Genomic DNA, 113,771 nt, shown 5'->3' with positions numbered 1-113,771 from the left:
GCGGCCTGTCGAACGCATTCCCCGAAATCGTCGACGGCGCCGGCAAGGGCGCGCGCTTCGAACTGCGCAAGGTCGCGCTCGAGGAATCGGGCCTGTCGCCGCGCGAAATCTGGTCGAACGAGGCGCAGGAGCGCTACGTGCTGGCGATCGCGCCGGCCGACCTGCCGCGCTTCGAGGCGATCTGCGCGCGCGAGCGCTGCCCGTTCGCGGTGGTCGGTGTCGCGACTGACGAACGCCAGCTGAAGCTCGTCGACGACGAAGCGACGGGCGCCGACGAATACCCGGTCGACATGCCGATGGAAGTGCTGCTCGGCAAGCCGCCGCGCATGCACCGCGACGTCGTGCGCGTCGCGACCGAGCGCGCGCCGGTCGACGTGACGGGTATCGCACTGTCGGAAGTCGCGGTCGACGTGCTGAAGCACCCGACGGTCGGCAGCAAGTCGTTCCTGATCACGATCGGCGACCGTTCGGTCGGCGGTACGTCGGTGCGCGACCAGATGGTCGGCCCGTGGCAGGTGCCGGTGGCCGACTGCGCGATCACCGCGCTCGACTACGCGGGCTTCAAGGGCGAGGCGATGACGATGGCCGAGCGCACGCCGCTCGCCGTGATCGATGCGCCGGCATCGGGCCGCATGGCCGTTGGCGAAGCGATCACGAACATCGCGAGCGCGCCGATCGCGTCGCTCGACAAACTGAAGCTGTCGGCGAACTGGATGGCCGCGTGCGGCACGGCCGGCGAGGACGCCGCGCTGTTCGACACGGTCAAGGCGATCGGCATGGAGCTGTGCCCGGCGCTCGGGATCGGCATCCCGGTCGGCAAGGACTCGCTGTCGATGAAGACGAAGTGGGACGAGCAGGGCGTCGCGAAGGAAGTGGTGTCGCCGGTGTCGCTGATCATCTCCGCGTTCGCGCCGGTCGAGGACGTGCGCCGTCATCTGACGCCGCAACTGCGCCGCGTGGCCGACGCGGGCGACACAGTGCTGATCGCGATCGATCTCGGCCGCGGGAAGAACCGGATGGGCGGCAGCATCTTCGCGCAGGTCACGCAGCAGGTCGGCGACACGACGCCGGACGTCGACGACGCGGAAGACCTGAAGCGCTTCTTCAACGCGATCCAGTCGCTCAATGCGCAGGACAAGCTGCTCGCCTACCACGACCGCTCGGACGGCGGCCTGTGGGCAACCGTGTGCGAAATGGCGTTCGCGGGCCACGCGGGCGTGTCGCTGAACGTCGACATGCTGACGCTCGACCCGAACCACGAATCCGACTACGGCGACGCGAAGGACTGGGCGAAGCAGACGAGCGGCCTTCGCGACGACCGCACGCTGCGCGCACTGTTCTCCGAAGAACTCGGCGCTGTCGTGCAGGTACGCGCATCCGACCGCGATGCGGTGCTCGGCGCGCTGCGCGAATTCGGTCTGTCGACGTGCTCGCACGTGATCGGCTCGGTCAACGATCGCGACGTGATCGAGGTGTACCGCGATGCGAAGAAGATCTTCGACGCGCCGCGTGCCGAACTCCATCGCGCATGGAGCGAAGTGAGCTGGCGCATCGCGCGCCTGCGCGACAACCCAGCCTGCGCGGATGCCGAATACGACGCGCTGCTCGACGCGGCCGATCCGGGCCTCTCGCCGGTGCTCACGTTCGATCCGGCCGACGACATCGCCGCGCCGTTCATCGCGACGGGCGCACGGCCGCGCGTCGCGATCCTGCGCGAGCAGGGCGTGAACTCGCATCTGGAAACCGCGTACGCGTTCGATCGCGCAGGCTTCGATGCGCACGACGTGCACATGAGCGACCTGCTCGCCGGCCGCGCGACGCTGGCCGATTTCGCGGGTGCGGTCGCGTGCGGCGGCTTCTCGTACGGCGACGTGCTGGGTGCGGGCGAAGGCTGGGCGAAGACGATCCGTTTCAACGCGAACCTCGCCGACATGTTCTCGGCGTTCTTCGCGCGTCCCGATACGTTCGCCCTCGGTATCTGCAACGGCTGCCAGATGCTGTCGAGCATCGCGTCGATGATCCCGGGCGCGGAAGCGTGGCCGAAGTTCACGCGCAACAAGTCCGAGCAGTTCGAGGCGCGCTTCTCGTTCGTCGAGGTGGAGAAGTCGCCGTCGATCTTCTTCGCGGGGATGGAAGGCTCGCGGATTCCGGTCGCGGTCGCGCACGGCGAAGGCTACGCGGACTTCTCGCAGCAGGGCGACATCGACCGCGTCGCGGTCGCGATGCGCTACGTCGACCACCGCGGCGAAGCGACCGAACGCTATCCGTTCAACCCGAACGGGTCGCCGGCCGGCATCACGTCGGTCACGACGGCCGACGGCCGCTTCTCGGTGCTGATGCCGCACATGGAGCGGGTGCATCGCACGGTCACGATGAGCTGGCACCCGGAAGGCTGGGGTGAAGCGAGCCCGTGGCTGCGCGTGTTCCGCAACGCGCGCCGCTGGATCGGCTGATCGGATGATGTTCGACCCGAACGCGCCGGTCGAGGTCGTCACGCTGCGTGACGAACGGGCGAGCGAGGCCGACGCGATCGGCCGCGTGATCCGGGCGGCGTTCGCGGGCGAGCCGCAGGGCGGCGAGTTCGAACAGCGCATCGTCGACACGCTGCGCACGGACGGGGCGCTGAGCGTATCGCTCGTCGCGGAGCGCGACGGGCGTATCGTCGGGCACGTCGCGTTCTCGCCCGTCGCGATCGGCGGCGAGCCGGCCGGCAGCCAGCAGTGGTATGGGCTGGCACCGCTCGCGGTGCGGCCCGATTGCCAGCGGCAAAGCATCGGCGCGGGACTCGTGCGCACGGGGCTCGATGCGTTGCGGCGGCTCGGCGCGCGTGGCTGCGTGGTGCTGGGCGAGCCCGCGTATTACACGCGTTTCGGGTTCGAGCCGCGCGGCGACATCGTGTTTCCGGGCGTGCCGGCCGAGTATTTCCTCGCGCTGTCGTTCGACGAATCGGCGCCGCTGCCGGCGGGCGACGTGCGTTATCACGATGTGTTTTATCCCGCCGCGTAGCGAACGCCGCAGGCGGGTAACACCTGATATGGGAAAGCCGCTCTCCGGAGCGGTTTTTTATTGCGCGTCGGCCACGCACCATCGCGTCGCGCTACATCCGTTTCGTGCACGCCAAAAGAAAAAGCCGCTCCGAAGAGCGGCTTTTCGATGCGCGTATGATGCGCGCCGGCGTTACTGGATCTTCGCCTGCTGACGCAGACCTTCCTCGAACGCCTGCAGCTTCTGCTGCACGAGCTGCTGCGCGATCTGCGCCTTCACCTGATCGAACGGCGGCGGCGCGATGTCGCGGATGTCGTCGACGCGGATGATGTGCCAGCCGAACTGCGTCTTCACCGGCGCGTCGGTCATCTGGCCTTTCTGCAGCTTCTGCGCGGCTGCCGCGAATTCCGGCACGTACGCCTTCGGGTCGGACCAGTCGAGATCGCCGCCGTTCTTGCCGGAACCCGGGTCCTTCGAGTATTGCTTCGCGAGGTCCTCGAACTTCGCGCCGCCCTTGATCTTCGCGATCAGGTCCTTCGCCTGCTGCTCGTTGTCGACGAGGATGTGGTGCAGGTGGTACTCGCGGTTGCCGCCCACGCCCTTGACGAGTTCGTCGTAGCGCGCCTTCACTTCGGCATCGGTCGGCTGGTTCTTCTTCAGGAAGCTCTCGATCATCGAGCGCAGCACGACGGTCTGCTGCGCGACGGCGACTTGCGCCTTCACGTCCGGACGATTCGGGATGCCTTCGCGGATCGCTTCCTGCATCAGGATTTCGCGGTTCACCAGTTCCTGGCGCACGGCCTGCTGCAGTTGCGGGCCGTCGGTCTGGCCTTGCTGGACGAGTTGCGCGACCATCGCGTCGGCGCGCGACTTCGGAATCGGCGTGCCGTTGACGACGGCGATGTTCTGGGCGAATGCCGGTGCCGCTGCAAATGCAGCCGCCGCGACCCACAGGCGGGGGATTTCAGGATCATCGGGAATTCCTAATGAGACTAGATTGAAGATTCGTTGAATTCTTCGGGCGTGTACGCCACGATCGCGAGCGCGTGAATGCCGCGCTGCATCGCATCAGCGAGCGCATCATACACCAGCCGGTGCCGCGCGACGCGCGGCTTGCCCGCGAACGCGGACGAGACGATCGTGACCGTGAAATGGCCGCCGGAGGCCGCGCCCGCATGGCCCGCGTGCTGCGCGCTGTCGTCGCGCACGGTGAGCGACAGCGGCGCGAGCGACGCGGTGAGGCGCGCTTCGATCAGCGCGATGCGTTCGTCGGCGGAGGCGTGGAGAAAGGCGTCGCTCATGTCATTCGTCCTTCAGGTACTTCGTGAGCCACAGGCTCTGCAGGATGATGAACACGACCATCGCGCCCGTCGTACCGAACAGCTTGAAGTTCACCCATTGCGATTCGGTGAAGTTGTGCACCACGTACAGGTTCGCGACGCCGAGCACCGCGAAGAACAGCGCCCAGGCGACGTTCAGCTTGTCCCACACGGGTACGGGCAGCGTGAGCTGCTTGCCCATCATCTTCTCGATCAGGTTCTTGCCGAACGCATAGCGTGCGGCGAGCAGCCCGATCGCAAACAGCCAGTACAGCACGGTCGGTTTCCATTGAATGAATTTCTCGTCATGCAGGACGAGGGTGGCGCCACCGAACACGACGATCACGCCGAGGCTGACCCACAGCATCGTGTCGACCTTCCGGTGCCGGAAGGCGACCCAGGCGACCTGGGCCAGCGTCGCGACGATCGCGACGGCGGTGGCGGTGAAGATGCCCCAGACCTTGAAGGCGACAAAAAACAGGATGATCGGAAACAGATCGAACAGGAATTTCATGGCGCTCGCAGCTGCGTGACGGGCCGCTGGCGCGGCCTGTCACCGTTGTAGGGACCCGCCAGGCATCGCCGTCGCGGATCGGGGGCGGCCCGCCCGGGGCTGGCTGCCTCGGCGATCCGCCCGGCGCCGCTCATTCGTTTTCGGGTCGGGACTCGAAGTTTAACGCAGCCGAATTGATGCAGTACCGCAAACCGGTCTTGTCGCGCGGGCCGTCCTCGAACACGTGGCCCAGATGCGCGCCGCAGTGATTGCAGCGCACCTCGACGCGCACCATCCCGTGCGAGTAGTCGACCTTCTCGTCGATCACCTCGCCGTTGAGCGGCTTGAAGTAGCTGGGCCACCCGCAGCCCGAGTGGAACTTGGCGCCGGATTCGAACAGCGGCGTGCTGCAGACGACGCACTTGTAGATGCCGGCATCCTCGGTGTCGGTGTATTCGCCGGTGAATGCGCGCTCGGTCGCCGCGTGCTGCGTGACCTCGTACTGCATCGGCGTAAGCCGGCGGCGCAGTTCGGCGTCGTCCTTCTGGTACGGGAAGGTCTTGTCGTCGGAATCGTGGGACATGGGGGTTCTCCTGATCGGTCGGTCGAGATGCGCGGGTTGCGGGCTCAGGATGAGCAGCTCACTTCGAGCGAGCCGGCCCAGTCGGGCGGCAACGCCGCGTACGCTTCATGCTCGGGTTGTTCGTCGAACGGACGGCGCAGGATCTGCGCGAGCCGCTCGACTTCCGAAAAATCCTTTTCCTTCGCGCGCCGGATCGCGACTTCGGCCAGATGGTTGCGAAGCACGTATTTGGGGTTCGCGCGGTTCATTGCAACCGCGCGCGCCGCGTCGTCGCGCGTTTCCTCGGACAGTCGCGCGCGGTAGAGGTTCGCCCATGCGTCGAATGCGTCACGGTCGATGAAGAGGTCGCGCAGGGGTGCGTCGCGGCTCGCGTCGTGCTTCGAGAGCTGCGCGAGCCGGCGGAACGTCAGCGTGAAATCCGCGTGGCTCGCATGCATCGTCTCGAGCAGCTTGTTCGCGAGTTCGGCGTCGCCCTCGCGTTCGAGTTCGAGGCCGAGTTTCGCGCGCATCGCGCGTTCGAGCGCGGGGCCGAAGCGCTCCGGAAACTTCGCGAGCACGGCCTGGGCGTCGTCCACCGCGCGCTCGGCGCGCGCATCGTCGTCGGCGATGCCGTGCTGCAGCGCGATCAGCGGCAGCAGCGCCTGCGCGAGGCAGTAGCAGTTCCAGTGCGCGATGCGCGGCTGCATCCGGTACGCATAGCGGCCGCTGGTGTCCGAGTGGTTGCAGATGTGGTTCGCATCGAACGCATCGACGAAGCCGAACGGGCCGTAGTCGATCGTCACGCCGAGGATCGACATGTTGTCGGTGTTCATCACGCCGTGGCAGAAGCCGACGGCCTGCCATTGCGCGACGAGGTCGGCCGTGCGCAGCGTCGCCGCTTCGAGCAGCGCGAGGTACGGATCGTCCGCGTCGCGGCAGGCCGGATAGAAGCGGTCGATCACGTGGTCGGCAAGCTGGCGCAGCAGGTCGGGGCGATCGTTCGAGAAGAAGTGCTCGAAGTGACCGAAGCGCACGAAGCTTTCCGACACGCGGGTGACCACGGCCGCCGTCTCGATCTCCTCGCGCACCACCGGCTGGTCGGAGCCGATCACCGTCAGCGCGCGCGTGGTCGGAATGCCGAGGTGATGCATCGCTTCCGAGCACAGGAATTCGCGGATCGACGAGCGCAGCACCGCGCGGCCGTCGCCCATGCGCGAATACGGCGTGCGGCCGCCGCCCTTGAGTTGCAGCTCGTAGCGCCGGCCGTCGGTGCCGGGCAATTCGCCGATCGTCAGCGCGCGGCCGTCGCCGAGCTGGCCGGCCCACACGCCGAACTGATGGCCGGAGTAGACCGACGCGTACGGCATCGCGTGCGCGGGCCAGTCGCGCGTCGGGTTGCCGGCGAACAGCTCGGCGAAACCGGGTTGCGCGGCGACTGCGGGGGGCAGGTCGAGCAGTTGCGCGACGTCGTCGGAAAAGCCGACGACGTACGGCGCGGCAAGCGGCGCGGCCGGCAGGCGCGTATGAAACGCGTCGCCGAGCGTGACGAACGCGCGTTCGGCAGGCGCGGCGAGCGTCGCGGCGAGGTCGGGCAGGGTGTCAGCCGCATCGGCTGCGCTTCGGGAAAACGACATGTTGAGCGCCTCTGGGTAAGCCGATATTGTAAGGCGGCGCCGCGCCGCCCGCATGGCGGCCCGCGCACCGTGCGCCACGCCCGTCCGGGGCCGCTGACGGGCGCACACCGGGACGGCTTCGGTACGGAAACCGTCCCCTGGCTGGTCACCGATTCGCATCCTCAGGGAGAACAAGACGATGGGTAAGCCGTTGCTGGGCCAGATGATGGATGTGCCGCTGCTGGTGTCGTCGCTGATTTCGCATGCCGCGCGGCACGCCGGCGACACGGAGATCGTGTCGAAGCGCGTGGAAGGCGACCTGCATCGCTATACGTACCGCGATTGCGAACGCCGCGCGAAGCAGCTGGCGCAGGCGCTCGCGCGGCTCGGCGTCGAGACCGGCGACCGCGTCGGCACGCTGGCGTGGAACGGCTACCGGCACCTGGAAGCGTATTACGGGATCGGCGGGATGGGCGCCGTATGCCACACGATCAACCCGCGCCTGTTTCCCGAACAGATCGCGTACATCGTCAATCACGCGGAAGACCGCTACGTCTTCTTCGACATCAATTTCGCGCCGCTCGTCGATGCGATCGCGCCGCAATGCCCGCACGTGAGGGGCTGGATCGCGATGACGGACGCCGCGCACCTGCCGTTCGGCGCGACGCCGTTCGTCTGCTACGAAACACTCGTCGAAGCCGAGGACGGGCGCTACGACTGGCCGCGCCTCGACGAGCAGCAGGCGTCGGGGCTCTGCTACACGTCGGGCACGACCGGCAACCCGAAGGGCGTACTGTATTCGCATCGCTCGACCGTGCTGCATGCTTACGGCGCCGCGCTGCCCGACGCGATGAACCTGTCCGCGATGGACGCCGTGCTGCCCGTCGTGCCGATGTTCCACGTCAACGCGTGGGGGTTGCCGTACGCGGTGCCGCTGACGGGCGGCAAGCTCGTGCTGCCCGGCAAGGATCTCGACGGGAAATCGCTGTACGAGCTGATGGAGGCCGAGCGCGTGACGTTCTCCGCGGGCGTGCCGACCGTGTGGCTCGGCCTGCTGAACTACATGCGCGAAGCCGGCGTGCGTTTCTCGACGCTGAACCGCACGGTGATCGGCGGCTCCGCGTGCCCGCCCGCGATGCTGCGCACGTTCGAGGACGAATACGGCGTGCGCGTGATCCATGCGTGGGGAATGACCGAACTGTCGCCGCTCGGCACGCTCGCGAAGCTCAACTGGGCGCAGTCGCAGCGGCCGCTCGACGCGCAGCGCCGGCTGCTCGAAAAGCAGGGGCGCGTGATCTGCGGCGTCGACATGCGCATCGTCGGCGACGACGGCCGCGAACTGCCGTGGGACGGCGTCGCGTTCGGCGAACTGCAGGTGCGCGGGCCGTGGGTGATCGACCACTACTTTCGCGGCGATGCGTCGCCGCTGTCGGACGGCTGGTTTCCGACCGGCGACGTCGCGACGATCGACCCCGACGGCTTCCTGCAGATCACCGACCGCAGCAAGGACGTGATCAAGTCGGGCGGCGAGTGGATCAGCTCGATCGACATCGAGAACGTCGCGATCGCGCATCCCGGGGTGGCCGAAGCCGCATGCATCGCGTGTGCGCACCCGAAATGGACCGAGCGGCCGCTGCTCGTCGTGGTGCCGCGCGAAGGCGCGAACCTGACCCGCGACACGCTGCTCGCGTTCTACGAGGGCAAGGTCGCGAAATGGTGGATTCCGGACGACGTCGTGTTCGTCGAATCGTTGCCGCACACCGCGACCGGCAAGCTGCAGAAGCTGAAGTTGCGAGAGACGTTCCGCGATTACGTGTTGCCCACGGCGGTGTGCGCGCCGTAAGGCCCAGGCCCGGGCCGCCGCCTCAACCTCCGCATCGGTCGCCCGATCCGTCCCCGGATCGGGAGCAAAATTCAAATTGAACGACCGTGCTTTTTCGTTGTATGCTGCCTCCGTTCATCCGGACATGCGGCCGTTCGACCGCGCACAATGAAAGCGCAGCCAATCCGGCGCGCGATGCATGGAGGCAGGCAGATGGCAGTGGATTACTCGACTCGCGACGGCGTGGCCGTCATCACGCTCAACAATCCGCCCGTCAACGGGCTCGGCCTGTCGACCCGCCAGGGCGTCATGGACGCGCTCGATCGCGCCGCGCGGGACCCGTCGGTCACGGGCATCGTGCTGACCGGCGCGGGCCGCGCGTTCTCGGGCGGCGCCGACATCACCGAATTCAATACGCCGAAGGCCTTGCAGGAGCCGACGCTGCACACCGTGATCCGCGCGGTGGAGGCGAGCGCGAAGCCGGTCGTCGCGGCGCTGCACAGCGTCGTGATGGGCGGCGGCCTCGAACTCGCGCTCGGCGCGCATTACCGGGTCGCCGCGCCCGGCGCGCAGGTCGCGCTGCCCGAGGTGAAGCTCGGGCTGCTGCCGGGCGCGGGCGGCACGCAGCGCCTGCCGCGCGCGGTCGGGCTCGAAACCGCGCTGAACATGATCGTGTCGGGCGCGCCGGTGCCGTCGGAGCAGCTCGCGAAGAGCGGGCTGTTCGACGAAATGGCCGACGGCGACCTGCTCGACGCGGCCGTCGCGTTCGCCCGCAAGGTCGGCGCGCAGAAGGGGCCGCATTCGCGCGTGCGCGATCGCAAGATCGTCCACGAGAACGCGGCGGGTTTCATCCAGTTCGCGCGCAATTCCGCGCGGGCCGCCGCGCCGAATTACCCCGCGCCGCACAAGTGCATCGACGCGATCGAGGCCGGCGTGCTGAACGGTTTCGACAAGGGCAGCATCGCCGAGCGCGAAGGGTTCGTCGCGCTGATGATGACGCCGGAAAGCCGCGCGCTGCGCCACGCGTTCTTCGGCGAGCGGGCGGCGAGCAAGATTCCCGACGTGCCGGCCGATACGCCGCTGCGCGAGATCCGCCGGGTCGGCGTGATCGGCGCGGGCACGATGGGCGGCGGAATCGCGATGAACTTCATCAACGCGGGACTGCCCGTCACGCTGCTCGAGACGAAGCAGGACGCGCTGGAGCGCGGCCTCGCGACGATCCGCAAGAACTACGACGCGCAGGTGAGGAAGGGCAAGCTCACGCAGGAGAAGCTCGATGCGCGCCTGGCGCTGATCACGCCGACGCTGTCTTACGACGACCTGAAGGACGCCGACCTGATCGTCGAGGCCGTGTTCGAGGAACTCGGCGTGAAGGAGCAGGTGTTCAGGAAGCTCGACGAAGTCGCGAAGCCGGGCGCGATCCTCGCGTCCAATACGTCCACGCTCGACGTCGACAAGATCGCGGCGTTCACGAAGCGTCCGCAGGACGTGGTCGGCATGCACTTCTTCAGCCCCGCGAACGTGATGAAGCTGCTCGAGGTCGTGCGGGGCGCGCAGACCGCGAAGGACGTGCTCGCGACCGTGATGGCGGTGGCGAAGAAAATCCGCAAGACGGCGGTGGTGTCGGGCGTGTGCGACGGCTTCATCGGCAACCGGATGATCGAGCAGTACATCCGCCAGGCGCTGTTCATGCTCGAGGAAGGCGCGCTGCCCGCGCAGGTCGATCGCGCGATCGAGAAGTTCGGCTTCGCGATGGGGCCGTTCCGGATGAGCGACCTCGCCGGCAACGACATCGGCTGGGCTATCCGCAAGCGGCGCTACGTCGAGCAGCCCGACCTGCAGTATTCGAAGATCGCCGACCGCCTGTGCGAACAGGGCCGCTTCGGCCAGAAGACGGGCGCCGGCTGGTACGACTACGTGCCGGGCGACCGCAAGGCGAAGCCGTCGTCGCTCGTCGACGAGATGGTCGTCGCGTATTCGAAGGAGCGCGGCGTCGAGCGGCGCAAGATCGGCGACGACGAGATCGTCGAGCGGCTGGTGTTCGCGCTCGTCAACGAAGGCGCGAAGATCCTCGAGGAGAAGATCGCGTCGAAGGCGTCCGACATCGACATGGTCTACCTGACCGGCTATGGCTTCCCGCTGTGGCGCGGCGGCCCGATGCTGTACGCGGATACGGTCGGCCTCTACAACGTCGAGCGCGCGATCCGCCGCTATGCGGCCGCACCGAACGGCGACGCGTGGCAACTCGCGCCGTCGATCGCGGAACTGGCGAAGGCCGGCCGCGGGTTCAACGGCTGACGCCGCCGCTTCGCGGCGCGACCGATCCTGTCTGGAGACACGCAATGAAACGCACCGACGACGTCCTGCTCGTGATCGACGTGCAATACGACTTCATGCCGGGCGGCGCGCTCGCGGTGCCCGACGGCGATGCGGTCGTGCCGGTGATCAACGCGCTCGCGCAACGCTTCGACCAGGTCGTGCTCACGCAGGACTGGCACCCGCGCGAGCACGTGTCGTTCGCGGCGAACCATCCGGGCCGCGAGCCGTTCTCGACGCTCGCGCTGCCGTACGGCGAGCAGGTGCTGTGGCCCGTGCACTGCGTGCAGGACACCGACGGCGCGGCGCTGCATCGCGACCTCGACATCCCGCACGCGCGGCTCGTGATCCGCAAGGGCGGCGACGCGCAGGTCGACAGCTACTCCGCGTTCGTCGAAGCCGACCGCACGACACGCACGGGGCTCGCGGGCTATCTGCGCGAACTCGGTGCGAAGCGCGTGTGGTGCTGCGGGCTCGCGACCGACTATTGCGTCGCGTGGTCGGCGCTCGATGCGCGCGCGGCCGGTTTCGAAGCCGCGGTGATCAACGATGCGTGCCGTGCGATCGACCTGAACGGGTCGCTCGCGCACGCATGGCAGCAGATGCAGGCAGCGGGCGTCGTGCATGCGACGTCCGCGGGCGCGCGCCCGGCGGCGTAGCGCATTTCCCATCCGAATCAGCAGGACCGAAGGAGACTCGCATGACCGAAGCCGTAATCGTATCGACCGCACGCACGCCGCTGGCGAAATCCTGGCGCGGTGCCTTCAACATGACGCACGGCGCGACGCTCGGCGGCCACGTGGTCGCGGCCGCGCTCGAACGCGCGAAGCTCGACCCGGCGCGCGTCGAGGACGTGATCATGGGCTGCGCGAACCCCGAAGGCGCGACGGGCGCGAACATCGCGCGGCAGATCGCGCTGCGCGCCGGGTTGCCGGTCAGCGTGCCGGGGATGACGGTGAACCGTTTCTGTTCGTCGGGGCTGCAGACCATCGCGCTGGCCGCGCAGCGGATCATCGCGGGCGAAGGCGAGGTCTATGTGGCCGGCGGTGTCGAGTCGATCTCGTGCGTGCAGAACGAGATGAACCGGCACATGGTCCAGGAAGGCTGGCTCGTCCAGCACAAGCCCGAGATCTACTGGAACATGCTGCAGACCGCCGAGAACGTCGCGAAGCGCTACGGCATCTCGAAGGAGCGGCAGGATGCGTACGGCGTACAGTCGCAACTGCGCGCCGCGGCCGCGCAGGAAGCCGGACGTTTCCGCGACGAGATCGTGCCGATCACCGTGCTCGCGGGCATCGCCGACAAGGCGACGGGCCGCCTGTTCACGCAGGAAGTGACGGTCTCGGCCGACGAAGGCATCCGCCCCGACACGACGCTCGAAGGCGTGTCGAAGATCCGCTCGGCGGTGCCGGGCGGCGTGATCACCGCGGGCAATGCGAGCCAGTTCTCCGATGGCGCATCGGCATGCGTCGTGATGAGCGCCGAGGCCGCGCAGCGCGAAGGGCTGCAGCCGCTGGGCGCGTTCCGCGGCTTCGCGGTGGCCGGCTGCGAGCCGGACGAAATGGGCATCGGCCCGGTGTTCGCGGTACCCAGGCTGCTGAAGCAGGCCGGGCTGAACGTCGACGACATCGGGCTGTGGGAGCTGAACGAGGCGTTCGCGGTGCAGGTGCTGTACTGCCGCGACACGCTCGGGATCCCTGAGGACCGCCTGAACGTCAACGGCGGCGCGATCGCGGTCGGCCATCCGTATGGCGTGTCGGGCGCGCGCCTGACGGGCCATGCGCTGATCGAGGGCAAGCGGCGCGGCGTGAAGTACGTGGTCGTCACGATGTGCATCGGCGGCGGGCAGGGCGCGGCCGGCCTGTTCGAAATCCTCTGACCTTTGACCGGTGGCGGTTGCGCCTCGGCGTTACCGCCCGCCGCCGCAGCGAATTGGCGCGGCGCACGCGCCATTCGCAACCACCGGGAAGCAAAAGGCATGCACCCGGCAATGCCGTTTCCCCGGACTTGTCAAACGAATTGCCCCACCTATACTTGCTCTGACATTTGCCTTTCGGCACGATGGGCCAGATCGCGCGTCGCGTGATCCGTGCCGAGAAGATTCGAACCAACGCAGCAGACCGACCGGGGACCGAATGAGTACGACCTATGCAGCCGGGGAACCGCCGCGCGTCGTCAGCGCGGCCGCGAGGCTCTACGCGAAATGCCTGCTGGTCGGATTCGCGTTGCTGCCCGCCTATCTGATTGCCTATCTGTGGTTCTTCAGCGACCGGGGCGTCGTGTTCGAGAACCACGCTTTTCATGAAATCGCGATCGCGGCGGCGACGCTCGAAGGCGCGTTCGTCACCTACGTGACGTGGGTGTGCTACCGGTCGTCCGGCGAGCCGCTGCTGCGCTGGCTGACGCTCGGGTTTCTCGGCTTCGCGATGATCTATGCGCTGCACGGGGCGTTCACCGGGATGGCGCACCACAATATCTGGCTGTTCCTGCTGTACGGGCCCGCATCGCGGTTCGTGATGTCGGCGCTGCTGCTCACGGGCCTGCTGTCGTATTCGCGTCCGCCCGACCGGCTCGACAAGCGCACGAGCGTGCGGACGTGGTTGCCGTGGATCGTGTTCTTCCTGATCGTCAACGTGGCGGTCGCATACATCGCCTATTCGCCGGTCGCGGGCGCGCTGGGCACGCGGCTGTCGATGGAAGGCGGCGCGCTGGTGTTCTCGCTGCTGAACGTGAGCCTGCTGCTCGCGCGGCGCATCCGCTCGCCGCTGATGGTGATCTACGGCGTGTCGATCATGGCGTTCGCGCTGTCGTCGCTCGCGTTCATCCTCGGCAAGCCGTGGAATCACATGTGGTGGCTCGCGCATGCGATCTTCGCGGGCGGATTCTTCCTGCTCAGTTACGGCGTCGTGCAGGCGCTGCAGACGACACGCTCGTTCTCGGCGATCTACAGCCAGGAAGACCTGATGAGCCGGCTGTCGGAATCGATGGCGCGTACCGAGAGCGCGCTGCAGGAACTGCGGCGCACGAACCAGAAGCTCGAATACATGGCCGCGACCGACCCGATGACGGGCGCGTCGAACCGCCGGCAGTTCATCGCGCAGGTCGAGCGTGAGATCGTGCGGGCCGAGCGCGACGGCACGCCGTTCTGCCTGCTCGCGCTCGATCTCGACAATTTCAAGAACATCAACGACGCATACGGGCACCAGATCGGCGACGAGGTGCTGCGCGGCGTCGTGCGCCAGTGCCTCGAGGCAATTCGGCCGGCGGGCGCGCTCGCGCGGGTCGGCGGCGAGGAGTTCATGGCGCTCTTGCCGGAGATGCCGCTCGAAGGCGCGCGGATGACCGCCGAGCGCGTGCGTTCGTCGATCTCGAGTTCGCCGTTCGGGCTCGACTTCAAGCGCGTGCAGGTGACGGTCAGCGTCGGCGTCGCGCAATACGGCGTCGACGGCAGCACGGTCGATGCGCTGCTGCGGGTGGTCGACGAGCGGCTGTATCAGGCGAAGCGGGAAGGGCGCAACCGCGTGGTGTCGCGCTAACCGGATTTGCACCGAAAGCCCCGGCGGCGGGAGTGCCGCCGGGGCTTTTGCGGACCGGTGTCGGTATCGGCCTGCTCACGCGCGGCGACGCGCTAGCGCGTCGCCACCGCCGTCGCCTGCTTCGACTGGTCGTCCTGCATCGACTGCGACGCCTGCCACCAGTACTTGCCCGCGCGCTGCTGCGGATCGCGGATCGCGAGATACGTCGTACTCCAGAGTTGCGCCGCGTTGGCTTCGGTCGCATCGGCGCTGCGCGTGCCGAATGCGTCGGTCTGGTACTTGCCGTTCACGTAGGACCACGTCCACATTTCCGACGTGCGCATGTCGCGTCCGTTCGAGATCACCTGCCAGATCGTCTGCCGCGCCTGCGTGAGCAGCGTGCGCGTCGCGGCCGACAGGTCCTGGCGCGCCAGTTGCCGATCGAGCCCGGCCACCCACATCGCCTGCTGCCACGACCAGATCACCGTGCCGTGATACGCGGAGCTCGTGAACTTCGGCCACAGCGACGAGCTCGCATACGCGGGGTTCGCGATCAGCATCCCGGCATCGGTCACGAGCCCGGTCGGGAACGGCCGCGTGACGTCGCTGACGATCCGCTGGAGCTGATCGTCCGGCGGCGTGCCGAACAGCAGCGCGAAGCCGCCGTCCGAATTCATCACCGGAATCGGGTTGCCCTGCTGGTCGAGCGACAGCGCGTAGAAGGTCAGCGCTGCATTGGGCGCGGCGCCGGCCGGTACGCCCGCGGACGGCGCATAGGCCGACACGTCGGTGGCCGCCTGCGCGGCCGGCACGCTGACCTGGAACAGCGGCGGCGCCTGCGTTTCCCACGTGGCCGCCTCGTTCGCCGTGTTGGCGAGCGTCGCGCGTTGCTGGGCATCGAGGTACGGATCGAGCAGGCCGCGGGCGAGGAACGCGTTCGCCGCGCGCAGCGCGGCCGGCACGAGCACCGCGTTCACGTCGTACGGGTACACGCCGCCGCCGAGACCGTCGGTGCTGTCGCGCCAGTTGCCGACGATTTCGCCGGGCCGCAGGTGGATCAGGTTCGCGACCGACGGCTGCTGCGCGAACGGTTGCGCGGTCGTCGCGACGTGCAGCAGATTGACGACGAGGCGGCTGCCGTTGGTCTGCCCGTCGCTGCCGCGCTGCGCCAGATACGCGGCGGCGCGGGCCTGGCCGCGCGTATCGTCGATCAGCCACGCGGCCGCGATCGGCGCGAGCAGGTAGTCGCTGTCGATCATCTTGTAGTCGTAGGTCGGTGTCGCATCGTTCGGCCGCCCGTTCTTCTGGTTGTCGACCAGCGCGAATTCGCCGATGCCTTCCTCGTGCGCGACCTTGCCGTCGGCCGACAGGCGGCTCAGCACCGACGACAGGCCGGCCTCGATCGCGGCCGGTTCGAGCACGGGCATCAGCATGCGGACCGAGATCAGCGTGTCGCGGCCGAAGTACGTGTCGTACTGCCACGAGCCGGCCAGCAGCTTGTCGTTGAAGCTCAGGAATTCGAGCACGTTCTGGCTGACCGGGTCGGGGTTCACGGACGGCGCGAACAGGTCGGCGTGCGTGATCGGCGACAGCGGCGTCTCGCCCGACAGTGCATCGATGTGCAGCTTCAGCGTGTGCGAGCCCGCGGGTGCGTTGAGCACGAGCTTGCCGCCCGCTGCCGGCGCGATGCTGCCGCCGTCGCGCAGCGTGATGCGCAGCGCATAGCCGGGCGCGCCGTCGAGCCGGTCGCGTTGCCATTGCGCGGTGCTGCCCTGGACCGTCGGCGCGGTGAGGATCTGCTGCGGGATCGTCGCGCCGCCGTTGAAGTCGCGCAGGAAGCGCACGTTGCTGAGCACGCCCTGGCGGATCGTCAGCGTACCGGTGTCGACCGACACGTCGGCGCCGATGCCGTACAGCGGGCGGCCGTGCGTGTCCGGCGCCGACAGCGCGGACGGCGGCGTGTCGAGGGTCCAGTTCACCGGCTGCGCGGTGTCGTCGAACCACAGCCCGGTGCCGCTGTTGCCGGCGGGGAACACCACCAGCAGGCGCGGCTTCGTCGACGAGCGCACCAGCAGGTGCGCGGCGACCTTGTCCTGCCGGTAGAACGCGTTGATCTGGCCGCCGGTATCCATGCGGAACGACAATGCGGCGGTGTTCGATGGCGGGGTGGTGGACTTGACGTCGTCGTCGTTGCAGGCCGACAGCAGGCCGGCGCAGACGAGCCCGAGACACAGTGACTTCGCAAGGCGATGCATGTTGATGTCCCTCCTGATGACTGGCGATTTTTTATCTGGATGTTCTAAGCGGCGGATCTTTTGTCCGTTTGGTCTCGCTTTGTATTCACTCTGCCGAATAATCGAAATGAATCGGGGTGTTGCGCTTCTTCGAAAGGAAAATAGGTTGGCAAATTAACAGAATCTCTGATAAATGCCGAAAGCTGAAAACGGCAGGCGCGAGCGTCGATACCCTACGGAAAGGCCGATGCGAAGGACCTTCGCGCAGATGAGTGGCGAATGCTGAACGGCGCGGAAAACGATACGTAAGCCGTCGTAGGCGATTCTAAATTTATGGGAAAGTCGAAGTCAATAATGTTTTGTTTTTCGCATATTGAATTGGAAAATTTGTCGCAATTATTACCCGCATCGCCGGTAAAACTTGCGATTTGACGAATTAGGAATTAACGCACTTCGATATCCGGTGACAAAACGGTCGGCAATACTCCATCGGGCCGGCGATTGATGCCGGACAGGAAACGAATCGCCGCGTTGTGCCGGTCGGTGTCGTGACGGGCCGACATGTGCCGCAACCGCGCGGGCGACATTCTCAGCAATCCGCGTTCCTGCGCCTGTCCGTAGTGCGAGGCATCGTCGCCTGGTCTCAAACCGGCGGACGGCGGACGAAGTACGGCGGGCTGCTGCCTTCGGAGCTGCGTCGGCAGAAGCGGCTTGAGGAAGAGAGCGCGAAGCTCACGCGGCTCGTTCGTGGCCGATCTGTCTTTCGCACTGGATATTTATAATCGCGCACGGCGAAGCCCTTCCATTCGCGGTGAGCGCGAATATCGGCCCAACTGATTTAGTATGAGCAATCTGCGCTCGGCGGGAGGGGCGCTCATTCCCAGTGAGGAGACCCATGCACCCCCGTAAGACTGCCCCTTACGTCATCGTGGCGATTGCTTCCCTGATCGCATGCGCGCTCATGGCGCTATGCGTGCTGCAACTCCTGCAGAGCCGCAACGACGCGATGGAGCGTGCAAGGGAAACTTCACGCAACCTCGGGCTTGTCGCCGAGCGCGACATCGAACGCAATATCGAGTTGTACGACCTGTCTTTGCAGGCGGTCATCCATGGGTTGCAGCGCCGCGATGTGATGGACGCTTCGCCCGGTCTGCGCCGGGCGGTGCTGTTCGATCACGCGATGACCGCGGAATTTCTCGGTTCGATGCTCGTGATGGATGCAGGCGGCAATATCGTCCTGGATTCGGGCTATGACGAGCCGCGCAAGGGCAATTTCGCCGATCGCCGATACTTCACGATCCACCGCGACAATCCGAACGTCGGACTCTATATCAGTGACCCATTCGTATCCCGTTTGCGTGGGGGAAAGCTCAGTATCGCGCTTACGCGGCGGATTTCGAACCCCGATGGATCGTTTGGCGGCATTGCCGTTATCGCGGTCAATCTTGAATATTTTCATCAGCTCTTCGCCGGGCTTTCGCTTGGCAAACATGGCTCGATTTCGCTGATTGGCGAAGACGGCAAGATGGTGATGCGTCAGCCGTACGATGTGCATACCATCGGCCGCGACCTCAGCAAGGCCGCAACGTTCCGGCGGTTTCAGACCGCGCGAGAGGGCTCCTTCTCTGAAACCTCATCGATCGACGGCGTGCGCCGCCTCTACTACTTCAAGCATTTGCCGAAACTGCCGCTGATCATCATGGTCGCGGAGGCCGAGCAGGACATTTACGCCGCCTGGCGGCAACGTGCGATCACGATCGGCGGATTGGTCGCGACGTTCGGAGTGGCGTTCATCGCGCTGTCCCTGCTGCTCGGTGCGCAGCTGCGGCGCCGTATGCGGGCCGAGTCGGAACTCGTGCTGCTCGCCCGGACGGACGGTCTCACCGGCCTGAGCAATCGCCGCAGCTTTGGCGAGGTACTGGACAACGAGTGGCGTCGCGCCCGGCGTGCGCGTTCCGTTTTCTCGCTGCTGTTCGTGGATGTGGACCGGTTCAAGGCTTACAACGACACGTACGGTCATCAGGCCGGGGACGATGCGTTGGCGGCGGTCGCGCGGTGCATCGGCGAGAACATTCGCCGGCCGGCCGATACGGCGGCTCGTTATGGCGGGGAGGAGTTCGTTGTGTTGCTCCCCGACACGCCGCAAACCGGCGCGGCGCAGATCGCCGAGCGGATTCGTGCGGCCATCGACGAGTTGGCCCTCGAGCACGCCGGTAGCGAATACGGGCGTGTTACCGCGAGCATTGGCCTGGCGAGCTGGACGCCCGATCAGGAAGGGCAGCCCGATGCCGTGATCAAGGCGGCTGATGAGGCGCTGTACTACGCGAAGGCGACCGGGCGGAACAAGGTCGCTGCGTTGCAGCCGGCGGAGTGAGGGGGCTGCATCGTGCGTGCCGTCAGACGCATGCCAGCGGTGACCGAACCTGACGGACGCACCTCAAGAACAGTCCATTGCCGTCGGTAAGTTTGGTAGGCTTGTTGCCTGCCTTCGCTTGTCGGATCTTGATGTCGGTAAGTGGCACGGTGAAAAAAGCGGGTATCGTCCCGGAAGATTTCAAACGATGCCCGCTTTTTTCGACCGGGTGCGATTCCGAGCGAACGAGAGCGAACGGCAGGCGGGCGCAAGGTGCCCGACTGGCAAGGGTTCAGGCCAATCGCCGACCCAACACGAACAGGAGCAACCGAAGTGATCAGACATATCGTCATGTGGAAGTTGAAGGAATCGGCCGAAGGCGCGACGCGTGCGCAGAACGCGCTGAAGCTGAAGGAAAAGCTCGAAGGCTGCCGCGATCTCGTGCCGGGCACCCTGCAGATCGACGTCGGCCTGGCGACGCCGGGCCTCGACGCGACCGCCGACATCGTGCTCGTCTCCGATTTCACCGACAAGGCCGCGCTCGACGCATACCAGGTGCATCCGGTTCACCAGGAAGTGAAGAAATTCGTCGTCGCGGTGGCCGAATCGCGCGAATGCGTCGACTACATCGTCGACGTCGCACGATGAGCGACGCGGCAACCCCGACGGAAGGCCCGTCGATCGAAAGCCCGTTCGTCGATCTGCTCGGCGTGCAGCTCGTGTCCGCGAAGGATGGTGCGAGCGAAATCGTGCTGCCCCTCGAGGAGCGCCACATGAACACGTGGAGCATCGCGCACGGCGGCGTGACGATGACGCTCGCCGATATCGCGCTCGCGATGGCGGCGCGCAGTTTGACCGACGACGGCGTCGGTGTCGTCACGGTCGAGATGAAGGTGAACTTCATGCAGCCGGGCCGCGGCGAGCTGCGCGCCTACGGGCGCGTGATGCACCGCTCGACGACGATGGCCTATTGCGAAGGCGAAGTGCGCGACAGCGACGGCAATTTCGTCGCGAAGGCGCTCGGTACGTTCAAGTACATGCGGCGGCTCGCGGTCGGCCGCGACATCAAGCGGCAACGCTCGCGCACGGCGCCGGACGCGCAGCCCGGCCCGAGCGACGCGTAAACACGCCCGCGATGCACGGCCCTGTCTCGTCGATGAGGCAGGGCCGTTCCGTTTTGCAGCCCGGATGCCGGCACACCGTGCGCCGCGCCGGTCCGGCCCCCGCGTGGCATCATGTCACGCTTGTCCGCTTTGTCCGTTCACGGCGCCACGTCGGCGCCGTCCACATCGATGCCGCTGAATCCGAAGATCGCCCAGGTGCTCGACATGATCGAGCGCGCGAAACGTCCGTCGTATCATCATCAGACGCCGCAGCAGGCGCGCGCCGCGTACGAGAAGAGCGCGCCGATCCTCGACGTCGCGCCGGCGCCGATGCATTCGGTGGAGGAATGCGTGGTGCCGACGCGCGACGGCCGCACGATCGGCGCGCGGCTGTATCTGCCGGTCGCGCCGAGCCTGGCGGAGCCGCTGCCCGCGCTCGTGTACTACCACGGCGGCGGCTTCACGGTCGGCAGCGTCGACACGCACGACGCGCTGTGCCGGATGTTCGCGCACGATGCGCAATGCGCGGTGCTGTCGGTCGGCTACCGGCTCGCGCCCGAACACAGGTTTCCGACCGCGGTGAACGACGCGGACGACGCATTGCAGTGGCTGCATCGCGAAGCCGCCACGTTCGGTATCGACGCCGCGCGGCTGGCGGTCGGCGGCGACAGTGCGGGCGGGACGCTCGCGACGGTCTGCGCGGTGCTCGCGCGCGACGAGGGCATTCGCCTTGCGCTGCAACTGCTGATCTATCCGGGCGTGACGGGTCACCAGGACACCGAATCGCACGCGCGGCTCGCCAGCGGCTACCTGCTGACGCAAGACACGATCCAGTGGTTCTTCACGCAGTATGTGCGTGATCGGGCCGATCGCGACGACTGGCGTTTCGCGCCGCTCGACGGCACGCGCGATGCGCCGTCGTTCGCGGGTGTCGCGCCGGCGTGGATCGCGACGGCCGAATACGATCCGCTGAGCGACGAGGGTGCCGCGTACGCGGACAAGTTGCGCGCGGCCGGCAACGCGGTCACGCTGGTCTGCTATCCGGGGATGATCCACGAATTCTTCAAGATGGGCGGCTACGTGCCGGAGGTGCGGGCCGCGCATGCCGATGCGGTCGCGGCGCTGAAGGCTGCATTCGACGAGGTTTGACGGCGAGCGCCCGAAGGCGCACCCGCCGCGGGAGGATGGCGATGACGAATGGCGCGGGCGGGGTGGAAACGGGCGACTGGACGGTACTGGGCGGCGACGCTGCACGCATCCGCGACGCGGTGTTCGTGCGCGAGCAGCAGATTCCGCCGGAATGGGAGCTCGACGACGACGATCCGCTGTCGCTGCATGCGGTCGCTTACCGGACCGACGCGGCGACCGGGGTGCGCCGCGCGGTCGCGACGGGGCGGCTGCTGCCGTCCGGCACGATCGGCCGCGTTGCGGTGCTGGCCGACATGCGCGGGCAGGGCGTCGGGTCGGCCGTGCTGAATGCGCTACTGGACGCCGCGCGCCGCCGCGGCGAAGCCGTCGTGCGGCTGTACGCACAGGATTCGGCGGTGTCGTTCTATCTACGGCACGGCTTCGCGGCGGTCGGCGAACCGTTCGTCGAAGCCGGCGTGCCGCACGTCGAGATGACGCGCGCGCCGTAGCGCGCACCGCGTGCGTTCAGCGTGGCCGCGCCGCGTCGATATCGAACGTGAACGCGCGCTCGAACGCGCCCGGGCGGACGGTGCGGTGCGAGCCGTCGTCGTCGCTGCGCTCCTTGACCTCCACCGTCAGCCGCACGCCTTCCTTCATCGTGACGCGCAGCGCGGTGGTGCCGCGCGTGCCGTATTCGGGCGTCTCGATGAACGCGGCCGACAACGCGCGCTCGCGCTCGATCGGAATGCCCGTGTGCGGCAGTGCATCGTCGTCCGCGACGTGCGGGTCGCGCAGCAGCGCGATCAGTTCGTCAAGCGACGGGGTCGGATTGTCGGTCAGCAGCGTGCCGAGCTCCGCGCGCTTGCGCACCACTTTCGGCCAGGGCGTATCGAGCCGTGCATTCGACAGCGCATGCACGCCCGGCGCGATCGCCACGGGCGCGGCGACACGGCTTTCGCCCTCGGGGGCGCGGTTGCAGAACCACGCGAGTTCGCGCCGGCGCCAGTCGCCGACGAGCAGGTTGAAGCCGTTGTACACGGCCGCATGCTCGGCGAGCTGCGCGAGATAGTCGAGCGGCGCGACAGGCGTGCCGCCGAGAAAGTCGGAGACCAGCTTGCCGCGGGTCGGTGCGCCCGCGCGGATGTCGAACGGCGCGCGGTAGTTGGTCAGCGCGGCGAAACGGCCGTCGCGCGATACGCCGAGCCACGTGCCGCCCGCTTCGAGATCGCGGCCGGCGAGTACGCCCGGCACGTCCTCCCACCACGAGAGCGGCGCGCTGGTCCGGCGAAAGAACTCGTCACGATTCGCGACGAGGGTAAAGACGGGACCGGCGGCGGCATCGGGCTGCCAGTCGAAGGCAATCAGACACATCGGGCGAATCTCTCGCAGGAAACGTCGGGCGCCGGCTGCGACTCGCGAACCGGCGCCCGAACGGATTGTCAGTGCATCAGGCTTCGGTCGGCCACGCGTACGGCAGCGCGTCGAACGCGAGCGCCGGGCCGTCGGCCGAACCGAGGTGCACCGTGCCGCCATCGAGCGCGGCGAGCTTGATCTCGACGAGCGCGTCGACGCCGCCCGCCGGCGCGGCCGCCGCGTTGACGATCATCCCGCACGGCTGGCCCGGGTCGTCGCTGTGGAACAACTCGACGCCGGCATGCACGTTATCGGTTTCGCCTGCGACGTGCGCGAGCGCGGTGCGGCGCTTGATCGTGCCGCGGTATTGACTGCGCGCCACCACTTCCTGGCCCGGGTAGCACCCTTTCCTGAAGTTAACGGCACCGATCACGTCGAAGTTGACCATTTGCGGCACGAACTGTTCGACGGCCGGCTGCGTGATGCGCGGCTCGCCCGCGCGCACGTCGAGCCAGTCCCACACGGCGGGCGACACGATCGGCAGCGTGCCGGCCAGCGCGGCGAGGCGCGCGTCGACCTCGGCGCGCGGGCCGATCCACAGATAGCGCTTGCGGCCAGCCGCATCGGGCACGCGGATCAGCGCGCCGGCCGGGCCGTCGACCTTCACGTGCACGCCGTCGGGCAGCGCATCGAAGATGCCGGACAGCGCGTCGCGCACGTCGCCCGCGAAGCCGGCCACCGCGAGCGTGTCGCTCGCGTCCGTCAGCTTCGCCTTCGCGCGCAGCACGAACATCGACAGCCGCTTCTGCACGGCCGGCTGCACGTCCTTCGACACGAGCAGGCGCACATCGTGGCCGGCGCGCCACGTGAGGAACGACGCGAGCAGGCGGCCCTTCGGCGAGCAGTACCCGGACAGCCGGGCGCTGCCGGCATCGAGATGCTCGATGTCGTTGGTGAGCTGGCTATGCAGGAACGTCGCGGCATCGTCGCCGGCCACGTCGATCACGCCGAACTGCGGCAGCGGCATGCAGGCGGCCGGCGCATCGAAATCGGCGGCGGACGGGCGGGGGAAAACGGGGAGCGAGGCAGATGCGGCCTGGGCAGCCGGTGAAGCGAACGGTGTGCTCATGGAATGAGGGAACAGTCAACCCTGACTTTGACGGAGGCGAGCAAGTATTATATGGGTCTTACCTGAGTCACGTTTCCATGTCCCTACTGAAGAAATGCGCCGCGACGATCGTGGCGCTGGCCGTCGTCGTGGCCGCTGCCGGCGCGGGCGGCGGGTATTACTGGGCAACCCGGCCGCTGTTGCTGGGCTCGGCATCGCTCGACGTCACGATCAAGCCGCGCAGCAGCGTGAAGAGCGTCGCGCTGCAGCTCAAGCGCGGCGGCGTGCCGGTCGAGCCGTTCGCGTTCGTCGCGATGACGCGCGTGCTCGGGCTGTCGAGCCGGCTCAAATCGGGCAACTACGAATTCAAGACCGGCATCACGCCGTACGACGTGCTGCAGAAGATCGCGCGCGGCGACGTGAACGAGTACGTCGCGACGGTCATCGAGGGCTGGACCTTCAAGCGGATGCGCGCCGAGCTCGACGCGAACCCCGATCTGGCGCACGCGACGGCCGGCATGAGCGACGCCGAGCTGCTGCGCGCGATCGGCGCGTCGGACGGCGCCGTGCAGCGCGGCAGCGGCGAGGGGCTGTTCTTCCCCGATACCTACTTGTTCGACAAGGGCACGAGCGACCTGAACATCTACCGGCGCGCGTACCGCCTGATGCAGACGCGCATCGACGAGGCGTGGGCCGCGCGCACGCCGGGGCTGCCGTACAAGACGCCTTACGAAATGCTGACGATCGCGTCGATCGTCGAGAAGGAAACCGGCCACGCGGCCGACCGCGCGTTCGTCGCGGCCGTGTTCGCGAACCGGCTGCGCATCGGCATGCCGCTGCAGACCGATCCGTCGGTGATCTACGGGCTCGGCGACGCGTACGACGGCCGGCTGCGCAAGCGCGACCTGCAGGCCGACACTCCTTACAATACCTACACCCGACGCGGGCTGCCGCCCACGCCGATCGCGTTGCCGGGTGTCGCCGCGCTGCAGGCGGCGATCAATCCGGCCCCGACGAGCGCGCTCTATTTCGTCGCGAAGGGCGACGGCACGAGCGTGTTCTCGGACACGCTCGGCGACCACAACAAGGCCGTGGATAAATACATACGAGGTCAATAATGGCGAGCGGTAAATTCATCACGTTCGAAGGCATCGACGGGGCGGGGAAGACCACCCACCTGCAATGGTTCTGCGAACGTCTCCAGGGCCGGCTGGCGGCGGCCGGCCGGCAAGTGGTCGTCACCCGCGAGCCGGGCGGCACGCAGCTCGGCGAGAAACTGCGCGAAATCCTGCTGAACCAGCCGATGGATCTCGAAACGGAAGCGCTGCTGATGTTCGCCGCGCGGCGCGAGCACCTCGCGCTCGTGATCGAGCCGGCGCTCGCGCGCGGCGACTGGGTCGTGTCCGACCGCTTCACCGACGCGACGTTCGCGTACCAGGGCGGCGGCCGCGGGCTGCCGCGCGACAAGCTCGAGACGCTCGAGCGCTGGGTGCAGGGCGGGTTCCAGCCCGACCTCACGGTGCTGTTCGACGTCGCGCCGCAAGTCGCGAGCGAGCGCCGCGGCGCCGCGCGCATGCCCGACAAGTTCGAAAGCGAGTCCGACGCGTTCTTCTCGCGTACACGGGCCGAATACCTGCGGCGAGCGGAAGAGGCGCCGCACCGCTTCGCGATCGTCGACGCGACGCGATCGATTCCCGAGATCCGCCAGCAGCTCGAACGCGTGCTCGCCGCGCTGTAACCGCAAGGAACGCACCACATGATCTATCCGTGGCAAACCGACGACTGGAACCGCCTGCAGCAACTGCGCGCGCAATGGCCGCATGCGCTGCTGCTGCACGGTCAGGCCGGGATCGGCAAGCTGCAGTTCGCGCAGCATCTCGCGCAGGGTTTCCTGTGCGAATCGCCGCAGCCGAACGGCGAGCCGTGCGGCACCTGCGCGGCCTGCAACTGGTTCTCGCAGGGCAACCATCCCGATTACCGGATCGTGCTGCCCGAGGCGCTGGCGGGTGAGGCGCGGGGCGCGGCGGACGACGCGAAGCCGGCCGACGCGGACGAAGGCGGCAAGAAGACCCGTGCGCCGAGCAAGGAAATCAAGATCGAGCAGGTGCGCGCGCTGCTGGACTTCTGCGGGGTCGGTTCGCACCGCGGCGGCGCGCGCGTCGTCGTGCTGTATCCGGCCGAGGCGCTCAACGTCGCCGCGTCGAACGCGTTGCTGAAAACGCTGGAGGAGCCGCCGGCCGGCGTCGTGTTCCTGCTCGTGTCGGCGCGCATCGACCGCCTGTTGCCGACGATCATCAGCCGCTGCCGCCAGTGGCCGATGACGGTGCCGGCGCCGGAGGCCGCCGCCGCGTGGCTCGCGGCGCAGGGCGTCGACCACGCCAGCGCGCTGCTCGCCGAAGCCGGTGGCGCGCCGCTCGCCGCGCTGGCGCTCGCGAGCGACGAGAACCGCCCGCTGCGCGACTACACGCTCGGGCAACTGGCCGCCGGTGCGGCCTGCGATCCGTTCGCCTGCGGCGAGACGCTGCAGAAGCTGCCGGTGCCGCTGGTGCTCGGCTGGCTGCAGCGCTGGCTGTACGATCTGCTCGCGCAGCGGATGGCCGGCGCGCCGCGCTACTTCCCGACGCACGCGGCGGCCCTGGCGCGCTGCGCGGAAGCGGTCGACGCGAACGCATTCGCGCGCTTCATGAAAGCCGTGACGCGGCAGCGGACGGTCGAGAACCATCCGCTCAACGCGCGGCTCGTATTCGAGGAATTGTTTCTCGGATATCGGGAAATATTCGCTTGATCCGGCATTGTTTCCGATGGGTTGCGAAACGATGAGCGGATCACGCGGGGGCGCGACCGTGGCCGGCCGGCCCGCCCACCTTGCCCGGTGCCGCATGCCGGCGGGCGCATGAGCGCCCGTCTCACGTATTCAGGAAACACGATGTTCGTCGACTCTCACTGCCACATCAATTTCAAGGGCCTGGCCGACCGCCTGCCGGCCGTTCTCGAGAACATGCGCGAGCACGACGTCACGCATGCGCTGTGCGTGTCGGTCGATCTCGAGACGCTGCCCGACGTGCTCGCGATCGCCGAAGCGCACGACAACGTGTACGCATCGGTCGGCGTGCATCCCGATCACGAGGACATGCGCGAGCCGACGCTCGCGGAGCTGGTCGAGCTGGCCGCGCACCCGAAGGTCGTCGCGATCGGCGAAACCGGCCTCGACTACTATCGCCTCGAAGGGCGCTCGATCGCCGACATGGAATGGCAGCGCGAACGTTTTCGCACGCACATTCGCGCGGCGACCGCGACGATGAAGCCGCTGATCATCCACACGCGTTCGTCGTCGGAGGACACGCTGCGGATCATGGCCGAGGAGCGCGCGGACGTGCCGGGCGGCGTGATGCACTGCTTCACCGAGCCGTGGCCGGTCGCCGAGCAGGCGCTCGCGCAGAACTTCCATATCTCGCTGTCGGGCATCGTCACGTTCAAGAACGCGACCGACGTGCAGGACGTCGCGCGGCGCGTGCCGCTCGACCGGCTGCTGATCGAGACCGACTCGCCGTACCTCGCGCCGGTGCCGTATCGCGGCAAGCCGAATGAACCTGCGTACGTCAGCCATGTCGGACGCTTTATCGCATCCGAGCGCGGTGTCGCCGTCGAGGCGCTCGCCGATGCGACGACGCAGAACTTTTTCCGGCTGTTCAAGATCGCCCGCTAACGACGGGCGCGCAGCCGACAACCCAGGGAAGGAGCCCACAACAATGACGAAGCCGACCAACCATCTGCCCAAACGCGCACTCGTTGCCGCCGCATTCGTCGCGAGCGGGCTGTTCGCCGCCGCCGGCGCGCATGCCGAGTCGCTCGACGCGATCGTCAAGGCCGTCAAGTTCGACGACATCGCCGATATCGGCAAGCAGCTCAAGAGCGGCAAGCTCGATCCGAACACGCTCGCGCCGAACGGCGACCCGATCCTTGTGATCGCCGCCCGCGAGAAATCCGACAAGGTCGCGGCCGCGATCGCCACGACGCCGAACGTCGATCTCGAGAAGGAAGACAAGGCCGGCGAAAACGCGCTGATGCTCGCGTCGCTGAACGGCGACCTCGGGCTCGTCAAGCTGTTGATCGACAAGGGCGCGGAAGTCAGCAAGAAGGGCTGGGCGCCGCTGCACTACGCGGCGACCAACGGCCAGGACGCGGTCGTCAAGGTGCTGCTCGACCACGACGCGTACATCGACACCGCATCGCCGAACGGCACGACGCCGCTGATGATGGCCGCGCGCGGCAACCATGCGTCGACGGTCACGCTGCTGCTCGACCAGGGCGCCGATCCGCAGGTGAAGAACCAGCTCGGCATCACCGCGCTCGAGTTCGCGAAGCACTACAACGCGCCGGACGCGATCGAGATCCTGAGCAAGCGGACGACGCGTATCGGTGCGGCGACGCCGGCAGATGCGCAAAAGAGTGCAAAATAACGTTTTTTGGTGCGGCGGCGCCTGTCCGCCGGGCCGGCTTCCGGCCGGCGCCGGGCATCCGGCGCCGCACCAGCCAAGGCAGCGGGCGGTCTCGGGCCGCATTGACATAAGAAGGAACACCATGTTGCGCGCAATGTTTTGTGCCGCGGCGTTTGCCGTGCCGTTGTCGGCGGCGGCTTTCACGGGCGCGGATCTCGACCGGCTGTGCGCGAAGACGGACGTCAAGTCGCGGGCGTCGTGCGCGGCCTATATCGAAGGCGCCGCCGACGGCGTCTACAACACGATCGATGCGATCGGCGGCACCACGGGGCCGCGCGTCGGCCAGTACTTCTGCCTGCCGCCCGACATCCGGGCGCAACAGATGACGGACGCGGTGCGCAAGTACATCGCCGAGAATCCAAAGCTGGCCGACTACAACGCGAGCACTGCGGTGTCGCTCGGTCTCGGCAAGGCGTTTCCCTGCAGGAACGGCAACTGATCTGACGCCGTGTCCGGGCGCGTGCATGGCCCGGACGTCGCCGACGCATCCAGGACGAAGCCTGTGCGCTTCATCACTCGAGGGCGCCGATGATTTCAATCGAGGAACTGCAGCGCATCGCCGATGCGCCGTTGCATTCGTGGCTCGGCACGCTGGGCGTGTCGGTCATCGTCATACTGGTCGTCGCGGTCGTGCACCGCCTCGGCGCACGTATCGTCAAGCGCATCGCGCAGCCGTATCCGCTGATGAGTGCGATCCTGCGCTACATCGACAAGCCGTCGCTCGTCGTGCTGGCGCTGCTGGCGCTCGAATTCGTGTGGGTCCAGGCGGACGACGGCATGTCGTTCGTGCGCGGCATGCGCACCGCGGCCGCGGTCGGCTCGATCGTGTCGCTCACGTGGCTGCTGGTACGGCTCGCGGCCGGCGTCGGCGACGCGATCATCCAGGCCCATCCGATCGACACGGCCGACAACCTTCAGGCACGGCGCGTCCATACACAGGCCAAGGTGCTCGTGCGAACCGTGATGGTGCTGATCGTGATCATCGGCACCGGCGCCGCGCTGATGACGTTCCCCAACGTGCGCCAGGTCGGCGCGAGCCTGCTGGCATCGGCCGGTGTGGCAGGGCTGGTCGCCGGTATCGCCGCGCGGCCGGTGCTCGGCAACCTGATCGCCGGGTTGCAGATCGCGCTCACGCAGCCGATCCGGCTCGACGACGTGGTCGTGATCCAGGGCGAGTGGGGGCGCATCGAGGAAATCACCGGCTCGTTCGTGTCGGTGCGGCTGTGGGACCAGCGGCGCCTCGTCGTGCCACTGCAGTGGATCATCGAGAACCCGTTCACGAACTGGACGCGCAGCAGCGCGGAGATCATCGGCACCGTCTACCTGTCGGTCGATTACCGGACGCCGCTCGCGCCGCTGCGAGAGGAACTCGCGCGGCTCGTCCACGCCGCGCCCGAGTGGGACGGTCGCGTGCAGGTGCTGCAGGTGACTGATGCGACGGAGCGCACGATGCAGTTGCGCGCGCTCGTCAGCGCGGCCGATTCGTCGTCGTGCTGGGATCTGCGCTGCCGCGTGCGCGAAGGGCTGATCGCATATCTGCAGCACCGCTATCCGCAATGCCTGCCGCGCAGCCGGATGGAACTGTATCCGCACGAATCCGCGCCGGATGCACCGAATCCCGAACGGCCGCACGCGCGGTCGCCCGCCGCCAGCACGGCGGCCAACACCGCAGCCGACCCGCAGGCCGTCGACGGCCGCTGAACGCGGGCCGCCGCCTGCTGCCATTCCCTGTTTCCCATTGTCATGACCGCGCTGAAGACGCTCGCCATCGCCAATTACCGCTCGCTGCGCGAGCTGATCGTGCCGCTCGCGGCGCTCAACGTCGTGACGGGGCCGAACGGCAGCGGCAAATCGAGCGTGTATCGCGCGCTGCGGCTGCTCGCCGACACCGCGCAGGGCCGCGTGATCCCGTCGCTCGCGCGCGAGGGCGGCTTGCCGTCGACGTTGTGGGCCGGCCCCGAGCGCTTCTCGCGCGCGATGCTGGCCGGCGACGTGCCGGTGACGGGCACCGTGCGCAAGGGGCCGGTGAGCCTGAAGCTCGGCTTCGCGTGCGACGATTTCGGCTATGCGATCGATCTCGGCCTGCCGCTGCCGAGCCGCTCACAGTTCGCGCTCGATCCGGTGGTCAAGCGCGAATGCATCTGGGGCGGCGCGTTGCTGCGCCCGTCCACGCTGCTGGTCGACCGGCAGGGCGCGCAGATCCGTGCGCGTACCGCATCGGGCGACTGGCAGACGATTCCGCAGCCGGTCGCGAGCTTCGACAGCATGATGACCGAGTTCGCCGATCCGACCGGGGCACCCGAGATGATCGCGGTGCGCGAACGGATTCGCTCGTGGCGCTTCTACGACCATTTCCGGACCGATGCGCAGGCGCCGGCGCGCCAGTCGCACATCGGCACCCATACGCCGGTGCTCGCGGACGACGGGGCCGACCTGGCCGCCGCGCTGCAGACGATCCGCGAAATCGGCGACGCTGCGGCGCTCGACGCGGCGATCGACGACGCGTTTCCCGGCGCGTCGGTCGAGATCGACAACCCGGGCGGCCGCGGCCGCTTCGACGTGCTGATGCGCCAGCCGGGGCTGCTGCGGCCGCTGGCGGCGGCCGAACTGTCGGACGGCACGCTGCGCTACCTGCTGCTCGCGGCCGCGCTGCTGACGCCGCGGCCGCCGGCGCTGATGGTGCTGAACGAACCGGAGACGAGCCTGCATCCCGATCTGCTGCCGGCGCTCGGCCGCCTGATCGCGCAGGCCGCCCGGCGTTCGCAGGTGCTGGTCGTGTCGCACGCGGCGCGGCTCATCGCGACGCTCGAGCGCGAGGCCGGCTGCGAATCGCTGGTGCTCGACAAGCAGCTCGGCGCGACCGCGCTCGTCGATGCCGATTCGCGCGACCTGCCGGCCTGGAAGTGGCCGTCGCGTTGACCGCCTGATTGCATGCTCGAAGCCGTGAGCGGCGCCAGGAGGCGCCGAATGGCGCCGGCCGGGCGCGAGACGAGGCGTCCGCGCTCGATCGGCCGAATGTATCCGGTCTGTAACAACCCCCAAAAAATGAAAGTCCTGCGGTTCCGCTCATCGGGATCGCGAATAATAATGAGATATCCGGCGGGTGCCATGCCGGCCGGCCCTGCATGGACGCAGGGCGGGCTCGCATGAGCGAGTGCTCCGCCGCCGTGCCGCAACGGACAGGACACAGGAGACGTGGACCATGAGAATTGCCCAGATCGCCCCGCTGACCGAATCCGTGCCCCCGAAGCTGTACGGCGGCACGGAGCGCGTCGTGTCCTACATCACCGAGGCGCTCGTCGACCTCGGCCACGACGTGACGCTGTTCGCGAGCGGCGATTCGACGACGCGGGCGAAGCTCGAGCCCGTGTGGCCGCGCGCGCTGCGGCTCGATTCGTCGATCCGCGACCGGGTCGCGCCGCACATGCTGCTGATGGAGACGGTCGCGCGCCGCGCGAAGGATTTCGACGTGCTCCATTTCCACATGGACTACTACTCGTTCTCGGTCTTCAACCGGCAGGAAACGCCTTACGTGACGACGCTGCACGGCCGGCTCGACCTGCCCGAGCAGCAACCGGTGTTCGACACGTTCAATACGGCGCCGGTGATCTCGATTTCCAATGCGCAGCGCCAGCCGTTGCCGCAGGCGAAATGGCTGACGACTGTCTATCACGGGCTGCCCGATACGCTGTACATGCCGCAGCCCGTCGAGCCGCGCTATCTCGCGTTCCTCGGTCGCATCTCGCCGGAAAAACGCGTCGATACCGCGATCCGCATCGCCCGCCAGTGCGGGCTGCCGATCCGGATCGCCGCGAAGATCGACGCGGCCGACCAGGAATACTTCGACCGCGAGATCAAGCCGCTCTTCGCGTTGCCGCACGTCGAATACATCGGCGAGATCGCCGATCACGAGAAGGCCGAATTCCTGTCGGGCGCGCATGCGCTGCTGTTTCCGATCGACTGGCCGGAGCCGTTCGGTCTGGTGATGATCGAGGCGATGTCGTGCGGCACGCCGGTGATCGCGTTCAACCGCGGCGCGGTGCCCGAAGTGGTGGACGAGGGCGTGTCGGGGTTCATCGTCGAGGACGAAATCAGCGCGGTGGCCGCCGTGAACCGGCTGCACCTGCTGCCGCGGGCGCGCGTGCGGCAGCGCTTCGAGGAGCGCTTCACGTCGCGCCGGATGGCGCAGCAGTACGTCGACGTGTACCAGTCGGTGATTCGCGCGCAGAAGCGCTCGCGCTTCAAGGTGATCGATTCGACGACCTGATCGTCCCGATGCAGAAGGGCGGCGGATAAAAAAAACGGCGATGCCCGCAAGGACATCGCCGTTTGCGCATGGTCCGCGCGCAGCGCGCGCGGGCAGTGCGTCAACGTCAGATCTTGAGCTTCGTGACCTTCGTGCCGTTGATCGACACGTCGCCCATCAGGCCGGCGTTGGTCAGCACGACGACCTGGATCGGCGCGGTGGCCGTGTTGGAGTCGACCGCGCCGTTCGCGCCCATCTTCACGAGTGCGACCGATGCGCCGGCGCCGGCGGCCCAGCCGTCCGAGCCGCGGAATTCGTCGAGCGCCTGCTGCGTCATGAACAGGAACACGATCGCCTTCGACTGCGCACCGGCCTGCAGGCCGACCGACAGCGACGACGTGTTGTAGTAGCCGACCGTGCTGCCGCCGACGCGCAGCGCGCCGTTGCCCGACTGGCCGCCGACGATGAAGCCGGCCTGGAGCACTTCGGGGAAGACCAGCACGCCGCGCGATTTCGCGACGAGCTCGCGCGAACCCTTGACGGTGGAGTACATGCGCGACAGCGTGGCGTCGACGCTCGCGTCGATCGACTGACGCTTCGACGCGTTGGTCGCGGCGTTGTCCGGCTTGTCCGGCGTGGTGGTGCAACCGGTGAGCGCGAGGCTACCGACGATGAGCGCAGCGGCGGCTTTCAGCACAAGATTCCGTTTTTGCATCGTTGTTCTCCATCGGATGATGTTCGGAGTGAGTCTCGCTCACGGAGCGGATCACGTCGGCAGTTATATCACAGCGGATCAGGGGCTCTTTTCGTTGGCGCGTGAAAAAGCGTCAAATCGCGCAAGGGTGTCGCGGCGCGCCAACGGACGAAATGTCGCGCACGCGCCAGGCGCGCGTCGTGCGTGGTCGGCGTGCGGGGAGCGCGGCGCTCGAGCAGCCGGCGGCGGCGGCGGCGGGCGCCGGTGTCAGTCAGTGTGTGACGGGGGGAACGGGCGGCTTGATCGGCGGGCGGCGCAGCGCGCGGCGGATCAGCGCGATCACGACGCCGCATGCGAACAGGAACGCGGCCGGGACGACCCAGTAGCCGACGAACGCATGCCACAGATAACCGGCGAGCGTATTGCGGCGCACCACGTATTCGTCGCGGGCCGCCTGCTGGCGCGGCGCGTTGGCGGCGAGCACGTCGGCCGGGCAGCCGGTCGTGCGCGCCTCGTCAGGGTCCCCGTGGCACTTCGCGGCGGCGCCGGCGGCCTGCTGCGCGTCGGTGAGCTGCCAGGTGGTCAGCGCAAGCTGCAGATCCGCCTTGTTGTAGGCCATTTCCTCGCGGATCTCGCGCACGGCGATGATCGCGACGGGCACCGCCCAGAACACGATCACGATCAGCCAGCGGCGGAACCAGCGGTGTTGTCTCCATGCCATCCAAGCCTCCGTTTGACGCGCGTGCGCGTCCGTCTCGAGGGCGGCCCGATGGCGCTTCTTGGTCTTGGGTGGGCCGCGTTGCAGCCATCATAGAAGAAAACGCGGCGAATTGCCGCACCATGTGGCGGCACCGGGACGGCAGGCCGAAAAAACGGGGCGGGAAAAGGCGGGCATGCGGCTGGCACGCGCGTGTCGATGCGCGTGCAACGAAAATGAAAATGCCGCGCCCGCCGAAGCGGGGCGCGGCATTCGAGGCGGGAGCGCCGAACTCAGGCGGCCGGCTGGTTGCTCAGGCAGCTCTTCATGAACGCCTTGCGATCGTCGCCCTTCTTGCCGGTGGCCTGCGTGTTGCACGCCTTCATCTTTTCCTGCTGCGTCATCGCCTTCGCGGGCTTCGCCGACAGGCAGTCCTTCATGAACGCCTTGCGTTCGTCGCCCGTCTTGCCGGCTGCCTGGGTGTTACAGGCCTTCATCTTGTCCTGCTGGCTGTTCGCCGCGAATGCGGGGGAAGCCAGCATGCCGCCGAGAAGCACTGCGGCTACGAGCGATTGGATTTTCATTTCGACACTCCCATGGGGTGAATTGCGTTTTATATCGACGCCGTCACGAAGCCCGGCGCGACGTGAACAGGGTCGCATCGCGCCGCGCGCTCCGATTATGGCAAATCAATGTGAAAACACCAAAACGGCATTTCTATAACGCAGTGGGCGGCATGGCCGTTGACGGCGTGCACGCGCCGGCGATCGGGACAAACCATGACACGGGGTCGCGCCGCGCGCGTTCGCGCCGGACCTACCGGACGCCGGCCGCGAGCCATTACAATCGCGGCCATGAATACACCGAACACCGCATCCCCTTCGTCCGCGCCGGCGCTGCCGCGCATCGCCGTACTCGCCACCGGCGGCACGATCGCCGGCGCCGCGCCCGACGCGGCCAGCACGGCCGGCTACCAGGCCGGCGCGCTCGGCGTCAATTTCCTGGTCGACGCCGTGCCGGCGCTCGCGTCGGTCGCGCGCATCGACGCGGAGCAGGTCGCCAGCATCGACAGCAAGGATCTCGCGCTGCCGCTGTGGAACACGCTCGCCGCGCGGATCGACGCGCTGATGGCCGACCCGGCGATCGACGGCATCGTGATCACCCACGGCACCGATACGCTCGAGGAAACCGCGTATGCACTGCATCTGGTCGTCCGGGGCGACAAGCCGGTCGTGCTGACGGCCGCGATGCGGCCGGCGACCGCGCTGTCGTCCGACGGCCCGCTGAACCTGCTGAACGCGGTGACGGTGGCCGCGCATCCGGCCGCGCGCGGGCAGGGCGTGCTGGTCGCGTTCAACAACCGGATCCACGGCGCGCGCGACGTCGTGAAGACGAGCACCTATGCGGTCGACGCGTTCCAGTCGCCGGAGCTCGGCGCACTCGGCTGGGTGCAGGACGGCCGCGTCGAATTCGCCCGCCGTGTCACGCGCACGCGCGACACGCAACTGGCGATCGCGGCGACCTGGCCGCCGGTCGAAGTCGTCGCGAGCTATGCGGGCGTGACGCGCACGGCCGTCGACGCGCTCGTCGCGGCCGGCGTGCGCGGCCTCGTCGTCGCGGGCACCGGCAACGGATCGATCCATGCGACGCTGCAGACGGCGCTCGCCGATGCGGTGAACGCGGGCGTGGCCGTGGTCCGTGCGTCGCGCGCCGGTTCGGGGCACGTGATGCGCAACGGCGCCGCGAGCGACGATGCGCTCGGGTTCGTGAGCGCGGGCTCGCTGCACCCGTTCAAGGCGCGCGTGCTGCTGATGCTCGCGCTCGCGAACGGCATGCACGATCGAGACGCACTGCAGCGCGCATTCGACACGCTGTGACCGATGGCCGCCGCTCGGGCGGCACACGGCGCGCATAAAAAAATGGCAGGCCAATGGCCTGCCATTTTTGCGTCAGTGCTGCGCGAATGCTCAGGACTGCGGCGGAATCACGAGCTTCTGGCCCGGGTAGATCCGGTCCGGGCTCGACAGCATCGGCTTGTTCGCTTCGAAGATCACCGGATACTTGTTCGCATCGCCGTACACTTCCTTGGCGATCGCCGACAGCGTGTCGCCCGGCTTCACGTCGTGGTACTGCACTTCCGGATCGTCCGGCTGCAGATCGTCGTCGTTGACGCCCGCGACACCCTGCACGTTGCCGGCCGCGACCTTGACCTTCGCCTTCGTGTCGAGATCGGCGACGCTGCCCGACAGCGTGACGGTGCGCGATGCGCCGTCGAACGCGACGGTCAGGTTCGACGTGTCGAGACCTTGCGAGCTGATGTAATTCTTGATTGCATCGGCCGCAGTCTGGTTCGCGGCATTCGGATCTTCCGCTGCCTGTGCATCGGCGTGACCCAGCAGTTTTTCACCCGCCTCCTTGATAAACGAAAGAAGACCCATCGTTGCACTCCTTAGGTGGTTGAAAAGAAAACGCGCCGTGAAGTGGCGAAAAAAACACCGCGCTGGGTGCGGGCCCGGGAAGGGGCGCGCAAGCGCGGCGGTTTTCTCGAAAGGCGTGGCGAAAGTGTAGGCGTTCAACGCGACGATTGCATGAAAAATCGCACGCTCGAACGTAAAGAAATGTAATACGCGAAATCCGACAGGCGGACACCCGACGACGACGTCTGACCGACCAAGGCTTCCCCGGCGCCGCCGGGTGCCGCTGCGGACCCCACCACGCCGCTCTCAGCCCAGAGCGGCGTTTTTCGCCCCGTCCCGCATGCCGTTGGCGATGCGGGGCGGGGCGCCCCACCGTGATGCGCGCGTGCGTCGCGCATCGATGCGACCGGCCGCGGCCGAATCGCGTGTATGCGTCGCGCGCGTCCGCGATCGCAGCGGAAACGCGCGTTGCGACATCCGCGTTACGCGGCCGGCGTCTGGCCGATCTCGAAGTTCGACATGATCTCGAGCGCGCGCACGAGTGCCGAGTGATCCCATGCCTTGCCGCCGTGCGATGCGCACACGCTGAACAGCTGCTGCGCGCTCGCGGTGTGCGGCAGCGCAAGGCCGAGCTTGCGTGCGCCGTCGAGCGCGAGGTTCAGGTCCTTCTGGTGCAGCTCGATGCGGAAGCCCGGGTCGAACGTGCGCTTGGTCATCCGCGCACCGTGTACTTCGAGGATGCGCGACGCGGCGAAGCCGCCCATCAGCGCCTGGCGCACGCGCTCCGGATCGGCGCCCGAGCGGGTGGCGAACAGCAGCGCTTCGCCAACGGCTTCGATGTTCAGCGCGACGATGATCTGGTTCGCGACCTTGCAGGTCTGGCCCGCACCGTTGTCGCCGACGAGCGTGATGTTCTTGCCCATCTTCTCGAACAGCGGCTTCGCGCGTTCGAACGCCTTCTCCGGGCCGCCGACCATGATCGTCAGCGTCGCTTCACGGGCGCCGACTTCGCCGCCGGACACCGGCGCGTCGAGGTAGTCGCAGCCGAGCGCGTTGATCTGCTTCGCGAACGCCTGCGTGTCGAGCGGCGAGATCGAGCTCATGTCGATCACGAGCTTGCCGGCCGTCAGGCCCTTCGCGACGCCGTCGTCGGCGAACAGCACGTTACGCACGTCCGGCGTGTCCGGCACCATCGAGATGATGATGTCCGCGTGCTGTGCGACTTCGGTCGAGTTCGCGACGACCTTGGCACTCGCGCGCAGGTCGTCCGGGACCGGGAACGCGCCGTTCACGACGAGTTGATGATCGCCCTTGAGCAGGTTGCGCGCCATGTGCGCGCCCATGATGCCGAGGCCGATGAAACCGATGGTTGCCATGTGAAAGTCTCCTATGGGGCTGAAAACGGGAAGGGTGCGATTCAGGCGGCGCGACGCGCCGAGGCCGGTGCGCAGCCGGCCACGCTTTGCAGCCAGCCGAGGCCTTCCGTCGTGGTGGTACGGGGCTTGTATTCGCAGCCGACGTAGCCGGCATAGCCGAGCCGGTCGAGCAGCGCGAACAGGAACGCATAGTTGATCTCGCCGGTGCCCGGCTCGTTGCGGCCCGGGTTGTCCGCGAGCTGGACGTGGCCGATCGACGCGAGATTGCGTTCGATCGTCGCGGCCAGTTCGCCTTCCATGCGTTGCATGTGATAGATGTCGTACTGCAGGAACAGGTTGTCCGAGCCGACCGCGCGGATCACGTCGAGCCCTTCCGACGAGCGGTTCAGCGCGAAGCCCGGGATGTCGAAGCTATTGCACGGCTCGACGAGCAGGCGGATGCCTTCGCGCTTCAGTGCATCGGCGGCGAAGCGCAGGTTGTCGACGATCGTCACGAACGTCTTGTCGCGCGCCGTGCTCGCCGACGGGATGCCGACGAGGCAGTTCAGCTGACGCACCTTCAGCGCCTTCGCGTACTCGATCGCACGGCCGACGCCTTCCTGGAATTCGCCGACGCGATCGGGCAGGCACGCGATGCCGCGCTCGCCCTGGTCCCAGTTGCCGGCGGGCAGGTTGTGCAGCACGAGGCGCAGGCGGTGCGTCTCGAGCCGCTCGGCGAGTTCCTCTTTCGCGTACGGGTACGGGAACAGGAACTCGACGGCGTCGAAGCCCGCGTCCGCGGCCGCCTTGAAGCGGTCGAGGAACGGCACTTCGTTGAACAGCATGGTCAGGTTTGCAGCAAACTTCGGCATGAGCTAAGCCTCTTCGGTCGGTCAGTCAAAAAAGTCTTGCGGTTCAGTCGGTTCAGTCGAGCATCGAGATCGCGGTCGGTGCGTGTTCGGCCTTTTCGGCGAGATCCTCGAACTCGTTGATCGCGTCGATTTCGGTGCCCATCGAGATGTTCGTCACGCGCTCGAGGATCACTTCGACGACCACCGGCACGCTGAACTCTTCCGCGAGCGTTTGCGCCTGGCGCAGCGCCGGCTCGATCTCTTCCGGCTTGAACACGCGCAGCGCCTTGCAGCCGAGGCCTTCCGCGACGGCCACGTGGTCGACGCCATAACCGTTCAGTTCCGGCGCGTTCACGTTGTCGAACGCGAGCTGCACGCAGTAGTCCATGTCGAACGCGCGCTGCGCCTGGCGGATCAGCCCGAGGTACGAGTTGTTCACGACGACGTGCACGTACGGCAGCTTGAATTGCGCGCCGGCCGCGAGCTCCTCGATCATGAACTGGAAGTCGTAGTCGCCGGACAGCGCGACGATCGGGCGGCCCGGGTCGGCTGCACGCACGCCGAGCGCCGCGGGGATCGTCCAGCCGAGCGGGCCGGCCTGGCCGCAGTTGATCCAGTTGCGTGCCTTGAACACGTGCAGGAACTGCGCGGCGGCGATCTGCGACAGGCCGATCGTGCTGACGTAGCAGGTATCGCGGCCGAACACCTTGTTCATCTCTTCGTACACGCGTTGCGGCTTGACCGGCACGTTGTCGAAGTGCGTCTTGCGCTGCAGCGTGCGCTTGCGTGCCTGGCAGTCGGCGACCCACGCGCTGCGGTCCTTGAGCTTGCCGGCGGCCTTCCATTCCCGCGCCACCGCGACGAACAGTTCGAGTGCCGCCTTCGCGTCGGACACGATGCCGAGGTCCGGGCCGAACACGCGGCCGATCTGCGTCGGCTCGATATCGACGTGCACGAACTTGCGGCCCTTCGTATAGACGTCGACGCTGCCCGTGTGGCGGTTCGCCCAGCGGTTGCCGATGCCAAGCACGAAGTCGGACGCGAGCAGCGTCGCGTTGCCGTAGCGGTGCGACGTCTGCAGGCCGACCATGCCGGCCATCAGCGGGTGGTCGTCGGCAATCGCGCCCCACGACATCAGCGTCGGGATCACCGGCACGCCGACCGTTTCGGCGAACTGCACGAGCAGGTCTTCGGCTGCCGCGTTGAGCACGCCGCCGCCCGACACGATCAGCGGCTTGTCCGCGTCGTTGAGCATCGCGAGCGCCTTCTCGATCTGCGCGCGGGTGGCCGCGGGCTTGTAGACCGGCAGCGGTTCGTACGTGTCGATGTCGAATTCGATTTCGGCGAGCTGCACGTCGATCGGCAGGTCGACCAGCACGGGGCCCGGGCGGCCCGAGCGCATCAGGTGGAACGCCTGCTGGAACACGCGCGGTACGAGCGCCGGTTCGCGCACGGTGACGGCCCACTTCGTGACCGGTTTCGCGATCGATTCGATGTCGACGGCCTGGAAGTCTTCCTTGTAGAGACGCGCGCGCGGCGCCTGGCCCGTGATCGCGAGGATCGGAATCGAGTCGGCGGACGCGGAATAGAGGCCGGTGATCATGTCGGTGCCGGCGGGGCCCGACGTGCCGATGCACACGCCGATGTTGCCGGGGGCGGCACGCGTGAAGCCTTCGGCCATGTGCGATGCGCCTTCGACGTGGCGCGCCAGCACATGGCTGATGCCGCCCGACTTGCGCATGGCCGAGTAGAACGGATTGATCGCGGCGCCCGGCACGCCGAACGCGGTCTGGATGCCTTCCTTCTCGAGCACGAGTACGGCTGCGTCGACGGCTCTCATCTTGGCCATGAATGTCTCCTTGGATAGTTGAATCTTGCGAATCGGTCTGTTGAGGACACTTTAGGGATGCAGGAAAGGTTTGATAAGATCAGCCGAAGTCGCTTATTTCGAAACTAAAAGTATGGAATGACGGCCGGGCGGGGCTTCCCGCTGGTGTCGGAGCCGGGACGGAGACAGGAGATGGATCGTTTCAAGCAGATCGAGACGTTCGTGCGGGTGGCCGATGCCGGCAGCCTCGCGGCGGCGGCGTTGGAGGAAGGTGTGTCGCCAGTGGTGCTCGGGCGGCGCATCGACGCGCTGGAGAAGCGCCTCGGCGTGAAGCTGATGTACCGCTCGACGCGGCGGCTGATCGTCAGCGAGGAGGGCGCCGCGTTCCTCGAGCGCTGCCGCGGGCTGTTGTCCGAATGGGATCAGGCCGAGAACGAGCTCGCCGCCGGTCGGCGCGCGGTCAGCGGCCACCTGATCGTGTCGGCGCCGGCCGCGTTCGGGCGCAAGCACGTCGCGCCGCACGCGCCGGGCTTCCTCGCCGACAAGCCGGAAATGCAGCTGTCGTTCAACCTGACCGATCGCGTCGTCGATCTCGTGCGCGAGGGTTATGACCTGTCGATCCGGATCGGCGGCGCGGTCGATCCGAATTTCGTCGCGGTGAAGCTCGCGTCGAACCGGCGCGTGGTGTGCGGCACGCCCGACTATTTCCGCCTGCACGGCCGCCCGAAGTCGCTCGACGACCTGCTAAAACACAACTGCCTGGCGTTCAACCTGCAGGGCGGGCAGAACCGCGGCTGGTATTTCCAGCGCCACGGCAAGATCGCGACGATGCGCGTGACCGGCAATCTCGACTGCAACGACGGCGAGTTGCTGCACCGCTGGGTGGCCGAGGGGCTCGGGCTCGGCTGGCGCTCGACGTGGGAAATCGCCGCGCAACTCGAAACGGGCGAGCTCGAGACCGTACTCGACGACTATGCGCTGCCGGACTACGACATCCTCGCGGTCTACCCGCAGCAGCGCTATGTACCGGCGCGCGTGCGCTACTTCATCGACTACCTGCGCGAAGCGTATGCGCGCCCCGGCTACTGGAGCACCACGCCGTAACGGGCGGCCCGCCTGACCGTCCGGCGATTTTTTACGCTTCATGCGTGCCGCGCGGGAATAAACTCGACGCAGCGGCGGTAAGGTCATCGAGCGCGCACGTTGCCGGTCTGTCCGGGCGCCGTGCGCGGAACGGGCGCGGCGTCGGCCGCCGGGACCAGGGAGGCCATGTGGGGCAAGCCGGACAGGCGGTCGATGAACGGGCGGCGGACGATGCGCTCGCGCGCGGCGAGCGGTTTCGCGCGCTCGTGCTGCCGCATCTCGACGCCGCCTACAACCTCGCGCGCTGGCTGAGCGGCAGCGCCGGCGATGCGGACGACGTCGTCCAGGATGCGTGCATGCGCGCACTGCGCTTCGTCGATTCGTGTCGCGGCGACAACGCGCGGCCGTGGCTACTGACGATCGTGCGCCACACCTGGTACACCGAATGGCGGCGGCGCACGCATGCGCACGAGGTCGCGCTGCCCGACACGCTCGACGACGCCGACGTCCCGGATGACTGGCAGCCGGCGACGGAGGACCCGCTCGCGCACCTGCTGCGCGGCGAGAACGTGCGGCTCGTGAATGCGGCGCTCGCGAAGCTGCCGCCCGAATACCGCGAAGTGCTCGTGCTGCGCGAGATGGAGGACCTGAGCTACCGCGAGATCGCGGCGATCGCGGACGTGCCGGTCGGCACGGTGATGTCGCGGCTCGCGCGCGGCCGGCGCAAGCTCGCCGCGCTGCTGGGCGGCGCGCCGGCGACCGAAGGCCGGCCGGGCCGAGCGCCGGCGGGCGGAACCGCATCGGAGGCTATCGATGGACTGTAACGAAGCGCGAGCGTTGCTGGACGCGGACGTCGACCGCGAGCTGTCGGCGCCCGATGCGTTGCGGGTCCAGCAGCATGTCGAAGGGTGCGACGCGTGCCGCCGTGAACGCGCGCGGATCGTCACGCTGGTGCAGGCCGTGCGGCAGGCCGATTATCACCGCGCGCCGGACGCGCTGCGGGCGAGCATCCTCGCGAGCCTGCCGGCAGCGGCCGACGCGCCTGCTCACGAGCCGTCGCGGGCTGAGCCGCAGCCTGAGTCCCGGCCTGAGTCCCGGCCTGCGCCGCGGCGGCCGCGCGGCCGCGACTGGTTTTCGTGGCTGACCGGGCGCGGCGGGTCGGCCCGACCGGGGCCGGCCGGCACCGGCACCAGGCCGCGCGCGGCCGCGTTGCCGGGGCTCGGCTGGGGTGTCGCGTTGCTGATGGCGGTCGCGGCGGCCGGCGGAATGGCATGGTCGGCCCGCCACGCCGACACTGACCGGACGGTCGACGAGCTGGTCGCGAGCCACGTGCGGGCCGACCTGTCGGCGCGCGACATCGACGTGATCTCGACCGACCAGCACACGGTCAAGCCGTGGTTCAACGGCCGGCTCGACTATGCGCCGCCGGTCGAGGATCTCGCCAGGAGCGGCTTCGCGCTGGTCGGCGGCCGGCTCGACTACGTCGGGCGGCGCCGCGTCGCGGTGCTCGTCTACCGCCACCGGCAACACGTGGTCGATGTCTACGTGCAGCCGGCCGGGGAGCGGCCGGCTGCCCCGTACACGACCGTGTCGCAGGGCTATGCGCTCGACCGCTGGAACGCGGCCGGGATGACGTGGTGGGCCGTGACCGACGCCGAGCCGGCGGCGCTCGCGGCGTTCCGGACGGCGCTCGACGCGCGGCTCGCCGGCACGACCAGCGAATGAATGACCGCAGCGGCGGCGGGCGGGCGCGCGGACGTTCCGACCCCGGCCGCCGAGAGGCCGAACTGAGGGTGCGTGCCCCGGCAGCCCGTTCAAGTCTTTGAAAACACGGCCGAATCCGCTGGCCGGTTGTCGATTGGCCTTGCATGCACCCCGTAACCGGGTTAGAATCTTCGGCTTCTCACTTGCCACACCGGTTCAGACGCCCGGGTGGCTTTAATCCACAAGGAGTGTGTAATGCGTCATTACGAAATCGTATTCATCGTGCACCCGGATCAAAGCGAGCAGGTGCCCGCGATGATCGAGCGTTACAAGACCACGATCACGACGCACGGCGGCCAGATCCACCGTGTCGAAGACTGGGGCCGTCGCCAGCTGGCCTACATGATCGAGAAACTCGCGAAGGCTCACTACGTCTGCATGAACATCGAGTGCGACCAGACGACGCTCGACGAACTCGAACACGCGTTCAAGTTCAACGACGCCGTGCTGCGTCACCTCATCGTCAAGATGAAGAAGGCCGAAACCGGCCCGTCGCCGATGATGAAGGAAGTTCAGCGCGAAGAAGCCAAGAAGGCGGCTGCAGCTCAGCCGGCCGAAGCGCAGGCTTAAGTTCGTCACTCATTAAGCCACCAAGGAGCGCGCCACTCACGTGAACAGGTTGCAATTGACGGCGAGCGTCGTCGAACGCGCACCGGTGCGATATACGCCGGCCGGTGTTCCGATCGCAAGCGCCACGTTGCATCACCGCACGGAAGTCGTCGAAGCAGGCATTCCCCGTCAGGTCGAAATGACGATCGAGGCGGTGGCGGCCGGTGAGGCGAGCGGCAAGCTGGAAAGTCGTGAAATGGGCGTCGAAACGCTGTTCACGGGCTTCCTGGCCAAGAAAAGCCGCAACGCGAGAACCTTGGTGTTTCACATCACTGCATTGCAGGACACAGGAAAGGACTGAAATCATGGCCCGCCCGACTGGTAAGAAATTCGACAAGCGTCGTCAGCAACAAAACCCGCTCTTCAAGCGCAAGAAGTTCTGCCGTTTCACGGCTGCAGGCGTCGAGCAGATCGACTACAAGGACACGGAAACGCTGAAGGACTTCATCGGCGAAAACGGCAAGATCACGCCGGCTCGTCTGACGGGTACGAAGGCGCACTATCAGCGTCAGCTGGATACGGCCATCAAGCGTGCGCGTTTCCTCGCGCTGCTGCCGTACACCGATCAGCACAAGGCGTAATCAGGCGACGCAATAAGGAGAATTCGAATGCAAATCATTCTGTTGGAAAAAGTCGCCAATCTGGGTAACCTCGGCGATATCGTCAAGGTCAAGGACGGTTACGCTCGCAACTTCCTGATCCCGAACCGCAAGGCTCGCCGTGCAACGAAGGAAGCGATCGCCGAATTCGAAGTGCGCCGCGCTGAACTCGAAAAGATCGCGGCTGAAAAGCTGGCCGCATCGCAGGCAGTCGGCGAGAAGCTGAACGGCCAGTCGTTCGAAATCACGCAGAAGTCGGGCGTCGACGGCCGTCTGTTCGGCTCGGTCACGAACGGCGACGTCGCTGAACTGCTGAAGAAGGCAGGCTACGAAGTCGAGAAGCTGCAAGTGCGCATGCCGGAAGGCCCGCTGAAGATGATCGGCGAGCACAACGTGCAAGTCGCGCTGCACACGGACGTCGTCGTCGACGTCACGATCAACGTGATCGGCGACCACGCGTAAGCGTAGACGCAAGCTTGCCGGGCGGCTTCCGCCGTCCGGACAAGGGCAGGCGCCCGGGTAACCGGGGCCTGCCTTTTTTATTGCCCGCTCGCCGGCAAGCGGTGGTAGCGCTGCCGCCATCTATTCGCGATAATCCCAACCCATGAACGCGCCGCAAGATCCCCAAATCGAATCGCTGAAAGTCCCGCCGCATTCGGTCGAAGCCGAGCAGTCGGTGCTCGGCGGCCTGTTGCTCGACAACGCGGCCTGGGACCGGATTGCCGATTTCCTGTCGCAAGGCGACTTCTACCGCTACGACCACCGGATCATCTACGAGCACATCGGCCGCCTGATCGCGTCGACGCGCCCGGCCGACGTCGTGACCGTGTACGAAGCGCTGACCACGTCCGGCAAGGCCGACGACGTCGGCGGCCTCGCTTACCTGAACGCCCTTGCGCAGAACACGCCGAGCGCGGCGAACATCCGCCGCTACGCGGAAATCGTGCGCGACCGCGCGGTGCTGCGCCGGCTGGTGTCGGTCGCCGACGAGATCTCGGCCGACGCGTTCAATCCGCAGGGCAAGGAAGTCCGCCAGCTGCTCGACGAAGCCGAGTCGAAGGTGTTCTCGATCGCCGAAGAGGGCGCGCGCGGCAACCAGGGCTTCCTCGAGATCGGCCCGCTGCTCACGCAGGTGGTCGAGCGCATCGACACGCTGTACCACACCGCGAACCCGAGCGACGTCACCGGCACGCCGACGGGCTTCGTCGACCTCGACCGGATGACGTCCGGGATGCACGGCGGCGAACTGATCATCGTCGCGGGGCGCCCGTCGATGGGTAAGGCGCAGCCGCTCGACGCGCGCGTCAGGACGTTGACGGGCTGGAAGCCGATGGGCGAACTGACGGTCGGTGATGCGCTCGCTTCGGTCGACGGCGCACCGTCGATCGTGACCGGCATCTACCCGCAGGGCGAACGCCAGGTGTATCGGGTCCGCTTTTCGGATGGGCGTTCGGCCGAATGCTGCGACGAACACCTGTGGTGCGTCCATTTCCGCGAGTGGGAAAAGCCCCGTGTGCTGTCGACCGCGGAGATTCGCACGTTGCTGACGCGCGAACGCTACCGGAACCGGTTGTGGATCGACATGCCGAGCGGCGAGTTTGGTCATCGCGAGGTGCTGCCGGTTGACCCGTGGGTACTCGGCGCGCTGCTGGGCGACGGTGCGCTCGGCGGGACTGCCGTGCGTTTCAGCGTGAAGGCCGAGGAAACGTTGAACCGGATGCGCGAGCGTGTCGACGCGTCGCTCGAACTTGAATACGCGGGCCAGTACGACTGGCGCATCAAGCGCCGGCCGTCGACGGCCACCGCGGCCCGGCCGTCCGCCAACCCGCTCAAGGCTGCGCTCGAGCAACTCGGTGTGTGGGGAAGGACGAGCTACGACAAGTTCATCCCGCGTCTCTACCTCGATGCGGACAAGGACACGCGGCTGGATGTGTTGCGCGGGCTGCTCGACGCGGATGGCTGGGTCGAATCGTGGGGTACGGTGCGTTATTCGACCGCCAGTGCGCAGTTGGCGAGCGACGTGCGCGAACTGGCGCGTTCGCTCGGTGCGTGGTGCCAGGTTGCCGAAAAGGCGACGAGCTTCACGGTCGACGGCGAACGCAAGGCCGGTGCGACGGCTTATATTTGCACGATCAGTCATCCGGATCCGCAGAACCTGTTCCTGTTCGAGGGCAAGCGCGAGCGGCTGACGGCCGGACGGACGCGCCGCAAGCTGCCGGTGATTACGGGTATCGAGCCGTCGCGCCGGACCGCCACGCAGTGCATCTCGGTTTCGCATCCGTCTCGGCTGTACGTGACCGACGATTACGTCGTCACGCACAACACGGCCTTCTCGATGAACATCGGCGAATATGTCGCGGTCGAGTACGGGTTGCCGGTCGCGGTGTTCTCGATGGAAATGCCGGGCACCCAGCTCGTGATGCGTATGCTTGGCTCGATCGGCCGGCTCGATCAGCACCGGATGCGCACGGGCCGCCTGACGGACGAGGACTGGCCGAAGCTGACGCACGCGGTGCAGAAGATGAGCGAGGCGCAGCTCTTCATCGACGAGACGGGCGGCTTGAACCCGATGGAGCTGCGCTCGCGCGCGCGACGCCTGGCGCGTCAGTGCGGCAAGCTCGGCCTGATCATCGTCGACTACCTGCAGCTGATGTCGGGTTCGTCGCAGGGCGAGAACCGCGCGACCGAAATTTCCGAAATCTCGCGATCGCTGAAGAGCCTCGCGAAGGAACTCGACGTGCCGGTGATCGCGCTGTCGCAGTTGAACCGCGGCCTCGAACAGCGTCCGAACAAGCGCCCGGTGATGTCGGATTTGCGCGAATCGGGCGCAATCGAACAGGATGCGGACGTGATCCTGTTCATTTATCGCGATGAGGTCTACAATCCGGACAGCCCTGACAAGGGGACGGCCGAAATCATCATCGGCAAGCAGCGTAACGGTCCGATCGGGCCCGTTCGGCTCACGTTCCTGGGGCAATACACGAAGTTCGACAATTTTGCCGGGGCGCAGACCTTCTACGGCGAGTAAAGCCGGTTGTAAACACCTATTTCGCCAATTGTTGTATCCAATCCCGGCGTGCGCATATGCGCACGTCGCGTCGCGACCGAAACCGGTACAATGTCGCCCGTTTTCGTGACAGTAGTTTGACAATCTCTCAGGAATCCCATGTTCGGTCGATTCATGCCCACCGAGGGCAAGTTCTTTGAACTCTTCAACGCGCACGCGAAGCACATCGTTTCCGGTGGCCGCGAGCTCGAACTGCTGATCGACAATCTCGCCGACGCCGAGATTCACAAGCAAAACGTGCAAATCGCCGAGAAGGCCGCCGACAAGCTCACGCACGAGGCGATCGATCTGCTGCACAAGACCTTCATCACGCCGCTCGATCGCGACGAGATCCACAAGCTCATCACGACGATGGACGACATCCTCGACCTGATGGAAGACGTCGCGACGGCCGTGTCGCTGTACGACGTGCAGTCCGTCACGTCCGAGGCGAGCCAGCTCGCGCACATCGTCACGCAGTCGGCACAGCACGTGCAGCAGGCCGTCGGCTTGCTGTCCGACATGAAGCAGTCGGCACAGATCCTCAAGCAGTGCGAGGAAATCGACCGCTGGGAGTCGGAGGCCGATCGCGTGCTGCGCGCGGCAATGTCGAAGCTGTTCCGCGAGGAAGACGACGTGAAGACGCTCATCAAGCTGAAGGCGATCTACGAGCTGCTCGAAGAGATCACCGACAAGTGCGAGGACGTCGCGAACATCATCGAAGGCATCGTGCTGGAAAACGCCTGAGCGGACCACGATGCATTCGATACAACTCGCCCTATGGATGGTCGCGGCGCTCGTGCTCGTCGCGCTCGTATTCGACTTCATGAACGGCTTTCACGACGCGGCGAACTCGATCGCCACCGTCGTGTCGACCGGGGTGCTGAAGCCCCAGCAGGCCGTCGTGTTCGCGGCCGCGTTCAACGTGATCGCGTACTTCATCTTCCACCTGAAAGTCGCGCAGACCGTCGGTAAAGGCACGATCGACCCCGACATCGTCGACCATTACGTCATATTCGGCGCGCTGGTCGGCGCGATCGGCTGGAACGTGATCACCTGGTACTACGGGATTCCGTCGAGCTCGTCGCACGCGCTGATCGGCGGCCTCGTCGGCGCGGCGCTCGCGAAGTCGGGCTGGAGCTCGCTGAACATCGACGGGCTGCTGAAGACGATCGCGTTCATCTTCATTTCGCCGCTGCTCGGTTTCATCCTCGGTTCGCTGTTCATGCTCGGCGTGTCGTGGCTGTATTTCCGTACCGCGCCCAGCAAGGTCGACCGGCGCTTCCGCCGGCTGCAGCTGCTGTCGGCCGGGCTGTACAGCCTGGGCCACGGCGGCAACGATGCACAGAAGACGATCGGTATCATCTGGATGTTGCTGATCGCGAGCGGCTACGCGTCGGCGACGGCCGATGCGCCGCCGGCGTGGGTGATCGGCGCGTGTTACCTGTCAATGGGCCTCGGCACGCTGTTCGGCGGCTGGCGCATCGTGCGCACGATGGGCCAGAAGATCACGAAGCTCAAGCCGGTCGGCGGTTTCTGTGCGGAAAGCGGCGGGGCGATCACGCTGTTCGTCGCGTCGTTCCTCGGCATTCCCGTGTCGACCACGCACACGATCACCGGCGCGATCGTCGGTGTCGGCGCGACGCAGAAGCTGTCGGCCGTGCGCTGGGGTGTCGCCGGCAACATCGTGTGGGCGTGGGTGCTGACGCTGCCGGCGGCCGCGCTGTTCGCGGCCGGCGGGTGGTGGCTCGGGCACCAGATCTTCTGATCGCCGACGCCGCCTGATCGACGCGAAATGCGCCGCGAGCCGAAAGGCCGCGGCGCATTTTCTTTTTTGGGGAGGCGGAAGGTTGCGGCGAAGCGGTGGAGGGTGGCAGGTGCCGCCAGCGTCGCGACGATCGGAAACGGTCAGTAACTGCCGGTCGCAAACCGTGCAATCGGATCGTCCGCCGTACTCGTGCGCGGGCTGACGGGCGCGGATTGCGTCGATGCACGCAATACCTGCACGGGCGCGGGCTCGATACTGCGTGCCGGCGCCGACGCGGTGGCGGGCGGCGGCTCTGCATCGAAGGCGGCAGCCTGGGCGGCCGTCAGCGCGGTCGTCGGAATCTGCGTGCCGACCTCCGCCGGCGCGGCCCGGGCTGCATTGGCCGCCATCGCGGTTGCGCCGTCATTCACCGACGTGGCTTGCTGCTGGGCCGCCTGCATCCGCGGGGGCGGCGGTTCGTACGGATCGGCGGCCGGTGCTGCCGGTGCAGCTGCGGCGGTCGTCACGACCGGCGTGGTCGGGATGGCCGGAGCCGGCGCCTGCGTTGCTTTTGCTTGCGACGCCGCATACGCGGGCGGCCGCTGTGCGACGGCAGCTGTCACGACCACCGGCGCGGCTGCGACCGCCGGCGGATTGCGCGGCTCGTCGCGCTCGGCCTCGTAGGTCGGCGCATCGAACGGCGTCGGGGCCGAGCGCGGCGGCGCGACGCGGCGAATGCCGTCGAATCGCTTGGCCCAGTACGGGTTCGTCAGGTAGTCGAGCCGCACGGTGCCGCCCGTCGACGGTGCGTTGACGAAGCGCAGCTTGCCGACGTAGATGCCGACGTGCGAATGCGGCCGTCCGGTCGTATTGAAGAAAATCAGGTCGCCCGGCGCGATCTCGTCGGGTTCGACCGATACGCCGCGGCCGCTCATGTCGGCAGTCGTGCGCGGCAGGTTGACATCGGCCGCGCGGCCGATCACGTAGCGCACGAGTCCGCTGCAGTCGAAGCCGCTCGTCGGCGTGTTGCCGCCCCAGCGATACGGGACGCCGACGAGGCTCATCGCCTGGATCGAGATTTCTTCCTGGCCGACGCTGTGGTCGACGAATTTCGGGAAATTGGCGGGCGCGGGAAATGCGCGCGGCGTCGTGATCTTCATGCCCGTAGCGGAACGCGATGCCGACTGCGGCGGCACGCTGGAGCAGGCCGCAAGCAGGGAGACGACGGCGACGGGAACCCAGATTCGAAGCATGGCAAGGCGGGCGAGCGCGGCGCGCTCGCGAATCGTATGACGACAGATAGGCCCGATGGTAGACGCTCCAGCGGGGCTTAAGCAACCATTCTTGAGAATTTACTTGAAGTTTCGCGCGTAAACTGCGTTGTTGCGTGACAAGGCATTACCTTCGTTTTCGACCCCAAATAAAAACGGCGCTCCGGGAATGGAGCGCCGCGTGGCGTCGAAAGCCGGCCGATCGGCCGGCGTGCGCGTTACAGAATGTCCGACGCGTAGTCGGCGAGCCGCGAGCGTTCGCCGCGTGCGAGGGTCACGTGGCCGCTGTGGCCCCAGCCCTTGAAGCGGTCGACGACGTAGGTCAGGCCCGAGCTGCCTTCGGTCAGGTAAGGCGTGTCGATCTGCGCGATGTTGCCGAGGCACACGATTTTCGTGCCGGGGCCCGCGCGCGTGACGAGCGTCTTCATCTGCTTCGGCGTCAGGTTCTGCGCCTCGTCGATGATCAGATACTTGTCGACGAACGTGCGGCCGCGCATGAAGTTCATGCTCTTCACCTTCAGGCGCGAGCGGATCAACTCCTGCGTCGCGGCACGGCCCCATTCGCCAGCCGCGTCGTCGGTCTTCTGCAGCACTTCGAGGTTGTCGTCGAATGCACCCATCCACGGCTGCATCTTTTCTTCCTCGGTGCCGGGCAGGAAACCGATGTCCTCGCCGACGGGCACGGTCGCGCGCGTCACGATGATCTCGTTGTAGCGCTTGTCGTCGAGCACCTGCGCGAGGCCGGCCGCGAGCGCGACGAGCGTCTTGCCGGTGCCGGCCTGGCCGAGCAGCGTGACGAAGTCGATCTCGGGGTTCATCAGCAGGTTCAGCGCGAAGTTCTGCTCGCGGTTGCGCGCGGTGATGCCCCACACGTTGTTCTTGTGGTGGCTGTAGTCGCGCAGCGTCTGCAGCAGCGCCGTCTTGCCGTTCAGTTCGCGGACGATCGCGTGGAACGTCGGCTCGCCGTTCTGCGGCTCGAGATAGACGAACTCGTTGACGAGCATCGACGCGACGAGCGGGCCGGTCACGCGGTAGTACGTGGTGCCCGTCTTCGTGTCCTGCCAGCTCTCCATGCCCTTCGCATGCTTGGTCCAGAAGTCCTGCGGCAGTTCGCGCACGCCGTTGTACAGGAGATCCGAATCCTCGAGGACCTGGTCGTTGAAGTAGTCTTCCGCGGGCAGGCCGAGCGCGTGCGCCTTGATCCGCATGTTGATGTCTTTCGACACCAGCACGACCTGGCGGTCGGGCCGGTCGCGCTGCAGCGCGCGCACGACGCCGAGGATCTGGTTGTCGGCCTTGCCTGCGGGCAAGCCTTCGACCGGCGCGATGTCGGCGAGCTTCGTCTGGAAGTACAGGCGGCCGACCGCCTCGCGGCTGCCGAGACGCGACAGCGGGATGCCGTCCGAGATCGGGCCGCCGTCGGCGACCAGCGCGTCGAGCGTGCGGCTGACCTGACGGGCATTACGCGCGACTTCGGACATCCCCTTCTTGTGGTTGTCGAGTTCCTCGAGCGTCATCATCGGCAGATAGACGTCGTGTTCCTCGAAGCGGAAGAGGCTGCTCGGGTCGTGCATCAGCACGTTGGTGTCGAGCACGAACAGTTTCTGCTGTTCGACTTCGGCGGGCTTGCGGCTGCGCGACTTCGTCGCGGCGCCGGCATCGCGCGCGGGCGCCGCGGCCGGTTTGTCGTTGCGTGCAACGACCGGTGCCGCGGGGGCCGCAGGCGCCTGCAGCGGCTGCAACAGCGCGGCCGTCTGTCGGGTCTTGCGGCCGCGCGCGGGCGCGCTTGCGGCATCGGGCGCCGAAGACGCGACGGCGCGCAGCGGCGCGGCCGTGTTCGCGGCTTCGATCATCGGTTGGGCCACGCTGGCCGGACCATAGTCACCGGCTGTGGATGCGTCCCCTTCGGCGGATTTCTTCGCGGCTTTCGCGGGCCGCGCTTTCGCCTTGTATTCGTCGGGCGGCAGCAGGCTGCCGAGCTTGCTGGGGGGAGTAGGCAAAGGCATGGTGTCCCTCGGGAGGAATCGTGTCGCATGGCGTGCGCCGCTGATCGCATCCTGCGTGACGTAGACGCATGCAGTTTGCGCGCGGTGGCGCACAGGAATTTCGTCTAGCCGGTTCGCCTAAGTGTCGATCAGCTCCTCGATGCGGTAAGGGCCGGACCGGGGAGGGCCGGCGCGCGTTCCATAAAAAAAGCCGCTGCCCCGTCGACAGGGACATGCGGCTCGGCTGATGCCGTCGTGCGCGTCAGGTGCCGGGAAGCATTGCAACGGGCACGGGCGCAGCTACGAGAAATATGGGGCGAACTGGCATTCATTGCGGCCCAATATAACGCGCCTCAAAGCGCTTGTACAGCCTTTAGCACGTCGTCCACGTGACCCGGTACCTTGATGCCGCGCCATGCCTGGCGAAGCACGCCGTCGGCGTCGATCAGGAACGTCGAGCGCTCGATTCCGCGCACTTCCTTGCCATACATTTTCTTCATCTTGATGACATCGAACAGCGCGCACAGCGCTTCGTCGGCATCGGAAATCAGCGGGAACGGCAGCTCGAGCTTGGTCTTGAAATTGTCGTGCGAGCGCAGGCTGTCGCGCGACACGCCGATGACTTCCGCACCGGCCTTCTTGAACTTCGGATAGAGATCGCGGAACTGCAGCCCTTCAGTCGTGCAGCCCGGCGTGTTGTCCTTCGGATAGAAGTACAGCACGATCTTCTTGCCCTTCAGGTCGGACAGCGAAACGTCGCCGCCCGTGGCCGGTGCGGTGAAATCGGGAACTTGACGGTCAACTTCGACAGACACGTGTTTCTCCTGTTGTTATGGAAGGGCGCCGCCGCGGCGGCGCGGTTCGGCGGGGCGTCGCGGCAGCGCGCCGCGAGGGCGCAGCGGCGACGCCGGCTCGCGCGCGAACTCAGTCGGGCTGGACGATCAGTTCGCCGGAGCGGCCGGGGATTTCGCCCCACGTGACAGGGTACGATGGCAGCGAGTCGCGGTCCAGCGTCGCGTGGTAGTCGCCCATCGTCGCGAACGTGTGGCCTTGCGCACGCCAGCCGGCGAGCAGTTGCTCGAACACGGGCGCGAGCTTCTGGCCTTCCAGCTCCGCATGCAGCGTGAACACCTGGTCGTGGGGATTGGTTGCGGTGAACGCGAGGATGTGCGCGGCGACGTTGTGCGTGTCGACGCCGTCGATGCCGAGTACTTCGTCGAGCGTCGGCAGCGTGGTCGGCATCTGCACATGCGACAGCGTGCGGCCGCCGACGACGGGCAGGTACGGCGAGTGGCCGCGGCCGTCGGATGCGTAGCGCATCCCCCACGCGTCGATCTGCTCGAACGCGGCATCGTTCATCTGCCAGCCGGCCGCGCCGTGCGTGACGGGCGGCGCGCCGAAGATCTCGATGAAGCGCGCGTGACTCTTCTGCATTTCACGCGCGGTCCAGTCGCGGTCGCGTACGCGCACGTTGTCTTGCCAATACACGTGATCCCACGTGTGGATCCCGCATTCGAAGCCGGCCTCGTGAATCGCGCGCATGTCGGCGATCGCGCGGCGGCCGATGTCGGGGCCGGGCAGCAGCACGCCGTACATCAGCTGCTTCACGCCGTAGTGTTCGACCACCGACGTGCGCGACACCTTCTTCAGGAAGCCCGGGCGGAACACCCGCCGCAGCGCCCAGCCGGTGTGATCCGGGCCGAGGCTGAAGAGGAAGGTCGCGCGCGCATTGAAGCGATCGAAGATGCGTGCGAGGTTCGGCACGCCTTCGCGCGTGCCGCGCAGCGTGTCGACGTCGATCTTGAGGACGATACGAGCCAAGCGAACGTCCCGGTCAGCCTTGCTGTTCGACGAGCGCGCGCGCGTCGGCGACGTGGCCGCGATACGCTTCGAAGATGTTGCGCAGCGCGTCGTCGAACGTCGCCTGCGGCGCCCAGCCGAGCTCCTGCATCGTGTTGTCGATCTTCGGCACGCGGTTCTGCACGTCCTGATAGCCGTTGCCGTAGTAGGCGCCGGACGTCGTTTCGACGAGCTTCACCTGCTTGGCCGAATCGGCGTACTCGGGGAATTCCGCGGCCAGTTCGAGCATCTTGTGCGCGAGCTCGCGAACCGAGAAGTTGTTCTTCGGATTCCCGATGTTGTAGATCTTGCCCGACGCGACGCCGCCCTTGTTCTCGATGATCTTCATCAGCGCGCTGATGCCGTCGCCGATATCGGTGAACGCGCGCTTTTGCGAACCACCGTCGACGAGGCTGATGTTCTCGCCGCGCACGATGTGGCCGAGGAACTGCGTGACCACGCGCGAGCTGCCTTCCTTCGGCGTGTAGATCGAGTCGAGGCCCGGGCCGATCCAGTTGAACGGACGGAACAGCGTGAAGTTCAGGCCTTCCATCCCGTAACCCCAGATCACGCGGTCCATCAGCTGCTTCGAGCACGCGTAGATCCAGCGCGGCTTGTTGATCGGGCCGTAGGTGAGCGCCGACGCGTCCGGGTCGAACTGCTCGTCCGAGCACATGCCGTAGACCTCGGAGGTCGACGGGAACACCAGGTGCTTGCCGTACTTGACGGCCGAGCGCACGATCGGCAGGTTCGCCTCGAAGTCGAGTTCGAACACGCGCAGCGGCTGCTGGACGTAGGTGGCCGGCGTAGCGATCGCGACGAGCGGCAGGATCACGTCGCACTTCTTCACGTGATACTCGACCCACTCCTTGTTGATCGTGATGTCGCCTTCGAAGAAATGCATCCGCTCGTGGTTGACGAGGTCGCCCAGCCGGTCGGTCTGCATGTCCATGCCGAACACTTCCCAATCGGTGGTTTCAAGAATGCGTTTCGACAGGTGATGGCCGATGAAGCCGTTCACACCCAGGATCAGGACTTTTTTTGCTTTCATGAATGACGGGAAGAATGAATGAACTGCGCGAATTCCGCGGGCGTCACGACGGTTTCGCTGCCGTCGCGCTGCTGCCGGAGTTCGAGAATGGATAGGGCGCGGCTGTCGCCGCAGACGCCGAATAGCGCATTATCGCTTACGTGCAGGCCGGGCGGCAAATCCGCCGCGGCGGCCGCTGCCGGGCTGCCGGGCGCCGCGAGGCGCGCGCGCGCGATCACGAAGCGGGCGCCGTCGACGTCCGTGAATGCGCCCGGATACGGGGGCGCGACCGCGCGCACCAGGTTGTAGACCTGCGCGGCCGGCTTCGACCAGTCGACGCGGCCGTCCTCGGGCTTGCGCCCGCCGTAGTAGCTGCCGGTCGCAAGATCGTTCGGCAGGTGCGGCGCCTCGCCCGCGAGCAGCGCGGGCAGCACGCGCCACAGCGTCTGCTCGGCGGCCACCGTGACCTTGTCGAACACCTGCGCGGCCGTGTCGTCCGGCAGGATCGGCACCGCGGTCTGCGCGATGATCGCGCCCGCGTCGGGCTTGGCGGCCATCTCGTGCAGCGTCGCGCCGGTCTCGGTCTCGCCGTTCAGCACGGCCCAGTTGGTCGGTACCCGACCCCGGTATTTCGGCAGCAGCGAACCGTGCATGTTGTACGCGCCGCGCGGCGCGATCGCGAGCAGGTCCACCGGCAGCATGTGCCGGTAGTAGAACGAGAAGATGAAATCGGGCTGCGCGTCGGACACCGCGCGGCGCAGCGCCGGATCGGCGGGATCGGCCGGCGTGAGCACCGGAATGCCGTGCTCGGCCGCGACGGATGCGACGCTGCCGAACCAGATGTTCTCGTTCGGATTGTCCTCGTGCGTGACGACCAGCGCGACGTCGACACCGCGTGCGAGCAGCACCTGCAGGCACCGCACGCCGACGTTGTGATACGCGAAGACGACCGCGCGCGGCTTCATTGCACGGCTCCCGGGCGGTTCGCGGCGGCCGGCACCGGCGGCACGCCGTCGTGCTGCTCGAGCACGGCCTGGATCAGGTAGCGGGGACGCGCGCGCACCTGCTGGTAGATGCGGCCGACGTATTCGCCGAGCAGGCCGAGCGCGAAGATGATCACGCCGAGCAGGAAGAACGTGATCGCGAACAGCGTGAACACGCCTTGCACTTCCGCGCCGACGATGAAGCGGCGTACCAGCAGCAACACGAACAGCGCGGCGGAGCCGAGCGACAGGATCACGCCGATGAACGACAGCCACTGCAGCGGCACGACCGAGAAGCCCGTCACGAGGTCGAAGTTCAGCCGGATCAGGCTGTACAGCGAATATTTCGATTCGCCCGCGAAGCGTTCCTCGTGTGCGACCTCGATTTCGGTCGGCCTCTGCGCGAACGTGTACGCGAGCGCGGGGATGAACGTGTTGACTTCGCCGCACACGTTGATCGTGTCGATGATGCGGCGGCTGTACGCGCGCAGCATGCAGCCCTGGTCGGTCATCTTGATGCGCGTGATGCGCTCGCGCAGCCGGTTCATCATCTGCGACGCCTTGCGACGCCACAGACTGTCCTGGCGCTGCTTGCGGATCGAGCCGACGTAGTCGTAGCCCTCGCGCATCTTCGCGATCAGCTTGCCGATTTCCTCGGGCGGGTTCTGCAGGTCGGCGTCGAGCGTGATGACGATCTCGCCGCGCGACTGCGCGAAGCCCGCGAGGATCGCCATGTGCTGGCCGTAGTTGCCGTTGAGCAGCACGATGCGCGTCGTGTCGGGCCGTACGTGGAACTGATCGGCGAGCATCGCGGCCGAGCGGTCGCGGCTGCCGTCGTTGATCAGGATCACTTCGTACGACGTGTCGAGTGCGTCGAGCGCCGGATACAGCCGCGCGAACAGCGCGGCGAGGCCGTCTTCCTCGTTGTACACGGGGATGATGACCGACACTTCGGGCCGGCCGGCGTCCAGATGCGCGGCGCCCGGATGCCCGGCGCGTGCTTCAAGGTGACTCATGTACGCTTATTTTCCGTATTGTTCGCAAATCTGATTGACGGCGTCGACCACGCGACGCACGTCGCCTTCCGTCATCTGCGTAAACAGCGGCAGCGTGACGGTCGACGCGCCGTACCGTTCGGCGTGGGGGAACATACCCTCCTTGAAGCCGCGCGCACGGTACAGCGTGAAAAGATGGATCGCCGGGTAGTGGATGCCGGTGCCGATGCCGCGTTCCTTCATTTGCGCCATGAATTCGGCGCGCGTGATCGTCAGCCGCTCGAGCGGCAGCGTGACCAGGAACATGTGCCAGTTGCCGTTCTCGAATTCGGCGATCGGCAGGCCGAGGCCCAGTTTCACGGCCGCGCCGCCGTCGAATGCGGCGAAATACGCACGGGCGAGCGCGCGGCGCTGCGCGGTGAAGCGCTCGAGGTGCGGCAACTGGCCGAGGCCGACGCGCGCGGCGACGTCGGTCAGGTTGTACTTGCCGCCGAGCACGTCGCAGTCCATCCCGTCGAAGCCGGTGCGCGTGATGCCCTGCAGCCGGTACTTCTGCGCGAGCGCCGCTTCGTCCTCGTTGTTCAACACGAGCGCGCCGCCTTCGATCGTCGTCAGGTTCTTGTTCGCGTGGAAGCTGAACGACACGATGTCGCCGATCGCGCCGATGCGCTTGCCGTTCCACGTCGAGCCGAACGCCTGCGCGGCATCCTCGATCACGCGCAGCTTGTGCGCGCGGGCGATCGCGTACAGCCGGTCCATGTCGACCGGCAGGCCGGACAGGAACACGGGGATGATCGCCTTCGTGCGCGGCGTGATCGCCTGCTCGAGCTTGTCGAGGTCGATGTTGCGCGTGACGGGATCGATGTCCGCGAACACGGGCGTCGCGCCCGTCTCGATGATCACGTTGCTGGTCGAGACCCACGACGCCGGCGTCGTGATCACCTCGTCGCCGGGGCCGACGCCGGCGATGCGCAGGCCGATCTCGAGCGTGCAGGTGCCCGAATTGAAGGCGCGGACCGGACGGCCGCCGCAGTACTCGGACAGCGCGGCCTCGAATTTCTGGCACTGCGGGCCGGTGGTGATCCAGCCCGAGCGCAACACGTCGACGACGCCCTGGATGGTTTCCTCATCGATCTCGGGGCGGGTGAACGGCAGAAACGGAGCGGTAGTCTGGCTCATGAACGCGTTGGGCCTGTAATGGCGTGTAATAAAAGGGTCGGGCGATCCGCCCGAAACCGGCATTAAACACCGGTTGGCGGATTCGTACCGTGATTTTTTGTAGGCGGACGCTTAACGGCGCGGGCCGCGCTCAGCTGCGCGCCAGCACGAGCACACCGATCAGGATGATGCCGATGCCGACGAGCTTCTGGACCGACAGCACCTCGCCGAACAGGTACCACGCCGCGAACGCGTTGACGACGTAGCCGAGCGACAGCATCGGATACGCGATCGACACGTCGACCCGCGACAGCCCGACGATCCACACCACGACGCTCAGCACGTAGCAGCCGAGGCCGCCGATGATCGGCAGCTGGGTCGCGATCTTCAGGCCGACCGGGAGGATGTTCGCACGGCTGAATTCGAAGTGTCCAACGGCGTTGACGCCGGCTTTCAGCAGAAGTTGCGCACAGGCGTTGAGCATCACGCCGGTGACGATGCAGACGAACGAAACGGGGTTCATGCGGGGGACGTCCTTACGATTGCGGTTTCTCGACGATTACGCGGCGGTTGTCGCGCGCGATCACGCGCATCGGCACGCCTTCCTTGACCAGCGCGTCGTACTGGCCGGGCGGCATGATCGCGAGCGCATGGGTGTCCTGTTTCCAGCGCGTGATCCATTCGCCGACGGTCGGGACCCACTTGTTCGGCTCGACCGAGATCCCGAACGCGAGCTCGTCCTGGCGCTGGACCATGATCGTCGTGTGGCCCATGTAGAACGGGAACGTGTGATCGAGCATTTCGATCGAGTAGAACGGCGTATCGGGCGGCAGCTTCGCCAGTTCGGCGCGCACGGCCGGTGCCAGCAGCGCGCCCGAGCTGTAGCGGCCGAACTCGTCGTGCCCGGTACCGCCGATCGTGCCGAACGCGAGCCACGCGGCGCCGAACGCCGCGAGCGCGGCGGCCACGCCCGCGCGGCGGTTCAGCCAGGCGGCCGCGAGCGTCAGCGCGGCCGAGACCGCGAGGCCGGCGTACAGCCACATCTGGAACGCCCGGTACAGCGCGTTCGGCGTGCGGGCGTCGCCCTGGTACGCGAGGAAGATGATCCCGAACGCCGCGGCGACGAAGAACACGAGGTAGCCGAGCAGGTGGCGGCGGAAGCGCTCGGCCGTCATCAGCGGCAGGTAAGCGCCGATGATCAGCGCAAGCGCCGGCGCGACCGGCAGCACGTACGAGATCAGCTTCGAGTGCGACGCGCTGAAGAACAGGAAGATGAACGCGCTCCAGATCAGCAGCACGAGCATCGGCGAGAAGCCGTTCGGCTGGCGCGGCATGCGCAGCGCATGGCGGATGCTCTGCCACGCGACCGACAGCCACGGCAGGAAGCCGACCAGCAGCACGGGCACGAAGTAGTACAGCGGGCCCGGGCGGTTCTGTTCCGGGGTCAGGTACCGGCGGAACTGCTGGACGATGAAGAAGAAGTCGAAGAATTCGGGGTTGCGCTGCTGGACCAGCACGAACCACGGCGTGACGATCGCGAAGAAGATCACGAGGCCGCTGACGAGATACAGGCGCTTCCACAGCGCCCAGTCGCGCGCGATCAATGTATACAGCACCAGCACGGCGCCGGGCAGGATCAGGCCGACGAGGCCCTTGGACAGCACCGCGAACGCCATCGCGGCCCAGCACGCCCACATCCAGCCGCGTACCGCGGCCGGGCGCAGCCCGGGCCGCTGCGCGAGCAGCAGCGAGCAGAGCGACAGTGCCATCCAGAACGCGAGCCCCATGTCGAGCGCGTTGAAGTGGCCCATCAGGTTCCAGTACGGCGCGCTGGCCAGCACGACGGCCGCGAGGAAACCCGACAGCGGGTTGAACAGGCGCGCGCCGGTGTAGCCGACGAGCAGCACGCCGGCGAAGCTCGCGACGGCCGTGTAGAGGCGCGCCTGCCATTCGCCGATACCGAACCACGCGAACGTCAGCGCGTTCAGCCAGGTCTGCAGCGGCGGCTTCTCGAAATACTTGTAGCCGTTGTAGCGCGGCGTGATCCAGTCGCCGGTGACGAACATCTCGCGCGCCATTTCCGCGTAGCGGCCTTCGTCGCTGGGGATCAGGTGGCGCAGCCCGAGCGGCGCGAACCAGACGATCGCGAGCGCGACGAGCAGGAGGACGAGCGTGATGCGATTGAGCGGTAGCCTCGACGGCGTATCGTTCATGGGTTTTCAGCCTGTTGGTTGTTGTGACGGGGCCGCCGACGGGCAGCGCCGGGGCGGGCGGCCTGGCCGGGCCGATCGGGGGATCGACCCGCTGCGCCGGCCCGAGTTTTACCGCATCGGGGATTAACGTTCAATTAAGAGCGCGGCGGCGACTTTGCGGCCCTCGGCCATCAGGATGTTGTAGGTGCGGCAGGCGGCCTGGAAATCCATCGTCTCGACGCCGATCCGCTTCGCGGTGAGCGCCGCGACGAGGCGCGGGTGCGGAAAGCGCAGCCGCGCGCCGCTGCCGAAGATCACGAGTTCGGGCGTCGGGTCGAGCAGCATCGCGAAATGCTCGGGCGCGAGCGCGTCGAACGACGACACGGGCCAGGCCTGGACCGGCGCGCCGGGCAGCACGATGACGCTCGTTTCATGGCGTTCGAGATTGACGTCGACATAATCGGGGCCGTAGCCGGTGACGGTGTTGAGCGCGCCGCTCGTGTCCTGGTGCAGTTTCAAATCGGTATTCCGCGGTTCCGTAGGGGAATGGATTGGCCGGGCCGCAGGGGCCCGCTGGCCGGTTTCGCGCGCCGGGGCACGCGCGGACGCCCGATGGCGCGGGCCCGGCGCGGCTATGGTGCATTGCGAAAGTCGGCCAAAATCCGCTAAATTATAACTTTTTGGTCGCCCCCGGGCGCCACTTGCGTCGTGCGTCGCCACAAGCCGCGTCCGACCGCCGCTTTTTCCCAGTCTAGACAGCGCGCACAGACCGGCCGCTTTCCAGTTTTGATCCCGTCCCCCGGCCGCAAGGCCAACCCAGGAACCGTGTCGTCGTGAAACCGATTCAGAAGTCGAACAAGCTGCTCAACGTCTGCTACGACATCCGTGGCCCGGTGCTCGAGCACGCGAAGCGCCTCGAGGAAGAAGGCCACCGCATCATCAAGCTGAACATCGGCAATCTCGCGCCGTTCGGTTTCGACGCGCCCGACGAGATCATCCAGGACATGATCCGCAACCTGCCGGCGTCGTCCGGCTATTCGGATTCGAAGGGCGTGTTCTCGGCGCGCAAGGCGGTGATGCACTACACGCAGGAAAAGGGCGTCGTCGGCGTCGGCCTCGACGACATCTACATCGGCAACGGCGCGTCCGAGCTGATCGTGATGGCGACCCAGGCGCTGCTGAACGACGGCGACGAAGTGCTGCTGCCCGCGCCCGACTACCCGTTGTGGACGGCGGCCGTGAGCCTGTCGGGCGGCACGCCCGTGCACTACGTGTGCGACGAGCAGAACGCGTGGATGCCCGATCCCGACGACATCCGCAGCAAGATCACGCCGAACACGAAGGCGATCGTCGTGATCAACCCGAACAATCCGACCGGCGCGCTCTATTCCGACGAATTGCTGCTCGAACTGCTCGAGATCGCGCGCCAGCACGGGCTGATCGTGTTCGCCGACGAGGTCTACGACAAGATCGTCTACGACGGCCTCGAGCACACGGCGCTGGGTTCGCTGTCGGAAGACGTGATCACCGTCACGTTCAACAGCCTGTCGAAGAGCTATCGGTCGTGCGGCTACCGCGCGGGCTGGATGGCCGTGTCGGGCCTCGGCGGCGACAACCGCCGGCGCGCGAAGGACTACCTCGAAGGGCTCGGCATCCTGTCGTCGATGCGCCTGTGCGCGAACGTGCCTGGCCAGTTCGCGATCCAGACGGCGCTCGGCGGCTACCAGAGCATCAACGAGCTGATCGTGCCGAGCGGGCGCCTGTACAAGCAGCGCGAACTCGCGTATGACATGCTGACGTCGATCCCGGGCGTGACCTGCGTGAAGCCGCAGGCCGCGCTGTACATGTTCCCGCGCCTCGACCCGAAGCTCTACCCGATCCAGAACGACCAGCAGTTCATTCTCGACCTGTTGCTCGAGGAGCGCGTGCTGCTCGTACAGGGCACGGGTTTCAACTGGGCGACGCCGGACCACTTCCGCGTGGTCTTCCTGCCGAACCTCGACGACCTGGCCGATTCGATCAACCGGATCGCACGCTTCCTCGACGGCTACCGCAAGCGCCATTCGGTCTGAGCGGGCAGGGCCACACGGAATTCATTACTTCTTACTCATCGATCACACGCAGCATGGAACCGATCAAAGTTGGCCTGTTGGGCTTCGGCACCGTCGGCAGCGGCACCTTCACGGTGTTGCACCGCAACCAGGAAGAAATCAAACGACGCGCGGGGCGCGGCATCGAGGTCGCGCGCATTGCCGTGCGCAACCCCGCCAAGGCGCAGGCCGCGCTCGGCGGTAACGCCGGCACCGCGCAGATCACCGACGATTTCAATGCGGTCGTCGACGATCCGTCGATCGCGATCATCGCCGAGATGATCGGCGGCACGGGCATCGCGCGCGAACTCGTGCTGCGCGCGATCGCGAACGGCAAGCACGTCGTGACGGCGAACAAGGCGCTGCTCGCGGTGCACGGCACCGAGATCTTCGAAGCCGCGCGCGAGAAGGGCGTGATGGTCGCGTTCGAGGCGGCCGTCGCCGGCGGCATCCCGATCATCAAGGCGCTGCGCGAAGGCCTGACTGCGAACCGCATCCAGTACATCGCCGGCATCATCAACGGCACGACGAACTACATCCTGTCGGAAATGCGCGACCGCGGGCTCGACTTCGCGACCGCGCTGAAGGCCGCGCAGGAGCTCGGCTACGCGGAAGCCGATCCGACCTTCGACATCGAAGGCGTCGACGCCGCGCACAAGGCGACGATCATGAGCGCGATCGCGTTCGGCGTGCCGGTGCAGTTCGACCGCGCGTACGTCGAGGGCATCAGCAAGCTCGACGCGACCGACATCCGCTATGCGGAAGAGCTCGGCTACCGGATCAAGCTGCTCGGCATCGCGCGCCGCGCCGCCAACGGCATCGAGCTGCGCGTGCACCCGACGCTGATCCCGGAAAAGCGCCTGCTCGCGAACGTCGAGGGTGCGATGAACGCGGTCGTCGTGCACGGCGACGCGGTCGGCACGACGCTGTACTACGGCAAGGGCGCGGGCGCGGAGCCGACCGCGTCGGCGGTCGTCGCGGATCTGGTCGACGTCACGCGCCTGCATACGGCCGACCCCGAGCATCGCGTGCCGCACCTCGCGTTCCAGCCGGACAGCCTGTCGAACACGCCGATTTTGCCGATCGAGGAAGTGACGAGCGGCTACTACCTGCGCCTGCGCGTCGCCGACCAGACCGGCGTGCTCGCCGCGATCACGCGCATCCTCGCCGAGTCGGGCATCTCGATCGACGCGCTGCTGCAGAAGGAATCGGAGCAGATCGACGGCGCGAACGGCGAGACCGACATCATCCTGATCACGCACGAGACGGTCGAGAAGAACGTCAATGCGGCGATCGCGCAGATCGAGAGCCTGGCGACGGTGGTCTCGAAGGTAACGAAGCTGCGCATGGAAGCGCTGAACTGAGGCTGACGACATGAACTACATCTCCACGCGGGGCGCCGGCATCGGCGAGCGCCATACGTTCTCCGACATCCTGCTCGGCGGTCTCGCGAAGGACGGCGGCCTCTACCTGCCGGCCGAGTATCCGAAGGTGTCCGCCGACGAGCTCGCGCGCTGGCGCACGCTGTCGTACGCGGATCTCGCCTTCGAGATCCTGTCGAAGTTCTGCGACGACGTGCCGGCCGACGACCTGCGCGCGATCACGCACCGCACCTACACGGCTGCCGTGTACAGCAACACGCGCCACGGCGAGAACGCATCCGACATCACGCCGCTGAAGACGCTCGGCACCGAGCACGGTGCGGCGCTGTCGCTGCTCGAACTGTCGAACGGCCCAACGCTCGCGTTCAAGGACATGGCGATGCAGTTGCTCGGCAACCTGTTCGAGTACACGCTCGCGAAGCACGGCGAAGCGCTGAACATCCTCGGCGCGACGTCCGGCGACACCGGCAGCGCGGCCGAATACGCGATGCGCGGCAAGGCCGGCGTGCGCGTGTTCATGCTGTCGCCGCACAAGAAGATGAGCGCGTTCCAGACGGCGCAGATGTTCAGCCTGCAGGACCCGAACATCTTCAACCTCGCGGTCGAAGGCGTGTTCGACGACTGCCAGGACATCGTGAAGGCGGTGTCGAACGATCACGCGTTCAAGGCGCAGCAGAAGATCGGCACCGTCAACTCGATCAACTGGGCGCGCGTCGTCGCGCAGGTCGTGTACTACTTCAAGGGCTACTTCGCGGCGACGCAGTCGAACGACGAGCGCGTGTCGTTCACGGTGCCGTCGGGCAACTTCGGTAACGTCTGCGCGGGCCACATCGCGCGGATGATGGGGCTGCCGATCGCGAAGCTGGTGGTCGCGACCAACGAGAACGACGTGCTCGACGAATTCTTCCGCACCGGCGCGTATCGCGTGCGCAGCGCCGAGAACACCTATCACACGAGCAGCCCGAGCATGGACATCTCGAAGGCATCGAACTTCGAGCGCTTCGTGTTCGACCTGCTCGGCCGCGATCCGGCGCGCGTGATGCAACTGTTCCGCGACGTCGAGGAGAAGGGCGGCTTCGATCTCGCGGCAAGCGGCGATTTCGCGCGCGTTGCAGAGTTCGGTTTCGTGTCGGGCCGCAGCAGCCACACCGACCGCATCGCGACGATCCGCGACGTGTTCTCGCGCTACGACACGATGATCGATACGCATACGGCCGACGGCGTGAAGGTCGCGCGCGAGCATCTGGATGCCGGCGTGCCGATGGTCGTGCTGGAGACGGCGCAGCCGATCAAGTTCGGCGAGACGATCCGCGAAGCGCTCGATCGCGAAGCCGAGCGGCCGGCCGCTTTCGACGGGCTCGAGGCGCTGCCGCAGCGCTTCGAGGTCGTAAAGGCCGACGCACAGCAGGTGAAGGACTTCATCGCCGCCCATACGGGCGCATGACGCACGGCCGGGCCCGCGGGCCCGGCGGCGCAGGACGGCCGGAATGCCGATTCGTCGAGCGGATCGGGGTTCCGGCCGTTTCGTTTGGTACTCAGGTTTGGCACGCGGCCATCGTCCGTCGCGCGAAACAAGTGCCAGACCCGTGCGTTCGCGCCGATCACAGTCTTCGCATGTTCGCCATATCGCGCGCCTGCGTGACGGCGTCGCTACAATGACGTATTGATTCCAACGATCCCCGCTTCCATCGATGTCGAACCCGAATCCCGCGGCGCCGCGCGCGCCGATGCTGTCGACCGCCGAGGCGCTCGCCGCGCTGCTCGATGCCGCGAAGCCGCTGCCCGGCGCCGAAACCGTTGCCACGCTCGACGCGCTCGGCCGCGTGCTGGCGGCCGATGTGAGCTCGCCGCTCGACGTGCCGCCGATGCATACCAGCGCGATGGACGGCTATGCGGTGCGTGTCGCCGATTTGCTGCACGGCGATCGACGGTTGCCGGTTTCGCAGCGCATTCCGGCCGGCCATCCGGCGCAACCGCTTGCGGCCGGCACGGCCGCGCGGATCTTCACCGGCGCGACGGTGCCGCCCGGCGCCGACGCCGTCGTGATGCAGGAGCAGGCAGCGGCCGACGGCGACGCGGTCGAGATCCTGCACACGCCGAAGGCCGGTGAATGGATCACCGCGCAGGGCGCGGACATCCGCCAGGGTGCGGTGATCCTGCCGGCCGGCACGCGGCTCACGCCGCAGGCGCTAGGTCTCGCCGCGTCGGTCGGTTGCGCGGAGTTGTCGGTCGCGCGGCGGATTCGCGTGGCGGTGTTCTTCACCGGCGACGAACTGACGATGCCGGGCGAGCCGCTGAAGCCCGGCGCGATCTACAACTCGAACCGCTTCACGCTGCGCGGGCTGCTGGAGCGGCTCGGCTGCCACGTGACCGACTACGGGATCGTGCCCGACTCGCTGGCCGCGACGCGCGACACGCTGCGCGAGGCCGCCCGAGATCACGACGTGATCCTGACGAGCGGCGGCGTGTCGGTCGGCGACGAGGATCATGTGAAGCCGGCCGTCGAGGCCGAAGGGCGGCTCGCGCTGTGGCAGATCGCGATGAAGCCCGGCAAGCCGCTCGCGTACGGCGCGGTGCGGCGCGGCGAAGAGCGCGCCGATGCGCACTTCATCGGGCTGCCCGGCAACCCCGTGTCGAGCTTCGTCACGTTCCTGCTGTTCGTGCGGCCGTTCCTGCTGCGCCTGTCCGGCGTGCGCGACGTCGCGCCGCGCGCGTTGTCGCTGCGTGCCGATTTTTCGCAGAGCAAGGGCGACCGGCGCAACGAATTCCTGCGTGCGCGCGTCAACGCGGCCGGCGGTCTCGACCTGTTCCCGAACCAGAGCTCGGCCGTGCTGACGTCGACGGTCTGGGGCGACGGCCTGATCGACAATCCGCCGCAGCATGTGATCAGCGCAGGCGAGACCGTGCGTTTCATCCCGTTTTCCGAATTGCTGTCGTAACGCGACGGCTTCCCGAACCATGAAGATTCAACTGAAATTTTTTGCAAGTGTGCGCGAGGCGCTGGGCGTGGCCGATGAAGAAGCCAACGTGCCGGACAGCGTGACGACCGTCGGCGACGTGCGCGCATGGCTGCGCGTGCGCGGTGGCGCGTGGGCCGATACGCTCGCCGAAGGGCGCGCGTTGCGCATGGCGTGCAACCACGAGATGACCGATCCCGACACGCGGCTCACCGAAGGCTGCGAGGTCGCGTTCTTTCCGCCGGTGACGGGTGGTTGAGGCGGCTGTCATGGCGACGATACGAGTCCAGACCGACGATTTCGACCTGAATGCCGAAGTGACGGCATTGCGTGCGCGCAACCCGAAGATCGGCGCGCTCGCGTGCTTCGTCGGCACGGTGCGCGACCTGAACGAAGGCGATGCGGTCGCCGCGATGGAGCTCGAGCACTATCCCGGCATGACCGAGAAGGCGCTCGAGCGGATCGCGGCCGAGGCCGGCCGGCGCTGGCCGGGCATCGACGTCGCGATCGTGCATCGCGTCGGCAGGCTGCTGCCGCTCGACCAGATCGTGATGGTCGCGACGGTCGCGTCGCACCGCGGCGATGCGTTCGCGTCGTGCGAATTCGTGATGGACTATCTAAAGACCGAAGCGCCGTTCTGGAAGAAGGAAACGACGCCGGACGGCGAGCGGTGGGTCGATGCGCGCAGTACGGACGACGCCGCGCTCGCGCGCTGGGGCGTCGAGTCGGGCAACACGCTGCGCTGAGCTGAGCTGAGCGCGGCGCGCGGGCGGTGCGGCGATGTGTCGCATGCGCGCCGGTGTCGCGCACGACGGGCGTTACGCGTCCGGGTCGACGCCGCGCCCGATGATCTTCGTCGGAAACGGCTCGCCGCGGGCGCGTGACGGCAACGCGTGCGGATCGTCGCCCGCGTCGCGGCGGCGCGGCGCGATCGCGTCGAGCAGCGCCTGCTGCTCGGGCGGAATCCGGTAGTCCCAGCCGAACCGGCTCAACTGCAGGCTCTGCGCGATCCGCAGCGCGGGCTCCATGAAGCGGATCGCCGCGGGCGGCGCGTAGCGCGCTTCGACCGTTTTCAGGAACAGCGACAGCCAGCGGCTGAAATGGGCCGGCTCGACCCCGTCGAGCGGCTGGTGCGCCTGTTGCACGTTGCCGCGATAGCCCTTGGTGCCGAGCACGAGGCTCGACCAGAACGTCACCATCTTCGGCAGATGATCGTCCCAGCGGCCGGCGAGCTTCGCGTCGAACACCGGCCCGAGCAGCGGATCGGCGCGCACGCGGTCGTAGAACGCGTAGACGAGATCGCGGATGTTGTCTTCGGTCGGCTCGGCGTCGCGGGGGCGGGCCGATGCGGGTTGGGTCGAGGCGGGCAGGGCAGTCATGACAAAAAGGGCCGGTAGATCGGAGCGGCGGCGGGACAGCGACGGGACGGCGGCGCGGGCGACGAGCAGGACGCCGGCCGGATTTTGACGCAAAATAGCGTCCAATAACCCCTGGAAAACGTGTGGATGTCACGCATCTTATTGCGCGCCCGCGATCCCGGCAACCCGGGGCCGCGCAACGGCGCCATCGATCGGCCCGGTTCACATAATCGGGATACGATCGATATTTTCCGTATTCGCTCATGAGACTCACCGACTACACCGACTATTCGCTGCGCGTGATGCTGTACCTGGCGGTGCGCGGCGAAGGGCTCGCGACGATCCAGGAGATTTCGGACGCCTACGGCATCTCGAAGAACCATCTGATGAAAGTCGTCCAGCAACTCGGCGAGCTGGGCTGGGTCGACACCGTGCGCGGCCGCAACGGCGGGCTGCGGCTGTTCGCCGATTCGCTGCAATTGACGGTCGGCGAGGTCGTGCGGGCCACCGAAAACGACTTCGCGCTGGTCGGCTGCTTTTCGGCCGACGGCGGCGAGTCGCGCGGCTGCGTAATCGAGCCGCAGTGCCGGTTGAAGGGCGTGCTGGCGGCCGCGCGCGATGCCTTCTTCGCGGAGCTCGATCGTCATACGCTCGGCGAACTGGCCGAGCCTGCATCGCTGCTTGCGTCGCTGCTCGGCATCCGCCCGGCCGTGCTCGTGCGTGCCGCGCCGGTGCAGGACGAAGCGCCGGCAGCCGAGCCGGCGTCCAAGACCCACTGACACGCGCCCATCCCGTCGCGCCCTCCGGACCGCTTTCAGGCGATCCGGCAATTTTTGCGCTGAATCAACCCGAATTTCGCTTGAAAGCCGCATAACCATCCTCATCTTGGTGTTAATCGAAAATTGGAGGTCTCGACTAAATGAGAATCGACAAGCTCACCACCAAGTTCCAGGAAGCACTCGCGGACGCGCAAAGCCTCGCGGCAGGCCGCGACAATCAATACATCGAACCCGTTCACGTGCTCGCGGCGCTGGTCGCGCAGCAGGACGGCTCGGCCCGCTCGCTGATGTCGCGCGCGGGCGTTCACGTGCAGGCGCTGCAAGGCGCGCTGAACGAAGCCATTTCGCGCCTGCCGCAAGTGACGGGCACGGGCGGCGACATCCAGATCGGCCGTGAACTCGCCGGGCTGCTGAACCAGGCCGACAAGGAAGCGCAGAAGCTCAACGACACGTTCATCGCGAGCGAAATGTTCCTGCTCGCCGTGTCCGACGACAAGGGCGACGCCGGTAAGCTCGCGCGCCAGCACGGCCTCACGCGCAAGTCGCTCGAAGCCGCGATCGCCGCGGTGCGCGGCGGCTCGCAGGTGCACAGCCAGGATGCGGAAAGCCAGCGCGAGGCGCTGAAGAAATACACGGTCGACCTGACCGAGCGCGCCCGCGCGGGCAAGCTCGATCCGGTGATCGGCCGCGACGACGAAATCCGCCGCTCGATCCAGATCCTGCAGCGCCGCACCAAGAACAACCCGGTGCTGATCGGCGAGCCGGGCGTCGGCAAGACCGCGATCGTCGAAGGGCTCGCGCAGCGGATCGTCAACGGCGAAGTGCCCGAGACGCTGAAGGGCAAGCGCGTGCTGTCGCTCGACATGGCCGCGCTGCTCGCCGGCGCGAAGTATCGCGGCGAGTTCGAGGAGCGCCTGAAGGCGGTGCTCAACGACATCGCGAAGGACGAAGGCCGGACGATCGTCTTCATCGACGAAATCCACACGATGGTCGGCGCGGGCAAGGCCGAAGGCGCGATGGATGCAGGCAACATGCTGAAGCCGGCGCTGTCGCGCGGCGAACTGCACTGCATCGGCGCGACCACGCTCGACGAATACCGCAAGTACATCGAGAAGGACGCCGCGCTCGAACGCCGCTTCCAGAAGGTGCTCGTCGACGAGCCGAGCGTCGAGGCGACGATCGCGATCCTGCGCGGGCTGCAGGAGAAGTACGAACTGCACCACGGTGTCGACATCACCGACCCGGCGATCGTCGCCGCGGCCGAGCTGTCGCATCGCTACATCACCGACCGCTTCCTGCCCGACAAGGCGATCGACCTGATCGACGAAGCCGCTTCGAAGATCAAGATGGAAATCGATTCGAAGCCCGAAGAGATGGACAAGCTCGACCGTCGTCTGATCCAGCTGAAGATCGAGCGCGAAGCGGTGAAGAAGGAGCAGGACGAAGCGTCGCAGAAGCGCCTGCAGCTGATCGAGGAAGAGATCGACCGCCTCGGCCGCGAATATGCGGACCTGGAAGAGATCTGGACCGCCGAGAAGGCCGCGGTGCAGGGCAGCGCGCAGCTCAAGGAAGAGATCGAGAAGGTGCGGGCGGACATCGCGCGCCTGCAGCGTGAAGGCAAGCTCGAGAAGGTCGCCGAGCTGCAGTACGGCAAGCTGCCGCAACTCGAGGCACAGCTGAAGCAGGTCACGCAGGCCGAAGAGCAGGAGCAGCACAACCCGACGCGCCCGCGCCTGCTGCGCACGCAGGTCGGCGCCGAGGAAATCGCGGAAGTCGTGTCGCGTTCGACGGGCATTCCCGTGTCGCGGATGATGCAGGGCGAACGCGAGAAACTGCTGCACATCGAGGAAAAGCTGCACGAGCGCGTGGTCGGCCAGGACGAGGCGATCAGCGCGGTGGCCGATGCGATCCGTCGTTCGCGCGCGGGTCTCGCCGATCCGAACCGTCCGTACGGCTCGTTCCTGTTCCTCGGCCCGACGGGGGTCGGCAAGACCGAGCTGTGCAAGGCGCTGGCGTCGTTCCTGTTCGATTCGGAAGAACACCTGATCCGCATCGACATGAGCGAGTTCATGGAGAAGCACAGCGTCGCGCGACTGATCGGCGCGCCGCCGGGCTACGTCGGCTACGAGGAAGGCGGCTACCTGACGGAAGCCGTGCGTCGCAAGCCGTACAGCGTGATCCTGCTCGACGAGATCGAGAAGGCGCATCCGGACGTGTTCAACGTGCTGCTGCAGGTGCTCGACGACGGCCGCATGACGGACGGGCAGGGGCGCACGGTCGACTTCAAGAACACGGTCATCGTGATGACGTCGAACCTCGGCTCGCAGGTGATTCAGGCGATGACGGGCGCGCCGCAGGACGAGATCAAGGACGCGGTGTGGCTCGAGGTGAAGCAGCATTTCCGCCCCGAGTTCCTGAACCGGATCGACGACGTCGTGGTGTTCCATGCACTCGACCGCAGCAACATCGAGTCGATCGCGAAGATCCAGCTGGCGCGCCTGCACGACCGGCTCGCGAAGCTGGACATGGCGCTCGACGTGTCGCCCGCGGCGCTCGAACAGATCGCGAAGGTCGGCTACGATCCGGTGTTCGGTGCGCGGCCGCTGAAGCGCGCGATCCAGCAGGAGATCGAGAATCCGGTCGCGAAGCTGATCCTCGCGGGCCGCTTCGGTCCGAAGGACGTGATTCCGGTCGACGTCAACGACGGCCAGTTCGTGTTCGACCGCGTCGTGCACTGATCGCCTGCCATCGGCAGCGTGCCCGGTTCGCACCGGGCGCAAAAGCAAACACCCCGCCTCGGCGGGGTGTTTGCATATGGAGCGGCCGAAACCGCTATGCCGGATGCCGGCCGCTGCGCGGCGGGCTTACGCCTGCTTGTTGTCGCCGAACATGCCGGCGAGCTGCGTGAGCGTGCCGAGCACGTTCGACGTGTCCACCTGGCCGCTGGCCGGCACTTCGCCGTTCGGCGTCGCGCCGTTGACGACGTGCGGCAGCACCTGCGCGAGGATCGACGACGCCTGCGACGGATCGATGCCGACCTTGCTCGCGAGCGAGCCGACGACGTCCGAGCCGAGCACGTTCTGCAGCGTGTCCGGCGAGATCGGCTGGTTTTCGCCGGTGCCGACCCACGAACCGATGATCTCGCCGGCGCCGCCGGCCTTGAACTTCTCGATCAGCCCGTTCAGGCCGCCCGGCTGGTTGTTGATGAATTCGAGCGCGGTCGTGATCAGCGCGCTTTGCGAGTTGCCGCCGGCCTGGCCGCCGATCAGACCGCCAACGATGTCGAGGAGACCCATGGTTCTTCACCTTCACTGAAAAGGGCGCCGTGACGACGGCGCCCGTTGAACGAATGCCGCGCGCACGCCGTCGCGCGCGCGGCGCACATCAGGCGCCCGACGCCGCGGCGGCGGAGGCTGCCTTGTCCTTCTTGCTCTTCTTCTTCGAACCCTTCGTCGCCTTCGTGGACGACGCGGCCGCCGGTGCGCTCGCACCCGCGTCGGCGGATGCCGCTGCCGCCGCTGCCGCCTTTTCCTTCTTCGATGCGCGCTTGGTCTTGGCCGGCTTGGCGGCCGCGTCCGGTGCGCTAGCCGCCGGCGCGGGCGCCGCGGTCGTCGTGCCGGCCGTCGCGGTCGTGGACGTCGCGGCGGTGCCTGCCGACGTCGTGGTCGACGTGGTCGCGGACGTCGTCGCGGCCGGTTTCGACAGCTTCACACCCTTCGGCGGCGTCGACGCGCCGCCGATCGTCAGGCCGTTTTCCTCGAGATGCCCGACCGACTTGGTACCGAGGCCCTTCACGCGGTTCGCGAGATCGTCGGCGTCCTTGAACGGGCCGTTCTTGGTGCGTTCGTCGATGATCGCCTTCGACTTCACGGGCCCGAGCCCCTTCACGGATTCGAGCGCGGCCTGGTCGGCCGTGTTGACTTCGACGGCCGCGGCAAGGCCTGCGGCAAGCGACAGCGATAGCGCGACGAACAGCATCAGCAGCTTTTTCAGCATGGCAAAGGCTCCCTGGTTCTGACGGATGAATGGTTGTTGCAACGGACGGCGACGTGCGAGTTGGCCGGGCGTCGCGTTAAGCATAGGACAAATGCGTGCCCTTTTTGAGACAGGCTGACCGAATCTTGCTGAAGGCTTGCGGTGCTGTAAAGGCCGAACCCGGTGCCGGGCGTCGATTTTGACGATTCTTTACGGTGTCGCCGGCGTATTGCGAGGGGCGCGCGGAAAAACGCCGCACTGGCCGTCAGGCGGGGCTTGACTTAGAGTGAACTCTAACTCCTAACCTTGTTCCTGCCATGTCGAAAACCGTATCCCAACCCTCCGCCGCCGGTCCGCTGACGATCGGGCAAGTCGCCGAACTGACGGGCGTGTCGACGCACACGCTGCGGTATTACGAGCAGGCCGGGCTGCTGCGCGCGATCTCTCGCACGGCGGCCGGGCACCGGCTCTATGCGCCGGCCGACCTTGACTGGCTGGCCTTCGTGATGCGTCTGAAGGCGACCGGCATGCCGATCGCGCAGATGCAGGCGTTCGCGGTGCTGCGCGAGCAGGGCGAGTCGACGTTCGGCGCGCGGCGCGACTTGCTGGTCGCGCATCGCGACGCGGTGCGTGCGCATATCGCGGAGCTGCAGGCGAGCCTCGACGCGATCGGCGACAAGATCGCGTACTACGAGGCGCGGGAACGGGAAACGGAACGACGGGCGAAACCCTCTCACTCTTTATCGGAACAGGACGGACACGATGGAACGACTCGTTGAGGATCGCTACACGCGCGGCTTGAACAAGCTCAAGGAAATCGACGGCGAAGCGGGCGAACGCGTGATCGCGGCGCTCGCGCCGATCGCGCCGGACTTTGGGCGGCTCTTGGTCGAATTCAGCTTCGGCGACATCTACAGCCGGCCGCAGCTCGACCTGAAGGCGCGCGAAATCGCGACGATCGCCGCGCTGGCTGCGCTCGGCAACGCGCAGCCGCAACTGAAGGTGCATATCGAGGCTGCGCTGAACGTCGGCTGCACGCGCGACGAGATCGTCGAGGTATTCATGCAGATGGCCGTGTATGCGGGGATGCCCGCCGCGCTCAACGCGCTGTTCGCCGCGCACGAGGTGTTCACGCGGCGCGACGAAGCGGCCGGCGTGACGGACCACCCGAACGAAGCGGCCGGGCAGCCCGCATGACCAGGCGTGCGCCCGTGCGTCACGCGCGGTGCGGCGCGACGATCCGGTACTTCGCGATGCGCCGGTACAGCGTCGCGCGCGACATGCCGAGCGCCCGGGCGGCCGCGTCGGGCCGCCAGCGATGCGTGGTGAGCGCGGCGACGATGCGGCCGCGTTCGTCGTCGGGCAGCACGCCCGCGGGGGCGCCGCCGAGTTGCGCGGCGAGGTCGGTCGGCAGGTCGCGCCGCGTCACGCGCGCGGCGTCGCACACCGCGCACGCATAGCGCAGCACGTTGCGCAGTTGCCGCACGTTGCCCGGCCATGGATACGCGGCGAGCTGTTCGGCGAGCGTCGCGTCGAGCGTGAGCACGTGGCCGGTCGCCTGCGCTTCCTCGGCGAACACGGCGGCGATCACGTCGCGCACGTCCGCGCGTTCGCGCAGCGGCGGCAGGTCGAACGTCGCGCCGCTCAGCCGGTAGTACAGATCTTCGCGGAACGTGCCGTCGGCCACCATCCGCGCGAGATCGCGGTGCGTCGCGCAGATCACGTCGAGATCGACGCGCACGGGCGTATCGCTGCCGAGCGGCACGACCTCGCCGTCGGCCAGGACGCGCAACAGGCGCGTCTGCAGCGCGAGCGGCATGTCGCCGATTTCATCGAGAAACAGCGTGCCGCCATCAGTGAGCGCGATCTTGCCGCGCGCGCCGTGCTTGCGTGCGCCGGTGAACGCGCCGGCCGCATAACCGAACAGTTCGCTCTCGATCAGCGCTTCCGGCAGCGCGCCGCAGTTGACGGCGACGAACGGCCGCGCGCGCCGTGCGCCGGCGTCGTGGATCGCGCGGGCGAACACTTCCTTGCCCGCGCCGGTTTCGCCGAGCACGAGAATCGGCAGCCGCTTGCTCGCGACGCGCAGCGCGAGTTCGGCCTGTTGCGCGATGCGCGCGTCGCTGCTGTGCAGGAACGGCGTCAGCGCGCCGACGTGACGCGGCGCGGTGGTGCCCGGGCGGCGCGATGCCGCGGCCGGTTCACGGCCGACGCGTCGTAGCGGCGCGCGCAGCCGTGCGTAGAGCGGGGCGCCGGTCGCCCGCACCCGCAGCGCGACGATGGCATCGAGCCGCGCCGCATCGCGCAGCGGCATCTCGGTCGCGTCGAAGATTTCGTCGATATGGCGCGGCTCGCGCAGCGCCGGCAGCGCATCGCGCGCGTGCCGGTTCGCGGCGACGATGTTGCCGCATTCGTCGAACGCGATTAGCCACTCCGGTTGCGCCTCGACGTAGTGACGGTTCGGATGCCCGAACAATATCCAGTGCTGCGCGGTGCTGTGCACGAAGTAGCCGTCCTCGATCAGCGCCGCGCTCTGCCGCACGAGCTGGTAGACGAGGCGCTGGCTGTCGCGGCCGTCGGGCGAATGCACGGCCGACGCGTCGAGCACGCCGATCAGTTCGCCGCCCGGCGAGAAGATCGGCGCCGCGCTGCACGTGAGCGTCGTGAACGCCGCGCGAAAGTGATCGGTCTTGTGCACGGTGATCGGCGCGAGATCGGTCAGCACGCTCGCGACCCCGCAGGTTCCTTCCTCGCTTTCCGACCAGCACGAGCCGATGTGCAGCCCCGCGTGACGGAAGTCGTTGCGGCGTTCGCGGTCGATCCGGTAGTCGATCGTCACGCCGTGCGCGTCGGTCAGCATCACGCAGTAGTCGGCGACGCGGATCATGTCGTGCAGCCGCGTCAGGCACTGGCCCGACGCGCGCAGGAAGGCTTCTTCCTTGTCGCGCACTTCGCGCAGTTCGGCCGCGGTCAGCACGCGCGGGCCGATCGACGAAGCGGGGTCGAGACGGTAGCGCTCCAGCGACCGTTGCCACGACGACACGAGACGCGCGGAGTCCGCCGGCGCGGGCAGGCGTCCGGCGAGCGCGCCGAGGACACGATCGGCGTGCTGGGCCTGGGGGACGGCATAGGGCATGGTCGGCTCCGGTTCCGTACGGCGGGGATGTCGCTGTTCTTGTAGCACATCCGGTCCCGCGGATCACATTGCATCGCAGCACGCGGCGCGCGTGAGACGGTCGTCTCACCGGTGTCGCGCTGTGTCTCGCGCGGTTGAGACGGCCGCATGCGTGGCGTGCGGCGACCGGCCGGCGCGGCGCTGCATGCGCGGCGCCGCGTGAACGCGGGGCTGGCGGGCGGAACGCCGGGCAGGCGCGAGTGCCGCGACGACCGCGTCGCCGTATCGACGACGTGAGACGTTCCGGCGAATTCGATGCGCGCTGCGTCGTCACGGCCAAGCATCCCGACTCCGCGCGTGCCTGCCGCGCCAATGCTGACGCGGGTTTCGCGGCCATCGGACGCACGATGGCACGCCGCTTGCAGAGATGACGGGCAAGCCGGTGCGATCGCGTCGGCGACGACGATCCGCCGCCCGTCGATGGCAGCGGACGAAACAGGCAGGGCCGATGCGTGCGCCAATGCGCCGGCCCCGCCCACTGGATGGAGACAAATCCGTGACGACGCCCGTTACCGTCGGCGTGATCGCGAACCCCGCTTCGGGGCGCGACATCCGCCGCCTCACGACGCATGCATCCGTGTTCCCGACCGCGGAGAAGGCGAACATGATCGTGCGCCTGCTGGCCGGCCTTGGCGCGATGGGCGTCGAGCGCGTGCTGACGCTGCGCGACCGCACGGGTATCGCGACGCTGCTGCTGCGCGCGATCGACACGCATCGCGCGGTCGCGCCGCACGAGCGCTGGCCCCAGGTCGAATTCGTCGACTTGCCGATCACCGATAGCGTCGCCGACACGCAGGCCGGCGCGGCCTATCTGCACCGGATGGACGTGGCGCTGATCGTCGTGCTCGGCGGCGACGGCACCCATCGCGCGGTGGCCGCGCATTGCGGCGCGACGCCGCTCGTCGCGCTGTCCACCGGCACCAACAACGCGTTTCCCGAACATCGCGAGGCGACCGTCGCCGGCGTCGCCGCAGGACTCGCCGCGACCGGCGCCGTGCCGGCCGAGGTCGCGTTCGTGCGCAACAAGCGGCTCGTCGTGCGCTGCGTCGCGGGCGCGCAGCCGGGGCGTGAGGAGATCGCGCTCGTCGACGTGTGCGCCGCGCGGCAGCGCTTCATCGGCGCACGCGCGATCTCCGGCTCCGACGACATCGATTCGCTCTACCTGACGTTCGCGGAACCGGACGGCATCGGCCTGTCCGCGCTCGGCGGCGCGTGGGCGCCGCTCGAACGCAGCGCGCCGCACGGGCTCGCGATGCGCTTCGCGCAAGCCGGCAACGCGGCCGGCACGCCGCTCGTCGCGCCGATCGCGCCGGGGCGCGTCGACCGCGTCGTGATGCGCAGTTGCGAGCGGCTCGAACCGGGCACGTGGCACGCGATTCCGTTCGAGCGCGGCACGCTCGCGTTCGACGGCGAGCGCGAGATCGAGGTCGCGCGTGGCGATCGCTACGAGATCGCGCTCGACTGGCACGGGCCGCTGACGGTCGATGTGGGCCGCACGCTGCGCTACGCGTCGTCGCGGCAACTGCTGCGCGACGCCGGTGCGTGGCACGACTGATGCGCCGGTTTTACGAAGACGTTTCGAAATCCAAACGATTATCAAGGAGACATCGCCATGACAGCCCCTCTCGAAGGACAGGTCGCCATCGTCACGGGCGGCGCGCGCGGCATCGGCCGCGGCATCGCGCTGACGCTCGCCGGCGCCGGCGCCGACATCCTGCTGGCCGACCTGCTCGACGACGCGCTCGACGCCACCGCGCGCGAGGTGCGCGCGCTCGGCCGGCGGGCCGCGATCGCGAAGGTCGACGTCACGCAGGCCGCGCAGGTCGACGCGATGGTCGCGCAGGCGCTCGCCGACCTCGGCGGGCTCGACATCCTCGTGAACTGCGCGGGCGTGATCAGCATTCATCCGGTCGCCGAACTCACCGAGCGTGACTGGGATTTCGTGATGGACGTGAACGCGAAGGGCACGTTCCTCGGCTGCCGGGCGGCGCTCGCGCACCTGAAGGCGCAGGGGCGCGGCCGGATCATCAATGTCGCGTCGATCGCGGGCAAGGAAGGCTTTCCGAATCTCGCGCATTACAGCGCATCGAAATTCGCGGTCGTCGGCTTCACCAACGCGCTGGCGAAGGAGCTTGCGCGCGACGGCGTGACCGTCAACGCGATCTGCCCCGGCATCGTCCGTACCTACATGTGGGACCGGCTGTCAGACGAATGGAAGACCGACGGCGAATCGGTCGAGCAGTCGTGGCAGCGGCACCAGTTGACGCTGATTCCGCAGGGCCGCGCGCAGACGCCGGAAGACATGGGCCGGCTCGCGCTGTTCTTCGCGACGATGGACAACGTGACGGGCCAGGCCGTGAACGTCGACGGCGGCTTCACGTTCCACTGACGGCCGCAGGCCGTGCAATCCGCCGCCACGGCGTGGCCGGGGCGGCATTCGCAGTCAGACCTACCAGGAGACACACATGACCGCTTCGACACAGCTCGGCAGGGACAAACTGCTGGACGCCTATCGGCTGATGCGCACGATCCGCGAATTCGAGGAACGCCTGCACGTCGAATTCGCGACCGGCGAGATACCCGGCTTCGTTCACCTGTACGCGGGCGAGGAGGCATCCGCCGTCGGCACGATCCTGCACCTCGGCCTCGACGACTACGTGGCCACGACGCACCGCGGCCACGGCCATTGCATCGCGAAAGGCGTCGACGTGCACGGGATGATGGCCGAGATCTACGGCAAGAAGACGGGCGTCTGCCGCGGCAAGGGCGGCTCGATGCACATCGCCGACCTGTCGATGGGGATGCTCGGCGCGAACGGCATCGTCGGCGCGGGCGGCCCGCTCGTGTGCGGCGCGGCGCTCGCGGCCAAGCACAAGAAGACGGGCGGCGTCGGCGTGTGCTTCTTCGGCGACGGCGCGTCGAACCAGGGCGTGATCTTCGAATCGATGAACCTCGCGTCGGTGTGGCGGCTGCCCGCGATCTTCGTCGCCGAAAACAACGGCTATGCGGAAGCGACGTCGTCGAGCTGGTCGGTCGCGACCGACAACATCGCCGATCGCGCGAACGGGTTCGGGATGCCGGGCGTGATCGTCGACGGCTTCGACTTCTTCGCGGTGCACGAGGCGCTCGGCGAGGCCGTCGAACGGGCGCGCAACGGCGGCGGCCCGACGCTCGTCGAAGTGAAGTTCACGCGCTACTTCGGCCACTTCGAGGGCGATGCGCAAACCTACCGGGCGCCGGGCGAAGTGCAGAAGCTGCGCGACGAGAAGGACTGCCTGAAGCATTTCGAAACGCGCGTCGTGCGCGCCGAAGCGCTGACGACCGACGACCTGCGTGCGGTCGACGCACAGGTGAAGGCGCTGATCGACGACGCGGTCGCGCAGGCGAAAGCGGCGCCGTTGCCGGATGCCGCCGACCTGCTGGCCGACGTCTACGTGTCGTATCCGTGAGCGCGGGCTGACACCGCAGCCGGCACGGCGAACCGAACATTCCAGGAGACAGACATGGCAAGGAAGATCACTTATTCGCAGGCGATCAACGAGGCGCTCGCGCAGGAAATGGCGCGCGACGACAGCGTGATCGTGATGGGCGAGGACAACGCGGGCGGCGCGGGCGCGCCGGGCGAGGACGACGCATGGGGCGGCGTGCTCGGCGTGACGAAGGGGCTGTTCCACAAGTTTCCGGGCCGCGTGCTCGATACGCCGCTGTCGGAGGGTGGCTACATCGGCGCGGCGGTCGGCGCCGCCGCGTGCGGGATGCGTCCCGTCGCGGAACTGATGTTCATCGATTTCATGGGGGTGTGTTTCGACCAGATCTTCAACCAGGCCGCGAAATTTCGCTACATGTTCGGCGGCAAGGCCGTGACGCCGGTCGTGATCCGCGCGATGTACGGCGCCGGCCTGCGCGCGGCCGCGCAGCACTCGCAGATGCTCACGTCGCTGTTCACGCATATCCCGGGGCTGAAGGTCGTGTGCCCGTCGACGCCGTACGACGCGAAGGGGCTGCTGATCCAGGCGATCCGCGACAACGATCCCGTGATCTTCCTCGAACACAAGCTGCTCTATACGCGCGAGGGCGACGTACCGGAGGAATCCTATGCGATTCCGTTCGGCGAGGCGAACGTGATGCGCGACGGTGACGACGCGACGATCGTCACGTACGGCCGGATGGTGCATCTCGCGATGGACGCGGCCGCGACGCTCGCGAAGGACGGCATCCAGTGCGACGTGATCGACCTGCGCACGACGTCGCCGCTCGACGAAGAAACGATCCTCGAAAGCGCGGCGCGCACCGGGCGCGTGGTGGTGGTCGACGAAGCGAATCCGCGCTGCTCGATCGCGACCGACATCGCCGCGCTCGTCGCGCAGCGCGCGTTCCGGTCGCTCGAGGCGCCGATCGAGCTCGTGACCGCGCCGCACACGCCCGCGCCGTTCGCCGGCGTACTGGAAGACCTGTATATCCCGTCCGCCGATGCGATCGCGCAGGCGGTACTCAAGACGAGGAGCTGACACGATGTCGATTCACATGATCACGATGCCCAAATGGGGGCTGTCGATGGAGCAGGGGCAGGTCAACGGCTGGCTGAAGGCAGTCGGCGAGCGCGTGACGAAGGGCGACGAGGTGCTCGACGTCGAGACCGACAAGATCTCGTCGGGCGTCGAATGCGCGTTCGACGGCACGCTGCGCCGGCAGGTCGCGCAGGAGGGCGAGACGCTGCCCGTCGGCGCGCTGCTCGGCGTCGTCGCGGCCGCCGAGGCGAGTGATGCCGAGATCGACGCGGCGATCGCCGACTTCCAGCGCGATTTCGTGCCGAGCGCGGCGTCCGACGAGGCGGCCGGCCCGCAGCCGGAGAAGGCGCAGATCGGCGGACGCACGATCCGCTTCCTGAAGCTGGGCGATGGTTCGGACACGCCGGCCGTGCTGATCCACGGCTTCGGCGGCGACCTGAACAACTGGCTGTTCAATCACGCGGAGCTCGCCACGCACCGGCCGGTGTGGGCGCTCGATCTCCCCGGCCACGGCGAATCGGGCAAGGCGGTCGAGACCGGCAGCCTCGACGAACTGGCCGACGCGGTGCTCGCGCTGCTCGATGCGCAGCACATCGAGCGCGCGCACCTGATCGGCCATTCGATGGGCGGCGCGGTCGCGATGACGGTGGCCGAGCGCGCACCGCAACGCGTTGCATCGCTCACGCTGATCGCGAGCGCGGGGCTCGGCACCGACATCAACCGTGCGTACATCGACGGCTTCGTCGCCGGCAACAGCCGCAATACGCTGAAACCGCACCTCGGCGCGCTGTTCGCGGACGACGCGCTGGTCACGCGGCAACTCGTCGAGGATCTCGTCAAGTACAAGCGGCTCGAAGGCGTGCAGGCCGCGCTGGAGAAGATCGCGCACGCCGCGTTCGACGGCGCTGCACAGCGGCGCGTGTTCCGCGACCGGCTCGCGACGCTTGCGCCGCGCACGCTCGTGATCTGGGGTGAGCGCGACGAGGTGATTCCCGCGCAGCATGCGCAGGGTTTGCCGGACGGCGTGCGTGCCGAGGTGATCGCAGGCAGCGGACACATGGTGCAGATGGAGGCGGCCGCCGACGTGAACCGCCTGATCGTCGCGTTCCTCGGAGACTGACGATGGCCGCCGCGCTCGAACGACCCAGCCTCACGGCGCTCGGCCAGCCCGGCGCGAGAAGTCGCGACAAGCTCGCGCGCATTCCGGTGCGCGTCGAGCCCGCGGCCGGCGCGGCGCTGCCGAAGCCGCCGTGGCTGCGCGCGCGGCCGATGATGAGCGCGGCGGTGGCCGACATGGCCGCCGTGCTGCGCGAGCATCGGCTGCATTCCGTCTGCGAGGAGGCGATGTGTCCGAACATCGGCGAATGCTTCGCGCAGCGCACCGCGACCTTCATGATCATGGGCGGGCTGTGTACGCGGCGTTGCCCGTTCTGCGATGTCGCGCACGGCCGCCCCGAGCCGCTCGATCCCGACGAGCCCGCGCGGCTGGCCGACGCGGCGGCGGCGCTCGGGTTGCGCTATGTCGTGATCACGTCGGTCGACCGCGACGACCTGCGCGACGGCGGCGCCGCGCATTTCGCCGCGTGCATCGCGGCGGTGCGCGCGAGCGTGCCGGGCATCGGCGTCGAGGTACTGACGCCGGACTTCCGCGGCCGCGCGGCGCGTGCGCTCGACGCGCTGTCGTCGGCGTGGCCCGATGTGTTCAACCACAACATCGAGACGGTGCCGTCGCTGTATCGCGCGGCGCGGCCGGGCGCCGACTATCGCGGCTCGCTCGAACTGCTCGCGCAGGCGAAGGCCGCGCGGCCGACGCTCGTGACGAAATCAGGCTTGATGCTCGGACTCGGCGAGCGCGACGACGAGGTGCGCGACACGCTGCGCGACCTGCGCGCGCACGAGGTCGACGTGCTGACGCTCGGCCAGTATCTGGCGCCGTCGGAACACCATTTGCCGGTGCGGCGCTACGTGAGCCCGGAGGCTTTCGCCGCATGGCACGACGAGGCGCTCGCGCTCGGTTTCAGGGAAGTCGTCGCCGGCCCGCTCGTGCGGTCGTCGTATCACGCGGCCGACGTGCTGGAGAACGCGTAGCGCGCCGCGCGTCAGGCCGCGGCGGCGTGCGCGCGGCTGATGCGGCGCAGGTACAGCACGAGCCCCGCGCCCGCGAGCATCAGGCTGACCGTGTTCGCGAACCAGAAGCCGCGTGCGCCGGTCAGCCACGCGGGCGCGATCCCGCCCACGTCGAAGCCGAGCACGTAGCCGCCGCTGAGTCCGACGCCCCACAGCGCGACCGCATAGATCACGGTCGGCACGGCCGCCACCTTGTACGCGCGCAGCACGAACGCCGACGTGACCTGCAGCGCATCGAACACGTGGTAGCACGCGACGATCGCGACGAGCGGCATCGCGGCCGCGGCGACGGCCGGGTTCGGCGTATAGCCGCCGATGATCAGCGGGCGCAGCGCGACCACGAGCACGCCGTAGGCGGCCGCCACGCCGCACGCGAAGATCACGCTGTGCCGGCCGAGCAGCCGGGCTTCCTCGGCGCGTCCCGCGCCGAGCGCGCGCGCGACCAGCGTCGACGCCGCTACGCCGATCGACAGCGGCGTCATGTACAGCACCGCGCCGATGTTGCCGGCGATCTGGTGGCCGGCGAGTGTCGTCGTGCCGAACTGCGCGATGAACAGCGCCATGCACGTGTACGACGTGACCTCGATCAGGTACGACAGGCCCATCGGCACGCCGAGCTTCAGGATCGCCTTCTGGCGCGCCCAGACGGGCCAGCAGAAGCGCGAGAAGATCGCGAGCGGCGCGAACACGTCGAGCTTCGCGAGCAGCGTGTAGCCGATCAGCGCGAGCGCCCAGTTGATCAGCGTGCTGGCCAGCCCGCAGCCGGGGCCGCCGAGCGCCGGTACGCCGAAGCCGCCGAAGATGAACCACACGTTCAGCGGAAACTTGAGCAGCAGCGCGCCGATCTGGAGGATCATCGCAAGTCGCGGCTTGCCGGCCGCGTTGGTCAGCGCGTTGTAGATGCGGAATACGAGGCTGGCGGGCAGCCCGTACGACAGGATGCGCAGGTAGTCGACGGTGCGATCGTGCAGCGCGGCGGGCGCGTGCGCGACGCGTAGCAGCGGCTCGGGAAAATGCAGCAGCAGGAAGCCCGGAATCGAGAGCAGCAGCGCGAGCCACAGCGCCTGGCGCACTTCCTCGCCGATCTCGGCATAGCGCCGCGCGCCGTACAGTTGCCCGGTGATCGGCTGCAGGGCGGACAGGATGCCCGTCAGGCCGATGTAGATCGATACGTAGATCGACGAGCCGAGCCCGAGCGCGGCGAGATCGACGGCCGAGTAGCGGCCGACCATCGCGGTGTCGATCACGCCGAACGCGATGATCGCGAGCTGGCCAACCAGCACCGGCCACGCGAGACCGACGATTCGGCGGATGTCGCCGAACATCGTCAATCGGCCGCCTGGCGGCGCGGCGGACGCCGCTTGACGGGCGTCTTCGGCCGTTCGATGCGCTCGTACAGGCGGAAGCGCTCGTCGCGGTCGGCGACGCGGCGGCCTTCCCAGACGAGACGCCACACGTATTGCGACATCGCGCTCGGCTCGCCGAAGTCGGCGCGGTCCTGACGCAGGATCACGTCGCAGTCGCCGGAGAAATCGAAGCGCATGTTGCCGAAATACGCGAAGGTCGCGATCTGCGCGTCGCCGAGCCGCACCGGCGAAATGCACTCGTAGTCGGACGGCAGGTGCACGGCGATCTGTTGCGCGACGTCGCGATAGGTCCGGCCGTAGTTGACGATCGGCAGCCACAGCGTCATCAGCAGCACCCACATCAGCGTGGTGCCCGCGCTCGACAGCACGACGCTGCGCCACAGCACCTTAGGCTGTCGCGACACGCGCCAGCGCGCGAGGAAGCACCAGCACACGGTGACGATCACTGCGCAGATGAACGACAGGATCTTGAAATGCGGCTCGTAGCCGGGCACGAGGCGCGCGAGGTTGCGCGCGAGCGGATGCGGGAAGCCGGTGAGCGACGCGAGCCAGACGAGCCACACGAAGGTGCCGAGGATCGTGAAGCTCAGCACCGCGAACCAGTCGATCGCGTTGATCGCGCCGCGCTTGAGGGTCGGCAGCGCGAACGTCGCGAGCACCGCGAGTGGCGGCAGCAGCAGCATGTACATGCGGTTCGACTGCTGGCTTTGCAGGATCACGAGCGCGACGAGCGGCACGGCGACCGACAGCGGAATCGCGATGTGCGCGCGGCGGCGCATGCCGGCCCAGCTCCACCACGCCCAGATCGCGAGCGGCCACGCAGGCCACGTGAACAGCGGCAGGTTCTTCGCCGCATAGCCGAGCACGGCCGTCGGCGGGCCCGAAAAGCGCATCAGGCTGCCGTGGATCCATTGGTTGAAGAACCACGCGGCGTCGTCGGGCGCCGCGACGAAGGCGGCGAGCGGCCACAGCGCGAAGATCGCGGCCGCGAGCGGCACGCCGACCAGCGGCAGGCGCAGGTTGCGCATTTCGGGCGTGACGAGCCACAGCGCGGCCGTGCCCGCGAGCAGCGCGACGACCAGCACCGGGTTGCCGGACAGCGCGACGAGGCCGATCGCGAGGCCCCACCACAGTGCGCCTTGCAGTGGCTTGTCGATGCCGCGCACGATCCCGTACACGAGCATCGCGATCCACGCGAACTGCGCGAGCTGCGGCGTCGTTTCGTGCCCGCGTTCCGCGAGGCCGAAGCAGGCGACGAGCACCAGCAGCGCGCCGTCCGCGAGCGTGCGGCCGTAGTCGCGCGGCTCGGGTTCGCCGCCGAATGCGTATTTGAACGGTTGAACCTCGGCGCGCCGGCCGAGCAGGTAGGCCGCGTACCAGACGAATGCGCACGCGACGCAGAACAGCACGCCGGTATCGACGCGCGACGCGTTGCTCGCGTCGACCCACGGGCCGAGGCCGCGGATCGACAGCGCACCGAGCCAGTAGCCGAGCGGCCCGTCGGTCGTGATGAACTTGCCGACCAGGTTCGGCAGGAGCCAGTCGTGCCAGCCGCCCTTGGCCATCGTCCACATCACGCCGAAGCCCGCCGCGTCCTCGTTTTTCCACGGGTCGCGGCCGAACAGGCCGAACGCCGCGTAGACGAAGCAGAGCGTGAGCAGCAGCCAGCGTGGCAGCGCACGCGTGGCGGAGGCGGTGAGACGGACGACAGGCTTCATGCAGATGAGCAATTTGTTATGGGCGGGCGGCCGGCGCGGGTGCGCGCGGTCGAGCCGGTTTCGAGCATCCGGCATTGTAGTCGCGCCCGCTGTTGTGCGTCAGGTCGTTTCCCGGGCGCCGGGCGGCGTCTTTCCGGGCGAGCAGAGACAAAAAAGGGCAGCCTGGGCTGCCCTTTCGTGCGGTACCGGTGCGTAGCAACCACCGGAACGGTGCAAAGCTTACTTTGCCGCAGCCTTGCCGTTGGCGCGTGCGCCGAACTTGTTCTTGAACTTCTCGACACGGCCTGCCGTGTCCATGATCTTTTGCTGACCCGTGTAGAACGAGTGCGATTCCGACGACACTTCGATCTTGGCGAGCGGGTAGGTCTTGCCTTCGTGTTCGATGGTTTCACGCGTCTGGATCGTCGAGCGCGTGATGAACTTGAAGCCGTTCGACATGTCTTGGAAGACGACTTCGCGGTAGTCCGGGTGAATGCCAGGTTTCATGATTTTCCTTGGTGATAGCGGTAGCCAACCCGCCGCTTGCCGTGTCGAGCCGCCCCGATGGGAGCGATTCGGCCGACGCCAAGCCCGGCGCGAGCCACTTGCCTAAGGTCGAAAAACGGCGATTATGCCAGAAAATCAGACGGTTGACGAATAATTTTCACGGTGCGTCGAGGGCCCCGGTGCCGGCCGGATCTTGCCGGTAGTAGCGCGCCAGCAGCCGGTACAGCTCCGGAAATTCGGACTCGAACGCTTTCGGCCGGACGAACAGCGCCTCGCTGCACACCGCGAAGAATTCCGACGGGTGATCGGCTGCATAGGGATCGATCAGCGAGTCCCGCTCGAAGCGCGCCCATGCGCGATCCGGCACCGCGTCGACGCGCGCGCAGAACTGGTCGTACGCATGTTCGAACACGTCGGCCCACGCCTGCGCGTCGAGGTGCGGCGCATGCCAGCGGCGAAACAGGGGCGGATAGCCGTCGGCCGCGCCGTTGACCATGTCGATCTTGTGCGCGAACTCGTGAATCACGACGTTGTATGCGTCCCGGCCGTCCGTCATCTGCGCGTCTTCCCACGACAGGATCACGGGGCCGCCTTCCCATGCCTCGCCGCTCGCATCCTGCTCGACTTCATGGACGACGCCGTCCTCGTCCTGCACCGTCTTGCGGATCACGAATTCACCCGGATACACGACGACGCCCACCCAGCCGTCGTACAGCGACAAATCGAGATTCAGCACGGGCAGGCAGGCCTGCGCGGCGATCGCGACGATCATCGCGTCGGTCAGTTCGAGCCCGTGCGCGGTCGAAAACGATTTTTTCGCGACGAACAGGCTCGTCAATTCGCGCAGCCGGCCGAGCGCGTCGGGCGGCAGGGTGGCGAGGAACGGCAGGCGCTCGACGGTTTCCTGCCACAGCGCGTCGGGAACCGGATGGCTGCGCAGCGCGCGGTCGCGGCGGCGGTCGTCGAACCAGCGAGTCAGTTTCGAAAGCATGGAGGCGGCGGACGAAAATCCAAAGCCTGTCTTTTAACTCAATCGATCTGTTTTTGCCATGCCGCGAAGAGGCCGCCGACGAGCGCCACGCCCGCGAGGAAGTAAAAACCGTCGAGCGACGCGAGGAACGACGCCTGTTGCGCGACCATCCGCGCGATCGACGCGATCGCGAGGCCGTGCGCGTCGTTCAGCGCGTGGCCGGCGGCCGCATAGCTGCGCGTCAGTGCATCGACGGTCTGCTGGAACAGCGGGTCGAACACGTTCGCGCGCTCGACGAGCCGCGTTTGGTGGACGGCCAGGCGATGCTGCTCGACGATGATCACCGACGACGTCGCGAACGAGATCGTCAATTGCCGCACGATGTTCTTCAGCCGGTAGCCGTGCGTGTATTCGTCGATCGCGAAGATCCGGAACGTGAGGTTCGCGACCGGCAGCACGATGAAGAGCAGCAGCAGCCCGCGCAGCAGCAACGGGACGATCAACGCGGCTTCGCCGACCTGCGGCGTCATCCGCGTCATCCACAGCGCGGCCGTGACGGCGATCGCGAACCCGGGCACGACGAACCACTTCTTGTGCGCGACGAATTTCGCGTAGCGCAGGTAGGCGAACAGCGCGGTGGCCGAGATCAGCGACATCGTGCCGACCAGGCGCCCGGCATTCTCGACCGGATAGCCGAGCCCGCCCTCGAGAAGCCGCGCCGTCAGGTAACTGAAGCCCGTCGTCTCGTAGTAATAGAACATGTAGAGCAGCAGCCCGACCTGGAACGTCCGCTCGCGGAACGCATGCAGCCGCACGAGCGGCGTCGGATGGTGCCACTGGTGATACGCGAACCACGCGAGCGCGCCGAGCCCGGCAAACGTCAGCATGATCAGCATCGGCGAGCCGCTGTAGAGCTGGTAATGCACCTGTTGCAGCACGATCTGCAGCGCCCCTTGCGCGAGCGCGAACACGACGTACGGCCAGAAATGTCCGGAACCGCGTTCGTCGTCCGGCGTGCGGCCGGAATCGGGCAGCGTGAGCAACGCGAGGATCGCGAACGCGATGCCGGCCGGTGCCGTGCACGCGAACAGCGCGCGCCACGTCGAATGCGCGACCAACAGCCCGCCGACGATCGGCGCGAGCGCGCTGCCGAGCAGGATCATGATCAGGAAAGCGCGCGTCGCGGGCGGCCGCTCCTGCGGCTTGAAGCTGATCTGGATCAGGATCCGGCACGCGCCCATCATCGGGCCGATGAAATAGCCCTGGAAGCCGCGCGCGAACGCGAGCTCCAGCGACGTGTCGGCCAGCGCCGCCGCGATCGCGCCGAACGAGAACATCAGCATGCAGCCCGCGACGTAGCGGCGATGGCCGAGCCGGTCGACCCACCATTGCTGCTGCAGGATGCCGAGCACGGCCGTGACCGCGTAGGCGCTCGACGACCACACCAGTTCGTCGGGCGACGCGTTGATGCCGCCCGCGATGTAGCTCGCGAAGAACGAGAAGACGGCGTTGTCGAAGTAGTCGATGCCGGTGACGAGCGCGAGTGCCCACGGGAACAGGTCCCGCGCAGGTTCGCGCGACTCCATAGCGGCGGCCGGCCCGGCACCGCGTTCATTCGCGGTCCTTGCGGGCGCGCCGCGCGCCGATTTCGGCCCGCCGCTGCGCGATCAGTTCATCGGCGTTTTCGCCGGCGAGGCGCCGCTCGACGTAGTCGATGTCGTGCTGCAACTCCTTGCGCAGCGCGACGGCTTCCTTCAACTCGCGCTGGACGGCCGCGATCCGCCGGTCGAGCGTATCGATCTGCTCGGCGAGGCCGGTTCGGATGTCGCGCAGCGAGGCATCCGAATAGCGGCGCCGGCCGTCGCCCGTTTCTTCCAGCGGACGCTTCAGCATTTCGGTGATGCCGTGCAGCGAGAAGCCGAGCGCGCGCAGCCGCAGGATGCGCGCGAAGCGTTCGAGGTCGGCTTCGTCGTAGAGGCGGTAGCGACCTTCGCTGCGCGATGGCGTGACGAGTCCGCGCTCTTCGTAATATTTGAGCGTGCGCGGCGTGACGCCGAGTCGCGACGCGGCGTCGCTGACGGTCAGGAGCGGGGTGGCGGCATCGTTCGGCATCGGGTGCGGGGAATTCGAAGGGGCAATGACGCGATTATAGATCAACCTGTACGTTCACGTTCATGTTGGGATCGAAAAACGGCCGCCGGGCAGGGTGCGCGGGCGGCCGTGTTGCGGAGCGGGGGCGATCAGCCGCCGCGGCGCATCAGGTCGAAGAACTCGGAGTTGCTCTTCGTCTGGCGGATCTTGTCGAGCAGGAATTCCATCGCCTCGACCTCGTCCATGTCGTGGATGAACTTGCGCAGCACCCAGATCTTCTGAAGGATCTCGGGCTTGATCAGCATTTCCTCGCGACGCGTGCCCGACTTGTTCAGGTTGATCGACGGATACACGCGCTTTTCCGCGAGACGGCGCTCGAGGTGCACTTCCATGTTGCCGGTGCCCTTGAACTCTTCGTAGATCACGTCGTCCATGCGGCTGCCGGTTTCGATCAGCGCGGTGCCGATGATCGTCAGCGAGCCGCCTTCCTCGATGTTGCGCGCCGCGCCGAAGAAGCGCTTCGGACGCTGCAGCGCGTTCGCGTCGACACCGCCCGTCAGCACCTTGCCCGATGCCGGGATCACGGTGTTGTACGCACGTGCGAGACGCGTGATCGAGTCGAGCAGAATCACGACGTCGTGCTTCATTTCGACGAGGCGCTTGGCCTTCTCGATCACCATTTCGGCGACCTGGACGTGGCGCGTGGCCGGTTCGTCGAACGTCGACGCGATCACTTCGCCGGCGACCGAGCGCTGCATTTCGGTCACTTCTTCCGGGCGCTCGTCGATCAGCAGCACGAACAGGATCACGTCCGGGTGGTTCTGCTTGATCGCGTGCGCGATGTGCTGGAGCATCACGGTCTTGCCCGACTTCGGCGACGCGACGAGCAGGCCGCGCTGGCCCTTGCCGATCGGCGCGATCATGTCGATGATGCGGCCCGTGACGTTTTCCTCGCCGCGCATTTCGCGTTCGAGCGACAGCGGCTTGTTCGGGTGCAGCGGCGTGAGGTTCTCGAACATGATCTTGTGTTTCGAGGCCTCGGGCGGCTGCCCGTTGACTTTGTCGACCTTCACCAGCGCGAAGTAGCGCTCGCCGTCCTTCGGCGTGCGGACTTCACCTTCGATGGTGTCGCCGGTGTGCAGGTTGAAGCGGCGGATCTGCGACGGGCTGATATAGATGTCGTCGGTGCTCGCGAGGTACGACATTTCCGGCGAGCGCAGGAAGCCGAAGCCGTCCGGCAGCACTTCGAGCGTACCGTCGCCGAAGATCGTCTCTCCCGTCTTGGCGCGCTTTTTGAGAATGGCAAACATCAACTCCTGCTTGCGCAGGCGGTTCGCGTTTTCGATCTCCAGGCCATTGGCCATTTCGATCAGTTCGGAGACGTGCAGAGACTTGAGCTCGGATAAATGCATACGGAGAACCCGCCAGGGAGGAGATGCGACGAAAGAAATAAGGGAGGAGGGCGAGCGGAAGCGCTCAGAGACTTAAATGCGTCTTGTCGACGTTTTTTAATTCTAGCATAGCCCGATTCGCGCTTGAGCGAGCGATCGGCGGCGTGATGGCGGACGTGTTGCCGACTGACAACACGTCCGCGGAACTGCCGGTATTACAGGTGGCTGTCCAGGAATGCGGTGAGCTGCGACTTCGACAGCGCGCCGACCTTCTGCGCGGCGGCCGCGCCGTTCTTGAACAGAATCAGCGTCGGGATGCCGCGCACGCCGAATTTCGCGGGCGTGGCCTGGTTGTCGTCGACGTTGATCTTCGCGATCTGCAACTTGTCGCCGTAGTCCTTCGCGACTTCGTCGAGGATCGGGGCGATCATCTTGCACGGGCCGCACCATTCGGCCCAGAAATCGACGAGTACGGGCTTGTCGGACTTGACGACGTCCTGTTCGAACGATGCGTCGCTGATGTGTTTGATCTGTTCGCTCATTGGGTCAATACCTCTTACGGTTCGGGGACTGCCTGCTTGCGCGTTGCGGCGTACCGGCCGCCGTAGGCTGCCGGCCGCTGCGGCAGGTCACTCCGCCTTTCCGGAAAGGAGGGGCGTAAGCGCTGCATGCCGCGACTCGCGGGTCGTTCGGGCGTCATATTAGCCTAAATTGCTATCTGCTGCGGGCGGCGATAGTAGTCGCTACGCGAGTAGGGGTACGACGCGACGTTCGACCGTCGTGCCATGCAGATGGAGGCCGGTCCGTCAATTGCAAGGGGCGGGCCGCATCCGGCCCGTGCGAAGGGGCGACGCGCCGGTTTGCCCGGCGATATTCGCATTGATGCGAACAAACGGTCGCATTCGTCCGGAAGCGGTGATAGAATATGCCGTGACGGGCCTCCTCGCATGGTGGGGCGGTGAACCTGGTCAGGTCGGGAACGAAGCAGCCACAATCGTTTTCCGCCAGTGCCGAGGGTTGGGCTCGTCACCTTCCTTCTCGCCCCGTTCGCAGGGCGTTTTTTATTTCTGCGTCACACTCCGTTCGACCTGCCTCTTGCCCGTCTTCCGCACCGTTTCGCGTGTCGGCGCGACGCAGCGTTACTGATACAATTTCCCGATGACCTATCAAGTTCTCGCACGCAAGTGGCGTCCGAAGGATTTCGCTTCGCTCGTCGGCCAGGAGCACGTCGTCAGGGCGCTCACGCACGCGCTCGACGGCGGGCGTCTCCATCACGCCTATCTGTTTACCGGAACGCGCGGTGTCGGCAAGACGACGCTGTCGCGGATCTTCGCGAAGGCGCTCAACTGTGAAACCGGCGTCACGTCGCAGCCGTGCGGCGTGTGTCGCGCCTGTCGCGAGATCGACGAGGGCCGTTTCGTCGATTACGTCGAGATGGACGCGGCGAGCAACCGCGGCGTCGATGAAATGGCCGCGCTGCTCGAGCGCGCGGTGTACGCGCCCGTCGATGCGCGCTTCAAGGTCTACATGATCGACGAAGTGCACATGCTGACGAATCACGCGTTCAACGCGATGCTGAAGACGCTCGAAGAGCCGCCGCCGCACGTCAAGTTCATCCTCGCGACGACCGATCCGCAGAAAATCCCCGTCACCGTGCTGTCGCGCTGCCTGCAGTTCAACCTGAAGCAGATGCCGGCCGGGCACATCGTGTCGCATCTCGAGCGGATCCTCGGCGAAGAGCAGATCACGTTCGAGCCGCAGGCGCTGCGCCTGCTCGCGCGCGCCGCGCAGGGCAGCATGCGCGACGCACTGTCCCTGACCGATCAGGCGATCGCCTATTCGGCGAACGAGGTGACCGAGTCGGCGGTGTCGGGCATGCTCGGCGCACTCGACCAGACGTACATGGTGCGCCTGCTCGATGCGCTCGCGGCGGCCAATGGCCCGGAAATCCTCGCGATTGCCGACGAGATGTCGCTGCGCAGCCTGTCGTTCTCGACCGCGCTGCAGGATCTCGCGAGCCTGCTGCACCGGATCGCCTGGGCGCAGTTCGCGCCGGGCTCGGTGCTCGACGAATGGCCGGAAGCGGCCGACCTGCGTCGTTTTGCGGAGACGCTGAGCCCCGAGCAGGTGCAATTGTTCTATCAGATCGCGACGGTCGGGCGCGCCGAACTCGGCCTGGCGCCCGACGAATACGCCGGTTTCACGATGACGCTGCTGCGGATGCTCGCATTCGAGCCGGTCGTTGGCGCCGGCAGCGCGCCGGGCGGCCAGCCGTCCGTGCCGCCGCGTGCCGTGCCGGCCCCGCGTGCTGCAGCGGCGCCGACCGCTGCCGCGGCGAAGCCGGTGTCGGCCACGCCCGCCAGCGCAGCGCGTCCGCAAGCTGCGGCGCCGGCGGCATCCGTGGCGCCGGTCGCGCGTCCGGCACAGTCCGGCGGCGAAGCCGAGCGGCCGGCCGCCAAGTCAGCTGCCGCCCCGTCACCGGCAGAGGCAGCGGCTTCGGTGCCGGCAGCGGCCGACGCACAAGCTATCGAGCTGCCGCAGCCGGAAACGAAGGCAGCGCCCGCTGGCGACATGCCGCCTCCCGCCCGAAAGGAACCCGAGCCGCCTGCCGTTGCCGCCGTGCAGCGAAACGACGAACCGGCTCCGCAGGCCGAACCGACGCCGCGCGCCGCGTCGCCCGAGCCGGCCGCCGTGCGTCCGTCGGCGCGCGCAGGCGGTGCCGCCGCCGCGCTCGACGTGCTGCGCAATGCAGGGATGCGCGTGTCGTCGGACCGCGGCGGGCGCGCAGGCGCGGCAGCCAAACCGGCGGCCCAGCCGGCCGCCGAGAAGCCGGCCGCGCCGCGTCCGGCCGTCCAGGTGCCGACGCCGCGTGCCGTTGCCCGCGCGCCGCAAGCAGCCGAGTCGCGCCAACCGTCGCCGCCGTGGGAGGACATCCCGCCCGACGACTACGTGCCGCTCAGCGCCGATGAAATGTTCGGCGGTTCCGACGACGGCTTCGTGCCGGTGTTCGACAGCGGCCCCGACGATGTGCGCGTGACGCCGAAGCCGGCGGACGCGCGTCCGGTCGCGCCGATCGACACGCGGCCGCTGCCGCCCGCGATCGCGCTCGATCCGATCGGCTTCGACGGCGAATGGCCGGCGCTCGCCGCACGGCTGCCGCTAAAGGGCGTCGCGTACCAGCTCGCGTTCAACAGCGAGCTGACGGCCGTCGATGCGGGCACATTGAAACTGTCCGTGCCGGTGCCGCAGTATGCGGACGCCGCGCAGGTGACGAAGCTGAAGGCTGCACTGGCCGATGCGCTCGGCAAGCCGGTCGAGGTGACCGTCGAGGTCGGGCCCGCACGGCGCACCGCGGCGGCGCTCGATGCGGCCGCGCGCGCGGCGCGCCAGCGCGAAGCCGAGCAGGAGATTCACGGCGATCCGTTCGTCCAGCAGCTCGTGCGCGACTTCGGCGCGCGCATCGTCGAGGGGTCGGTGCGCCCGCTCGCCGATTCGGCGCCGGACGGTGTGCCGCCCACACTCCATTGAACTGACCGCCCCGCGACAGGCACAATCACGCCCCGCACACATTGGCCGGCACGCGCCGCGTGCCGGTTTTCACACGATCAAGAAGGAGTATTCCCATGTTGAAAGGCAACCTCGCCGGACTGATGAAGCAAGCGCAGCAAATGCAGGAAAACATGAAGAAGATGCAGGAGCAGCTTGCGCTCATCGAAGTCGAAGGGCAGTCGGGCGCCGGCCTCGTGAAGGTGACGATGACGTGCCGCAACGAAGTGCGCCGCGTGTCGATCGACCCGAGCTTGCTCGCGGACGACAAGGACATGCTCGAGGATCTCGTCGCCGCTGCGTTCAACGACGCGGTACGCAAGGCCGAAGCCACGTCGCAGGAAAAGATGAGCGGCATGACGTCGGGCCTGCCGCTGCCCCCGGGCTTCAAGCTGCCGTTCTGAGCGCGGCGTCCTTGCCACTCTTTGCCGCCGTATGAAACAGCCGTCCGCCTTGTCCGCTCTCGTCGAAGCGTTGCGCGTGCTGCCCGGTGTCGGGCCGAAATCAGCGCAGCGTATGGCGGTTCACCTGATGCAGCACGACCGCGAGGGCGCGGAGCGGCTCGGCCGGTCGCTGCTGTTCGCGACCGAACACCTGCAGCACTGCGAGAAGTGCAACACGTTCACCGAGGCGCAGATCTGCGAGGTCTGCAGCGACGAGGAGCGTGATCCGACGCTGCTGTGCGTCGTCGAGACGCCTGCCGACCAGATCATGCTCGAGCAGACGATGACCTACCGCGGGCTGTATTTCGTGCTGATGGGCCGACTGAGCCCGCTCGACGGAATCGGTCCGAAGGAAATCCATTTCGACCGCCTCGTGCGGCGCGCGTCGGACGGCGTCGTCAAGGAGGTCGTGCTCGCGACCAACTTCACGAACGAGGGCGAAGCCACCGCCCACTACCTCGGCCAGACGCTCAAGGCGCGCGGGCTGGCGGTCACGCGCCTCGCGCGCGGCGTGCCGGTGGGCGGCGAGCTCGAGTACGTCGACGCGGGCACCATCGCCCGCGCAATGCTCGATCGTCGCACGATGTAAGCCGGGCGCCGCTTGCCGGCGGCGCCGTTCCTCATGCCAGGGAGACACATGAGCACCAGCCAGGGCCCGCTCGCGGGCGTCAAAGTGCTCGAATTCGGAACGCTGATCGCGGGGCCGTTCGCGTCGCGGCTGTTCGCCGAATTCGGCGCGGAAGTGATCAAGATCGAGGATCCGAACGGCGGCGACCCGCTGCGCAAGTGGCGCAAGCTCCACCCGGAGCAGGGCGGCACGTCGCTGTGGTGGTCGGTGCAGGCGCGCAACAAGAAATCGGTCACGCTGAACCTGAAAGCCGACGCCGGCAAGGCGATCGCGCGGCAGCTCGCGAGCGAGGCCGACATCGTGATCGAGAACTTCCGCCCGGGCCTGCTCGAAAAGCTCGGGCTCGGCTACGACGTGCTGTCGGCCGACAATCCGGGTCTCGTGATGGTGCGCCTGTCCGGCTACGGGCAGACGGGCCCGTATCGCGACCGGCCCGGCTTCGGCGCGATCGCCGAATCGATGGGCGGGCTGCGCCACATCACCGGCTATCCGGATCTGCCGCCGCCGCGCATCGGCATCTCGATCGGCGACTCGATCGCGGCGCTACACGGCGTGATCGGCGCGCTGATGGCGCTCCATCACCGCAAGGTCAACGGCGGCGCGGGGCAGGTGGTCGACGTTGCACTGTATGAAGCGGTGTTCAACATGATGGAAAGCGTGGTGCCCGAGTACGGCGTGTACGGGATGGTGCGCGAGCGCACCGGCGCGTCGCTGCCGGGCATCGTGCCGTCGAATACGTACGCATGCCGCGACGGCAGCATCGTGATCGGCGGCAACAGCGATCCGATCTTCAAGCGGCTGATGAAGGCGATCGAGCGCGACGACCTCGCCGACGATCCCGCGCTCGCGCAAAACGACGGACGCGTGCCGCGCACGCAGGAAATCGATGACGCGATCGCCGCGTGGCTCGCGCCGCGTACGATCGACGAGGCGCTCATCGTGCTCAATGCGGCCGACGTCCCGGCCGGACGCATCTACAGCGCGGCCGACATGTTCACCGATCCGCAGTTCGTCGCGCGCCAGATGATCCAGCGTTTCAAGCTGGCAGACGGCACCGACATTCCGCTGCCGAACATCACGCCGAAGCTGTCGGACACGCCGGGCGAAACGCGCTGGCTCGGGCCCGAGCTCGGCGAGCACACCGACGAGGTGCTGCGCGGCCTCGGCTACGACGCACAGGCGATTGCCGCGCTGCGCGAGGCGGGCGCGATCTGAGTGCGCCGAGGCCTGCGCGCTTTGCGCCGGCCCTCCCGACGAAGGTTTCCCCAAGGCGATTTTCTCTAGGCGGAAAACCCGGTCGGCCCGGTGTTTTCCCCAGCGCGCGGAACGCCGCCGCGTCGTGCGGCGGCGCACCGCATGTCCATGCGTATACCCGCCCGTCCGCGGTGGCCGGACTGTCGCTCTCGCGCCATCTTTCCTCGGTTACAATCGCCGGATGCGAATCCTACTCAGCAACGACGACGGCTATCTCGCCCCCGGTCTCGCCGCGCTCAGCGAAGCGCTGCAGCCGCTGGCCGAGCTTACGGTGATCGCGCCCGAGCAGAACTGCAGCGGCGCGTCGAATTCCCTCACGTTGTCGCGGCCGCTGTCGGTGCAGCGCGCAGCGGGTACGGGTTTCTTCTACGTGAACGGCACGCCGACCGATTCGGTGCACGTCGCGCTGACGGGGATGGCCGACGCGAAGCCGGACATCGTCGTGTCCGGCATCAACAACGGTCAGAACATGGGCGAAGACACGCTCTATTCGGGGACAGTTGCGGCCGCCACCGAAGGCATCATGTTCGGTGTGCCGGCCATCGCGTTCTCGCTGGTCGACAAGGGCTGGGCCCGTCTGGCCGACGCCGCGCGCGTCGCCGCGGAAATCGTCGCGCACTACCTCGCGCATCCGCTGCCGGGCAACCCGCTGCTGAACGTCAATATTCCGAACTTGCCGTACGACGAACTGAAGGGCTGGAAGGTCACGCGTCTCGGCAAGCGTCATCCGTCGCAGCCGGTGATTCGACAGACCGACCCGCGCGGCGAGCCGATCTACTGGATCGGCGCCGCGGGCGAGGCGCTGGACGCCAGCGAAGGCACCGATTTCCACGCCGTTGCAAACGGTTTCGTCTCGATCACGCCACTGCAGCTCGATCTCACGCATACGCAGATGCTGCCCGCGACGCGCGAATGGGTGCGCGCCGGAGGGCGGGCTTCATGAGCGGCGAGCGCGCGAAGCGGTTCCCGCTCGCGCTCGAAGATCTCAAGCGAGCGCCACGCAAGTCGGAAGGTCGGCACGGTGAACGCCAGGCGGCGGGCGCGCTGCCGAAGGCCGCCGACAAACCCGCAGCCGTGCTGAAGCCGGTTGCGGTGAAGCCGGCCGCCGTGCGGGCGCCGCTGCCGGGTATCGCCGCGGCGAAGCCGGCGACCGCACCGAAGCCCACCGCGCTGAAGCCTGCGCTGCCGAAGCCAGCTGCGCCGAGCATCGCGCCGGCCGGCGCGTTCGCCCTCACGTCGGAACGTGTGCGCGAGCGGATGGTCGAACGGCTGCGCGCGAACGGCGTGACCGATGCGCGCGTGCTGGACGCAATGGCCGCGGTGCCGCGTCACCTGTTCGTGGATCCGGGGCTCGCGACGCAGGCCTACGAGGATTCGGCGTTGCCGATTGGCCACCAGCAGACCATTTCAAAGCCGTCGGTCGTCGCGCGCATGATCGAGCTCGCGATGGCCGGCCGCACCCTCGAGCGCGTGCTCGAGATCGGCACGGGTTGCGGCTATCAGGCCGCCGTGCTGAGTCACGTGGCACGCGACGTGTATTCGATTGAACGCATCAAGCCGCTTTACGAGCGTGCGAAGCTGAACCTGCGGCCGCTGCGCGTGCCGAACATCCGTCTGCACTACGGCGACGGGCGTGTCGGCCTGCCGTCCGCGGCCCCGTTCGACGCGATCGTGATCGCGGCGGCGGGGCTCGACGTGCCGCAGGCGCTGCTCGAGCAACTCGCGATCGGCGGGCGGCTCGTCGCGCCGGTCGGCGCGCAGAGCGGGCAGCACCAGGTGCTCACGCTCGTCGAGCGCGTCGCGCACGCGCAATGGCGAGAGTCCCGGCTTGATCGCGTTTTCTTTGTCCCTTTAAAATCCGGAGTGATTTGAAACCGATGAGTATGTTGCGCGCGATGCAAAACAACCGATCCAGGGAACCGCTCACGTTCGCCCAGCGCGCGATCTGTGTGGCTGCGTTCTCCACGCTACTGGCCGCCTGTGCGACGCGGCTCGACAACGCGCCCGTCGTCGACCGCTCCGGGTCGCTCGGCACGACCGCCGCCGCGCAGCCTGCGGTGCCGCTCGGTCCGCCGCCGCCGGGCTTCTATCGTGTGAAGCCGGGTGACACGCTGTACCGGATTGCGCTCGAGAACGGGCAGAACTATCGCGACATCGCGACGTGGAACAATCTGGCGAACCCGAACCAGATCGAAGTCGACCAGCTGCTGCGCGTGGCGCCGCCGGGCGGCGCTGCAGTGGCGGGCACGCCGGCCGCCGCGCCGATCGTCGGTGGTGCGGTCGCGACCGCGCCGCTGAGCAGCGGTCCGGCCGCGCCGGCCGCCGGCACGTCGTCGGCGCTCGCCGCCACGCCGCCGGCCGCGGCAACCGGATCGAGCGATACGGCGGCGGCGTCGAGCGGCCCCGTGACGTTCGCGTGGCCCGCGCGCGGCCCCGTGCTGAACGGGTTCGACGATGCGAAGAACAAGGGTGTCAATATCGGCGGGACGGCCGGCGAGGCCGTGAAGGCGGCGGCGGACGGCCGCGTCGTTTACTCCGGCAACGGTCTGCGTGGTTACGGCAACCTCATTATCATCAAACACGATGCAACTTACCTCACGGCGTATGCACACAATCGCGCTTTGATGGTAAAAGAGGGGACGCGGTAACGAAGGGGCAGAAGATCGCCGAGATGGGTAACAGCGATGCCGACCGCGTGATGCTGCATTTCGAGGTTCGCCGGCAGGGTAAGCCTGTCGATCCGCTGAAGTATTTGCCGCCTCAATAACCGAGACGACCATGCCGAAATCGAAGCGCCACGAGCCGCAAGCCGAGTCTGAGAAGATCAGTCGTGCCACGCAAGCATCGGTGGGGCGAGTGGGTGCTTCGACGGACGACGAAGAGGATGTCGCGGAAAACGAACGTGATCTCGAGGCACGCGACGCCGACGCGGACGGTGGCGACGACGAGCGCGAAGGCCGTCAGGAAGCCGCGCCCGATGTCGACGATTTCCGCACGCTGCTGCAGGCCGAGCTCACGGCCGACACGATCCAGCATTACCTGAACCGCATCAGCGTGAAGCCGCTGCTGACCGTCGAGGAAGAGCAACGCTATTCGCGCCTCGCGAAGGCCGGCGAATTCGAGGCGCGGCAGGTGATGATCGAGCGCAACCTGCGGCTCGTCGTCAGTATCGCGAAGGGCTACCTGAACCGCGGCGTGCCGCTGCTCGACCTGATCGAGGAAGGCAACCTCGGCCTGATGCACGCGATCGAGAAATTCGACCCGACGCGCGGTTTCCGTTTCTCGACCTACGCAACATGGTGGATCCGGCAGAGCATCGAGCGGGCAATCATGAACCAGGCCCGCACGGTGCGCCTGCCGGTGCACGTGATCCGCGAACTGAACCAGGTGCTGCGTGCGAAGCGCCACCTCGAAAAGAATTCGATGTCGACGGGCGAGGCGGCCGAACGCCGCGAAGCCAGCATCGACGACATCGCCTATCTCACCGGCAAGACCGCCGAGGAAGTCACCGACATCCTCGCGCTCAACGAGCACACGGCGTCGCTCGATGCGCCGCTCGACCTCGATCCCGCGAGCAGCCTGCTCGACCTGCTGCCCGACGACCAGAGCCAGTCGCCCGACGCCGAGGTGCAGCACCGCGAGCTCGAAACGCTGACGCGCGCGTGGCTGTCGCGGCTGTCCGACAAGCACCGGCACGTGATCGAGCGCCGCTTCGGCCTGAACCACATCGAACCGGCGACGCTCGAGGAGCTCGCCGACGAGATGGGGCTCACGCGCGAACGCGTGCGGCAGATCCAGCAGGAAGCGCTGGTGCGCCTCAAGCGGTTCTTCGCCTCCAACGGCGTGCGCAAGGACGCCGTTCTGTAACCGATGACCCCGATTCTTGTTTTTGACATCGAGACGATTCCCGATGTCGACGGCATTCGCCGTCTGGAAGACCTGCCCGCGACGCTCGACGATGCCGCGGTGGCTGAACACGCGTTCGCCGCACGCCGCGAGAAGACCGGCGGTGATTTCCTGCCGCACCACCTGCAGCGGATCGCAGCGATCTCGTGCGTGTTTCGCGACAACAACGGTTTTCGCGTGCGCTCTCTCGGGACGCCGCAGGACAACGAAGCGACGCTGATCCAGTCGTTCTACCGCGTGATCGAGAAATACACGCCGCAACTCGTGTCGTGGAACGGCGGCGGTTTCGATCTGCCGGTGCTCCATTATCGCGCGCTCGTGCACGGCATTCCCGCCACCCGCTACTGGGATCTCGGCGAGGACGACCGTGAATTCAAGTGGAACAACTACATTTCGCGCTATCACTCGCGGCATACCGACCTGATGGATGTGCTCGCGATGTATCAGGCGCGGGCGAACGCGCCGCTCGATGCGCTCGCGAAGCTGTGCGGCTTTCCGGGCAAGCTCGGAATGGACGGCAGCCAGGTGTGGCCGGCGTTCCGGGACGGGCGGATCGAGGAAATCCGCAACTATTGCGAAACCGACGTCGTCAACACCTACCTGCTGTATTGCCGGTTCCAGTTGATGCGCGGGGGCCTGACGACGAGCGAGTATGCGGACGAGATCCTGCTCGTGAAGAATGCGCTTGCGCAGGAACCGGCGCCGCACTGGGTCGAATACCTCGCCGGCTTCGACGCGTAGCGCGGGCGGGCCGCGCCGTCGCCGGTGCGATCAGCCGAGTTCGAGCAGCACCGGCTGGTGATCGGACGCACGTACGTCGCCGTCGATCTCGCAGCCGATTACGCGCGGCAACAGTGTGTCGGTCACGAACACGAAATCGCACGCGAGCGGGCCGTCCGACCATTGCACCGTATCGTAGACGCCGGCCGTCGGCGGCGGTGTATGGCCGGGGTGCCGCGCGATCCACGCATCGACGAAACCTGGTGCGTCGGCAATCGGCTCCAGGAAGCGCCGGTACGCGTCGCTGTCGAATGCGCTGTTGAAATCGCCGCAGACGATCGCATCGCGGGGCTGTCCGGTCGCGCTGAACGGCCCCTCGGGCGTTTCGGCGGGAGCGGGTTGATCCGCGTGCGCGCAGGCCTCGCGATGCCGGTCGCGTAGCGCGTCGACCTGCGCAAGCCGCTGGCGCGCCGAGTAATACTCCAGATGCGTGGTGACCACGCGCAACGACCCGAAGGGCGCCTGCAACTCGATATCCAACGCGGCGCGCGGCATCGACGGCGCGCCGGCGTCGGCCGGCCACGGCAGCGATTGGCGCAGCACGCGCCCGACCGGCAGCCGCGTCGCAATTGCGTTGCCGAACTGGCGGCGCGGGGCGCCCGGCCGGATGGCAGGCAGATCGGCGCCGATGGCGTCTACGATCGTATAGCCGGGCAGCAGCGCCGCGAGTTCGGCGAACTGGTCGGGGCCGGGCCGGCCGGGTAGAGCATCGAAGCCGCGTGTGAGCTCCTGCAGGCAGAGCACGTCGAAATCGCCGAGCCGGCGGATGGCCGCGACGGTGCGGGGAAGATCGACGACGCCGTCCGCGTCCCGACCCCATTGGATGTTCCAGTCGATCAATCGCATGGTCGAGTCTCCTTGGTCTGCTGCTGCGAGCAGAACCCGTGCCGCGGTGGGGCCGCGCTGCGGGCAACGGGAGGCGGTCCTCAGTTGCTCACGCGCGGCGCAGCGCGGCATCGGCCTGCGCATCGGCATCGGCGCTTGCGCGACGAAAGCGCGCGACGGGGGCCTTCGTCGTCTACAATCTCGCCTTCTTCAACGTTTGTCAGGAAAAGCTGGTGTCCGAAGCCGTCCCCACTTCTGCGCGCAAATCGAAAAATGCGCCCGTCGCGCCCGGGCCCGCCCCGGTTCTCGAGATCGAATCGCTCGACATGGAAGCGCGCGGTGTCGGCCGCACGATGACCGAGGACGGCGAGCCGGGCAAGGTGATCTTCGTCGAAGGCGCGCTGCCGGGCGAACGCGTGACCTATTCGAGCTATCGCCGCAAGCCGAGCTACGAGCAGGCGACGGTTGTCGACATTCTGCGCCCGAGCGTGATGCGCACCCAGCCGAAGTGCACGTTCTTCGGCACCTGCGGCGGCTGCTCGATGCAGCATCTCGACATGCGCGCGCAGGTGGCGGTCAAGCAGCGCGTGCTGGAAGATAACCTCTGGCACCTGGCGAAGCTGCGCGCGGAAACGATGTTCGCGCCGATCCACGGCCCGTCGTGGGGCTATCGCTACCGGGCGCGCCTGACCGTGCGCAACGTCGCGAAGAAGGGCGGCGTGCTGGTCGGCTTCCACGAGAAGAAGAGCAGCTACGTGGCCGACATGACGAGCTGCGAAGTGCTGCCGCCGCACGTGTCGGCGATGCTCGTGCCGCTGCGGCGGCTCGTCGAGGGGCTGTCGATTCGCGACCGGATGCCGCAGATCGAACTCGCGGTCGGTTCGACCGTCACGGCGCTCGTGCTGCGCGTGCTGGAGCCGATCAACGCGGACGACGAAGCGCTGCTGCGCGCGTTCGCGGACGAGCACAAGGTGCAGTTCTGGCTGCAGCCGAAGGGGCCGGACACGGTGACGCCGTTCTATCCGCTCGACGTGTCGCTCGACTACACGCTACCGGAATTCGGCATCCGCATGCCGTTCAAGCCGACCGATTTCACGCAGGTCAATCACCAGATCAACCGTGTGCTGGTGGGCCGCGCGCTGCGCCTGCTCGCGCCGTCGCGCGACGATCGCGTGCTCGACCTGTTCTGCGGGATCGGCAACTTCACGCTGCCGCTCGCGCGGCTGTCGCGCGAAGTGATGGGCATCGAGGGCAGCGACACGCTGACCACGCGCGCGCTGGCGAACGCGCGCGAGAACGGTGTCGACGGCCACACGACGTTCGCGTGCCGGAACCTGTTCGAAGTGACGGGCGACGATCTCCGCGCGCTCGGCGCATTCGACAAGTTCCTGATCGACCCGCCGCGCGAAGGCGCGCTCGCGGTGTCGAAAGCGTTGGCCGAAATCGCGCAGAGCGGTGCAGGCCCGTTGCCGAAGCGCATCGTCTACGTGTCGTGCAACCCGTCGACGCTCGCGCGCGATGCGGGCTTGCTCGTGCACGAGGCCGGCTACCGGCTGAAGGGCGCCGGGGTCGTGAACATGTTCCCGAATACGTCGCACGTCGAATCGATCGCGCTGTTCGAGCGCGACTGAGCCGGGCGGCGGACGTAAAAAAACCGGCCCGCGGGCCGGTTTTTCATGGTGCGTGCCGAACGTCAGTTGCGGTTGCCGCCGAAGATGCCGAGCAGCGCGAGCAGGTTCGTGAACACGTTGTACAGATCGAGGTAGATCGCGAGCGTGGCCGAGATGTAGTTCGTCTCGCCGCCGTTCACGACGCGCTGGACGTCGAACAGCATGTAGGCCGAGAAGATCGCGATCGCGAGCACCGACACGGTGAGCATCAGCGCGGGCAGTTGCAGGAAGATGTTCGCGACCGACGCGAGCAGGATCACGATCACGCCCATGAACAGCCACTTGCCGAGCCCCGAGAAGTCGCGCTTGCTGACGGTGGCGATCGTCGCCATCGTGGCGAAGATGATGCCGGTGCCGCCGAACGCGAGCATGATCAGCGACGGGCCATTCGAGAAGCCGAGGATGAAGCTCAGCAGCCGCGACAGCATCAGGCCCATGAAGAACGTGAAGCCGAGCAGCACGAACACGCCGGCCGCGCTGTTTTTCGTCCGCTCGATCGCGAACATGAAGCCGAACGCGATCGCGAAGAACGCGAGCAGGCTCATCATCGGGCTCGTGGCCGCGAACAGCGAGAAGCCCGTCGCGACGCCGACCCAGGCGCCCAGCACGGTCGGCACCATCGACAGCGCGAGCAGCCAGTACGTGTTCCGCAGCACGCGGTTGCGAACCTCGGCGGTGCTGACGGAACCGCCGCGGCCGAAATTGTACGGATAGTCGTTCATGGTTTCTCCTAACATTGAACGCGTGGGCGTCCGGGGCCGGTTCGGCGCGCGCGATGTGCGGCGCAGCAAACCGGGGCAGCTATGGCTAAGATACGTTCCGTGCCGGGAGGTTTCAATGGCCCGGCGGCACAAAACATATGGATTCTGAACCTTTCATTCGTGTAAGGGTTCAATCGCAATGATACACGGGATCGTGCTACAATAGCGGATTCATTTGAACCTGTAACTTCTTAATTTTTTGGAGTTTTTATGGCAATCGAGCGCACCCTGTCGATCATCAAGCCGGATGCGGTGGCAAAGAACGTGATCGGCCAGATCTACAGCCGTTTCGAAGGCGCCGGCCTGAAGATCGTCGCATCGCGCATGGCACACCTGTCGCGTGCTGACGCAGAGAAGTTCTATGCAGTTCACGCAGCGCGTCCGTTCTTCAAGGATCTCGTCGATTTCATGATCTCGGGCCCGGTGATGATCCAGGTTCTGGAAGGTGAAGGCGCGATCCTGAAGAACCGCGACCTGATGGGCGCGACGGATCCGAAGAAGGCGGAAAAGGGCACGATCCGCGCCGACTTCGCCGACAGCATCGACGCGAACGCCGTGCACGGCTCGGACGCTGCGGAAACGGCAGCGGTCGAAATCGCGTTCTTCTTCCCGGAAATGAACGTTTACTCGCGTTAAGCCCTGGCTGACAGCAAGTAGGCAGGATTCAGCGCACGCGGCAAGGCAGCACATCATGACGAGCGAAACTTCCGTCAATCTTCTCGACTTCGACGCCGAGGGTCTTGTCGCGTACTGCGGCAGCCTGGGCGAGAAGCCGTTCCGCGCCAAGCAGTTGCAGCGCTGGATCCACCAGTACAACGCCGGCGATTTCGACGGCATGACCGATCTCGCGAAGTCCCTGAGGGAAAAACTCAAGGGCCGCGCGTCGATCGTGATGCCGGACATCGCCAGCGATCACGTTTCCACCGACGGCACGCGCAAGTGGCTGATCGACGTCGGAAATGGCAATGCGGTCGAAACCGTGTTCATCCCGGAAGAGACGCGCGGCACGCTGTGCGTGTCGTCGCAGGCCGGGTGCGCGGTGAACTGCCGCTTCTGTTCGACGGGCAAGCAGGGCTTCTCCCGCAACCTGTCGACAGCCGAAATCATCGGCCAGCTCCGGATGGCCGAATTTGCACTGCGAGCGTCGCTGGGCCGTGCGCCCGGCCCGAACGGCAAGGCCGAACGGGTCGTCACCAACGTGGTGATGATGGGCATGGGCGAGCCGCTCCTGAATTACAGCGCGGTCGTTCCCGCGATGCGGCTGATGCTCGACGACAACGCGTACGGCCTGTCGCGCCGTCGCGTCACGCTGTCGACGTCCGGCGTGGTGCCGATGATGGACCGCCTCGGCGCCGAGTTGCCGGTCGCGCTGGCCGTTTCGCTGCATGCGCCGAACGATGCGCTGCGCGACGAGCTGGTGCCGCTCAACAAGAAATATCCGCTTCGCGAGCTGATGGCTGCGTGCCAGCGTTATCTGAAGGTCGCGCCGCGCGACTTCATCACTTTCGAATACTGCATGCTCGACGGCGTCAACGACACCGAAGCGCATGCGCGCGAACTGCTGGCCGTCACGCGTGACGTGCCGTGCAAGTTCAACCTGATCCCGTTCAATCCGTTTCCGGAATCGGGCCTCATCCGCTCGAAGCCGGAGCAGATCAAGCGCTTCGCGCAAGTCCTCATCGATGCGGGTGTCGTCACGACCGTGCGCAAGACGCGCGGCGACGACATCGACGCCGCGTGCGGGCAGTTGGCCGGCGCGGTGAAGGATCGCACGCGCCTCGCGGAACGAACGGGCGCAGCAGGAAAAATCATCGAAGTTCGGGCAGTTTGACGGGGGCACCTGGCCGGGGTGCCCGAACCCTTTGGCGGTGCAACACGCGAATAGCGATCGGTCGCGGCGCCTCGGCGCCGCGCATGGTATGAACCGTTGCGGGTGCCGGCCGGCAGAAGCCGGCGGCAGCCGCCAGTGAAGAAGAATCGACGCGAGGACAAGGATGAGTGAGCCGCAGCCGTCTAACGGCGCAGAGACGAATGCCGCGAAGCCGGCACCGGCCGGACTGGAATCGCTGGCGGCGGTCGGCAGCCGGCTGGCGCAGCTTCGGGAGACGAAGGGCTGGTCGGTCGACGACGTGTCGGCGCGACTCAAGGTCGCGCCGCAAAAGCTCCGGGCGCTCGAGTCTGGCGACATCAGTCATTTGCCTGGCGTGACGTTCGCGCTTGGTGTCGTGCGTAGCTACGCGAAGATGCTTGGCGTTGATCCGGAGCCGTTCGCGCAGGCGCTGCGCCGCGAGCGCGGGGTGCCGGAAGTCGACCTGTCGATGCCTGCGTCGTCGGGCACGGATCTGCCGCGCGGCCGCGTGTCGATTCCGCTGGGCGGCTCGTCGCGCCACCATCCTTGGCTGTGGGGAACGGGGATCGTCATCGTCGCGGTGGTCGCCGTACTGATGTGGCACACTGGCGGCGATTCGTCGAGCCTGCTCGCACGCTTCAAGGGTGGCGAGGCCGAGCATGCGTCGGCTGCGAGTGCGCCGGCGGCATCGTCGTCGGCTGACGAAGCGGCCACGAACGCCGCGTCGGCAGCGGTTACGAATGAGGTTCCGGCCCCGGCTGCTGCATCGGCTGCTCCGGCGCAGGCGATCGCGTCGGTGGTTCCGGCGTCTGCGGCCCCGGTCGCGACGGCGGCTGCGTCGCAGCCCGTGGCGGCACCGGCGGCGGCCAGCGCGGCAGCGCCGGCCCAGCCGGCGAGCGTCGTGGTGGCGGCAGGTCAGTCGATGGTCGAACTGAAGGTCAAGCAGGATTGCTGGTTCAGCGTGCGCGACAAGAACGGCAAGGAGCTGTTCTCGGCGCTGGTGCGTGCCGGCGAAACGAAGCAGGTTGCCGGTGACGGGCCGTTCAAGGTCACGATCGGCAACAAGGCCGGCCTCGACGCGGTTGCGTTCGACGGAAAACCGGTCGATCCGGCAAAATATTCGGCAGCGCGGGGTAACGTGGCGCGGTTCACGTTGCCCTGACGTCAAGCGCCGTGGCGAAGGCCTGCCGTCGATCTCGGCAGGTCGTGAGGGCACGGCGCTTTTTCAATTCATGCGCCGCATTGCGGCGCATTCCGCGTAAATGGATCTATCGATGCAATCCGAAGCTCAATCCCCACGCAGCAGTCAGATTTGTTCAACCGAGCCGGTGTTCGGCGGGCATCAGCCGCGCCGCGTATCGCATGCGGTGGATGTCCGCTGGGGCGGGCAACTCGTGACGATCGGCGGCGACGCGCCGGTGCGCGTGCAGTCGATGACGAATACCGACACAGCCGATGCGATCGGCACGGCGATCCAGATCAAGGAACTCGCGAATGCGGGCTCCGAGCTGGTGCGCATCACGGTCAATACGCCCGAAGCCGCGGCCGCCGTGCCGGCGATTCGCGAGCAGCTCGACCGGATGGGCGTGACCGTGCCGCTCGTCGGCGATTTCCACTACAACGGCCACCTGCTGCTGCGCGACTATCCGGGCTGCGCCGAGTCGCTGTCGAAGTACCGGATCAACCCCGGTAACGTCGGTCAGGGTGCGAAGCGCGACACGCAGTTCGCGCAGATGATCGAGGCCGCCGCGAAGTACGACAAGCCGGTGCGGATCGGCGTGAACTGGGGCAGCCTCGACCAGGACCTGCTCGCACGCATGATGGACGAGAACGGTGCGCGCGCGCAGCCGTGGGACGCGCAGAGCGTGATGTACGAGGCGCTGATCCAGTCGGCGATCGGCTCGGCCGAACGCGCGGTCGAGCTCGGCCTCGGCCGTGACCGCATCGTGCTGTCGTGCAAGGTCAGCGGCGTGCAGGACCTGATCGCCGTGTACCGCGAACTCGGCCGCCGCTGCGGCTTCGCGCTGCACCTCGGGCTGACCGAGGCCGGCATGGGTTCGAAGGGGATCGTCGCGTCGACGGCCGCGCTCGGCGTGTTGCTGCAGGAAGGGATCGGCGACACGATCCGCATCTCGCTGACGCCGGAGCCGGGCGCGTCGCGCACCGGCGAGGTGATCGTCGGCCAGGAAATCCTGCAGACGATGGGCCTGCGCTCGTTCGCGCCGATGGTGATCGCGTGCCCGGGCTGCGGCCGCACGACGAGCACGCTGTTCCAGGAACTCGCGATGCAGATCCAGACCTACCTGCGCGAGCAGATGCCGGTCTGGCGCAAGGAATATCCGGGCGTCGAGAAGATGAACGTCGCGGTGATGGGCTGCATCGTCAATGGCCCGGGCGAATCGAAGCACGCGAACATCGGCATCAGCCTGCCGGGTTCGGGCGAGAACCCGGCCGCGCCCGTCTTCATCGACGGCGAGAAGGTCAAGACGCTGCGCGGCGAGCGGATCGCCGAGGAATTCCAGCAGATCGTCAGCGACTACGTCGCACGCAATTACGGCCGCACCGAGGCCCTGAACTAATTCGTCCACACACACGAACGATGACTGAACAGAAACGCAAGATCGAGAAGCTCACCGGCGTCAAAGGCATGAACGACATCCTTCCGCAGGATGCCGGCCTGTGGGAATTCTTCGAAGCTACCGTGAAATCGCTGCTGCGCGCGTACGGCTACCAGAACATCCGCACGCCGATCGTCGAACATACGCAGCTCTTCACGCGCGGCATCGGCGAGGTCACGGACATCGTCGAGAAGGAGATGTACAGCTTCACCGACGCGCTGAACGGCGAGAACCTGACGATGCGCCCGGAAAACACCGCGGCCGTCGTGCGTGCGTCGATCGAGCACAACATGCTGTACGACGGCCCGAAGCGCCTGTGGTACATCGGCCCGATGTTCCGTCACGAGCGTCCGCAGCGCGGCCGCTATCGCCAGTTCCACCAGGTCGGCGTCGAGGCGCTCGGCTTCGCGGGTCCCGATGCGGATGCCGAGATCATCATGATGTGCCAGCGCCTGTGGGACGACCTCGGCCTGACCGGCATCAAGCTCGAGATCAACTCGCTCGGTCTCGCCGAAGAGCGCGCCGCGCACCGCGTCGAGCTGATCAAGTACCTCGAGCAGTTTGCCGACGTGCTCGACGAGGACGCGAAGCGCCGCCTGTATACGAACCCGCTGCGCGTGCTCGACACGAAGAACCCGGCGCTCCAGGACATCGCGCAAAACGCACCGAAGCTGATCGATTTCCTCGGCGACGAATCGCGCGCGCATTTCGAAGGGCTGCAGCGCCTGCTGCTCGCGAACAACATTCCGTTCAAGATCAACCCGCGTCTCGTGCGTGGCCTCGATTACTACAACCTGACCGTGTTCGAGTGGGTGACCGACAAGCTCGGCGCGCAGGGCACGGTCGCGGCCGGCGGCCGCTACGATCCGCTGATCGAGCAGCTCGGCGGCAAGCCGACCGCCGCGTGCGGCTGGGCGATGGGCATCGAGCGCATCCTCGAGCTGCTGAAGGAAGAGGATCTCGCGCCCGAGCAGGAAGGCGTCGACGTGTACGTCGTGCACCAGGGCGACACCGCGCGCGAACAGGCGTTCATCGCGGCCGAGCGTCTGCGCGACACGGGCCTCGACGTGATCTTCCACTGCAGCGCCGACGGCGCGCCGGCGAGCTTCAAGTCGCAGATGAAGCGGGCCGATGCGAGCGGCGCCGCGTTCGCGGTGATCTTCGGCGAAGAAGAGGTCGCGAACGGCACGGTGGGCGTGAAAGCGTTGCGCGGCGCGGGTGCGGAAGGGGAAAAGAACGTTCAGCAGACCGTACCGGTCGAAAGCTTGACCGAATTCCTAATCAATGCGATGGTTGCATCCGCCGAAGACGGCGACGACTGATCGCGCTGGCATCCGCTCGACAAGAAAAGCCTGAACAGGAAGGAATCGCTCGCCGATGAGTTATCACGACGAACAAGAATCGATTGAAAGTCTCAAGGCGTGGTGGGCCCGCTGGGGCAACCTCACCACGTGGATCGTGCTCGCGGCGCTCGTCGTCGCGGCCGGTTTCAACGGCTGGAACTACTGGCAGCGCCGTCAGGCCGCCGAGGCGTCCGGGCTGTACGAGCAGGTCCAGAAGGCTGCCGCCGCGAACGACAAGGCAACGATGGCCCGCGCGGCTGCCGACATGGAAGACAAGTTCGGCAGCACGCCGTATGCGCAGATGACGGCGCTCGCGGCCGCGAAGACGCTGTATGCGGCCGGCGACGCGGCAGGCGCGAAGGCTCAGCTGCAATGGGCCGTCGATCACGCCAAGGACGACGAGTACAAGCAGATCGCGAAGCTGCGTCTCGCGTCGCTGCTGCTCGACGAGAAGGCGTACGATGCGGGCCTCGCGCTGCTGTCGGGTACGCCGGTCGATGCATTCAAGGGCCTCGTGGCCGACCGTCGCGGCGATCTGCTTGCCGCGCAAGGCAAGACCGACGACGCGCGCGCGGCTTACAAGCTCGCGCTCGACGGCCTGTCGAAGGACGACCAGTCCGCGCGCCAGCTCGTGCAGTTCAAGCTGGACGCGCTCGGCGGCTGAATTCCGGTCCCCTCAACCTCTTAACTCTGCTTCGCTAACCGATGAATTTGCTGAAACGTTACGCTGTGCCCGTTGCCTGCGCGGCGGCTGTCCTCGCTTTGACGGCTTGCTCGTCGTCGAAGGACGCGCGCCGCGTGCCGACGCCGCTCACCGAGTTCAAGCCCGTCATGGACGTGCAACAGGTCTGGAAGGCGAGCGTCGGCAAGGGCGGACGCTACCTGTTCTCGCCGGTGGCCGTGGGCGACGCGGTCTATGCGGCGGGCGAAAACGGTGCGGTCGAGAAGATCGACGCGAAGACGGGCCAGACGCTGTGGCGCTCGAAGGTCGGTTCGGATCTGTCGGCCGGTGTCGGCAGCGACGGCAACCTGACCGCGGTCGGTGCGTTGAAGGGCGGCGTGTTCGTGCTGGGCCCGGACGGCAAGCAACTGTGGAAGACCAGCGTGCAAGGCGAGATCTTCTCGCCGCCGCTCGTCGGCAACGGCCTCGTGATCGTCCGCACGATCGACGGCCAGGTGATCGCGTTCAACGCGCAGACGGGCGAGCAGAAGTGGAACTACCGCAACCGCGCGGTGCCGCTGAACCTGCGCGTGTCGGCGGGCATGACGTTCGCGGGCGACGCGGCCGTGCTCGCGGGCTTCCCGGGCGGCGGTCTGGTGGCCATCAACCTGCAGACGGGCGAGCCGTTCTGGCAAACCCCGGTGTCGTTCCCGAAGGGCGTGACCGAAGTCGAGCGCATCAACGACGTCAGCGGACCGCCGACGCTCGTGGGCGCGGAAGCCTGCGCGGTGACGTTCCAGGGGCAGCTCGGCTGCTTCGATGCAAACTCGGGCCGGCCGCTGTGGGAAAAGCCGTTCTCGAGCCGCAGCGGCCTTGCGCAGGACGATTCGGTGGTCGCCGGCGGCGACGACTGGTCGGTCGTCACCGCGTACGATGCGGCCACGGGCAATCAGCTCTGGCGCAACGACAAGCTGAAGAGCCGTGACGTCGGCGTGCCGTACCTGCTCGGGCATGCGGTCGTGATGGGCGATTACAAGGGTTTCGTTCACTTCCTGTCGCGCGAGGACGGCAGCTTCATCGCGCGGATGAAGACCGACGGCAGCGCGATCACGGCGGCGCCGGTCCTCGCGGGCAACACGCTCGTCGTGCAGACGAAGGACGGCGGCCTGTACGGGTTCCGTCCGCGCTGACGCGCAGCAAACAGGTGCGGCCGTGGCGCGGCGGGCAGGTCCCGCGCGCCGCGGCCGCGCGACTTGAAGGCGGCCGGCGTTCCCGGCCGCTCGGTATTTGAAAGGCAGTTCGAGACGAAAGACGACGGCGCGCAACGCGTGCCCGGCGCGCGCATCCGGCGCGGCGCGAATTCGTGATATTTTCATTCAGCGCAGCCGCCCGCAGCAGCGGGCCTCCCGCTGCTGCGCTTCACCGTAGAAAACACAGATGAAACCGGTCATTGCCCTCGTTGGGCGCCCCAATGTGGGGAAATCCACGCTGTTCAACCGGCTCACGCGCTCGCGCGATGCGCTGGTCGCCGACTTGCCCGGCCTGACGCGCGATCGCCATTACGGCGAAGGGCGCGTCGGCGAACGGCCTTACCTGGTCGTCGATACGGGCGGCTTCGAACCCGTCGCGAAGGACGGCATCCTGCACGAAATGGCGCGCCAGACGCGGCAGGCCGTCGAGGAAGCCGACGTCGTCGTGTTCATCGTCGACGGCCGTAACGGGCTCGCGCCGCAGGACAAGTCGATCGCCGACTACCTGCGCAAGACCGGCCGGCCGATCTTCCTGGTCGTCAACAAGGCCGAGGGGATGAAGTACACGGCGGTCGCGACGGACTTCTACGAGCTCGGGCTCGGCGATCCGCGCGCGATCTCGGCCGCGCACGGCGACGGCGTGACCGACATGATCAACGAGGCGCTCGAAGTCGCGTACGCGGGCCAGCCCGAGGAAGCGGACGAGGACGATCCGTCGCGCGGCATCAAGATCGCGATCGTCGGCCGGCCGAACGTCGGCAAGTCGACGCTCGTCAACGCGCTGATCGGCGAAGACCGCGTGATCGCGTTCGACATGCCGGGCACGACGCGCGATTCGATCTACGTCGACTTCGAACGCAACGGCAAGAAATACACGCTGATCGACACGGCCGGCCTGCGCCGCCGCGGCAAGGTGTTCGAGGCGATCGAGAAGTTCTCGGTCGTGAAGACGCTGCAGTCGATCTCCGACGCGAACGTCGTCATTCTTCTGCTGGATGCGCAGCAGGACATTTCCGACCAGGACGCACACATCGCCGGCTTCGTCGTCGAGCAGGGCCGCGCGCTCGTGAT

At 67.2% G+C, this 113,771-nt stretch carries 105 protein-coding genes, 1 other RNA gene and 3 pseudogenes (2 of these 109 only partly in view); 69 read left to right on the top strand and 40 right to left on the bottom strand.

Annotated features, from left to right (window positions below; all coding sequences use genetic code 11):
• Both purL and SY91_RS12730 read left to right on the top strand, forming a co-directional pair.
• On the top strand, window positions 1–2,453 hold the 3' portion of the coding sequence (gene purL / locus SY91_RS12735) for a phosphoribosylformylglycinamidine synthase (RefSeq protein ID WP_023475604.1). The gene continues 1,612 nt to the left of window position 1, outside the view; the window shows 2,453 of its 4,065 coding nt (coding positions 1,613–4,065); the start codon falls outside the window, past its left edge; it ends in the stop codon at window positions 2,451–2,453.
• Between the two features lie 4 nt (window positions 2,454–2,457).
• The gene (locus SY91_RS12730) at window positions 2,458–3,006 is read left to right on the top strand and encodes a GNAT family N-acetyltransferase (RefSeq protein WP_023475605.1); all 549 of its coding nucleotides are present in this window, start codon (window positions 2,458–2,460) and stop codon (window positions 3,004–3,006) included.
• 171 nt (window positions 3,007–3,177) lie between these two features.
• On the opposite strand, the gene SY91_RS12725 is transcribed toward SY91_RS12730, so the two are convergent.
• The 5 genes from SY91_RS12725 to SY91_RS12705 all read right to left on the bottom strand — a co-directional run bounded on the left by SY91_RS12725 (window position 3,178) and on the right by SY91_RS12705 (window position 6,993).
• The gene (locus tag SY91_RS12725; protein WP_185921156.1) at window positions 3,178–3,948 is read right to left on the bottom strand and encodes a peptidylprolyl isomerase; all 771 of its coding nucleotides are present in this window, start codon (window positions 3,946–3,948) and stop codon (window positions 3,178–3,180) included.
• Window positions 3,949–3,977: 29 nt separating this feature from the next.
• Window positions 3,978–4,286, bottom strand: a complete 309-nt coding sequence (locus SY91_RS12720) for a BolA family protein (RefSeq protein ID WP_006478588.1) — start codon at window positions 4,284–4,286, stop codon at window positions 3,978–3,980.
• A 1-nt stretch (window position 4,287) separates the two neighbouring features.
• Window positions 4,288–4,818: a septation protein A gene (locus tag SY91_RS12715; RefSeq protein ID WP_006478589.1), complete on the bottom strand. Its 531-nt coding sequence runs from the start codon at window positions 4,816–4,818 to the stop codon at window positions 4,288–4,290.
• A gap of 130 nt (window positions 4,819–4,948) precedes the next feature.
• Entirely contained in the window at window positions 4,949–5,380 is a 432-nt protein-coding gene (gene msrB, locus SY91_RS12710; protein ID WP_006478590.1) for a peptide-methionine (R)-S-oxide reductase MsrB, read from the bottom strand.
• 44 nt (window positions 5,381–5,424) lie between these two features.
• Entirely contained in the window at window positions 5,425–6,993 is a 1,569-nt protein-coding gene (locus SY91_RS12705) for a protein adenylyltransferase SelO (RefSeq protein ID WP_023475606.1), read from the bottom strand.
• A gap of 178 nt (window positions 6,994–7,171) precedes the next feature.
• Here SY91_RS12705 and SY91_RS12700 point away from each other — a divergent pair, with 178 nt between their 5' ends.
• From SY91_RS12700 to SY91_RS12680, 5 genes are all read left to right on the top strand, one after another.
• Window positions 7,172–8,815 carry a 3-(methylthio)propionyl-CoA ligase gene (locus SY91_RS12700; RefSeq protein ID WP_023475608.1) on the top strand — a complete coding sequence of 548 codons (1,644 nt, stop codon included), beginning with the start codon at window positions 7,172–7,174 and terminating at the stop codon, window positions 8,813–8,815.
• A 192-nt stretch (window positions 8,816–9,007) separates the two neighbouring features.
• Window positions 9,008–11,092, top strand: a complete 2,085-nt coding sequence (locus SY91_RS12695; RefSeq protein WP_023475609.1) for a 3-hydroxyacyl-CoA dehydrogenase NAD-binding domain-containing protein — start codon at window positions 9,008–9,010, stop codon at window positions 11,090–11,092.
• 44 nt (window positions 11,093–11,136) lie between these two features.
• Complete coding sequence (gene pncA, locus SY91_RS12690; protein WP_023475610.1) at window positions 11,137–11,769, top strand: bifunctional nicotinamidase/pyrazinamidase; 633 nt, start codon at window positions 11,137–11,139, stop codon at window positions 11,767–11,769.
• A gap of 41 nt (window positions 11,770–11,810) precedes the next feature.
• Window positions 11,811–12,989, top strand: coding sequence for an acetyl-CoA C-acyltransferase (locus SY91_RS12685; protein WP_023475611.1), 1,179 nt, complete (start codon window positions 11,811–11,813; stop codon window positions 12,987–12,989).
• A 256-nt stretch (window positions 12,990–13,245) separates the two neighbouring features.
• The gene (locus SY91_RS12680) at window positions 13,246–14,646 is read left to right on the top strand and encodes a GGDEF domain-containing protein (RefSeq protein ID WP_023475612.1); all 1,401 of its coding nucleotides are present in this window, start codon (window positions 13,246–13,248) and stop codon (window positions 14,644–14,646) included.
• A gap of 92 nt (window positions 14,647–14,738) precedes the next feature.
• Here the strand turns inward: SY91_RS12680 and SY91_RS12675 are convergent, their stop codons facing one another.
• Window positions 14,739–16,880, bottom strand: a complete 2,142-nt coding sequence (locus tag SY91_RS12675) for a hypothetical protein (RefSeq protein WP_023475613.1) — start codon at window positions 16,878–16,880, stop codon at window positions 14,739–14,741.
• Window positions 16,881–17,754: 874 nt separating this feature from the next.
• Between SY91_RS12675 and SY91_RS12670 the strand changes: the two genes are divergently transcribed.
• The 5 genes from SY91_RS12670 (at window position 17,755) to SY91_RS12650 (ending at window position 21,952) form a co-directional block, all read left to right on the top strand.
• Window positions 17,755–19,233, top strand: coding sequence for a sensor domain-containing diguanylate cyclase (locus SY91_RS12670; protein ID WP_034174538.1), 1,479 nt, complete (start codon window positions 17,755–17,757; stop codon window positions 19,231–19,233).
• 312 nt (window positions 19,234–19,545) lie between these two features.
• Window positions 19,546–19,860, top strand: coding sequence for a Dabb family protein (locus SY91_RS12665; RefSeq protein WP_012328683.1), 315 nt, complete (start codon window positions 19,546–19,548; stop codon window positions 19,858–19,860).
• A complete protein-coding gene (locus SY91_RS12660; RefSeq protein WP_006483907.1) occupies window positions 19,857–20,336 on the top strand; it encodes a PaaI family thioesterase in 480 nt (159 codons plus the stop codon). Before SY91_RS12665 ends, SY91_RS12660 begins: the two co-directional genes overlap by 4 nt.
• Before the next feature lie 168 nt (window positions 20,337–20,504).
• Window positions 20,505–21,464, top strand: coding sequence for an alpha/beta hydrolase (locus SY91_RS12655; RefSeq protein ID WP_006478600.1), 960 nt, complete (start codon window positions 20,505–20,507; stop codon window positions 21,462–21,464).
• 41 nt (window positions 21,465–21,505) lie between these two features.
• Window positions 21,506–21,952: a GNAT family N-acetyltransferase gene (locus SY91_RS12650; protein ID WP_023475617.1), complete on the top strand. Its 447-nt coding sequence runs from the start codon at window positions 21,506–21,508 to the stop codon at window positions 21,950–21,952.
• A gap of 16 nt (window positions 21,953–21,968) precedes the next feature.
• Here the strand turns inward: SY91_RS12650 and SY91_RS12645 are convergent, their stop codons facing one another.
• Both SY91_RS12645 and SY91_RS12640 read right to left on the bottom strand, forming a co-directional pair.
• Complete coding sequence (locus tag SY91_RS12645) at window positions 21,969–22,814, bottom strand: NRDE family protein (protein ID WP_006478602.1); 846 nt, start codon at window positions 22,812–22,814, stop codon at window positions 21,969–21,971.
• 76 nt (window positions 22,815–22,890) lie between these two features.
• The gene (locus SY91_RS12640; RefSeq protein WP_006478604.1) at window positions 22,891–23,925 is read right to left on the bottom strand and encodes a YgfZ/GcvT domain-containing protein; all 1,035 of its coding nucleotides are present in this window, start codon (window positions 23,923–23,925) and stop codon (window positions 22,891–22,893) included.
• Between the two features lie 77 nt (window positions 23,926–24,002).
• On the opposite strand from SY91_RS12640, the gene mltG reads away from it, so the two are divergent.
• The 9 genes from mltG to SY91_RS12595 all read left to right on the top strand — a co-directional run bounded on the left by mltG (window position 24,003) and on the right by SY91_RS12595 (window position 32,670).
• Window positions 24,003–25,022, top strand: coding sequence for an endolytic transglycosylase MltG (gene mltG / locus SY91_RS12635; protein ID WP_011549633.1), 1,020 nt, complete (start codon window positions 24,003–24,005; stop codon window positions 25,020–25,022).
• Window positions 25,022–25,642 (top strand): dTMP kinase, encoded by a 621-nt coding sequence (tmk, locus tag SY91_RS12630; protein WP_006478605.1) that lies wholly within the window; start codon window positions 25,022–25,024, stop codon window positions 25,640–25,642. The genes mltG and tmk overlap by 1 nt, the downstream gene beginning before the upstream one ends.
• Window positions 25,643–25,660: 18 nt before the next feature.
• Window positions 25,661–26,689 (top strand): DNA polymerase III subunit delta', encoded by a 1,029-nt coding sequence (locus tag SY91_RS12625; protein ID WP_023475619.1) that lies wholly within the window; start codon window positions 25,661–25,663, stop codon window positions 26,687–26,689.
• Window positions 26,690–26,830: 141 nt separating this feature from the next.
• Window positions 26,831–27,610, top strand: coding sequence for a TatD family hydrolase (locus SY91_RS12620; RefSeq protein ID WP_023475620.1), 780 nt, complete (start codon window positions 26,831–26,833; stop codon window positions 27,608–27,610).
• A 43-nt stretch (window positions 27,611–27,653) separates the two neighbouring features.
• Window positions 27,654–28,364, top strand: coding sequence for an ankyrin repeat domain-containing protein (locus SY91_RS12615; protein WP_006478608.1), 711 nt, complete (start codon window positions 27,654–27,656; stop codon window positions 28,362–28,364).
• A 121-nt stretch (window positions 28,365–28,485) separates the two neighbouring features.
• Window positions 28,486–28,842, top strand: a complete 357-nt coding sequence (locus SY91_RS12610; protein ID WP_011549636.1) for a Rap1a/Tai family immunity protein — start codon at window positions 28,486–28,488, stop codon at window positions 28,840–28,842.
• Window positions 28,843–28,931: 89 nt separating this feature from the next.
• A complete protein-coding gene (locus SY91_RS12605) occupies window positions 28,932–30,104 on the top strand; it encodes a mechanosensitive ion channel family protein (protein WP_006478610.1) in 1,173 nt (390 codons plus the stop codon).
• Window positions 30,105–30,146: 42 nt separating this feature from the next.
• A complete protein-coding gene (locus SY91_RS12600) occupies window positions 30,147–31,322 on the top strand; it encodes an AAA family ATPase (protein WP_006478611.1) in 1,176 nt (391 codons plus the stop codon).
• Between the two features lie 283 nt (window positions 31,323–31,605).
• Complete coding sequence (locus SY91_RS12595) at window positions 31,606–32,670, top strand: glycosyltransferase family 4 protein (protein ID WP_023475621.1); 1,065 nt, start codon at window positions 31,606–31,608, stop codon at window positions 32,668–32,670.
• Between the two features lie 106 nt (window positions 32,671–32,776).
• On the opposite strand, the gene SY91_RS12590 is transcribed toward SY91_RS12595, so the two are convergent.
• The 3 genes from SY91_RS12590 to SY91_RS12580 form a co-directional block, all read right to left on the bottom strand.
• On the bottom strand, window positions 32,777–33,364 hold the full coding sequence (locus SY91_RS12590) for a YSC84-related protein (RefSeq protein ID WP_006478613.1): 588 nt from the start codon (window positions 33,362–33,364) through the stop codon (window positions 32,777–32,779).
• 250 nt (window positions 33,365–33,614) lie between these two features.
• Window positions 33,615–34,064 (bottom strand): kynurenine formamidase, encoded by a 450-nt coding sequence (locus SY91_RS12585; RefSeq protein WP_023477988.1) that lies wholly within the window; start codon window positions 34,062–34,064, stop codon window positions 33,615–33,617.
• A gap of 269 nt (window positions 34,065–34,333) precedes the next feature.
• Window positions 34,334–34,624, bottom strand: a complete 291-nt coding sequence (locus SY91_RS12580; RefSeq protein WP_011549641.1) for a PsiF family protein — start codon at window positions 34,622–34,624, stop codon at window positions 34,334–34,336.
• A 270-nt stretch (window positions 34,625–34,894) separates the two neighbouring features.
• On the opposite strand from SY91_RS12580, the gene SY91_RS12575 reads away from it, so the two are divergent.
• Window positions 34,895–35,917, top strand: a complete 1,023-nt coding sequence (locus tag SY91_RS12575; protein ID WP_023477989.1) for an asparaginase — start codon at window positions 34,895–34,897, stop codon at window positions 35,915–35,917.
• A 90-nt stretch (window positions 35,918–36,007) separates the two neighbouring features.
• Here the strand turns inward: SY91_RS12575 and lysM are convergent, their stop codons facing one another.
• A complete protein-coding gene (gene lysM, locus SY91_RS12570) occupies window positions 36,008–36,478 on the bottom strand; it encodes a peptidoglycan-binding protein LysM (RefSeq protein WP_006478617.1) in 471 nt (156 codons plus the stop codon).
• A 15-nt stretch (window positions 36,479–36,493) separates the two neighbouring features.
• On the opposite strand from lysM, the gene SY91_RS12565 reads away from it, so the two are divergent.
• Window positions 36,494–36,664: a hypothetical protein gene (locus tag SY91_RS12565; protein ID WP_162595499.1), complete on the top strand. Its 171-nt coding sequence runs from the start codon at window positions 36,494–36,496 to the stop codon at window positions 36,662–36,664.
• Between the two features lie 275 nt (window positions 36,665–36,939).
• Here SY91_RS12565 and SY91_RS12560 read toward each other — a convergent pair whose 3' ends face one another.
• The 3 genes from SY91_RS12560 to gcl are packed head-to-tail and all read right to left on the bottom strand — an operon-like array spanning window position 36,940 to window position 40,512.
• Window positions 36,940–37,833, bottom strand: a complete 894-nt coding sequence (locus SY91_RS12560) for a 2-hydroxy-3-oxopropionate reductase (protein ID WP_043888642.1) — start codon at window positions 37,831–37,833, stop codon at window positions 36,940–36,942.
• Window positions 37,834–37,874: 41 nt separating this feature from the next.
• Window positions 37,875–38,684: a hydroxypyruvate isomerase gene (gene hyi, locus SY91_RS12555; RefSeq protein WP_006478618.1), complete on the bottom strand. Its 810-nt coding sequence runs from the start codon at window positions 38,682–38,684 to the stop codon at window positions 37,875–37,877.
• Between the two features lie 52 nt (window positions 38,685–38,736).
• Window positions 38,737–40,512, bottom strand: coding sequence for a glyoxylate carboligase (gene gcl / locus SY91_RS12550; protein WP_023477990.1), 1,776 nt, complete (start codon window positions 40,510–40,512; stop codon window positions 38,737–38,739).
• 171 nt (window positions 40,513–40,683) lie between these two features.
• On the opposite strand from gcl, the gene SY91_RS12545 reads away from it, so the two are divergent.
• From SY91_RS12545 to SY91_RS12500, 10 genes are all read left to right on the top strand, one after another.
• Window positions 40,684–41,595, top strand: a complete 912-nt coding sequence (locus SY91_RS12545; RefSeq protein WP_043888643.1) for a substrate binding domain-containing protein — start codon at window positions 40,684–40,686, stop codon at window positions 41,593–41,595.
• Window positions 41,596–41,762: 167 nt separating this feature from the next.
• Window positions 41,763–42,398, top strand: coding sequence for an RNA polymerase sigma factor (locus SY91_RS12540; RefSeq protein WP_185920944.1), 636 nt, complete (start codon window positions 41,763–41,765; stop codon window positions 42,396–42,398).
• On the top strand, window positions 42,388–43,299 hold the full coding sequence (locus SY91_RS12535) for an anti-sigma factor family protein (protein ID WP_185920943.1): 912 nt from the start codon (window positions 42,388–42,390) through the stop codon (window positions 43,297–43,299). The genes SY91_RS12540 and SY91_RS12535 overlap by 11 nt, the downstream gene beginning before the upstream one ends.
• A 234-nt stretch (window positions 43,300–43,533) precedes the next feature.
• Window positions 43,534–43,908 (top strand): 30S ribosomal protein S6, encoded by a 375-nt coding sequence (rpsF, locus tag SY91_RS12530; protein ID WP_011549648.1) that lies wholly within the window; start codon window positions 43,534–43,536, stop codon window positions 43,906–43,908.
• Between the two features lie 40 nt (window positions 43,909–43,948).
• Complete coding sequence (gene priB, locus SY91_RS12525) at window positions 43,949–44,248, top strand: primosomal replication protein N (RefSeq protein ID WP_011549649.1); 300 nt, start codon at window positions 43,949–43,951, stop codon at window positions 44,246–44,248.
• A 4-nt stretch (window positions 44,249–44,252) separates the two neighbouring features.
• Window positions 44,253–44,528 (top strand): 30S ribosomal protein S18, encoded by a 276-nt coding sequence (rpsR, locus tag SY91_RS12520; RefSeq protein WP_004193360.1) that lies wholly within the window; start codon window positions 44,253–44,255, stop codon window positions 44,526–44,528.
• 27 nt (window positions 44,529–44,555) lie between these two features.
• The gene (gene rplI, locus SY91_RS12515; RefSeq protein WP_006486256.1) at window positions 44,556–45,008 is read left to right on the top strand and encodes a 50S ribosomal protein L9; all 453 of its coding nucleotides are present in this window, start codon (window positions 44,556–44,558) and stop codon (window positions 45,006–45,008) included.
• A 142-nt stretch (window positions 45,009–45,150) separates the two neighbouring features.
• Entirely contained in the window at window positions 45,151–47,574 is a 2,424-nt protein-coding gene (gene dnaB, locus SY91_RS12510) for a replicative DNA helicase (RefSeq protein ID WP_006478626.1), read from the top strand.
• A 138-nt stretch (window positions 47,575–47,712) separates the two neighbouring features.
• Window positions 47,713–48,339, top strand: a complete 627-nt coding sequence (locus tag SY91_RS12505) for a DUF47 domain-containing protein (RefSeq protein WP_006478627.1) — start codon at window positions 47,713–47,715, stop codon at window positions 48,337–48,339.
• Window positions 48,340–48,349: 10 nt separating this feature from the next.
• Complete coding sequence (locus SY91_RS12500; protein ID WP_006478628.1) at window positions 48,350–49,360, top strand: inorganic phosphate transporter; 1,011 nt, start codon at window positions 48,350–48,352, stop codon at window positions 49,358–49,360.
• Between the two features lie 140 nt (window positions 49,361–49,500).
• Here SY91_RS12500 and SY91_RS12495 read toward each other — a convergent pair whose 3' ends face one another.
• Both SY91_RS12495 and SY91_RS12490 read right to left on the bottom strand, forming a co-directional pair.
• A complete protein-coding gene (locus tag SY91_RS12495; RefSeq protein WP_043887864.1) occupies window positions 49,501–50,592 on the bottom strand; it encodes a C40 family peptidase in 1,092 nt (363 codons plus the stop codon).
• 236 nt (window positions 50,593–50,828) lie between these two features.
• Entirely contained in the window at window positions 50,829–52,616 is a 1,788-nt protein-coding gene (locus tag SY91_RS12490) for a PhoH family protein (protein ID WP_043887863.1), read from the bottom strand.
• Here SY91_RS12490 and SY91_RS35035 point away from each other — a divergent pair.
• A pseudogene (locus SY91_RS35035) lies at window positions 52,512–52,753 on the top strand (hypothetical protein); the annotation flags it as partial. The gene SY91_RS12490 and the pseudogene SY91_RS35035 overlap by 105 nt on opposite strands.
• A gap of 195 nt (window positions 52,754–52,948) precedes the next feature.
• Here the strand turns inward: SY91_RS35035 and SY91_RS12485 are convergent.
• From SY91_RS12485 to SY91_RS12445, 9 genes are all read right to left on the bottom strand, one after another.
• A complete protein-coding gene (locus SY91_RS12485; protein WP_023476856.1) occupies window positions 52,949–53,410 on the bottom strand; it encodes a peroxiredoxin in 462 nt (153 codons plus the stop codon).
• A gap of 109 nt (window positions 53,411–53,519) precedes the next feature.
• Complete coding sequence (locus tag SY91_RS12480) at window positions 53,520–54,416, bottom strand: polysaccharide deacetylase family protein (protein ID WP_011549653.1); 897 nt, start codon at window positions 54,414–54,416, stop codon at window positions 53,520–53,522.
• 13 nt (window positions 54,417–54,429) lie between these two features.
• On the bottom strand, window positions 54,430–55,485 hold the full coding sequence (locus SY91_RS12475; RefSeq protein ID WP_006478632.1) for a bifunctional UDP-4-keto-pentose/UDP-xylose synthase: 1,056 nt from the start codon (window positions 55,483–55,485) through the stop codon (window positions 54,430–54,432).
• The gene (locus tag SY91_RS12470) at window positions 55,482–56,429 is read right to left on the bottom strand and encodes a formyltransferase (RefSeq protein ID WP_023476855.1); all 948 of its coding nucleotides are present in this window, start codon (window positions 56,427–56,429) and stop codon (window positions 55,482–55,484) included. Before SY91_RS12470 ends, SY91_RS12475 begins: the two co-directional genes overlap by 4 nt.
• Window positions 56,426–57,463: a glycosyltransferase gene (locus tag SY91_RS12465; protein WP_012328662.1), complete on the bottom strand. Its 1,038-nt coding sequence runs from the start codon at window positions 57,461–57,463 to the stop codon at window positions 56,426–56,428. Before SY91_RS12465 ends, SY91_RS12470 begins: the two co-directional genes overlap by 4 nt.
• Before the next feature lie 6 nt (window positions 57,464–57,469).
• Window positions 57,470–58,621, bottom strand: a complete 1,152-nt coding sequence (locus SY91_RS12460; protein WP_023476854.1) for a DegT/DnrJ/EryC1/StrS family aminotransferase — start codon at window positions 58,619–58,621, stop codon at window positions 57,470–57,472.
• Window positions 58,622–58,751: 130 nt separating this feature from the next.
• Entirely contained in the window at window positions 58,752–59,123 is a 372-nt protein-coding gene (locus tag SY91_RS12455) for an EamA family transporter (RefSeq protein ID WP_006478635.1), read from the bottom strand.
• Window positions 59,124–59,136: 13 nt separating this feature from the next.
• On the bottom strand, window positions 59,137–60,813 hold the full coding sequence (locus SY91_RS12450) for a glycosyltransferase family 39 protein (protein WP_023476853.1): 1,677 nt from the start codon (window positions 60,811–60,813) through the stop codon (window positions 59,137–59,139).
• Between the two features lie 123 nt (window positions 60,814–60,936).
• Complete coding sequence (locus SY91_RS12445; RefSeq protein WP_012328660.1) at window positions 60,937–61,311, bottom strand: Mth938-like domain-containing protein; 375 nt, start codon at window positions 61,309–61,311, stop codon at window positions 60,937–60,939.
• 314 nt (window positions 61,312–61,625) lie between these two features.
• On the opposite strand from SY91_RS12445, the gene SY91_RS12440 reads away from it, so the two are divergent.
• The 6 genes from SY91_RS12440 (at window position 61,626) to SY91_RS12415 (ending at window position 67,967) form a co-directional block, all read left to right on the top strand.
• Entirely contained in the window at window positions 61,626–62,864 is a 1,239-nt protein-coding gene (locus SY91_RS12440; protein ID WP_023476852.1) for a pyridoxal phosphate-dependent aminotransferase, read from the top strand.
• 53 nt (window positions 62,865–62,917) lie between these two features.
• Entirely contained in the window at window positions 62,918–64,246 is a 1,329-nt protein-coding gene (locus SY91_RS12435) for a homoserine dehydrogenase (RefSeq protein ID WP_006478639.1), read from the top strand.
• A 10-nt stretch (window positions 64,247–64,256) separates the two neighbouring features.
• A complete protein-coding gene (thrC, locus tag SY91_RS12430) occupies window positions 64,257–65,708 on the top strand; it encodes a threonine synthase (protein ID WP_023476851.1) in 1,452 nt (483 codons plus the stop codon).
• Between the two features lie 247 nt (window positions 65,709–65,955).
• Complete coding sequence (gene glp, locus SY91_RS12425) at window positions 65,956–67,203, top strand: gephyrin-like molybdotransferase Glp (protein ID WP_023476850.1); 1,248 nt, start codon at window positions 65,956–65,958, stop codon at window positions 67,201–67,203.
• A 19-nt stretch (window positions 67,204–67,222) separates the two neighbouring features.
• Window positions 67,223–67,480 (top strand): molybdopterin converting factor subunit 1, encoded by a 258-nt coding sequence (gene moaD / locus SY91_RS12420; protein WP_006478642.1) that lies wholly within the window; start codon window positions 67,223–67,225, stop codon window positions 67,478–67,480.
• 10 nt (window positions 67,481–67,490) lie between these two features.
• Complete coding sequence (locus SY91_RS12415) at window positions 67,491–67,967, top strand: molybdenum cofactor biosynthesis protein MoaE (protein ID WP_023476849.1); 477 nt, start codon at window positions 67,491–67,493, stop codon at window positions 67,965–67,967.
• 72 nt (window positions 67,968–68,039) lie between these two features.
• Here the strand turns inward: SY91_RS12415 and SY91_RS12410 are convergent, their stop codons facing one another.
• Entirely contained in the window at window positions 68,040–68,600 is a 561-nt protein-coding gene (locus SY91_RS12410) for a group III truncated hemoglobin (protein WP_006478644.1), read from the bottom strand.
• A 242-nt stretch (window positions 68,601–68,842) separates the two neighbouring features.
• Between SY91_RS12410 and SY91_RS12405 the strand changes: the two genes are divergently transcribed.
• Window positions 68,843–69,358 carry an Rrf2 family transcriptional regulator gene (locus tag SY91_RS12405; RefSeq protein ID WP_023476848.1) on the top strand — a complete coding sequence of 172 codons (516 nt, stop codon included), beginning with the start codon at window positions 68,843–68,845 and terminating at the stop codon, window positions 69,356–69,358.
• Between the two features lie 140 nt (window positions 69,359–69,498).
• Window positions 69,499–72,096 (top strand): ATP-dependent chaperone ClpB, encoded by a 2,598-nt coding sequence (clpB, locus tag SY91_RS12400; RefSeq protein ID WP_023476847.1) that lies wholly within the window; start codon window positions 69,499–69,501, stop codon window positions 72,094–72,096.
• Window positions 72,097–72,222: 126 nt separating this feature from the next.
• Here the strand turns inward: clpB and SY91_RS12395 are convergent, their stop codons facing one another.
• Together SY91_RS12395 and SY91_RS12390 are read right to left on the bottom strand one after the other, a co-directional pair.
• Window positions 72,223–72,654, bottom strand: coding sequence for a YidB family protein (locus SY91_RS12395; protein ID WP_023476846.1), 432 nt, complete (start codon window positions 72,652–72,654; stop codon window positions 72,223–72,225).
• Between the two features lie 88 nt (window positions 72,655–72,742).
• Window positions 72,743–73,354: a ComEA family DNA-binding protein gene (locus tag SY91_RS12390; protein ID WP_011549666.1), complete on the bottom strand. Its 612-nt coding sequence runs from the start codon at window positions 73,352–73,354 to the stop codon at window positions 72,743–72,745.
• A gap of 296 nt (window positions 73,355–73,650) precedes the next feature.
• On the opposite strand from SY91_RS12390, the gene SY91_RS12385 reads away from it, so the two are divergent.
• Window positions 73,651–74,112 (top strand): MerR family transcriptional regulator, encoded by a 462-nt coding sequence (locus SY91_RS12385; RefSeq protein ID WP_006478649.1) that lies wholly within the window; start codon window positions 73,651–73,653, stop codon window positions 74,110–74,112.
• Window positions 74,096–74,530: a carboxymuconolactone decarboxylase family protein gene (locus tag SY91_RS12380; RefSeq protein ID WP_006478650.1), complete on the top strand. Its 435-nt coding sequence runs from the start codon at window positions 74,096–74,098 to the stop codon at window positions 74,528–74,530. Before SY91_RS12385 ends, SY91_RS12380 begins: the two co-directional genes overlap by 17 nt.
• Window positions 74,531–74,549: 19 nt before the next feature.
• Here the strand turns inward: SY91_RS12380 and SY91_RS12375 are convergent, their stop codons facing one another.
• Window positions 74,550–76,469 carry a sigma-54-dependent Fis family transcriptional regulator gene (locus tag SY91_RS12375; protein WP_023476845.1) on the bottom strand — a complete coding sequence of 640 codons (1,920 nt, stop codon included), beginning with the start codon at window positions 76,467–76,469 and terminating at the stop codon, window positions 74,550–74,552.
• Between the two features lie 535 nt (window positions 76,470–77,004).
• On the opposite strand from SY91_RS12375, the gene SY91_RS12370 reads away from it, so the two are divergent.
• The 6 genes from SY91_RS12370 to lipA all read left to right on the top strand — a co-directional run bounded on the left by SY91_RS12370 (window position 77,005) and on the right by lipA (window position 83,104).
• On the top strand, window positions 77,005–78,063 hold the full coding sequence (locus tag SY91_RS12370) for an ATP-NAD kinase family protein (RefSeq protein WP_023476843.1): 1,059 nt from the start codon (window positions 77,005–77,007) through the stop codon (window positions 78,061–78,063).
• Between the two features lie 57 nt (window positions 78,064–78,120).
• Window positions 78,121–78,897, top strand: coding sequence for an SDR family NAD(P)-dependent oxidoreductase (locus SY91_RS12365; protein ID WP_012328645.1), 777 nt, complete (start codon window positions 78,121–78,123; stop codon window positions 78,895–78,897).
• A gap of 76 nt (window positions 78,898–78,973) precedes the next feature.
• On the top strand, window positions 78,974–79,957 hold the full coding sequence (locus SY91_RS12360) for a thiamine pyrophosphate-dependent dehydrogenase E1 component subunit alpha (protein ID WP_006478652.1): 984 nt from the start codon (window positions 78,974–78,976) through the stop codon (window positions 79,955–79,957).
• Between the two features lie 54 nt (window positions 79,958–80,011).
• Window positions 80,012–81,016: an alpha-ketoacid dehydrogenase subunit beta gene (locus SY91_RS12355; protein ID WP_006478653.1), complete on the top strand. Its 1,005-nt coding sequence runs from the start codon at window positions 80,012–80,014 to the stop codon at window positions 81,014–81,016.
• Window positions 81,017–81,020: 4 nt separating this feature from the next.
• On the top strand, window positions 81,021–82,136 hold the full coding sequence (locus tag SY91_RS12350) for an acetoin dehydrogenase dihydrolipoyllysine-residue acetyltransferase subunit (RefSeq protein WP_006478654.1): 1,116 nt from the start codon (window positions 81,021–81,023) through the stop codon (window positions 82,134–82,136).
• A gap of 2 nt (window positions 82,137–82,138) precedes the next feature.
• On the top strand, window positions 82,139–83,104 hold the full coding sequence (gene lipA, locus SY91_RS12345) for a lipoyl synthase (RefSeq protein ID WP_006478655.1): 966 nt from the start codon (window positions 82,139–82,141) through the stop codon (window positions 83,102–83,104).
• 11 nt (window positions 83,105–83,115) lie between these two features.
• Here lipA and SY91_RS12340 read toward each other — a convergent pair whose 3' ends face one another.
• From SY91_RS12340 to trxA, 8 genes and pseudogenes are all read right to left on the bottom strand, one after another.
• Window positions 83,116–84,468 carry an MATE family efflux transporter gene (locus SY91_RS12340; RefSeq protein WP_043887860.1) on the bottom strand — a complete coding sequence of 451 codons (1,353 nt, stop codon included), beginning with the start codon at window positions 84,466–84,468 and terminating at the stop codon, window positions 83,116–83,118.
• A 2-nt stretch (window positions 84,469–84,470) separates the two neighbouring features.
• Window positions 84,471–86,303: an ArnT family glycosyltransferase gene (locus tag SY91_RS12335; RefSeq protein WP_023476841.1), complete on the bottom strand. Its 1,833-nt coding sequence runs from the start codon at window positions 86,301–86,303 to the stop codon at window positions 84,471–84,473.
• A 144-nt stretch (window positions 86,304–86,447) separates the two neighbouring features.
• Entirely contained in the window at window positions 86,448–86,714 is a 267-nt protein-coding gene (locus tag SY91_RS12330; protein WP_011549676.1) for a type B 50S ribosomal protein L31, read from the bottom strand.
• Between the two features lie 157 nt (window positions 86,715–86,871).
• Window positions 86,872–87,705, bottom strand: a complete 834-nt coding sequence (locus SY91_RS12325) for a zinc-dependent peptidase (protein ID WP_006478659.1) — start codon at window positions 87,703–87,705, stop codon at window positions 86,872–86,874.
• 38 nt (window positions 87,706–87,743) lie between these two features.
• Window positions 87,744–89,299, bottom strand: a pseudogene (locus SY91_RS12320) (MFS transporter).
• On the bottom strand, window positions 89,296–89,796 hold the full coding sequence (locus SY91_RS12315; RefSeq protein WP_006478661.1) for a MerR family transcriptional regulator: 501 nt from the start codon (window positions 89,794–89,796) through the stop codon (window positions 89,296–89,298). Before SY91_RS12315 ends, SY91_RS12320 begins: the two are co-directional and overlap by 4 nt.
• Before the next feature lie 128 nt (window positions 89,797–89,924).
• A complete protein-coding gene (gene rho, locus SY91_RS12310) occupies window positions 89,925–91,187 on the bottom strand; it encodes a transcription termination factor Rho (RefSeq protein ID WP_006478662.1) in 1,263 nt (420 codons plus the stop codon).
• A gap of 194 nt (window positions 91,188–91,381) precedes the next feature.
• On the bottom strand, window positions 91,382–91,708 hold the full coding sequence (gene trxA / locus SY91_RS12305) for a thioredoxin TrxA (RefSeq protein WP_006402348.1): 327 nt from the start codon (window positions 91,706–91,708) through the stop codon (window positions 91,382–91,384).
• A 390-nt stretch (window positions 91,709–92,098) separates the two neighbouring features.
• On the opposite strand from trxA, the gene ffs reads away from it, so the two are divergent.
• From ffs to SY91_RS12255, 10 genes and pseudogenes are all read left to right on the top strand, one after another.
• An RNA gene (ffs, locus tag SY91_RS12300) (signal recognition particle sRNA small type) lies at window positions 92,099–92,197 on the top strand.
• Between the two features lie 127 nt (window positions 92,198–92,324).
• On the top strand, window positions 92,325–94,694 hold the full coding sequence (locus SY91_RS12295; RefSeq protein WP_185920942.1) for a DNA polymerase III subunit gamma/tau: 2,370 nt from the start codon (window positions 92,325–92,327) through the stop codon (window positions 94,692–94,694).
• A 95-nt stretch (window positions 94,695–94,789) separates the two neighbouring features.
• Window positions 94,790–95,116 carry a YbaB/EbfC family nucleoid-associated protein gene (locus tag SY91_RS12290; protein ID WP_006482124.1) on the top strand — a complete coding sequence of 109 codons (327 nt, stop codon included), beginning with the start codon at window positions 94,790–94,792 and terminating at the stop codon, window positions 95,114–95,116.
• Window positions 95,117–95,147: 31 nt separating this feature from the next.
• Entirely contained in the window at window positions 95,148–95,744 is a 597-nt protein-coding gene (recR, locus tag SY91_RS12285) for a recombination mediator RecR (protein ID WP_006478665.1), read from the top strand.
• Between the two features lie 48 nt (window positions 95,745–95,792).
• A complete protein-coding gene (locus SY91_RS12280; RefSeq protein ID WP_034174549.1) occupies window positions 95,793–96,998 on the top strand; it encodes a CaiB/BaiF CoA transferase family protein in 1,206 nt (401 codons plus the stop codon).
• A 220-nt stretch (window positions 96,999–97,218) separates the two neighbouring features.
• Window positions 97,219–97,980, top strand: coding sequence for a 5'/3'-nucleotidase SurE (gene surE / locus SY91_RS12275; protein WP_006478667.1), 762 nt, complete (start codon window positions 97,219–97,221; stop codon window positions 97,978–97,980).
• Window positions 97,977–98,909, top strand: coding sequence for a protein-L-isoaspartate(D-aspartate) O-methyltransferase (locus SY91_RS12270; protein ID WP_124477283.1), 933 nt, complete (start codon window positions 97,977–97,979; stop codon window positions 98,907–98,909). The genes surE and SY91_RS12270 overlap by 4 nt, the downstream gene beginning before the upstream one ends.
• A gap of 5 nt (window positions 98,910–98,914) precedes the next feature.
• Window positions 98,915–99,804: pseudogene (locus SY91_RS12265) on the top strand (peptidoglycan DD-metalloendopeptidase family protein).
• Between the two features lie 11 nt (window positions 99,805–99,815).
• Window positions 99,816–100,904 carry an RNA polymerase sigma factor RpoS gene (gene rpoS / locus SY91_RS12260; RefSeq protein ID WP_011694300.1) on the top strand — a complete coding sequence of 363 codons (1,089 nt, stop codon included), beginning with the start codon at window positions 99,816–99,818 and terminating at the stop codon, window positions 100,902–100,904.
• A 3-nt stretch (window positions 100,905–100,907) separates the two neighbouring features.
• Entirely contained in the window at window positions 100,908–101,684 is a 777-nt protein-coding gene (locus SY91_RS12255; RefSeq protein WP_023477349.1) for a 3'-5' exonuclease, read from the top strand.
• Between the two features lie 30 nt (window positions 101,685–101,714).
• On the opposite strand, the gene SY91_RS12250 is transcribed toward SY91_RS12255, so the two are convergent.
• A complete protein-coding gene (locus tag SY91_RS12250) occupies window positions 101,715–102,569 on the bottom strand; it encodes an endonuclease/exonuclease/phosphatase family protein (RefSeq protein ID WP_023477350.1) in 855 nt (284 codons plus the stop codon).
• Window positions 102,570–102,874: 305 nt separating this feature from the next.
• On the opposite strand from SY91_RS12250, the gene rlmD reads away from it, so the two are divergent.
• Window positions 102,875–104,179, top strand: coding sequence for a 23S rRNA (uracil(1939)-C(5))-methyltransferase RlmD (rlmD, locus tag SY91_RS12245; protein ID WP_034174708.1), 1,305 nt, complete (start codon window positions 102,875–102,877; stop codon window positions 104,177–104,179).
• Between the two features lie 62 nt (window positions 104,180–104,241).
• Here rlmD and SY91_RS12240 read toward each other — a convergent pair whose 3' ends face one another.
• On the bottom strand, window positions 104,242–104,940 hold the full coding sequence (locus SY91_RS12240) for a Bax inhibitor-1/YccA family protein (protein WP_006484459.1): 699 nt from the start codon (window positions 104,938–104,940) through the stop codon (window positions 104,242–104,244).
• Between the two features lie 249 nt (window positions 104,941–105,189).
• Here SY91_RS12240 and ndk point away from each other — a divergent pair, with 249 nt between their 5' ends.
• The 8 genes from ndk to der form a co-directional block, all read left to right on the top strand.
• Window positions 105,190–105,615: a nucleoside-diphosphate kinase gene (gene ndk / locus SY91_RS12235; protein ID WP_006478674.1), complete on the top strand. Its 426-nt coding sequence runs from the start codon at window positions 105,190–105,192 to the stop codon at window positions 105,613–105,615.
• A 55-nt stretch (window positions 105,616–105,670) separates the two neighbouring features.
• Window positions 105,671–106,810, top strand: a complete 1,140-nt coding sequence (rlmN, locus tag SY91_RS12230; RefSeq protein ID WP_011549686.1) for a 23S rRNA (adenine(2503)-C(2))-methyltransferase RlmN — start codon at window positions 105,671–105,673, stop codon at window positions 106,808–106,810.
• Window positions 106,811–106,973: 163 nt separating this feature from the next.
• Complete coding sequence (locus tag SY91_RS12225; RefSeq protein ID WP_023477352.1) at window positions 106,974–107,990, top strand: helix-turn-helix domain-containing protein; 1,017 nt, start codon at window positions 106,974–106,976, stop codon at window positions 107,988–107,990.
• Between the two features lie 112 nt (window positions 107,991–108,102).
• A complete protein-coding gene (gene ispG / locus SY91_RS12220) occupies window positions 108,103–109,407 on the top strand; it encodes a flavodoxin-dependent (E)-4-hydroxy-3-methylbut-2-enyl-diphosphate synthase (RefSeq protein WP_006483314.1) in 1,305 nt (434 codons plus the stop codon).
• Between the two features lie 20 nt (window positions 109,408–109,427).
• Entirely contained in the window at window positions 109,428–110,768 is a 1,341-nt protein-coding gene (hisS, locus tag SY91_RS12215) for a histidine--tRNA ligase (RefSeq protein ID WP_011549689.1), read from the top strand.
• Window positions 110,769–110,823: 55 nt separating this feature from the next.
• Entirely contained in the window at window positions 110,824–111,453 is a 630-nt protein-coding gene (locus tag SY91_RS12210) for a tetratricopeptide repeat protein (protein WP_006478678.1), read from the top strand.
• Window positions 111,454–111,494: 41 nt separating this feature from the next.
• Window positions 111,495–112,640, top strand: a complete 1,146-nt coding sequence (gene bamB / locus SY91_RS12205) for an outer membrane protein assembly factor BamB (protein WP_006478679.1) — start codon at window positions 111,495–111,497, stop codon at window positions 112,638–112,640.
• 247 nt (window positions 112,641–112,887) lie between these two features.
• Window positions 112,888–113,771, top strand: the 5' portion of a protein-coding gene (gene der, locus SY91_RS12200) for a ribosome biogenesis GTPase Der (RefSeq protein ID WP_011549692.1). The gene runs 454 nt beyond the window's last position; 884 of the gene's 1,338 nt are visible here — the first part of the coding sequence; the start codon lies at window positions 112,888–112,890; its stop codon lies beyond the right edge, outside the window.

Source organism: Burkholderia cenocepacia, assembly GCF_014211915.1.
GTDB classification, from domain to species: domain Bacteria; phylum Pseudomonadota; class Gammaproteobacteria; order Burkholderiales; family Burkholderiaceae; genus Burkholderia; species Burkholderia orbicola.
Note: the sequence above shows the minus strand (reverse complement) of the source record. Positions and strands in the feature narration are given on the sequence as shown.

Bases quoted from the DNA above. Each gene is read 5' to 3' on its own strand.
- SY91_RS12410 (WP_006478644.1), bottom strand. From the start codon at position 68,600: ATGACTGCCCTGCCCGCCTCGACCCAACCCGCATCGGCCCGCCCCCGC.
- SY91_RS12670 (WP_034174538.1), top strand. From the start codon at position 17,755: ATGCACCCCCGTAAGACTGCCCCTTACGTCATCGTGGCGATTGCTTCC.
- moaD (WP_006478642.1), top strand. From the start codon at position 67,223: ATGAAGATTCAACTGAAATTTTTTGCAAGTGTGCGCGAGGCGCTGGGC.
- SY91_RS12455 (WP_006478635.1), bottom strand. From the start codon at position 59,123: ATGAACCCCGTTTCGTTCGTCTGCATCGTCACCGGCGTGATGCTCAAC.
- SY91_RS12395 (WP_023476846.1), bottom strand. From the start codon at position 72,654: ATGGGTCTCCTCGACATCGTTGGCGGTCTGATCGGCGGCCAGGCCGGC.
- SY91_RS12490 (WP_043887863.1), bottom strand. From the start codon at position 52,616: ATGCCTTTGCCTACTCCCCCCAGCAAGCTCGGCAGCCTGCTGCCGCCC.
- lipA (WP_006478655.1), top strand. From the start codon at position 82,139: ATGGCCGCCGCGCTCGAACGACCCAGCCTCACGGCGCTCGGCCAGCCC.
- SY91_RS12700 (WP_023475608.1), top strand. From the start codon at position 7,172: ATGGGTAAGCCGTTGCTGGGCCAGATGATGGATGTGCCGCTGCTGGTG.
- SY91_RS12655 (WP_006478600.1), top strand. From the start codon at position 20,505: ATGCCGCTGAATCCGAAGATCGCCCAGGTGCTCGACATGATCGAGCGC.
- SY91_RS12660 (WP_006483907.1), top strand. From the start codon at position 19,857: ATGAGCGACGCGGCAACCCCGACGGAAGGCCCGTCGATCGAAAGCCCG.
- glp (WP_023476850.1), top strand. From the start codon at position 65,956: ATGTCGAACCCGAATCCCGCGGCGCCGCGCGCGCCGATGCTGTCGACC.
- pncA (WP_023475610.1), top strand. From the start codon at position 11,137: ATGAAACGCACCGACGACGTCCTGCTCGTGATCGACGTGCAATACGAC.
- SY91_RS12270 (WP_124477283.1), top strand. From the start codon at position 97,977: ATGAGCGGCGAGCGCGCGAAGCGGTTCCCGCTCGCGCTCGAAGATCTC.
- SY91_RS12350 (WP_006478654.1), top strand. From the start codon at position 81,021: ATGTCGATTCACATGATCACGATGCCCAAATGGGGGCTGTCGATGGAG.
- hyi (WP_006478618.1), bottom strand. From the start codon at position 38,684: ATGCCGAAGTTTGCTGCAAACCTGACCATGCTGTTCAACGAAGTGCCG.
- SY91_RS12585 (WP_023477988.1), bottom strand. From the start codon at position 34,064: ATGGCATGGAGACAACACCGCTGGTTCCGCCGCTGGCTGATCGTGATC.
- SY91_RS12545 (WP_043888643.1), top strand. From the start codon at position 40,684: ATGGATCGTTTCAAGCAGATCGAGACGTTCGTGCGGGTGGCCGATGCC.
- clpB (WP_023476847.1), top strand. From the start codon at position 69,499: ATGAGAATCGACAAGCTCACCACCAAGTTCCAGGAAGCACTCGCGGAC.
- SY91_RS12715 (WP_006478589.1), bottom strand. From the start codon at position 4,818: ATGAAATTCCTGTTCGATCTGTTTCCGATCATCCTGTTTTTTGTCGCC.
- bamB (WP_006478679.1), top strand. From the start codon at position 111,495: ATGAATTTGCTGAAACGTTACGCTGTGCCCGTTGCCTGCGCGGCGGCT.
- SY91_RS12375 (WP_023476845.1), bottom strand. From the start codon at position 76,469: ATGCCCTATGCCGTCCCCCAGGCCCAGCACGCCGATCGTGTCCTCGGC.
- SY91_RS12415 (WP_023476849.1), top strand. From the start codon at position 67,491: ATGGCGACGATACGAGTCCAGACCGACGATTTCGACCTGAATGCCGAA.
- SY91_RS12730 (WP_023475605.1), top strand. From the start codon at position 2,458: ATGATGTTCGACCCGAACGCGCCGGTCGAGGTCGTCACGCTGCGTGAC.
- SY91_RS12225 (WP_023477352.1), top strand. From the start codon at position 106,974: ATGAGTGAGCCGCAGCCGTCTAACGGCGCAGAGACGAATGCCGCGAAG.
- SY91_RS12315 (WP_006478661.1), bottom strand. From the start codon at position 89,796: ATGCCGAACGATGCCGCCACCCCGCTCCTGACCGTCAGCGACGCCGCG.
- mltG (WP_011549633.1), top strand. From the start codon at position 24,003: ATGTCCCTACTGAAGAAATGCGCCGCGACGATCGTGGCGCTGGCCGTC.
- SY91_RS12290 (WP_006482124.1), top strand. From the start codon at position 94,790: ATGTTGAAAGGCAACCTCGCCGGACTGATGAAGCAAGCGCAGCAAATG.
- trxA (WP_006402348.1), bottom strand. From the start codon at position 91,708: ATGAGCGAACAGATCAAACACATCAGCGACGCATCGTTCGAACAGGAC.
- SY91_RS12595 (WP_023475621.1), top strand. From the start codon at position 31,606: ATGAGAATTGCCCAGATCGCCCCGCTGACCGAATCCGTGCCCCCGAAG.
- SY91_RS12495 (WP_043887864.1), bottom strand. From the start codon at position 50,592: ATGCTTCGAATCTGGGTTCCCGTCGCCGTCGTCTCCCTGCTTGCGGCC.
- SY91_RS12330 (WP_011549676.1), bottom strand. From the start codon at position 86,714: ATGAAACCTGGCATTCACCCGGACTACCGCGAAGTCGTCTTCCAAGAC.
- SY91_RS12365 (WP_012328645.1), top strand. From the start codon at position 78,121: ATGACAGCCCCTCTCGAAGGACAGGTCGCCATCGTCACGGGCGGCGCG.
- SY91_RS12615 (WP_006478608.1), top strand. From the start codon at position 27,654: ATGACGAAGCCGACCAACCATCTGCCCAAACGCGCACTCGTTGCCGCC.
- SY91_RS12645 (WP_006478602.1), bottom strand. From the start codon at position 22,814: ATGTGTCTGATTGCCTTCGACTGGCAGCCCGATGCCGCCGCCGGTCCC.
- SY91_RS12640 (WP_006478604.1), bottom strand. From the start codon at position 23,925: ATGAGCACACCGTTCGCTTCACCGGCTGCCCAGGCCGCATCTGCCTCG.
- SY91_RS12465 (WP_012328662.1), bottom strand. From the start codon at position 57,463: ATGAGTCACCTTGAAGCACGCGCCGGGCATCCGGGCGCCGCGCATCTG.
- thrC (WP_023476851.1), top strand. From the start codon at position 64,257: ATGAACTACATCTCCACGCGGGGCGCCGGCATCGGCGAGCGCCATACG.
- SY91_RS12295 (WP_185920942.1), top strand. From the start codon at position 92,325: ATGACCTATCAAGTTCTCGCACGCAAGTGGCGTCCGAAGGATTTCGCT.
- SY91_RS12720 (WP_006478588.1), bottom strand. From the start codon at position 4,286: ATGAGCGACGCCTTTCTCCACGCCTCCGCCGACGAACGCATCGCGCTG.
- SY91_RS12500 (WP_006478628.1), top strand. From the start codon at position 48,350: ATGCATTCGATACAACTCGCCCTATGGATGGTCGCGGCGCTCGTGCTC.
- hisS (WP_011549689.1), top strand. From the start codon at position 109,428: ATGACTGAACAGAAACGCAAGATCGAGAAGCTCACCGGCGTCAAAGGC.
- gcl (WP_023477990.1), bottom strand. From the start codon at position 40,512: ATGGCCAAGATGAGAGCCGTCGACGCAGCCGTACTCGTGCTCGAGAAG.
- SY91_RS12255 (WP_023477349.1), top strand. From the start codon at position 100,908: ATGACCCCGATTCTTGTTTTTGACATCGAGACGATTCCCGATGTCGAC.
- SY91_RS12250 (WP_023477350.1), bottom strand. From the start codon at position 102,569: ATGCGATTGATCGACTGGAACATCCAATGGGGTCGGGACGCGGACGGC.
- SY91_RS12610 (WP_011549636.1), top strand. From the start codon at position 28,486: ATGTTGCGCGCAATGTTTTGTGCCGCGGCGTTTGCCGTGCCGTTGTCG.
- SY91_RS12325 (WP_006478659.1), bottom strand. From the start codon at position 87,705: ATGCTTTCGAAACTGACTCGCTGGTTCGACGACCGCCGCCGCGACCGC.
- SY91_RS12210 (WP_006478678.1), top strand. From the start codon at position 110,824: ATGAGTTATCACGACGAACAAGAATCGATTGAAAGTCTCAAGGCGTGG.
- SY91_RS12505 (WP_006478627.1), top strand. From the start codon at position 47,713: ATGTTCGGTCGATTCATGCCCACCGAGGGCAAGTTCTTTGAACTCTTC.
- surE (WP_006478667.1), top strand. From the start codon at position 97,219: ATGCGAATCCTACTCAGCAACGACGACGGCTATCTCGCCCCCGGTCTC.
- SY91_RS12280 (WP_034174549.1), top strand. From the start codon at position 95,793: ATGAGCACCAGCCAGGGCCCGCTCGCGGGCGTCAAAGTGCTCGAATTC.
- tmk (WP_006478605.1), top strand. From the start codon at position 25,022: ATGGCGAGCGGTAAATTCATCACGTTCGAAGGCATCGACGGGGCGGGG.
- SY91_RS12450 (WP_023476853.1), bottom strand. From the start codon at position 60,813: ATGAACGATACGCCGTCGAGGCTACCGCTCAATCGCATCACGCTCGTC.
- SY91_RS12535 (WP_185920943.1), top strand. From the start codon at position 42,388: ATGGACTGTAACGAAGCGCGAGCGTTGCTGGACGCGGACGTCGACCGC.
- SY91_RS12675 (WP_023475613.1), bottom strand. From the start codon at position 16,880: ATGCATCGCCTTGCGAAGTCACTGTGTCTCGGGCTCGTCTGCGCCGGC.
- SY91_RS12390 (WP_011549666.1), bottom strand. From the start codon at position 73,354: ATGCTGAAAAAGCTGCTGATGCTGTTCGTCGCGCTATCGCTGTCGCTT.
- SY91_RS12680 (WP_023475612.1), top strand. From the start codon at position 13,246: ATGAGTACGACCTATGCAGCCGGGGAACCGCCGCGCGTCGTCAGCGCG.
- SY91_RS12705 (WP_023475606.1), bottom strand. From the start codon at position 6,993: ATGTCGTTTTCCCGAAGCGCAGCCGATGCGGCTGACACCCTGCCCGAC.
- SY91_RS12650 (WP_023475617.1), top strand. From the start codon at position 21,506: ATGACGAATGGCGCGGGCGGGGTGGAAACGGGCGACTGGACGGTACTG.
- SY91_RS12625 (WP_023475619.1), top strand. From the start codon at position 25,661: ATGATCTATCCGTGGCAAACCGACGACTGGAACCGCCTGCAGCAACTG.
- ndk (WP_006478674.1), top strand. From the start codon at position 105,190: ATGGCAATCGAGCGCACCCTGTCGATCATCAAGCCGGATGCGGTGGCA.
- SY91_RS12355 (WP_006478653.1), top strand. From the start codon at position 80,012: ATGGCAAGGAAGATCACTTATTCGCAGGCGATCAACGAGGCGCTCGCG.
- SY91_RS12685 (WP_023475611.1), top strand. From the start codon at position 11,811: ATGACCGAAGCCGTAATCGTATCGACCGCACGCACGCCGCTGGCGAAA.
- rplI (WP_006486256.1), top strand. From the start codon at position 44,556: ATGCAAATCATTCTGTTGGAAAAAGTCGCCAATCTGGGTAACCTCGGC.
- SY91_RS12340 (WP_043887860.1), bottom strand. From the start codon at position 84,468: ATGTTCGGCGACATCCGCCGAATCGTCGGTCTCGCGTGGCCGGTGCTG.
- dnaB (WP_006478626.1), top strand. From the start codon at position 45,151: ATGAACGCGCCGCAAGATCCCCAAATCGAATCGCTGAAAGTCCCGCCG.
- rlmD (WP_034174708.1), top strand. From the start codon at position 102,875: ATGGAAGCGCGCGGTGTCGGCCGCACGATGACCGAGGACGGCGAGCCG.
- SY91_RS12475 (WP_006478632.1), bottom strand. From the start codon at position 55,485: ATGAAAGCAAAAAAAGTCCTGATCCTGGGTGTGAACGGCTTCATCGGC.
- SY91_RS12360 (WP_006478652.1), top strand. From the start codon at position 78,974: ATGACCGCTTCGACACAGCTCGGCAGGGACAAACTGCTGGACGCCTAT.
- rho (WP_006478662.1), bottom strand. From the start codon at position 91,187: ATGCATTTATCCGAGCTCAAGTCTCTGCACGTCTCCGAACTGATCGAA.
- SY91_RS12385 (WP_006478649.1), top strand. From the start codon at position 73,651: ATGTCGAAAACCGTATCCCAACCCTCCGCCGCCGGTCCGCTGACGATC.
- SY91_RS12575 (WP_023477989.1), top strand. From the start codon at position 34,895: ATGAATACACCGAACACCGCATCCCCTTCGTCCGCGCCGGCGCTGCCG.
- SY91_RS12590 (WP_006478613.1), bottom strand. From the start codon at position 33,364: ATGCAAAAACGGAATCTTGTGCTGAAAGCCGCCGCTGCGCTCATCGTC.
- rpsR (WP_004193360.1), top strand. From the start codon at position 44,253: ATGGCCCGCCCGACTGGTAAGAAATTCGACAAGCGTCGTCAGCAACAA.
- SY91_RS12460 (WP_023476854.1), bottom strand. From the start codon at position 58,621: ATGAGCCAGACTACCGCTCCGTTTCTGCCGTTCACCCGCCCCGAGATC.
- rpsF (WP_011549648.1), top strand. From the start codon at position 43,534: ATGCGTCATTACGAAATCGTATTCATCGTGCACCCGGATCAAAGCGAG.
- SY91_RS12470 (WP_023476855.1), bottom strand. From the start codon at position 56,429: ATGAAGCCGCGCGCGGTCGTCTTCGCGTATCACAACGTCGGCGTGCGG.
- SY91_RS12435 (WP_006478639.1), top strand. From the start codon at position 62,918: ATGGAACCGATCAAAGTTGGCCTGTTGGGCTTCGGCACCGTCGGCAGC.
- SY91_RS12560 (WP_043888642.1), bottom strand. From the start codon at position 37,833: ATGGCAACCATCGGTTTCATCGGCCTCGGCATCATGGGCGCGCACATG.
- recR (WP_006478665.1), top strand. From the start codon at position 95,148: ATGAAACAGCCGTCCGCCTTGTCCGCTCTCGTCGAAGCGTTGCGCGTG.
- SY91_RS12605 (WP_006478610.1), top strand. From the start codon at position 28,932: ATGATTTCAATCGAGGAACTGCAGCGCATCGCCGATGCGCCGTTGCAT.
- SY91_RS12405 (WP_023476848.1), top strand. From the start codon at position 68,843: ATGAGACTCACCGACTACACCGACTATTCGCTGCGCGTGATGCTGTAC.
- SY91_RS12380 (WP_006478650.1), top strand. From the start codon at position 74,096: ATGGAACGACTCGTTGAGGATCGCTACACGCGCGGCTTGAACAAGCTC.
- rlmN (WP_011549686.1), top strand. From the start codon at position 105,671: ATGACGAGCGAAACTTCCGTCAATCTTCTCGACTTCGACGCCGAGGGT.
- SY91_RS12335 (WP_023476841.1), bottom strand. From the start codon at position 86,303: ATGCCGGATGCTCGAAACCGGCTCGACCGCGCGCACCCGCGCCGGCCG.
- ispG (WP_006483314.1), top strand. From the start codon at position 108,103: ATGCAATCCGAAGCTCAATCCCCACGCAGCAGTCAGATTTGTTCAACC.
- rpoS (WP_011694300.1), top strand. From the start codon at position 99,816: ATGCCGAAATCGAAGCGCCACGAGCCGCAAGCCGAGTCTGAGAAGATC.
- SY91_RS12600 (WP_006478611.1), top strand. From the start codon at position 30,147: ATGACCGCGCTGAAGACGCTCGCCATCGCCAATTACCGCTCGCTGCGC.
- SY91_RS12695 (WP_023475609.1), top strand. From the start codon at position 9,008: ATGGCAGTGGATTACTCGACTCGCGACGGCGTGGCCGTCATCACGCTC.
- msrB (WP_006478590.1), bottom strand. From the start codon at position 5,380: ATGTCCCACGATTCCGACGACAAGACCTTCCCGTACCAGAAGGACGAC.
- SY91_RS12580 (WP_011549641.1), bottom strand. From the start codon at position 34,624: ATGAAAATCCAATCGCTCGTAGCCGCAGTGCTTCTCGGCGGCATGCTG.
- SY91_RS12240 (WP_006484459.1), bottom strand. From the start codon at position 104,940: ATGAACGACTATCCGTACAATTTCGGCCGCGGCGGTTCCGTCAGCACC.
- SY91_RS12620 (WP_023475620.1), top strand. From the start codon at position 26,831: ATGTTCGTCGACTCTCACTGCCACATCAATTTCAAGGGCCTGGCCGAC.
- lysM (WP_006478617.1), bottom strand. From the start codon at position 36,478: ATGGGTCTTCTTTCGTTTATCAAGGAGGCGGGTGAAAAACTGCTGGGT.